Genomic DNA, 115,343 nt, shown 5'->3' on the forward strand with positions numbered 1-115,343 from the left:
CGAAGGAGGAGGTGCGCTTGCCGTAGCCCCGCTCCGAGATGGTCAGGATGAACTGCTCGGCCGCGCCCATGGCGGTGTATTTCTCAAGTCCGAGCTCGATGTCGCCGCCGCTCTCCTCGGCATCAGCCTCGATCACTGCCGTGACCTCGGCACCATCCTCGGCCTCGCCGGTAAGCGCCCTGCGGGCCGCCGCCGCGCGCTTGAGATAGGCGGCGCGTTCGTCGGGCGTGGCGTCGAGATGGCGCAGGATCGCCAGCGAGATCACCTTATCGTCCTTGGCCAGGTTGATGCCGCGCACGCCGGTCGAGTCGCGGCCCTTGAAGACGCGCACTTCCGGCACCGCGAAACGGATGCACTGGCCGTCGGCCGTGGTCAGCAGCACATCGTCGTTCTCGGTGCAGATCTGCACGTCGACGATATGGTCGCCCTCGTCGAGCTTCATCGCGATCTTGCCGGCGCGATTGACGTTGACGAAGTCGGAGAGCTTGTTGCGGCGCACCCCGCCTGAGGCGGTGGCGAACATCACGTCGAGCGTCTCCCAGCTCGCCTCGTCCTCCGGCAGCGGCATGATCGTGGTGATGCGCTCGCCCTGTTCGATCGGCAGCATGTTGACCAGCGCCTTGCCGCGGGCGTTCGGCGCCGAGAGCGGCAGCCGCCAGACCTTCTCCTTGTAGACCTGGCCCTCGGACGAGAAGAACAGCACCGGCGTATGGGTATTGGCCACGAAGAGCCTTGCGACGAAATCCTCGTCCTTGGTCGCCATGCCGGAGCGGCCCTTGCCGCCGCGCCGCTGCGCCCGATAGGTCGAGAGCGGCACGCGCTTGATATAGCCGCCATGGCTGACGGTGACGACCATGTCCTCGCGGGCGATCAGATCCTCGTCGTCGAGGTCGGAGCCCCAGTCCTGGATCTCGGTCCGGCGCGGCGTGGCGAAGGCAGCCTTCACTTCCGCCAGCTCGGTCTTGACGATCGACTGGATGCGGGCGCGCGAGCGCAGGATGTCGAGATAATCCGCGATTTCGGTGGCGAGCTTCTGCAGTTCGTCGCCGATCTCGTCGCGGCCGAGAGCCGTGAGGCGGGCGAGGCGCAGCTCGAGGATCGCCTTCGCCTGCGCGTCGGAGAGCCGATAGGTGCCGTCCGCGTTCATCGGGTGGCGCGGATCGTCGACCAGCGCGATCAGCGGGGCGATGTCTTCGGCCGGCCAGTCGCGTGCCATCAGCGATTCATGCGCCGCGGCCGGGGTCGGCGCGGTGCGGATCAGGCGAATGACCTCGTCGATATTCGCGACCGCCGTGGCCAGGCCGCAGAGCACATGGGCTCGCTCACGGGCCTTGTTCAGCAGGTAGCGCGTGCGCCGCGAGACGACTTCCTCGCGGAACTCGACGAAGGCCGAAATGAAGTCCTTGAGGTTGAGCACCTCGGGGCGGCCGCCATTCAGCGCCACCATGTTGGCGCCGAAGGAGGTCTGCAGCGGGGTGAAGCGATAGAGCTGATTCAGCACCACGTCGGCGACGGCATCGCGCTTGACCTCGATGACGACGCGCACGCCCTCGCGGCTCGACTCGTCGCGCAGGTCCGAGATGCCCTCGATGCGCTTCTCGCGCACGAGATCGGCAATCTTCTCGACCATCGTCGCCTTGTTCACCTGATAGGGAATCTCGGTGACGATGATCGCCTCGCGCTCCTTGCGCAGCTCCTCGATATGCGTCTTCGAGCGCATCACGATCGAGCCGCGGCCGGTGTGATAGGCGGCGTGGATGCCGCTGCGGCCCATGATCGAGGCGCCGGTCGGGAAGTCGGGGCCGGGGACGATCTCGATCAGGCTGTCGATCGAGATCTCGGGATCGTCGATGAAGGCGATGCAGGCGTCGATGACCTCGCCGAGATTATGCGGCGGGATGTTGGTCGCCATGCCCACCGCGATGCCGCCGGCGCCGTTGACGAGCAGGTTCGGATAGCGCGCCGGCAGAACCGTCGGCTCATGCTCCTTGCCGTCGTAGTTCGGCTGGAAATCGACCGTATCGAGATCGAGATCCTCGAGCAGCGGCATCGCCGCCTTGTCGAGACGCGCCTCGGTGTAACGGTCGGCGGCGGGGCTGTCGCCGTCCATCGAGCCGAAATTGCCCTGACCGTCGATCAGCGGCAGGCGCAGCGAGAAGTCCTGCGCCATGCGCACCAGCGCGTCATAGACCGCGAGATTGCCGTGCGGATGGTATTTACCCATCGTGTCGCCGACGATGCGGGCGCATTTGGTGTAGGGCCGCTCGGGCAGGTTCTTGTTCTCATGCATCGAGAACAGGATGCGGCGGTGGACAGGCTTCAGGCCGTCGCGGACATCGGGCAGAGCGCGGCTCACGATCACGCTCATGGCGTAATCGAGATAGCTCTTCTTCATCTCGTCGGTGATCGCGATCGGCTTGATGTCGCCGCCGAAATCCGGGGCGTCGTCGCGCTTGTCGTCGGTATCGTCGCTCAAAGGGAAATGTCCCGATTCCTAGTATTTTTCAGGCTTCTGGCTACCCGATTCCGGCCTTTCGCGCCAGCAAAAGCGGGCGCTGTCCAAGTAAAAAATATCCAAGCGATATCAATGTTTTGGCGGCTGTTTTTGTCAGCATCCACAGCTCCTGCCACAATCCCGCCTTTCTTCGCGGGTGACGGCGGGCAAAAGCCGTGGTGAAGTCACCTCCGCATGTTCATCGAATTCGTCACATCCGCCCTCGTCACGATGCTGGTGGCGCTCGACCCGCCGGGTCTGGCGCCGATCTTCCTGTCTCTGACGCGCGGCATGTCGGCAGGCGAGCGGCGGCAGGTGGCGGTGCGCGCCTCGATCATCGCCTTCTGCATCATGGGCTTCTTCGCCGTGGCCGGCGATGTCGTGCTGAAGGCGCTCGGCGTCTCCCTGCCGGCCTTCCGCATCGCCGGCGGGCTGCTGCTGTTCTGGATCGCCTTCGAGATGGTGTTCGAGCGCCGCAACGAGCGCAAGCAGCAGACCGCCGACACCGCGATCACACAGGATCATATCCGCAATGTCGCGGCCTTTCCGCTGGCGATCCCGCTGATGGCGGGACCCGGCGCGCTCACGGCCATGATCCTGCTCGCGGGTCGGGCAGGAGGCGATCCGCTGCTGTTGATCGCGCTGGCTGTGATCTGCGGGCTGGTGATCCTGAGCTGCCTTGCCGTGTTCCTGGCTGCGACGCCGATCGCCAGGCTCCTCGGCGTCACCGGCAATGTCGTGCTGACGCGGCTGCTCGGCGTGATCCTGGCCGCGCTCGCCGTACAGTTCGTGATCGACGGGGTGAAGGCGACGCTGGCGGGGTAGGCGGCTTCAACAGAGCTGCTTCAGGCCGCGGGCGGTCTCGATCTGCGCCCGGTAGCACAGGGCCGGTCCGCGCAGGATCTCGGGCGCGCCGACGATACCGATCTCGCGATAGAGGTCGGAGAGGGCCTCGGAGCCGGGATGTTCGAGCGAGAACGATCGGAGCCTGGCTCCCAGATCGGCGATGCTCTCCATTGAGCGTGGCTTTCCGCGCCTGTCGATGATCGAGGGAGCAGCGCCGCCGAGCGGAAGCGAGCCGTCTATCGGGATTGCAAAATCGAACGACGGTTCGGCCCAGGGCAGCGCGATCTTCTCTCCGAAGATGTGTCCGCGCTCCGCGAGCACGGCGTCGATCGCGTCGGTGCGGGCAACCCATCCCCGCAAGCGGCGGCCCGAATCCCAGTCGGCTCGCACCTTCCGCTGATCGTCGAGACCAAACCAGCGCGCGCGGCCTGGCGACGCGGCGTCCGGGTCGCGGGCCACGATCTCCAGATAGACCCGGCCGCCGAGCTGGAGCAGATGGTTGTACGTGCCCATATAGCCGTGGCGCTGCCCGAAGGGCACGTCGATATCGAGGCAAGCCCGGACATGGGCCACCCCTTCGGCGAGGGTCGGTGCGATGACGGTGAGGTGATCGAGCTCGAGCATGGTCCATCCGGGGCCGCATTCTCGGGCATCGTCGGCCGGTCAGCGGCGTTACATCCTCCGCTTCCGTTCAACCTTAACATCCCACTGCCGCGCGCGGCCAAGGGGACAAGATCGCGCGGCCATGCGGGAGCGCCGTGGCGGCAGCCTATCGCCTGTCGTAGGCCCGGGCCTCCGGGATGCCGATACGAGCTCGTTGATCGTCGGTATCGCAGCCGGCGGGTGTGGCGCAGCTCGCCGCCGGCGCTCACTTCCGCAGGAGGATCGCCTCCCGCTCGGCGCGCGACGCGGCCGTGCGGCGGCGGGCTTCGGCCACGATGGCGGGCGTCGCTTCCTCCGGCGTGCCGGACCGGAACGGCGGCGAGGGGGCATATTCCAGCGAGAGCTGGATCGTCTCGGCCTCGGCCCGGCTGGTCAATGCCGCCACGACCGTCAGGCCGAAATCGATGCCGGAGGTGACGCCGCCGGCCGTGATGAGGCTGCCGTCCTGCACGACACGCTCCTTTACGGGGATCGCGCCGAGATGGCTGAGGAAGTCATGCGCATTCCAATGGGTGGTGGCGCGCTTGCCATTGAGGAGGCCAGCGGCGCCGAGGACCAGGGACCCTGTGCAGACGGAGGTAAGGTAACGCACCAACGGCGCCTGCCTGCGCAGGAAGTCGAGCACCGTCTCATCGTTGAGGAGCGCGTTGATGCCGCCTCCGCCGGGAATGCAGAGCACATCGAGGGGCGGGCACTCCGCCAGCGTCGTCGTCGGCGTCAGAGGAAGGCCGGTCGCCGACCGCACCGGTGCCAGCGTTTTCCAGATGAGGTCGACACGGGCTCCGGGGAGCGAGGCGAAGACCTCGTACGGCCCGGTGAGATCGAGTTGCTGAACGCCCGGGAAAACGAGAAGGCCGAAATGAAACGACATGGTGCGGCTCCTGATTGACAGGGGCACGATAGCGGACCAGCCTTTGGCTGTTCTGTCAAACACCCCTCGTTTCATGCCAAAGACGCCGCGTCGTATCGAGATCCTGACCTTTCCGAAGGGTCAGATCCTGGACGTAACCGGACCGCTGCAGGTCTTCGCCACGGCCAACGATCTCGCCGCCATGGCGAGAACTGATGTGCCCTATGAGACGCGGGTGGTGGCGGCCGGGCCCAACGTGATGACCTCGGCGGGACTTGTGCTGCTGACGGAGCCGCTTTCCGGGCCGGACCAACCCGTCGACACGCTGGTCGTCGCCGGCGGCTACGGCATCCAGGCCGCATGCGACAGCCCGGCCCTTGTCGCATGGCTACGCGAGCGGGCCGGTGCGGCACGGCGCGTGGCCTCCGTCTGCAGCGGCGCGTTCCTGCTGGCGACCGCCGGATTTCTGGACGGCAGGCGCGCCGTCACCCATTGGGGGCGCTGTGCCGAGTTCGCGGCGCGCTTTCCCGACGTCCGCCTCGATCCCGATCCGATCTTCATCCGCGACGGCAATGTCTGGACCTCGGCCGGGGTGACGGCGGGGATCGACCTCGCTCTCGCGCTCGTCGAAGCGGATCTCGGCCGCGAAACGGCGCTGGCGGTGGCGCGCCAGCTCGTTGTCTTCCTGAAGCGCCCGGGTGGGCAGTCCCAGTTCAGCACAACGCTCGCCCTGCAGGGGCGGGACGAGCGCTTCGACGGCCTGCATGCCTGGATCGTCGAGAACCTCCACAGCGACCTGTCGCTCGAGCGGCTGGCCGCGCGGGCGAATATGAGCCTGCGCAGTTTCGCCCGCCACTACCGGTCGGCAACGGGCCTGACCCCGGCCCGGGCCGTGGAAGAGATCAGAATCGAGACGGCGCGCCACATGCTGGATCAGGGGCACTCCGTCGCCCGCGTCGCCGGCCGCTGCGGCTTCGGCTCGGAGGAAACGCTGCGGCGCGCATTCCTCAGGCGGCTCGGCACGACGCCGCAAGCCTACCGCGAGCGGTTCGCGGGATGAGCCGGAACCGCGCGCGGGTCTGGACGAGACCGGTTCCTACTTCGCCAGGAACGCCCGGATGGCGCCTTCCGCCTGCTTCATCGACATCACGCCGTCGAGATGACCGCGGACGCCGTCGATGGTCACATGGGTGATGTCGCGCCCGGCGTCCTTCGCCGCTTTCACCGTGCGCTCCACCGCGTCCGGGGTGAAGACCAGATCCTTCGGCTGCGTCACCAGCAACATCGGCGCCTTGGTCTTCGCCATGCCGTCGGCGAGCGAAGTGCTGCCGGCCGCGAAGAGCTGGTTGGCCTTGACCAGATAGAGGAAGTGATTGGCGTCGGAGACCTTGGCTCGGGCTGCGCCGGCATTGTCGAGCACGCTCTGGACCTGGAACTTGTTGGAGAGCGCCTTGCCCGGGTCTTCCCCTTCCTTCGCGGGGCGGCGCCCGAAGGTGGCGTTCGCCCATTCCTGGTGGTTCGCCTGCAGCGTCACCGCGGTCAGCGCCTTGGCGAGGCCGGCAAGCGGCGGCGTCTTGCCGTAATAGTCGCCGTTGTTCCAGTTGGGGTCGACCAGGATCGGCGCCGCCCAGACGTCGAGCCAGCCGATCAGCATCGCATCGGCCTCGGCCGCGCCGATCACCGGCATCGCCTTGGCGACCATCTCCGGATGGCTCGCGGCCCATTCGAAGGTCTGGAGTGAACCCATCGAGGGGCCGGCGACCAGGGCAAGCTTTTTGATTCCAAGGCTTTCGACGAGAGCCTTCTGAACTTCGACGAAGTCGCGGACGGTGACGATGGGAAAGTCGAGCGAGTAGGGTTTGCCGGTGTCGGGATTGACCGAGGCGGGGCCTGTGGTGGTCGTCTTCGGGTCGCCGGTGTTGAGGTTCACCAGCGTGTCGGAGGCGATGACGAAATACTTGTCGGTGTCGATCGCCTTGCCGGGGCCGATGATCGCGTCCCAGTAGCCGGGCTGTGCGTCCTTGGCGTCGTATTTGCCGGCGGCGTGCGAGTTGCCCGAGAAGAAGTGGCAGATCAGCACGGCATTGGATTTGTCGGCATTGAGCGTACCGTAGCTCTCCCAGCCGACTCGGACCTGCTTCAGCGTGCGCCCCGATTGGGTCGTGAAGCTCGGCAGCTCGAAGACCTTCTTCTCGGTCATCAGATCCTGTGCGTCGGCCATTCCCGCTGCGACCCATCCTGCAAGGGCGAGAACGCCCGTGATCCATTGCCTCATCACGCTCCCCCGTTCCGGCCGTCAGGCGGCCTTTGCCGCATCAGAGCGGATTTCCGCGCGCGGCGGAAGTCGCTTCGATCAGCGCGTGAGGAGAGATGGGAAGGACGTGCCGCTGGCGGGACTCAGGAAGGCCTCGGTCTCGAGCTCGAAGAGCGGGGCGGTCACCGGACCCTTGAGGCTGAAAGGTAGTGTCAGCGTGCTGGTCGTGGACGCCAGCGAGGCGGCCATGTCGAAGATGCGGGTGCGTAGCGACGCGTTGCCGCTCAGGTTGAGGCGATAGGACTGCCCGCTCATCTGGGCGTCGGTCAGGACCATCAGCCCGCCGGCGATGCCGGCATTGGCGGTCAGGCTCTCGAACGGCGTCTTGCCCTGGCGCCAGTCGCGCAGGGTCTGGGCGGGCGCGCGCTCGGCGCGGCGCAGCAGGTCGACGAACGCAATCCCGCCGAACTCGCCTTGCTTGACCGACAGATTGGCACGTCCGGCCAAAGAGCCCAGCAATTCATCGAAGGTCCGGCCGGCGCCGTCGAGCGCAAGCTGGAAGGTGGCGTTGCCGCTCAGCCGCGACAGCTGCGGCAGGTCAGTCGACGCCTGCCCGAAGTTCACGCGCTCGAGCCCGGCCTGGAGCTTCACATCGACCCCGGCGGGGGCGCTGACCGCCAGGAGGCGCGTCTTGACGCTGCCGCCATAGGCGCCGGCCCGGAGCAGCCCGGTCTCGAAGCGCCCTTTCTTGATCAGGAGATAGCTGGCGACGTCGTTAAGGCGGGCGCCATTCAGCTTGGCGGCATCGACCGAGATTCTGAGGTCGATCTCGCGCTCGGTCCAGCCGTCGAGATCGAGCGGGCCGATATCGCTGGCGTCGACGGACGGGATCGGCAGGCGATTGACGAGGCGGCCGATGTCGAGCGTCGCCCCTGCCAGCGTTCCCGAGAGCGCGAAGCGTCCGGCCCCGGTCTCGGAGAGTTTGAGCACGCCGTCGAGACGCTCGCCGTCGAGGCTGGCGATGGCGTTGTTGAAGGAGGCTTCATGCGGCTTGAGCTGCAGATCGGCCGACAGCGTCAGGGCACCGAGCGCCGCGGACAGGCGCGAATCTTCGCCGAACCAGCGCAGCAGCTGGGGAATGGAAGGGGTGGACAGGGCGAGAAGGCCATTGATGACCGGTTCGTCAGGCGCGGACCGCGTGCCGTCGAACCTGAGCTTCAAAAGCGACGAATTGGCCGAGAGCGCAGCCTTGCCGTTGCGGCCGACCATTGGCCAACGCAGGCTCACCTCGGTTGGGACGCCGCGCCAGGTCAGCGATCCCGACAATTCCAGCGGCTCGTTCAGGCTGCGTTCGTCGATGACGAGATGGACGTCGCGGACCACGCTCTGGATCGCGCCGTTCGCGCGCAGGAAGAGCGAGCCGCCCTGGACTACGATCTTGCTCTGGCTGCGCAGCCGCTCGATCTCGGCCAGCGGCGCGGCAAGCCACTCCGTCACGCCATCGCTGCCGGGCGCGACCGCCACGTCGATCTGCGGCGCGACGAGGTCGATCCTGTCGAAGCTGAGCGTGCCGGTCAGCAAGGGCAGCAGGCGCAGATGCGCCCGCACGCGAACCGCTTCGCCGGAAAGCGCGCCGTCGCGCTGGCTGAAGCTGACCTGGGACAGGCTGATGCGCGGGAACGGCAGGAGCGCGATCTCGGCGCGCTCGACGGTCTCGACGACGAAGCCGGTCTTCTTGGCGATTGCGGCGACGACGTTGCGCTGCACCCGCTCGAGCGCAAGGTCCCACGGCTGCAATCCGAGCAGGCCGATCAGGACAACAAGACTGAAGGCGAGGATCGCTGCGCGTCTGGTCATGGACTTCCGAATCGGCACCGGCCGAAATCAGCCAGCCCCCTGGCGGCGGATGGTGTAGGCTGATGTCGATGGCTTGTCGAGGCCGGGAAACCCGCTATCCCGCACGATTTGTGCCGGTTTTGGCCAGAAGCATGGCAGGATAGAGGCCGGCGAGGATGATCAGCAGGGCAGCGAGCGCCCCGTCCTCGAAGACGCCGCGCGAGGCGTGGCCATAGACCACCGTCGCCAGCGTTTCGAGGTTGAGCGGGCGCAGCAGCAGCGTCGCGGGCAGCTCCTTCAGGCAATCGACGAAGACGAGCAGCGCTGCGCCTGCGACGGCCGGGCGCATCAGCGGCCAGTGGATCCGGCGCAGGATCTCGGGCTGGCCGGCGCCGAGAGCGCGCGCGGCATCGTCGATCCGCGGCGAAACGCGGCTGAGCCCACTCTCCACGCCGGAGATGCCGATGGTCAGGAAGCGCACGACATAGGCGATCACCAGCGCCGCGCCGGAACCGATCAATAGCAGGCCGGGCTTGATACCGAACAGGGCCGTGATCGCGTTGGCCAGCCCATTGTCGAGCGCGGCGATCGGGATCAGCAGCCCGAGCGCGAGCACGGTGCCGGGCACGGCGTAACCCAGCGAAGCGAGGCGGGCGAGGGGTTTCAGCCAGGTTTCGCGGCCGGCGCGGCTGGCCGTGGCGATGCCGAGACCCAGCAGCAGCACGATCGCGGAGGCGATGCCGGCGAGGAGGAGGGCATTGCCCAGCAACCTCAGCAGGGCGGCGTCGAACTGCGCCAGTAATCCGCGTCGCAGGATTTCGGCGGCGAGGTAGCCGATCGGCAGCATGGCGCCGAACAGAACGGGCAGGGCGCAGGCAACCGCCGCCAGGAACGCCGCGCGAGGCCGCAGCGGCCGGCGCCCGAGCGGGCGCGGCTGCCGCACGGGCAGGGCGAAGCGACGCTGTCCGCGCAGGCGGGCCTCCGTCCAGATCAGCAGGAAGATGACAAGCAGCATCACGCAGGCGATCTGTGCCGCCCCGGGCAGCGAGCCCCGGTTGATCCAGGTGGTGTAGATCGAAAGGGTCAGCGAGCGGACGCCAAGATATTCAGTCGCGCCGATGTCGTTGAGCGTCTCGAGCAGGACGAGCGTCAACCCGGCCGCGAGCGCCGGCCGGGCGAGCGGCAAGCCGATGCGCCAGAACAGCCGGCCCGGCGTCGCGCCGAGATTGCGCGCCGCCTCGACGATCGTCGCGCCCTGGATGCTGAAGAGGGCACGGGTGCTGAGATAGACGTAAGGGTAGAGGACAACAGCCATGATCGCGATCGCGCCGGGCAGGTTGCGCGGATCGGGAAACCAATAGTCCCGCAGGGTGCGCCAGCCGGCGAGCGCCCTCAGCGCGCTCTGCAGCGGTCCCTGGAAGCCGAGGAATTCGACGTAGATATAGGCCGTCAGATAAGTGGGCAGCGCCAGCGGCAGCACGAGCAGCCATTCGAAATGCCGCCGGCCCGGAAACTCGAATTGCGTGACCAGCCAGGCGGTGCCGACACCGAGGATGGCGCTGACGACGCCTACACCTGCCAGCAGCAAGCCGGTCTGGACCAGTGCCGACGGCAGCACGTTGGCGACGAGATGCGGCCAGATCTCCGCGGCCTGCGAGGCTGACAGGGCGGTCGCCACGAGCGCCAGCAGCGGTGCCAGGACGAGCCCGGCGCCCGCGAGCGATGCCAGCGCAAAACGCGTCGACGGCCGCCATGTGAATGGCGGCCGTCGCGAAGGGGTGAGCGGAGCGCTCAGGCTCAATTGTCGAAACCGACCTTGTCGACGAGATCGGCGGCGGGCTTGCGCTGCTTGGCGACCTCGGAGAGCGGCAGCTTGTCCGGCGTGACCGCGCCGAGCAGCTTGACGGCGGCCGAGTCGGTGACGGCGCTGTTGACCGGGAACTCGAAATTGCCGTTGGCGTAGAGGGCCTGCGCCTTTTCGCCGAGCATGTACTCGATCAGCTTGACGGCGTTGTCCTTGTTCGGGGCGTTCTTGGCCAGCGCGGCAGCCGAGACGTTCACATGGGTACCGCCATCGGCGAAGGTCGTCTTGAGCGGCTTGATCGCGTCGTACCAGCCCTTCTGCTCGTTCTTCGCCTGGCTCATCAGGCCGATATAATAGGTGTTGATCACGGCGACGTCGCAGAGGCCGGACTGGATGTCGCGCGCCACATCGCGGTCGCCGCCACCGGGCTTGCGGGCGGCGTTCGCGCGCAGGGCCTTGAGGTAGGATTCGCTCTTCTCCGGGCCGTTATGGGCGATATAGGCTGCGAAGAAGGCGTTGTTGTAGGGGTGCTGGCCGGCGCGGATGCAGAACTTGCCCTTCCACTTCGGATCGGCCAGCTCTTCATAGGTGATCGCGTCCTGCGCGACACGCTCCTTCGAGGCGACGACGATGCGGGCGCGCTTGGTCAGCGTGACCCAGTTGTTGTCCGGACGCAGCTGCGCCGGGACGATCTTGTCCACGGTCTGCGAATTGATCGGCTGGGTGACGCCGGCATCGACCGCGGCATTGATCTCGCCGACATCGACCACGAGCATGACGTCGGCCGGGCTGTTGGCACCTTCGGCGCGGATGCGCTCCTGCAGGCCGTCCTTCAGGAAGACCGCGTTGACCTTGATGCCGGTGTCCTTGCTGAAGGCTTCCAGCGCCGGGTTGAGCAGGGCGGGCTCGCGCGTCGTGTAGAGATTGACCTCCTGGGCGAGCGCCGGTGCGGCGAGCAGGCAGAACGACAGCGTCAGGGCGTGGAGGTGCTTCTTCTTGATCATTCTTTCGCTCCGTCGGTTCAGGGCGCCAGGGCGCGACGGGCGAGGGTTAAAGGGGCGCCGACACTGCTGTCAACGGAATCATCCTTTAAAATCAGCGTCTTGTATGAGTTCCAGACTGTTTCTTATTTTGATGAATTCTAATCTTCTGGCCATGGCATTGGAATGGCGAAACGATTCCGCGCCATGCGAGTCGTACGTCTTCCGTCTAAGCTGTCTCTCGGCGTCAGCGTGACGCAGCCGTGATCGGGATCAGGCGCACGGCGACCCGCGTCCCGGGATCGATCGAGCCACGCAGCACAGCATCGCTGGCGACGGTCTCATCCTGCAGATAGGCCTCCCGCACCAGCATCTGCCGCCTAAGGCTGCGCGCCTCCGCCTCCATGCGTGAAACGCCGACTCGTTCGTCGATCTGCTGGCGCTGGGCCGTGCTCAGCTCCGGCGCCGTGCGAAAGTCGCGGAAGTCGCGCCGGCTGTAGGGCCAGCTCGATCCGCCGGTGAAGGTCGAAACCTTGCCGTCGAGGACAACGCTGTCGCCGGGGCGGAGCGTGATGTCCCGCAGGAGCGAGATGCGTCGCTCGCCGGCTTGGACGATGGCGGGGCGACAGGCAGGGTCGGCAGCCTTCTCGTGGCTATAGGCCATCGGCAGCGCCGCATAGCGCTGGCCATCTGCTGCGACGGCGAAGTCGATGCTGGTCGAGCCCGCGGCTGCTCGAAAGACCTTGACCGGAATGCCGGGGTTCATCGCCTTGCAAAGCGCTTCGTGGGCGTTCAGGTCGCTAGCCGACCGCAGATGGCCGATAGGGGCATGGAAGCCATCGCAAAGCCGCACGCAGAAGGTCTGGGCATTGTTCGCGGAAACCAGGGCGGCACCGGCTTCGGCCGGTCTGTGCGGGCGGGCTGCAACCTTCTTCGGGCTTTGCCTGAAGGGGTTGAGCGCGATCGGCGGGTGGGCGATGCGCCCATCCGGCCGCATCTGCATCAGGGGCAGGCGCCAGCCATTCGTGGCCGGCGCATAAGCGGTCGGGCGGGTCGATGCATAGGAGGCGCTCTGCGCCGGAGCGCGTGCAGCCCTGCGCGCGGCTTCCTCGAGGAAGAACGAACGGATGCCGGCATCGTCGTCCGCCTGGACCAGCGAAGCCGTCAGCACCATGCCGCCGCAGCCGACGGCCATGCCGAGCACGGTCGCCGCAGCCCAGCGGCCGGCACGCGAGCGGGCCGGGGCCTTGCTGACAGAGCCGGCGTAACCGGTCTCGCCGCTGCGGGACAATGCCCGCACGGGGATTTCACGGACACGCAACATCGCGTCACTCCAACCTGCGCTTGTTCACCGTCCGCCGCTGGTTGGGTGTAGTTTACGTTTCGTTAAGATTCAACGCTTTCGCTGCGCCACGCTCCGCAAACGCCTGAAATGCTTAACGACAGGCGGCAGGGCGGCGGGCGAGGGTGCTCAGACGACGGCGAGCAGGACGCCGATCCACATGCCGACCAGGGCGAGGGCGCCGATGCCGTAGACCGCTCCGCGCACGGGCAGCTTGTTGGGGCCGATATGGATGAGCGTGTGGATGACGCGGGTCGCGACATAAACCCAGGCCAGCAGTGCCATCACATAGCTGGTGGCGCCGACCTCCATCGCGAGCATGATGAGCGCGAAATAGATAACCGGCGTCTCGAACTGGTTCGAGAAGTTCGCGGAGGCGAGGCGGGCGGGCACAGGATAGCGCTCGGTCGAAACCGTCACGTCTTCCGGCCGCACGGCGCCGGAGGAGAAGGCGTCCTTCCGGCGCAGCATCAGGATGACGCCGACGATGAAGATCCAGAGGATCAGGGCCAGCGTGGGATAGACGAGCTTCAGGGTCATGGTCGCGGTCGCCTCGTGTCGGCACTGGCCAGGATAGTCCCGGCCAGTGCTGCACGAAGCTTGCGCGGACTCAAGACCGGGTCGGGTAGTTCGGGCTCTCGCGCACGATCGTCACATCGTGGACATGGCTCTCGCGCAGGCCGGCGCTGGTGATGCGGATGAAGCGGGCCTTGTTGCGATAATCCTCGAGGTTGCGGCCGCCGACATAGCCCATGGCGGCGCGCAGGCCGCCAGCGAGCTGGTGGAGCACGGTGGAAACCGGCCCCTTATAGGCGACCTGGCCCTCGATGCCCTCGGGCACGAGCTTCAGCGTGTCCTTGATGTCCTGCTGGAAGTAGCGGTCGGCCGAGCCGCGGGCCATCGCGCCGACCGAGCCCATGCCGCGATAGGCCTTGTAGGAGCGGCCCTGGTACAGGAAGGTTTCGCCCGGCGTCTCGTCGGTGCCGGCGAGCAGAGAGCCGACCATGGCGCAGGAGGCGCCAGCGGCAAGTGCCTTGGCAAGGTCGCCAGAATACTTGATGCCGCCGTCGGCGATGACCGGAACCCCCGCCTTCGCCGCCGCCGAGGCCGCGTCCATGATCGCGGTGAGCTGCGGCACGCCGACGCCCGCGACGATGCGGGTGGTGCAGATCGAGCCCGGGCCGATGCCGACCTTGACCGCGTCCGCGCCGGCATCGATCAGGGCCTGCGCCCCGCCGGCAGTGGCGACGTTGCCGGCGATGACCTGGACCGAATTGGAGAGCTTCTTCACCCGGCTGACCGCGTCGAGCACCTTCGACGAGTGGCCATGGGCGGTATCGACGACGATGAGATCGACGCCGGCGTCGATCAGCATCTCCGAACGCTCGAAGCCCTGGTCGCCGGTCGTGGTTGCGGCAGCGACGAGCAGGCGCCCTTGCGCGTCCTTTGCCGCGTTCGGATGCGCGACCTGCTTCTCCATGTCCTTGACGGTGATCAGGCCGATGCAGCGGTAGTGATCGTCGACGACCAGCAGTTTCTCGATGCGGAACTGGTGCAGCAGGCGCCGGGCCTCCTCCTGGCTCACGCCCTCGCGCACCGTGATCAGCCGTTCCTTGGTCATCAGCTCCGAGACGGGCTGGGCCGGGTTGGCGGCGAAGCGCACATCGCGGTTGGTGACGATACCGACGAGCTTGCCTTTGTGCCCCTGCGGGCCGCGCTCGACGACCGGGATGCCGGAGATGCCGTTCTGCTTCATCAGCGCGAGCGCGTCGGCCAGCGTCTCGTCGGGGTAGATCGTGATCGGGTTGGCGATCATTCCCGACTCGAACTTCTTGACGAGGCGCACCTGCGCCGCCTGCTGGTCGGCCTCGAGGTTGCGGTGGATGACGCCGAGGCCGCCAGCCTGCGCCATGGCGATCGCCATGCGCGCTTCCGTCACGGTGTCCATCGCCGAGGCGATGATCGGCAGGTTGAGCGATATCGACTTGGTGAGCCTGGTGCGGATGTCGACATCCGCCGGCATGACCTCGGACGGGCCGGGCTCAAGCAGCACGTCGTCGAAGGTGAAACCGTCGCGAATCAGACCGTCGAGGGAAAGCGCCATCGTCAACTCCGACGCCGGGCAAGCCGGCTTTCTAGGGGCCGGGCGGATGCGCCCATGGCCAAGTTGACGAGGCCCGTTAGCATGTGCGCCCGCGCTCCGCTAGTGCGGGGCGCGGAGAATTTTGCAGTGCGGCAAAATTCCCGGCGCATCGCTGCCCCGAGATCGGTCGCGAGAAGCCTGCCCGTTTCAGTTGCGCGATCGCAACGGCACGGCCGGGGCGTCCGGCATCACGCCGAAGCAGCCCATTGCCATGGCCATATGCCCCATCTGGTTCGCCAGGCGTTCGCAGTCGCGCTGCCTCACGCAGTTGTTGTAGCGAATGCTCTCGCCATAGCCCTGCGGCGCGGCCTTGTCCTGACAGGCCATCTGCCAGTCGGTCATCGCAGCGGAAGCAGGGGCGGCTGCCGCGCCGTAGCTCAGCCCGGCAAGCAAGGCCAGGCCCGCCAGCCGCACGCCGCCGGGAATACGTCGCGAAACCGTGGAAATGATCGAATTAGGGATCATGTCAGCTCTCCGGAGGTTACGACGCGCGCCCCTCGCGCCGATCCGGACCCAGGCCGGATACCGTAAAGATGGTGGCTTCCGGGCACAGGAAGGAGTGCGGCACACGCATGGCGGATTTGTGTTGGAGGATGGGCCATAAGATCAGCGCATGGCGGGAGCGCGTAGCAATCGCGTGAAATGGCCGGAAATCGCAACTTCGCCTCTCGTCACGCCGCTGCCCTGGCATTAATAACCTAGCTTATGATTTCAACGCCGCTCACATCAGTGTGAGTGCGGAAGGTTATCGCCTTGCAACGCGCCAAACTGCTTCCTCTCATCGTCGCCTGCGCGCTGTTCATGGAGAACACCGACTCGACCGTGATCGCGACCTCGTTGCCGGTGATCGCCAAGTCGCTGGGCGAGGACCCGATCGCGCTGAAGCTCGCTCTGACCTCCTATCTGGTGAGTCTCGCCGTCTTCATCCCGATCTCGGGCTGGATGGCCGACCGCTTCGGCGCCCGCACGATCTTCCGCTCGGCGCTGTGCGTCTTCATGCTCGGCTCGATTCTCTGCGCCGTGTCGAACTCGCTCGGCGCCTTCGTCGGCGCGCGCTTCGTCCAGGGCATGGGCGGAGCGATGATGGTCCCGGTCGGGCGCCTCGTCATCCTGCGCAGCGTCAGCAAGTCCGAGATCGTCGGCGCGCTGGCCTATCTGACGGTCCCGGCGCTGGTCGGACCTGTCGTGGGGCCGCCGCTCGGCGGCTTCATCACCACCTATTTCGACTGGCGCTGGATCTTCTTCATCAACATTCCCATCGGCGTTATCGGCATCGTGCTGTCGAGCCTGTTCTTCGAGGATATCCGCGAGGAGGACGTCGCGCCGCTGGATGTGAAGGGCTTTCTGCTGTCCTCCTTCGGCTTTGCCAGCCTGATGCTGGGCCTGGCGACGGGCGGCCGGCATCTGGTTCCTCAAGTCGTTTCCTATGGTTGCGTGCTGGCCGGGGCGGCGGCGCTGGCGGCCTACTGGTTCCATGCCCGGCGGGTGCCCTATCCGGTGCTCAATCTGTCGCTGTTCCGGATTCCGACCTTCCGGATCGGTGTCATCGGCGGCTCGATCTTCCGCACCGGCATCGGCGCGATCCCCTTCCTGCTGCCGCTGATGCTGCAGCTCGGCTTCGGGCTCGACGCCTTGCAGTCGGGCCTGATCACCTTCGTTTCGGCAGCAGGCGCGCTGATCATGAAGACGCTGGCGAGGACGATTCTGGCGCGCTACGGCTTTCGCAGCGTGCTGGCCATCAATGCCGTGATCGGCGCCGCCTTTCTCGCCGCCTCCGGCCTGTTCACCCCGACCACGCCGCATGCGATCATGCTCTCCGTGCTGCTGATCGGCGGCTGCTTCCGCTCGCTGCAGTTCACCGGCATCAACGCGCTCAGCTATGCTGACGTCTCCAACCGCGACATGTCGAGCGCCACGAGCCTGTCGAGCGTCGCCCAGCAGCTCTCGCTCAGCATGGGCGTGACCATCGGCGCCTTCGCGCTGGAGGCCGCCAACACCTTTAATGGCGGCAAGGCGCTCGCAGCCGGCGATTTCTGGCCGGCCTTCGCGATCGTCGGGCTGGTGTCGGCTTCCTCGGTGCTCTGGATGGTGCAGCTTGCCCCCGACGCCGGAACCGAAGTTTCGGGTCACGTCCCGGTGAGCGCGCGCAAGGTCACGGCCGAGGCGCTCGCCGACCAGAAACCGCTGGAGTAGCGGATCCGGCGCCTTGAAACTGCTGGCTTGCGTCGCCTTCAGGCGTCAGCGGTTTCGTCGGCCTGCTTTCGGCGATAGCCGGTCGCCAGCACATACAGTTCGGAGGAATCGGCGCGGCTCGCGGCCGGCTTGACGTTCCGGACGGTGGTGAAGTCGCGCTTCAGGCCGGCAAGAAGTTCGGCGCTGTCTCCGCCCTGGAACAGCTTGGCGAGGAAGAAGCCGCCCGGCGCCAGCACGCTGTGCGAGAATTCCAGCGCCGCTTCGGCGAGCGCGATGATCTTGAGATGGTCGGTCTTCTTGTGGCCGGTGGTGTTGGCGGCCATGTCGGACATGACGCCATCGGCTTGTCCGCCGAGGCGTTCGGTCAGCAGGGCCGGGGCCTCCTCGGCCATGAAATCGAGTTCGATCAGGTCGACGCCGGGGATCGGATCGACGGGCAGCAGATCGATGCCGACGATGCGGCCCTTGCCTCGTTCGAGCCCGATGCGCTTGGCCGCGACCTGGCACCAGCCGCCCGGCGCGCAGCCGAGATCGAGCAGGCGCTGGCCGGGCTTCAGGAACTTGTAGCGGTCGTCCATCTCCTCGAGCTTGAAGGCCGCGCGGGAGCGGTAGCCCAGTTCCTTGGCCCGCTTCACATAGGGGTCGTTGAGCTGGCGCTCGAGCCAGAGCTGCGAGGAATGCTTGAGCTTGCCCGCCTTCTTCACCTTGACGCGCATGTCGCGCGCACCTCCGGAGGCTTTGCCGTCGCCGGTCTTGCCACCCGATTTTCCGATACTCATGGGCCCTTAACCTATTTCCGCCGCCACCAGGCACGGTCTTCGTGCATCATGCGTAGCAGGATGCCTTCGCGCAGTCCGCGATCGGCGATGCGGACGCGCTCGCTCGGGAAGGCGCGGTGAATCGCCTCGAAAATCGCACAGCCGGCCAGCACCAGATCCGCGCGTTCGCGGCCGATGCAGGCATTGGCCGCCCGGGCGGCATAATCCATATCGATCAGACGGTCGATGACGGCGGCGACGTCGTGCTGGTGCATCCACAGCCCGTCGACCTCGCGGCGGTCATAGCGGGGCAGGTCGAGATGGATGCCGGCGACGGTCGTCACCGTGCCGGAGGTTCCAAGCAGGTGGAAGCCCTTTGAGTCGCAGGCGGCAGAAGCCTTTTTCGCAAATGGCTCAAGCGCTTGCGTGCAATCCTGAACCATCTGTTCGAAGAGCTCGCGGCTGACCTCGATACCGCCGTAGCGTTCAGCCACGATAACGACGCCGATCGGCAGCGAGGCCCATTCGCGGATACGGGCGGCAGGGTCGCGCGCCTCGCTGCGCCCGCCGAGCCAGACGATCTCGGTCGATCCGCCGCCGATGTCGAAGACGATGACGCTCTCGGCCGCCGGGTCGGTCAGCGCCGCGCAGCCGGAGACGGCAAGCGCCGCCTCGGTGCGCTGGTCGATGATTTCGAGCGAGAGCTCGGCCTCGGCTGCGACGCGGCGGATGAAGTCTAGCCCGTTGGTCGCCGCACGGCACGCTTCGGTGGTGACGAGGCGGGCACGGGTGACCCCGCGATTCGCCATCTTGCCGCGGCAGATCTTCAGCGCCTCGACCGCACGGTCCATCGCCGCATCGGCCAGGCGGCTGCTGGCAGCGAGCCCTTCGCCAAGGCGGACGATGCGGGAAAACGCATCGACGACCCGAAAGCCGTGCTGCGCGGGGCGCGCGATCAGGAGCCGGCAATTGTTGGTGCCGAGATCCAGCGCTGCATAGGTCGCGGCGGGCTGCTGATCGATCGATGCCGGGTTGTAGCTCTTGAAGGCGGCGGAAACAGATGCGCCACCGGCCCGTTGCGGATCGGTGGTATGCCTATGCGGCGACGCCACATGCGTGACGTCCCGTTGCTGCCGGTCCTCGACCGCCACCGTTTCCAATCCCTCGACCTGCCAGCACGGGGCTGGACAGGGGCCGCAGCGTCGTGCGGCCGGTTGCTTCGTCGTCAAGGTAACTACAGGGCAAGCCCCATGCCAAGCGGAACCTTGCAGAGGCACCGCCCGGCCTTGCGCGAGCGGCGGCTGATCGGCCAGTGTCCGCCGGCCGGCCCGCCTGCCGGCCAAGACGCATGAAGGGCAAGAGATTCGCCATGGCTGCCAGACACATCCTCGCCATCGACCAGGGCACGACATCCTCGCGGGCGATCCTGTTCGATGCCTCGCTCGCGGTCGTCGCGGCTGCCCAGCAGGAGTTTCCGCAGCATTTCCCAGCATCCGGCTGGGTCGAGCATGAGCCTGAGGATATCTGGGAGAGCGTGCTGGCGACGGCCCGCGAAGCGATCGCCAGGGCCGGGCTGCATGCGGGCGACATCGCGGGAATCGGAATCACCAACCAGCGCGAGACGACGCTGATCTGGGACCGCCGGACGGGCAAGGCGATTCACCGCGCCATCGTGTGGCAGGACAGGCGCACGGCGCAGGCCTGCGCCGACCTCGTGGCGGCGGGCCACGAAAACCTCGTGGCCGAGCGTACCGGCCTGCGCATCGACCCCTATTTCTCGGCGACCAAGATCGCCTGGCTGCTGCACAACGTGCCGGGCGCGCGGCGGCGGGCCGAAGCGGGCGAACTCGCCTTCGGCACCATCGATTCCTTCCTGCTGTGGCGGCTGACGGGCGGAGCGGTACACGCCACCGACGCCACCAATGCAGCGCGCACCATGCTGTTCGATATCGGCCGCGGCATCTGGGACCCGGAGCTCCTGGACCTCTTCGACATCCCGGCGGCGATCCTGCCGGAGGTGCGCGACTGCGCCACCCATTTCGGCGATACGGCGCCGGAGCTGTTCGGAAAGCCGATCCCGGTGCGCGGTATCGCGGGAGACCAGCAGGCGGCGACGATCGGGCAGGCCTGCTTCACGCCCGGGATGGTGAAGTCGACCTACGGCACCGGCTGCTTCGCGCTGCTCAATACCGGCGACACGCCGGTCCGCTCGAAGCATCGCCTGCTCAGCACGGTCGCCTACCAGCTCGCCGGCAAGCGGACCTATGCGCTCGAAGGCTCGATCTTCATCGCGGGTGCTGCGGTGCAATGGCTGCGCGACGGACTCGGCATCATCGAGAAGGCCAGCGACACCGGCCCGCTGGCGGAGGCGGCCGATCCCGAGCAGGACGTCTATCTGGTGCCAGCCTTCGTCGGCCTCGGCGCACCGCACTGGGACGCCCACGCACGTGGCGCGATGTTCGGCCTGACCCGCAATTCGGGGCCGCGCGAGTTTGCCCGCGCCGCCCTTGAAAGCGTCTGCTACCAGACACTCGACCTGATCGAGGCGATGCATGCCGACTGGCCGGAAGCCGGGCAGGGCGGTCGCTCGGTGCTCAGGGTCGATGGCGGCATGGTCGCGTCGGACTGGACGATGCAGCGCCTCGCGGACATCCTCGACCTGCCGGTCGACCGGCCGACGGTGCTCGAGACGACGGCACTGGGCGCAGCCTATCTTGCCGGGCTCGACGCCGGGCTTCTGCCGGAGCCGGGGCGCTTTGCCGACCAATGGCGGCTGGAGCGTCGCTTCTCGCCCGCCATGGCAGCCAGCCGGCGCGAGCGCAAAGTCAGGGGCTGGCGGGACGCGGTACGGCGAACGCTGAGCGCGGGATAGGCGCGTCTTGCGGCGCCTGTCGCCGAATCTCTTCGGCGTGCACGCCCGGCTTCATGCTCCAGCGTCGGGATGCTCCAAAATTTGATGGATACCCCAATTTTAAGAGCCGGCTGACGCGTCGACTCGTAAGAAATCATAATTAAATCAATGCATTGCAGGATGGCACGACGCTTGCCATTGGCAGCTCCGCGAAACGGGAGCTTCCGCGCAGATGCAATGGCAGGCCATCGTCGATTTCGACGGCACGATTTCAGAGAAGGACACGACGGACTCCGTCCTGGCCCGATTCGCCGAACCCGGTTGGGAAGCGATCGAGGATGACTGGGTCGCGGGACGCATCGGATCGCGGGAGTGCATGGAGCGGCAGGTCGCGCTGCTGCGCGCCTCGCCCGATGTCTTCGACAGCTTCGTCGAAAGCTTCGCGATCGATTGGGGATTTGCCTTCTTCGTCCGGGTCTGCCAGCGCCACGGCGTGCCGGTGACCGTGGTTTCGGACGGGCTCGACCGCACGATTCATACCGTGCTTCGCCGGGCCGGGCTCGCCGGGCTGCCGGTCATCGCCAATCACCTCGAACCGGTTGGTGCGGATCGCTGGCGCCTGACCTCGCCGCATGCTTCCCGCGACGGCAGCTGCAGCAGCGGAACCTGCAAATGCAGCGTGGCCAGCAGCTTGGGGCGGCCTGCCACCATCCTGGTCGGCGACGGCCGGTCCGATTTCTGCCTGGCCGAGCGCGCCGACCTCATCTTCGCCAAGAACGGCCTGATCGCCCATTGCGACCAGGCCGGGGTGGAACACCGCCCATTCTCCCGGCTCGCCGAAGCGGCGCGCATCCTGGACGACATGCTGACCGGCGTCGTTCCGGCCGCAGCGAGCCATCACATCAAGGACTTGATCAATGGATGACGGATTTCCCCAGCACGGCCGCACCGCAGCCGCTCCCGCTGCTGTGAACTTGGCCTCGGTTACCGCCGAGGAGGCCCGCCTGCTCGCGCTCGAGGCGGAGTTCTGCTCGCATGGCGATACCGTGCACTACACGCAGTTCCCGAAGATCTTCTCGGGCTGCGAGGGCTCCTTCATGCTCGATGCTGCCGGCAACCGCTTCCTCGACTTGCAGATGTGGTACTCGGCCGTCAATTTCGGCTACGCCAATCCGCGCCTCAACGATGCGCTCAAGCGCCAGATCGACACGCTGCCGCAGGTCGCGAGCCAGTATCTCCATCGCGAGAAGATCGAACTCGCGGCGATGATCGCCAAGGATGCGCAGCGCAAGTTCGGCGCCAAGGGGCGCGTCCACTTCAATGTCGGCGGCGCGCAGGCGGTCGAGGATTCGCTCAAGCTCGTGCGCAACGCCTCGAACGGCAAGAGCCTGATGTTCGCCTTCGAGGGTGGCTATCACGGCCGCACGCTCGGCGCCTCCGCCATCACCTCGTCCTACCGCTATCGCCGCCGCTTCGGCCATTTCGGCGAACGCGCACACTTCATCCCGTTCCCCTACCATTTCCGCGGGCCGAAGGGCATGAGCAAGGAAGAGTATGGCGAGCATTGCGTGCAGCAGTTCGCCCGGCTCTTCGAGAGCGAATATAACGGCGTCTGGGATCCCAAGGTCGGCCAGGCCGAATATGCAGCCTTCTACGTCGAGCCGCTGCAGGGCACGGGCGGCTACGTCATTCCGCCGCCCAACTTCTTCACCGGCTTGAAGAAGGTGCTCGACGACCACGGCATCCTGCTCGTCGTCGACGAGATCCAGATGGGCTTCTTCCGGACCGGCAAGCTCTGGTCGATCGAGCATTTCGGCGTCCAGCCGGACGTGATCGTCTTCGGCAAGGCCGTCACCAACGGGCTCAACCCGCTCTCCGGCATCTGGGCCAAGGAAGCGTTGATCAACCCGACCGTCTTCCCGCCGGGCTCCACGCATTCGACCTTCAACGCCAACCCGCTCGGCACCGCCGTGGCGCTCGAGGCGATGAAGATGATGCACGAGGAAGACTACGAGACCATGGTCATGGCCAAGGGCGCGTATTTCCTCGACGGGCTCCAGGAGCTGAAGCGCCGGCATAAGATCGTCGGCGAGGTCGACGGCCTCGGCATGGCCCTGCGCATCGAGATCTGCGAGCCGCATGACAGCTATACGCCGTCGAAGCGGTTGGTCGACCTGATGTGCGACGAGGGCATGAAGGCCGATCTGGAGATCGATGGCAGGCGCTACGGCCTCGTGCTCGATATCGGCGGCTACTACAAGAACGTCATCACTCTCGCGCCGGCTCTGACCATGAGCTACGAGGAGATCGATCTGGCGATCGCCCTCCTGGACCAGCTCTTCGCCCGCGTGGCTGGCGCCTGATCCGACCGGAGACGGCTGTTGCGCCTGCAGGTGATCGATCTCGACGGCAGCGTCGCGCGGCAGGAGCCGCTGCGCCGTCGCATCGATGCGGGGGAAGCTTCCCGCATCGATGCGACGCGTCTCGCCGCGCGTCTGCGCATCGTGGCGAGCCGCGGTGCGCGCGCGCGCCTGCTGGAGCAACTGGCGGCCGAGGACAGAGGCGGGAGCGGACCACCGGTCTACTTCTACGGTTCCGGGGATTTCCATCACCTCGCGGCGCTGCTGATCGCAGGAGTCTCCGAGCCGGTGACGGTCGTCCATTTCGACAACCATCCCGACTGGGTGCAGTTTCCCGCGACGGTCAATTGCGGCGCCTGGGTCAACCGGGCGCTGGAGCTGCCCCAGGTCCGCAAGGTCATCACCATCGGTCCCTGCAGCGGCGATCTCGTGCGCCCGGAATGGCAGTTCGCCAATCTCAGGGCGGTCGCCGAGGAGCGGATCGCGCTCTATCCGTGGCGGCACGAACCTTCCCGCGTCTGGGGCCGGTACGGAACGGCTGCGAGTTTCCGGCAGGAGGGAAACCATCTGCATTGGCGCAATCTGGCCGATGAGGACTGGGCTCATTTCCTCGACGACCTCGTCGCCACGATCCCGACCGGGGACGTCTGGCTCAGCATCGACAAGGACGTCCTGGGGCGGGACGAGGCGCTGACCAACTGGGACCAGGGCGATCTGCCGTTTGCTCATCTGCTTGCCGCGATCGAGCGGCTGGCGGGCGCACGTCGCGTCGTCGGGGTGGATGTCTGCGGCGACTGGTCCGAGCCGCGCTTCTCCGATCCGTTCCGCGCGACGCTCGCCTACTTCGATCACCCGCGGCCGCTGCGGCCTTCTCCGGAAGAGCTCGCCGTCAATGCCCGGGTGAATGCCGAACTCATCGACTGCTTTGCGCGGGTGCTGCCGTGACCGTGAACATCGTCCTCTGGTTCATCCTGTCGATCGTCTGCGACGTCGTCGGACAGCTCTGCCTCAAGCTCGGTGCCGACAGGTTGCCGCAGGGCGCCGGGCTGCGCGAGCTCACCGTGGCGCTCGGCCGCTCCGGCTGGGCGATGGCCGGCGTGCTGACCTATGTGGCGGAGTTCTTCATCTGGCTGCGGATCCTCGCCGAGGTGCCGCTCTCGATCGCCTTTCCCATCGCCAGCCTCAATTTCCTCGCCATCACCTTCGCCAGCGCGGTTCTGCTCGGCGAGCGTGTCGGTTCCCGGCAATGGGCCGGAGCTTTCCTCATCACCTGCGGCGTGGTCATCGTCGCTCGAACAGTCTGACGGAACGAGACGTGACGACGCGCGATTTCAGCCTTCGCTATGCCGGCGGCCGGACCGGCTTCCTCCTGATCCACGGTTTGGGCGGAACCCCGACCGAGATGCGCCTCGTGGCGCGTGCGCTCAATCAGGCCGGCCACACGGTGCACTGCCCGCAGCTCGCGGGCCATTGCGCTGGAGAAAGCGAGCTGCTGGCGACGGGCTGGCGCGATTGGGCCCAGAGCGTCATCGACGAGCTCGACCGGATGCGCCTGATCTGCGACCGCGTCATCGTCGGGGGCCTTTCGATGGGCGCTGTCCTGGCGATGCACGTCGCTGCCGCGCGGCCCGAAGCCGTCGATGGCTTGGCTCTCTACGCGCCCACGCTCTGGTACGATGGCTGGTCGATTCCGCGCTACGCCTTCCTGCTGAAGTGGCTGATCAACACGCCCATCGGCCGCCGCTACAGCTTCGTCGAGCGCGAGCCTTATGGCGTCAAGGATCTGCGCACGCGCGCGCTGATCACCGCCGCGATCACCCGCGGCGACAGTTCGGAGGCGGGTCTGCTCGGCACGCCGTCCGGCGCGCTCCAGCAGATGTGGGCGCTGATCGCCCAGACGCGACGCGAGATGCCGGCCATCACCTGCCCGGCCTTGCTCGTCCACGCCCGCGAGGACGATGTCGCCAGCCTGTCGAATGCGTTCTACATCCAGCGCCGGCTGGGCGGGCTCGTCGATGCCGTCATCCTCGACGACAGCTATCACCTCGTCACGATCGACCAGCAGCGCGGCATTGTCGTCGAGCGCTCGCTGGCGCTCGCGGCACGGCTTGCGAAGCGGGAGGTCCGGGAGAAGGCGGCGGGACTGCGCGTCGTCGCTGCCGAATGAACCCGCTTGCCGCCCGGATTGTCGGAAGCGTGGCCGCAATCGATCCCGCGGCTTGGGATGCGTGCTTGCCCGGCGAGGCGGAGTGCCACGCCTACTACAGCGCCTGCGAGGCGGCAGCAGCTTCCTCCGGGATTGGACTGCGCATGCCGGCGGTCGTCGTCGAGACGCAAGGCGAGGTGGTCGGGGTCGCGCCCTTCTTCCGACTGAACTACCGACTCGATACGCCGCTTCAAGGCAGGCTGCGCGGGCTTGGCGATGCGCTGTTTCGCCATGTGCCGGGCCTTGTCACCCTCAAGGCTCTCTGCGTCGGCTCTCCCTATGGCGAGCGCTGCCATCTCGGCTTTTCGCCGCGGCTGGATACGGCCGGCCGCGCCGCGGCCTTTCGGCAGCTGGCTGAAACCCTCCAGCGGCAGGCCGCGGCCGAAGGCGCGCATCTCGTCGTCTGGAAGGATCTGGCGCCGGAGCAGGAGCGGGAGGCTGGCGCCTTCCTTTCCCGGGCAGGCTTTGCGCGCCTGGCCAGCCTGCCGGTCGCCGTACTCGATCTGCCTTTCCCGGACGAATCTGCCTATCTGGCGTCGCTGTCAGCGGCAACGCGCAAGGACATCAGGCGCAAGCTCTCCAAGGCTGGCGAAGTCCGGATCGAGTTCCGTACCGACATCGCCGGGCTCGAGCGGGAGATCGACGCCCTCTACGAATCCACGCGCGCCCAAAGCGGCTTGGACTATGGCGAGCTCGAGCTCCTGCCGCCCGGCTATTTTGCGGGGATCTCGCGGGCTCTGGGCGAGCGGGCCGTTTTTGCGCTCTACTGGATCGGAGGCGAGCTTGCGGCGTTCAACCTGCTGCTGGTCGAGGCCGATCGCGTCATCGATAAGTTCCTGGGCATGCGTTACCCGCTCGCGCGTGAGCACAATCTCTACGTCGTGAGCTGGATGGCGAATGTGCGCTTCTGTCTCGAGCGCGGCATCCGCCTGTTCCAGAGTGGCCAGACCGCCTACGCATCCAAGCTCCGTTTCGGCAGCCGGCTCGTTCCCTCCACCATCCATGTCCGCCATCGCCGCGCCCCCCTGCAATGGGCGCTGCGCTCGCTTAGCCCCTGGCTCGGCTTCGACCGCTTCGATCCCGATCTTGCCGAACACGCCGGAAAGAAAGCCGCATGAGTGCCGTCACACCTGCCGAAGCGCCCTCGCGCTGGCGCCAGCTAGCAATTTGGCTGGCGTTCATCGGACTCGACACCGGAACGCAGCTCGCCTTCAAATGGGGCGCCGATGGGCTCGGCGACATGGATTTCGGCCTCGCGATGCTGACGCGATCGCTGGACCTCCCCGGCGTCTGGTTTGCAGTCGTTGGCTATCTCGGAACCTTCGTGGTGTGGATGGCGATCCTGCGCGACATGCCGCTCAGCCGTGCCTTCCCGATGACCGGATTGGTCTATATCACCGTGCCGTTGTTCGCCTGGGCGGCCTTCGGCGAGCGGATCGATCTGATGCGCGCCATGGGCATTGCCTTGATTATCGCCGGAGTGATCCTGCTCGGTGGGGAGAGTGACGATGAGCAGCCGTAGCCTGCAAATCGCGTTCGTTGCGGCGGCGCTGATGGGGCCTCTGCCGGCCCGCGCCGATCCGATGTCGGATGTCGTCGGTCGCTGGCGCGATTCCGACGGGGAGTCGGAGATTGCGATCGCCCGCTGCGGCGCAGCACTGTGCGGCCGGATCGTCTGGTTGAAGGAGCCGCGTTTCGACCGCTTCAATCCCGACGCAAAGCTGCGTGCTCGCTCGCTCCTGGGCATCGAGGTTCTGAGCAGGTTTTCTCCCGGCGGGGACGGGAAACTGGCCGGGGAGGGCTACAATCCCGCCGACGGCAAGACTTACCGCACGACGATGGAGCTCGCGGCGCAGAGCACATTGGTGGTCCGCGGCTGCGTCCTCGGTGGCCTGATCTGCGACGACGACACCTGGACGAGGCAGCCGTGAACGCCGCGAGATCACGAAGCGCCGAACGGGGAGGTGGCCGAGCGTCGTTCCGGGGCTTGTCGTGTCTACTCGGATGACGACGCTCAGGCTCAGGCTGGTGATCGGCTTCCTGCTGGTCATCGTGCCGGCGATGCTGGCGTCGGCCTTTGTCGCCGCGAAGCTGATTTCCAACGCGTTCGAGGACAATGTCGCGCATTGGCTGGGCGAGACTTCGCGCTTCTTCGGGCTGGAGGTCGCCGAAGCCGCGCAGGAGGCGCAGCGCGTTGCCGGCGTCATCGGGAGCCGGCTGGAACGGAGCCCGAGCGACGTCAAGATGCAGCATACCGTCGAGCGCGAATTCGGTGTGCTGAGCTCGGTCGGCTACGATCTCATTGCGGTCTATCGACCCGGCGGGGAAGTCATCTTCTCCTCGCGCCGTTTCTCTTCGGTCGGGTCTCTGCCCGAGAAGACGGGGCAGGGATTGTTCAGGATCATTGCCGACGGCCGGCGCTGGATCATGGCAGGAGCCGTCCAGTCCATTCAGATCAACGGGCAATCCGCCAACCTTCTCGTGGGCTCGTGGCTCGACGACAACTACCTGGGCGGGATCAAAGTGGTCACCTCGCTCGAGGTGCACCTGTTCTCCGACTTCGGCGGCGAGCTCGAACCGATCGTGCAGACGCATAACGATCGGCAGATCACCGTGCCCAAGGCGATACTGACGCGGCTCGATGCCGGCGAGGATGAAATCTTCGATGCGGACGCCGATGGCGGGGGCTACAGAGCCGTCTATACCGGCTTTCGCGGCATAGACGGTAAGTTGGCGGCGATCAGCTTCATCGGCCTGCGCAGCGAGGCAGGCTTCTTCGAGCAGCTCGGCCGCGAGCGGCTGTTCCTCGGCATATTCCTGTTTGGAAGCTGCATCGCGATTGTCGTCGGCATATTGATGTCGGAAGTGCTCGTGCGGCCGTTGCGTGCCCTCACCCGGGGCGTCAGGGCGATTGCAGCGGGTGATTTCGGTCAGCGCGTCACGGCCAGCGGCGGCCGCGAGATCGCGCAGCTCGCCGCTGGCTTCAATGGAATGGCCGAGCAGCTGGGCAAGCTGCATGATCTCGAAATGGAATTGCGCCGCCGCGACAGGCTTTCGGCGCTCGGGCAGGCGGCGATGGTGATCGCGCACGAGGTTCGCAATCCGCTCGGCATCATCAAGACGTCTACGGAAGTGGTGCGCAATCGCTCCAAGCTCGGTGCTACCGAGGGGAAGATGCTCGGCTATGTCATCGACGAGGTTCGCCGGATCGAGACCTTGATGCGCGACTTTCTCGACTTCGCTCAGCCGAGACCGCTCGTGCGCAGCCACTTCCCGTTGCGCAATGTCATCGAACGGGTCGCGGCCATCGCGACGCCCGAGCTTTCCCGGCGCGGCATCACCCTTCACATCGACGACCAGAGTGGAGGCGCCCAGATCAGCGGCGACCCCGACCAGCTTCACCAAGCCTGCCTCAATCTGGTCCTCAATGCCATGGATGCCATGCCCTCGGGTGGCACCATCTACGCGAGCTTGGCGGTGAATTCGGATACGGTGTCGCTGACGATCCGCGACGAAGGACCTGGCGTTCCCGACGCGATCCGGGGCGAGGTCTTCAATCCGTTCTTTACCACCAAGGCGAAAGGTACGGGTCTGGGGCTCGCGAAGGTGCAGAGCGTGGCGGCGGCGCATGGCGGAACGGTTGCTTGCGAATGTGCACCGGGCGAGGGTGCGGCCTTTACCCTTGCATTGCCGCGGGCCGAAACGGGAGGGCGCTCTTGAGCCACACCATCCTGGTCGTCGACGACGAGGAGCGTCTGGCCGACGTGCTGGCGGCCGCACTGGAGGATCTCGGCTATCGCACGACCGCTGTGACGAGCGTGCAGGCAGCCCTTGCGGCCCTGGACCAGTCGCGCTTCGACCTCGTGCTCACCGATCTTCGGCTGCCGGTCATGGATGGGCGCGACCTGCTGCGTGAAGTGCGCAGCCGCTGGCCGGATATTCCGGTCATCATCCTGACGGCCTTCGCCGCGGTGCGCGATGCGGTCGAGCTCATCAAGGAAGGCGCGTTCGACTACATCGCCAAGCCCTTCGAGATGGAGGATGTCGCGGCGACGATCAGGCGCGCGCTGCGCCTGGCCGATGTGGTGCGGGACAATGAGCGCCTGCGCAGTGAGCTGGAAGGGCGCCACAGCTTCGATACGCTCATCGGCAACAGCGCGTCGTTCCGCCGCGTAATCGAGCAGGTCACCGAGGTTTGCGAGACCCGGGCGACCGTCATGCTGAACGGAGAGAGCGGCACCGGCAAGGAACTGGTCGCCCGGGCGATCCATTTCAACAGTCCGCGCCGGGGGCGACCCTTCATCGCCGTGAATTGCGCCGCCATCCCTGAAACCCTGCTGGAGAGCGAGCTCTTCGGCCACGTCAAGGGCGCCTTCACCGGCGCGCTGGCCAATCGGGTCGGCCGTTTCGCGGCGGCTGAGGGCGGTACGCTCTTCCTCGACGAGATCGGTGACATGCCGCTTGCGATCCAGGCGAAGCTGTTGCGTGTCGTCCAGGAACGCAGCTTCGAGCCCGTGGGCGCCAACCGCAGCCAGAGCGTCGATGTCCGCCTGATCGCGGCGACGCATAAGGACATGCGCGAAGAGGTGGCTACGGGCCGCTTTCGGGAAGACCTGTTCTATCGGCTCAATGTCTTTCCGATCCAGCTGCCCGCATTGCGAGAGCGCCCTGAGGACATTCCGCTTCTGGCGACGCATTTCCTGGCGACGCTGTCGGAATCGATCGGCAAGCGGGTCGCCGGCTTCTCACCGGCCGCACTCGCGGCCATGGCGGGGCATGACTGGCCGGGCAATATCCGCGAGCTGCACAATTGCATCGAGCGGGCGCTCATCGTCGCCAAGACTGCCCAGATCGATGTCCAGGATCTCCCGCGCGACCTGTTTGAGGGGCAGCGTCGGGCTGGCCGCGACGCGCTGCCGCGCGATCTCGACGCTGAACTCGAACGGATCGAACGGGATTTCATCATCGAGGCGCTGCGCCGGAGCGAGGGCGTGCAGGTGAAAGCGGCACGGATGCTCGGCATCGCCGAACGCAGCCTCTGGCATAGAATCAAGAAGCTCGATATTCGAGTGGGCCGGACGGTGGTCGAATGATTGGCGGGCTTGTAGCGGCACTGTCGCGAAAGCGCGCCAGAACGAAGTTTGGCGCGTTTGCCGCCCATGGAGGAACCGTGTCGCGTATCGGTTTTGGAAAGATTGGTTGCCTCGTTCTGCTTTCGGCGACGTCCGCGGCGGCTGCCGAGCCGACCCCGGCCCTGACGGATGCAACGCCGGCCAAGGGCTGGATCGTGACGCTCGGCGGATCGTTCCAGATGGGCCCCAAATACGAGGGGGCGAATGCCGTGGGCCCCTCCTTCATGCCCTCGCTCAGCTGGCGCCGCGTCGGCGAGCCTGCGGGCTTCAGCGCGCCCGACGACAGCCTCGATTTCGCGATCTATGAAACCGACCGCTTCAGCTTCGGCGTGGCGGGAGGTTGGAAAAGCGGGCGCTACTCCTCATCCAGCGTCAAGCTTTTCGGCATGCGAGACGTCCCCTGGGCGATCGAGGCCGGCATTTTCGCCGAGTACTGGCCGATCCTCGATCGGCTGCGCACGCGCATCGAGATTCGGCAGGGCTTCAACGGACATCAGGGCATCGTTGCCGATCTCTCGGCCGACTGGGTCGAGCGCGTGGGACGCTTCACGCTGTCGGCGGGCCCGCGGCTCTCGCTCGGAAGCGCTTCCTACATGCGCACCAATTTCGGTGTGACCGTGCCGGAATCGCTGATCAATGGCTTTATCGCCCCGTACCGGCCGTCCGGCGGCGCCAAGAGCCTCGGTGTGGCGGCGGCGCTCGAATATACCTGGTCCGAGCAGTGGTCGACGACGCTTTTCGCGCGCTACGACCGCATGATCGACCAGGCCGCGCGCTCGCCGCTTGTCAGCACGATCGGCCAGCGTGACCAGTTCACGGTCGGGCTTGGCGCGAGTTACTCGTTCAGAATGGACCTCTGATCCGGCGACTCGAATCCGAGGCCGCCTGACCGCAGCCTCGGATTCGGGCGCCATCAGGCACCGGAAGTCGCTGGATTAGATCTGCGCGCAGCGGCAAGCACCGCTCGGCTCCGCACGTCACTGGATTTTGGTGATTTTCTGCAAACGCCACGCCGAAAAGGCTGGCTGGGGGACTAGGATTCGAACCTAGACAACCAGAGTCAGAGTCTGGGGTCCTACCGTTAGACGATCCCCCAACGAAGTGGCGCTTCGTGGCGCCGCGTTGGTGAGCCGGGGTCTAATCAATGCGGTCCGGCTTGGCAAGAGCTGAATTCACCCCGCACCCCAAACATTTCACAGGAACATGTCGTTCGCTGCGACATCGCGGGGATCGCCTGTGGCGGCGGCGGGGCCGCCTTGCCTGCACATAGCTATGCTGTTGGTCCGCAGCATGCCAAACATGCGCGGTTTCCTCCGAAGGGCGGCCTGCCTGCTCCTCGATATCCTCCGCCTCCACCCGGTCCGACAACATCATGGCTCGCACTCTTTCCGCCCTTGCCGACGATCTCGCCTCCGGCCGGACCACTGCGCTTGCCCTCGTGCGCGAGGCGCAGGCTCGGATCGACGCGCCGGAGGGGGAGGGCAAGCTCGCCTTCGTCAAGGTCCATCGCGAGGCGGCGCTCGCCGCGGCCGAGGCGATGGACAAGCTACGGTCTGCGGGGCTGGCGCCGTCGCCCTTTGCTGGCATCCCGATCTCGGTGAAGGATCTGTTCGACCTCGCTGGCGAAGCGACCACGGCCGGCTCGGTCGTACTGGCCGATGCGGCTCCGGCCGAGCGCGACGCGCCGGCAATCGCACGGCTGCGGCGCGCCGGCTTCATCGTGATGGGTCGGACCAACATGACCGAGTTCGCCTTCTCGGGGCTCGGCCTCAATCCGCATTACGGTACGCCGGCTTCGCCCTATGACCGCACGGCACGCCGCATTCCCGGCGGTTCTTCTTCGGGGGCAGCCGTGTCGGTCGCGGACGGCATGGCCTATGCCGGTATCGGCTCGGACACCGGCGGCTCCTGCCGCATCCCCGCGGCGTTCTGCGGCATCGTCGGCTACAAGCCGACCGCAGCCAGCGTGCCGCGCGAGGGTGCCTTTCCGCTGTCGCAGACGCTCGATTCGATCGGGCCGCTCGCCAACAGCGTCGAATGCTGCCGCGTGCTGCACGAGATCATGAGCGGAGCCGAGCTGCCGAAGGAGGTCCCGACCAGCCTGGGCGGGCTGCGCATCGCCGTGCCGCAGACGGTCGCGCTCGACGGGCTCGACGCCCATGTCGCGGCGAGCTTCGACCGGGCGCTGGAGTTGCTGGCGAAGGCCGGCGCCGTCGTGATGGATACGCCCCTGGAACGCTTCGCCGAAGTCGCCCGGATCAACGCCAAGGGCGGCTTCGCTGCCTCGGAGGCCTACGCCCATCACCGCGCCCTGATCGAGGCGAAGGGCGATGGCTACGATCCACGCGTGCGGACGCGGGTTCTGCGCGGCCGCAACCAGGATTGCGCCGACTATATCGAGCTCACCCATGCGCGGGCCGCTTTCGTCGCGGCGATGCGCGAGGAGGTTTCTGCCTTCGACGTGCTGGCCATGCCGACCGTGCCGACCGTCGCGCCGACCATCGCCGAGCTCGCCGAGGACGACGAGGCCTTCACCCGCATCAACCTGCTGATGCTGCGCAACTCGACGCTGGTCAACATGATGGATGGTTGTGCGATCTCGCTGCCGATGCATCGTGCGGGCGAGGCGCCGGCCGGGCTGATGCTGGCACGGGCCGGCGGCGGCGATGCTGCGCTGTTTGCGATCGCAGAGGCGGCGGAAGCGGCTCTGGCCGGCCGCTGAGCCGCGCCCGGAGCCTGCGAGCCATGCATGGAAATGGCCTTCCGGGCCTCCGCATCTTTGGAGAACATGACCCCATGAATCAGAACGATGCCGCCGCCGCGCTCTCCGTCTGGGTTGCGCTCGAGAGTCCCACGAACCATGCCGCCGGGCTGAACGGCATGATGGATCTGGTCCAGAAGGATGTCGAAGGGCTGCCGATCGCGCTCGAGCGCATTCCCGGCCGCGACGGGCTCGGCGACATGGTCATGCTGCGCGCCGGCCTCGACAACGGCCAGCCGGCGGTCGCGGTGATGTCGCATCTCGATACGGTGCATCCGGTCGGCACGAGCTCCAAGGAGCTGCCGGTCAGGATCGAGGGAGACCGCCTCTACGGCCCCGGCGTCTACGACATGAAGGGTGGCGCCTGGCTCGCGTTGCAGGCCTTCAAGCAGGTCGCGATCGCCGGCAGCGCCAAGCGGCCGCTGGTCTTCCTGTTCACACCGGACGAAGAGATCGGTTCGCCGACCAGCCGCGGGTTGATCGAGGAGATCGGCCGGAATTCGTCAGCGGTGCTGGTCACCGAGCCGGCGCGGCAAGGCGGCAGGATCGTCACGGCGCGCAAGGGCGTCGGCCGCTTCGATGTCAGGCTGGAAGGCCGGCCGGCCCATTCCGGGTCGCGCCATGCCGATGGGCGCAGCGCCATCCGTGAGGCGGCGCACCAGATCCTCGCCGTAGAGGGCATGACCGACTATGCCCGCGGCATCACGACGAGCGTTGCCCTGGTCGGCGGCGGAACGGCGGCGAACGTCATCCCGCAGCATGCCTGGTTCAGCGTCGATTGCCGCGTCACCACGCTCGCCGATGGCGTGATGATGGAGAACCGCATCCTCAGCCTCAAGCCGCACGACCCCGATGTGAAGCTGCGCATCACCGGCGGCATGAACCGGCCGCCCTATGAGAAATCGGCGATGGTGGCGGAGCTGTTCGCCAAGGCGCAGAAGGTCGCGGCCGGCATCGGGCTCGACCTGCAGGACTGCCCGATGACGGGCGGCGGTTCGGACGGCAACTTCACCGCCGCGCTCGGCGTGCCGACCCTCGACGGCCTCGGCATCGACGGCGACGGCGCACATACGCTGCAGGAATACGCGCTGATCTCCTCGATCGCCCCGCGCCAGGCGCTGATGAAGGGCCTGCTGGAGACGATTTGAAGCTCCCGTCCCGGGGCACGGGCTTCCTAAGGGAAACGCAGCTCATCCCGGACGACCGTAGGGACACCCGGGATGCCCCCCGGGGTTTCCTTTCCAATATGAACAAAAAAGCCCCCCGCGAGATGCGGGGGGCTTTGTCTTTTCCTGGGTTGCCGGGCTCTCAGGTCTGAGATTCGCCCATGCCGCCGGCGGCGAGGAATTTCTCGAGCCAGTGGATGTTGTATTCGCCGTTGAGGATGTCCGGGTTGCGCACCAGGGTCCGGAACAGCGGCAGGGTCGTGTCGACACCGTCAACGACGAACTCGTCGAGCGAGCGGCGCAGGCGCATCAGGCACTCGTCGCGGTTGCGGCCGTGAACGATCAGCTTGCCGACCAGCGAGTCGTAGTGCGGCGGGATGGTATAGCCCTGGTAGGCAGCGGAATCGACGCGCACGCCGAGGCCGCCCGGCGTGTGGAACGAGGCGATCTTGCCGGGCGAGGGGCGGAACGTCGCCGGATGCTCGGCATTGACCCGGCACTCGATGGCGTGGCCCTCGATGACGATGTCCGACTGCTTGAGCGAGAGCGGCGCGCCGGCGGCGATGCGGATCTGCTCGTTGACGAGGTCGATGCCGGTGATCATCTCGGTGACGGGATGCTCGACCTGGATGCGGGTGTTCATCTCGATGAAGTAGAACTCGCCGTCCTCGTAGAGGAACTCGATCGTGCCTGCGCCGCGATACTGCAGTTCGCACATCGCCTTGGCGCAGACTTCGCCGATCCGGTCGCGTTCGCTGGCGTTGAGGGCGGGCGAGGGGCCTTCCTCCCAGACCTTCTGGTGGCGGCGCTGCAGCGAGCAGTCGCGCTCGCCCAGATGGATCGCATGACCGCGGCCGTCGCCGAGCACCTGGATCTCGATATGGCGCGGCTTCTCGAGATATTTCTCGATGTAGACCGCATCGTCGCCGAAATTGGCCTTGGCTTCGCTACGGGCCGTGGCGAGCAGAACGGAGAGTTCCGCCTCGTTCCGCACGACCTTCATGCCTTTGCCGCCACCGCCCGACGCGGCCTTGATGATGACCGGGAAGCCGATCTCGCGAATGATCTTCAGCGCCTCCTCGTCATCCGCGATGCCGCCTTCCGAGCCTGGCACGCAGGGGATGCCGAGGCGCTTGGCGGTGCGCTTGGCCTCGATCTTGTCGCCCATGCTGCGGATATGCTCGGCCTTGGGGCCGATGAAGGTGATGTTGTGCTGCTCGAGGATCTCGGCGAAGCGGGCGTTCTCGGAGAGGAAGCCATAGCCGGGATGCACGGCATCGGCGCCCGTGATCTCGCAGGCGGCGATCAGCGCGGGGATGTTGAGATAGCTCTCGCGCGCCGACGGCGGGCCGATGCAGACGCTCTCGTCGGCGAGGCGCACATGCATCGCGTTGGCATCGGCGGTGGAGTGGACCGCGACCGTCGCGATGCCCAGTTCCTTGGCTGCGCGCAGGACACGCAGCGCGATCTCTCCACGGTTTGCGATCAGGATCTTGTCGAACATCTTGAAACCCAAATCCGACCCGGCGGCGAGCGGCGCCGCGCTCACTCGATCACCAGCAGCGGCTCGCCGTATTCGACCGGCTGGCCGTCTTCGACGAGGACGGCCGTGACCGTGCCGGCGCGGGGCGCGACGATGTCGTTGAAGGTCTTCATCGCCTCGACGARCAGGATGCGCTCACCCTGCTTCACGACGCTGCCGACCTCGACGAAGGGCTTGGCCTCGGGCGAGGGGCGGCGATAGGCGGTGCCGACCATCGGCGAGGTGACCGCACCCGGATGGGCGGCGGTCGGCTTGCTCTCGACCGGGGCGGCCGCGACCGGCGCGGCTGCGACGGCCAAGGGCGCCGCGGCCGGGACCTGAACGGTCGTGGTGATGCTGCGGGCGACGCGGACGCGCAGATCGCCCTTCTCGACCTCGATCTCGGTGAGATCGGTCTGGTTCAGGAGCTCGGCGAGCTCGCGGACAAGTTCGGGATCGATCGGGCTCTTGGTCGCCATGGCGGGTGTCACCGTCTTCTTTAGATTCTCGGATGGGCCGGCCGCAGAGCTGCCGTCCCGTTCATTCGGTTTTCAGGCGGCCTTCGCCGCCCGCTTTTCCAGCAGCGGCACGATGGCATCGAAGGCCAGCTCGTAGCTCGCGACGCCGAAGCCGCAGATCACGCCCACGCAGACCGGCGCCATATAGGAATGGTGCCGGAACTCCTCGCGTGCATGCACATTCGAGATATGAACCTCGATCGCCAGAGCATCGACGCCCTTGATCGCATCGCGCAGCGCCACCGAGGTGTGGGTGTAGGCACCGGCATTGATGACGATGCCGGCCCCGGCAAGGCCCGCCTCCTGGATGAAGGTGACGAGCTCACCCTCGAAATTGGTCTGGCGGAAGCTGAGATCGACACCCCCAGCCTCGGCCCGGCGCCGCAGCCTTTCCTCGACGCCGGCCAGTGTGACCGCGCCATAGGTTCCCGGTTCGCGGGTGCCGAGCAGGTTGAGGTTGGGTCCGTTCAGGACGTGGACGGCGACCATGGAAGGCGTTGATTCCGGCGCCGCGCGCGGGCGGCAGGAGCCGCCCTCATAAACGTTGCGGGGCGGCAGGGGAAGCCTGAAGGGCGCCCGCCGGCCCGATGACGCCGCAGCGTGAGCGCCGTTGCGGGTCAGCCGGCGCAGTCGGTCTTGCCGCAGCGGCGCACGGAGTCGATCTTCTGCTTCAGCGCGGCCTGGCCGACGGCGCCGAAGACGATCTCGTCGCCGACAATGAAGGCGGGCGTGCCGGTGAGGCCGAGGCGGTCGCCGAGCGCGACCGTGTCCTCGATGGCCGCCTTGGTGGCCGGGGCCTCCATGTCCTTCTTCAGCCGCTCGACATCGGCGCCGGCCTCCTTGGCGACTTCAAGCGCCTTGGCAGCGTTGACCTTGCCCTTCACGGCCATCAGCTTGTTGTGGAAATCGAAGTACTTCTGGCCCTGGAGCTGGCTCTTGACGGCAACCGCGACGCGGCTCGCCTCGACCGAATCGGGCCCGAGGATCGGGAAGTCCTTCAGCACGACGCGGAGCTTCGGATCGCTCTTGGCGAGTGCCGTCACGTCCTCCATCGCCCTTTTGCAGAAGCCGCAGTTGTAGTCCATGAACTCGACGAGGGTGATGTCGCCTTCGGGGTTGCCGATGATGACGGAGGTTGCCGGGTCGCTGATCCGCGCCTTCTCGGCGGCGACCGCGCCGCGCTGCGCCTCGGCCTGGGCGACGGTGTTGCGGCGCTCGAGCTCGATCAGCGCATCCTGGATGATCTCGGGATTCTTCAGCAGCGTCTCGCGGATCAGGTCGGTCACCGCCTTGCGCTGCTCGGGCGACAGGGGCTGGCCCTGTGCCATGGCGGGCACCGCGGAGACCGCGAGCCAGAGGCCGAGCGCGAGGGCGGCGGGCCGCAGGCAGGCGCGCGCCAGGCTGGTGAGGGTCCGGAAAGCCATCTCGTTGTCCTTTCAAAGCCGCCGGGCGGAGAATGACCCACCGGAACAAAGCACTCGTAAGCGCGAGCTTGTGTGTCTTCGCCGCCCGAAGGTCAAATCACAGCTCTGCCAGCAGGGCGGCGGTTGCGGGCAGGCTCCGGCTCGGCTACGCGGGCTCGGCCCCTCGATGAACCGGACAAGTCGATGCAGAAGCCCCCGTTTTCGCCCGCTGCGCTGCCTGCCCTCGCCGAGCGCGCCGAGCGTGTCGCCCCCTTCATCGTCATGGACGTGATGAACCAGGCGGCCGCGATCGAACGTCGCGGCGGCTCGGTGGTGCATATGGAGGTCGGCCAGCCCTCGGCGCCGACCCCGGCCTCGATCCGCGCTTCGGTGGCGCGGGCGCTGGAAGACGGGCGGATCGGATACACGCAGGCTCTCGGCACGGATTCGCTGAGGGATCGCATCGCGCGCCATTATCGCGAAGCTTATGGCGTCGACGTGGCGGCCGAGCGCGTGGTGGTGACGACAGGCTCGTCGGGCGGCTTTATCCTGGCCTTCCTCGCCTGCTTCCAGCCGGGGTCGCGGATCGCGATCACGGCGCCGGGCTATCCGGCCTATCGCAACATCCTCATCGCGCTGGGCTTGGAGCCGGTCGCGATCGAGGTCGGGCCCGAGACGCGCTTTGCGCTGACGCCCGAGCTGATCGAGCGCGCCCATCGGGAAAAGCCGCTGGCCGGCGTGCTGACGATGAGTCCGGCCAACCCGACCGGCGTGGTGATGGCGCCGGACGCGATCGCCGAGGTCGCGGCCTGCTGTCGCAGGCTCGGACTCTGGTACATCTCGGACGAGATCTACCACGGGCTGACCTATGACGCGCCCGCTACGACAGCCCTTGCGGCCGACCAGAACGCAATCATCGTCAACTCGTTCTCGAAATACTATTGCATGACCGGCTGGCGCGTCGGCTGGCTCATCGTGCCCGAGCGGCTGGTGCGCACCATCGAGCGGCTCCAGCAGAATTTCTCGATCTCGGTGCCCTATCTCAGCCAGGTGGCGGGAGAGGCGGCCTTCGACGCGACGCAGGAATGCGAGGCGATCAAGGCCGGCTATGCGCAAAACCGCGCCTTCCTGCTCAAGGCCTTGCCCGAGATAGGTCTCGGCGATTTCCTGCCGGTCGACGGCGCCTTCTACATCTATCTCGATATCGGCCGGTATTCGAACGATTCCATGGCCTTCTGCCGCAGCGTCCTCGAAGAGGCCGGCGTCGCGATCACACCGGGGCTCGACTTCGACGAAGGGCGCGGCGCCCGCACCGTGCGACTGTCCTTCGCGGGCTCGCTGGCGGAATGCGAAGAGGCGGTCTCCCGCATCGGTGGCTGGCTTGGGAAACGTTGAGGCATAGTGCCTCGTCCCCCTTGCAAGAATCCGCAGAACCTCCGCATTCTCCGCTTGGGATAAGGGGAGATCGACCATGGACGTCGCTGCAGCCGGCAGGGCTTCTGCGAGGCGCTTTTCGGCGCTGTCCTCAGCGATCCTGATCTCTGCGCTCGTTTCGGTCGCCCTCCTGCTCGCCTTCGGCTTGATCGGGACGGCGCGCGCCGAAACCGAGGCCCCGGTCGTCCTCAACCTTCGCGGCGACGAGACGCCCGAAACCATCCGCAGGATGGTCGATGCGCTGTCGGGCCGGCCAGTGGAGATCCGGGTGGGCGGCGTGCCGACCGCGCCGCCCGCGGCGCTCCCGAAGGAGACCCCGGGCAAGGCAAAGCCGTCTGCGGCAACTCCCGCGCCTGCGCTGTCGATGACGGATGAGGAGGGCTTCCAGGCCGAAGTCAACGCGCTCGTCGACCGTTTCGTCGACGGCGTCGAATATGGCAGCACCTCGATTCCCGCGATCGGCGAACTGCCGGCCGACTGGGACCAGTCCTGGCAGCGTAATCTCAATGGCCGGGAGGGTCCGACGGCCGGCTGGCGCGTCTTCGGGATCATCTGCCTCGCGCTCGCCGTCGCCCTCGCGTTCCGGATCGCGACGGCCCGATGGTTCTGGCGCAAGCGCCAGCCTGCGGGGCCGGAGTTCACCCCCCGCCTCATCGCCTCGTCCTGGGGGCTGCTCCAGGATGTCGCGGCGATCCTGCTGGCTCTTGCCGTGGTGCGGATCGCCCGCAACGCCTGGCTCCCCGACAGCGACCTTGCGAACATCGCGCTGTCGATTGGCGCCAACGGAGCCGCGATCGGCGCCATCTATATCGCGGTCGGCCGGTTCCTGCTCTCGCCGGGCACCCCCGAACGCCGCATCATGCCACTGCCGCGCGCCGAGCGGCATTTCCGGCTGCTCGCCGTCTACTCCGTCGTGACGCCATTGATCGTGACGGGCATCCTGCTGGCCAATCAGGTCAGTTCGGGCCCGCGGCCAGTCACCGGGCTCATCGCGCTCACCGGTCTTTTCGTCACGCTGTTCAAGCTCTGGTGGTTCCACGATGCGCGGCACGATCTCGCGGCGCTGGTCCTGTCCGGCTCGTCCGAGCCCGGGCCGATCCGACGTTTGATGGCGGCAGGAGCGGCATGGTTCTACATGGCGACGACGGTCGTGCTCTGGATGGTCAGCAGCGGCGCGGCGATGATGTCGAACGGCGGGCGTTGGGCCGAAGCGTCGGCCCTGTCGCAGGCTGCGCTCATCATCGTCCCCATCGTTGCCGTCGGTGTCGCCAGTCTGCTCCGTTGCCGCGCGGCGCGGCGCGAGGCGGAGCAGGGCGTAACACCCGTGCTGCGCGCCACCGGTGCCGCTTTGCGGGCCGCCGCCGTCGGGTTGATCTGGGCGGCCGGCTTCTTCATCCTTGCGCGCCTCTGGGCGGGGCTTCTGCTTGGTGTCAGTTCGGCGCAGTTCGCTGCCGTCATGCGCCAGACTGGCGGCGTCGCGGTGTTCGCCTTCGTCGGCTGGGTGGCCCTGGTCTTCCTGCACGCGTTCTTCGATGCCTATGCGCCGCGACACCGCGTGGTCGGCCCCGCCGATGAGGACGTCGCGCATGAGGAGGACGTGCCGAGCCGTCTGGCCACCGTGCTGCCGGTGCTGCGCGGCGTCGTGCTCGGCGCCGTGCTCGGCCTCACCGTCCTGGTGGTGCTCTCGCGCCTGGGCGTTGATATCGGTCCGCTGCTGGCAGGTTTCGGTATTCTCGGCCTCGCGATTTCCTTCGGCTCGCAGGCCCTGGTGCGCGACATCGTCTCGGGCGTGTTCTTCATGCTCGAAGATGCCTTCCGCGTCGGCGAATATGTCGATACCGGCCGGCTCAAGGGCACGGTCGAGAAGATCTCGCTGCGCTCGATGCAGCTGCGCCATCAGAGCGGGCAGATCCACACCGTGCCCTTCGGCCAGGTCCAGTCGCTGACCAATGCCAGCCGCGACTGGGCGACAGTGAAGTTCAATGTCCGCCTCGACCATTCCGCCGATCTCGAGCAGGCGCGCAAGGCCATCAAGAAGGTTGGCCTCGCCTTGCTGGAGGACCCCGAATACGGGCCTCACTTCATCGCGCCGCTCAAGATGCAGGGTGTGGCGGATATTACCGACCAGGCGATCGTGGTCCGGCTGAAATTCACCGGCAAGCCCAATCAGGCGTCGATGCTGCAGCGCGAGGCGCTCAAGCGCGTCTATCGCGCGTTGAACGAGGCGCACATTCCCTTCGCTTCCAACGCCGTCACCGTGCGCGGCGGCGAGGGAGGAGCGCAGAGCCAAGCTGCCGCCGCGATCTCGACGGTGCCGCCGCCGACCCCGCTGGCGCCGGCAGCGAGCTGATAGGCGAGAGACGGGTTCGCCGATCGGCTCGCGGTGAAAGCTGATCGGAACGGCTAGAGCAAGAAGAACAGGCCGAATCCCACGACAGTCAGTCCGCCCCCGAACAGACTGGCGAGGCGGGCCGTGCTGGCGACGACGCCACGTTCAGCGCTACGATTTGCGCGCTCGGCGTGGTCGAAACCCGCCTCGGCGCGATACTGGCTGGCGTGGAGATCGGGCGTCATTTGCGGGCCGATCGGCCGATTGCCTTCGAGTTCGATCCTGACTGCGAGGAAGACGACGAGGAGGCCGAGGAGCCCGACGCCGAACCAGCCTATGGCGCACCAGGCGAGATAGGCCAGACCGAGCAGCCCGATCGCGCACAGGAGGAGGAGAACGTCACGTTCCCTGTTTCGAGGCGGCTGCATCGGCTTCTTCCCGGCTCGGCGATCATCCATCGACCACAATGCCGAGCCGGCGCCAGGCTGCCAAGCACCGCGAAAAACAAAGCCCGCCGCGGGTGGCGGCGGGCTTCGTTATCTACCGTTCGGAAACCGGGCGCTCAGGAGCGGCCGGCGAGCCTGTTCCACCAGCCGCCGCGCTTCGGCCGGTTCGGGTCCGGCTCCGTCAGCACGACCGCGACGGGCTCCTCGGCCGGGGCGGGCGCGGGGGCCGGCTCGGGCGCTGCAGCGGGCTCGGCCGGGGCCGCGGCTTCCTCGGCGGCTTCCGTTACGGCTTCAGGCTGCGCCTCAGCGGGGGCCGGAGCGGTGTCCGCGGCTGCTTCCCCGCCTTCGGTGATCGGCACGACCTTCTTGCGCGAGCGGCTGCGCTTCGGCTTCTCCGCAGGCGCGGCTTCCGCCGTGACCGTCTCAGCCTTGTCTTCGGCCTCCTTGGCGGCCTCAGCCTTCGGCTTGCGGGCGCGGCTGCGCTTCGGCTTCGCCGGCTCGGCAGATGCCGCCTCTTCGGCGGCCGGTTCCGGCGCGGCTTCGGCGACAGGCGCCTCGATCACGGCCTCGGCAATGACCTCGACATCCGCGCCCTCGGCCGCGTCGTCTCCCTCCTCGCCCTCATCACCCTCGGCGTCCTGGCCCGCGTCGAGCTGCTGGCCCTGGTCGTCGCGCTCTCCGCCACGCCGACGACGGCGGCGACGGCGGCGGCGGCGATTCTCGCGGTCGCCTTCGCCGCGTTCGCCCTGGGCTTCGCCGGCGGTCGTCTCGTTGTCGCCGGTCTCGGCGTCGAGAGCGGCAGCCTCAGCAGCAGCGTCCAGCGCCTCGTCATCGACATCGGAGGCGATGGCTTCGGCCTTGAAGCCGGTCGGGATCACGCGACCTTCATTGCCGACGAACTCGCCGCGCTCGACCTCGAAGTAGCGAGTGCCTAGCAGGTTCGGATCGGTCGAGATCGTGATCGCGATGGCGAACCGGTTCTCGAGATCGGTGAGATGGGCGCGCTTCTGGTTGAGGACGTAGAGCGCGACCTCCGGCCGGGTGCGGACGGTCAGGTTGTGCGAGGCGCTCTTGATCAGCGTCTCCTCCAGCGCGCGCAGGATCTGCAGCGCGACGGACGGCGTCGAGCGGATCATGCCGGCGCCGGCGCAGTGCGGGCAGGGCACCGAGGAGCTCTCCAGCACGCCGGTGCGGATGCGCTGGCGCGACATCTCCAGCAGACCGAAGGCGGAGATGCGGCCGACCTGGATGCGGGCGCGGTCGTCCTTCAGGCACTCCTTCAGCTTCTTCTCGACGGCGCGGTTGTTCCGGTTCTCCTCCATGTCGATGAAATCGATCACGATGAGACCGGCGAGGTCGCGCAGCCTGAGCTGCCTTGCGATCTCTTCCGCCGCTTCGAGATTGGTCTTGAGCGCAGTGTCCTCGATGTTGTGCTCGCGGGTCGAGCGGCCCGAGTTGATGTCGATCGCGACCAGCGCTTCCGTCTGGTTGATGACCAGATAGCCGCCGGACTTCAGCGTCACGGTATTGGAGAACATAGCGTCGAGCTGGCTCTCGACGCCGAAGGCGGCGAAGAGCGGGGTCTGGTCGCGATAGGGCTTCACGCTCTTGGCATGGCTCGGCATGAGCATGCGCATGAAGTCCTTGGCCTCGCGATAGGCCGTCTCGCCGGCGACGTGAACCTCGTCGATGTCCTTGTTGTAGAGGTCACGAATCGAGCGCTTGACGAGGTTGCCCTCCTCATAGACCAGCGCGGGCGCGACCGAGGCGAGCGTCAGCTCGCGCACGCTCTCCCACATCCGCATCAGGTATTCGTAGTCGCGCCGGATCTCGACCTTGGTGCGCGAGGCGCCGGCCGTGCGCAGGATGAGGCCCATCCCCTCCGGAACCTCGAGCTCCTGGGCGATTTCCTTCAGGCGCTTGCGATCCTCGGCATTGGTAATCTTGCGCGAGATGCCGCCGCCCTTGCCGGTGTTCGGCATCAGCACCGAATAGCGGCCGGCGAGCGAGAGATAGGTGGTGAGCGCCGCGCCCTTGTTGCCGCGCTCTTCCTTGACGACCTGGACCAGGATGATCTGGCGGCGCTTGATCACCTCCTGGATCTTGTACTGGCGGCGCGACTGGCGGTGCGGGCGCTCCGGCATGTCGTCGAGGGCGTCGCCGCCGCCGAGCTGCTCCGGCTGCTCGTCGGCCTCGTCGCCGTTTTCCTCGTCGTCGCCGTCCTCGGAGCCTTCGTCCTCGGAAGGCTTGCGGGCCTCGACTTCCGAAGCCTCGGCGTCTTCGGCGGAAGCCTCATGAGCCGAGTCGGTCGTCTCGACCGTCTCGAAGGTCAGCGGCGCGGCATTCTCGGCGGCGTCCTCGGTCGTCGATTCGGCAACCGCCGGGGCGAAGTACTCGCCGAAGGCCGGCGCGCCCTCGTTGACCATGGCGGCTTCCTTGCCGTCGGTCTCGACACGCTCCTCGGCGTCCTCGCCATTCGCCTCGACCTCGGCCGAGACGGTCTCGTCGGCGACAGCCTTCTTCGCGCGATTGTCGCGGTCTCCGCCACGGCGGCGATCGCGCCGGCCGCGCTTCTCGCGGCGCTCCTCGTCGCGCTCCTCGTCACGCTCGGCCCGCGCCTCGTCGTCGATGAGCGCCTGCCGGTCGGCGACCGGAATCTGGTAGTAGTCGGGGTGGATTTCGGAGAAGGCGAGGAATCCGTGCCGGTTGCCGCCATATTCGACGAAGGCAGCCTGGAGCGACGGCTCCACGCGCGTCACCTTGGCGAGATAGATATTGCCGCGGAGCGGCTTCCGGCTGGCGGATTCGAAATCAAACTCTTCGACGCGGGATCCGCGGACCACCACGACCCGGGTCTCCTCCGGGTGGGTGGCATCGATAAGCATCTTGTTGGCCATATGAAACTTCCATTGGCGCGGTCGCCGGTGCAGGCGCGGCTACGGATGACAATCCGCCGTCGCGTGCAGGGGCGCCGCGTGAAGGCCGGAACGAGCCGGCATGTTGCAGGAGGTGGGAAAGACTGGCCTGAACAGGAATACGGTTCGGGACACCCGCTCGGGCTTGAAGCCCGGCGCGGTCCCGCAGGTTCGGACGGTTCACCTGAGGTGCTAGCGTCGTCTTATGCCCCGTCATCTGTCCTGACCTGCGATGTGCCTGCCTGGCGGCCGGCCCATCGCGTTTGCACGCTCGCGAGACAAGGTGGGGCGCAGAACACTCGCAATCCCCATACCAACCGTCTGCGGACGATCCGTTGCGGCTATCCCGCCGCCGCTCCCGAGGGAGAAGGTGGCACAGCCTGACCGGACGCCGACGGATCGCTCGATCCGGGTGTGTCCCATGGGCAGGCTGACGGGCAGCCAATTCCATTACAGACAGGTGATGGTGATTTGCAAGTCACATGACGGCCGCATTTCGCCGACCCCGTCCCCAAGCGGTTCACGCCCTCCATAAGAGGTGGTAACCGCCTCTTAAGATTTCACCCCCGTTATGGTTAAGCCTTGGTGACATCAAACGGGATTTTCCAGCTGTTTTTGCGCATGCGCCACGCTGTTCAGGGCCCTGAAGGTCGGTCGTCCCGCGGTTTCCTGCGGGGCGCTGCCCTCATCGCCTTTGCGTGCGGGCTCGCGCTCGCCTCTGCGCCGGCCCGCAGCGAGAGCAAGCCGCAGACCGAGTATCCGGTCGCGACCGACGCTCGCCTCGAGCAGAGCGGCGAAAGCGTGCGCCTGACCATGACGCTGTCCTCGATTGTGGAAGTGGAGGCCTGGGTGCAGGCATCGCCCGACCGCGTCATCGTCGAGATGCCGTCGACCAATTTCCAGATCCAGGGGAATGCCAGGAAGACGGCCGGCTTCGTCAGTGCCTATCGCTACGGCCTCTTCACTGCCGACAAGGCCCGAATCATCATCGATCTCTCGCAGCCGGCCACGATCGCCAGGACCGAGGTGAAGCCCGTGCGCGGCGGCTTCGGCGAACTCACGATCGAATTGAAGAAGACCGCGCGCGCCGATTTCCTCGCCGAAGCGGCCAAGACAAAGAAGGCGCAGGAGACGCCGGCACCGGCGATCCCTGCCGTCAAGCCGCCCGGCGAGACACGCCGAATCGTCGTCATCGACCCCGGCCATGGCGGCATCGACCCCGGCACCATGGTCGCTTCCATCTCCGAGAAATCTGTCGTGCTGGCCTTCGGCAAGGCGCTCAGGGAGCTGCTTGAAGCATCCGGCCGCTATCGCGTCGTGATGACCCGCGACGACGACCGCTTCGTCTCGCTCTCGGACCGGGTGCAGACGGGGCGCAGTGAGCAGGCGGACCTGTTCATCTCGATCCATGCCGATTCGCTGATGCAGGCGCAGGATGTGCGCGGGGCCACAGTCTATACCCGCTCCGAACGGGCGACCGACGCCGAGGCCGCCAAGCTCGCCGCCAAGGAAAACGAGGCGGATGCCGCCGCAGGCCTGGAGACGCGCGAGGAAGTGCAGGATGTCGCCGGCATTCTGATGGATCTCGCGCGACGCGAGACGCGGACCTTCACCGGCGTCTTCGCCCGCAACCTCGTCGACAAGCTCGGCGGCTCGATCAAGATGCACAAGATCCCGCTGCGCTCGGCGCGCTTCTGGGTGCTGAGCGCGCCGGACGTGCCCTCGGTGCTGATCGAGCTCGGCTATATGTCGAGCCCGAAGGATGCCGAACTGCTCAATTCCCCAGAATGGCGCGACAAGGCCGTGGCGGCGGTTTCCGCTGCTGTCGACGAGTATTTCGCGAGAGCGCGCGCCTCCGTCGGCAAGGCTGCGGAGAATCGCAACTAGCGCGTTTTCGGGCGAGGTGAATGCCGGTTCGCGTGAAGAAAACGCGATCAAACGACGAAACGGGGCAGCTCTGCGATTCGCAGAAGCGCGAAAATGCTCTGGAACCGGATCCGGTCAGGTTGAAACGACCCGATCGGCCAATCCGTCTTTCACATATCGATCACATATCGATGGAGAGCGGATGATTCGATCGGATTGCAGTGCAATCTGATCGGCGGGGGCTCCAGTATTGCGGTGGAACCGCTTCGTTCCGACCCATTGTCGGATCATGCGAAATGTGGTCTCAAGGCCACGGTTCCGCCATCTACGTCATGTTATAGCTCTGATTTGCGACGCGCCCCGATTTGGCGCCCGCCGGGTGGCAAAGATGGGGTCCAAGGCCTGAGATGCGGTTCATTCTGCGAATCTTCGGATGGTTGTTCGCCGCCGGTGCGATCGCCTTCGTGATCGTTGCTGCCTTGGCCGGCGGCCTGATCTGGCATTATTCGCAAGACCTGCCCGACTACGCCCAGCTCCGGAACTACGAGCCGCCGGTGATGACCCGCGTGCATGCGGGCGACGGCAGCCTGATCGCCGAATATGCCCGCGAGCGCCGTCTCTACCTGCCGATTCAGGCCGTGCCGAAGCTCGTCGTCGACGCCTATATCTCGGCCGAGGACAAGAACTTCTACAAGCATATGGGCGTCGATCCCGAAGGCCTGGTCCGCGCCGCGATCTCCAACTACCGTAACCGCAGCGCCAATCGCCGGCCGCAGGGCGCCTCGACCATCACCCAGCAGGTGGCGAAGAACTTCTTCCTGAGCCCCGAGCAGTCGATCGAGCGCAAGATCCGCGAGGCGCTCGTCGCGCTGAAGCTCGAATCGACCTACTCCAAGGACAAGATTCTCGAGCTCTACTTGAACGAGATCTATCTCGGCGCGCCGGCGCCGGGGCAGGGCAGCTATGGCATCGCCGCTGCCGCGCTGAACTATTTCGGCAAGTCGGTCCATGAGCTCAACCTGCAGGAGGCGGCTTACCTCGCCGCCCTGCCGAAGGCGCCCTCCGATCTGCATCCCTTCCGCAACCGCGACCGCGCGATCGAGCGCCGCAACTACGTGATCGACCGCATGGTCGAGAACGGCTACGTCAAGCGCGAGGTCGCCGAGGACGCGAAGAAGCAGCCGCTCGGCGTCAATCCGCGCACGGTTTCACCGAATCAGATCGCCGCCGGCTATTTCGCCGAGGAGATTCGGCGCGAGCTTCAGGACCGTTACGGCGAGAAGAAGCTGCTCGAAGGCGGCCTGTCGGTGCGCGCCACCGTCGATCCCAAGACGCAGTTGATGGCACGCAAGGCGCTGGTCGACGGTCTCGTGCGCTTCGACGAGGCGCGCGGCTGGCGCGGCGCGATCCAGAAGCTCGATATCGGCCGCGATTGGGGCGCCGCGGTTGGCGAATTGCCGGTCCTCGGCGACGTCGCACCCTGGCGGCTTGCCGTCGTGCTCGAATCCAGCGGTGACAGCGCCAAGCTCGGCCTGCATCCGCTGCGCGACAATGCCGGCCATCTCAACAAGGAGCGCCAGACCGTCACCCTTGCTGCCGACGGCATCAAGTGGACGCGCCGCGCGCGCGTCTCCCAGGCCGTCTCGGCCGGCGACGTCGTCTATGTCGAGCCGATCGACAGCCGGCCCGGCTATGTGCGCCTGCGTCAGCTCCCGGAGGTCAACGGCGCCATCGTGGTGATGGACCCGTTCTCGGGCCGTGTGCTCGCCATGGTCGGCGGCTTCTCGCATGACCAGTCGGAGTTCAACCGCGCGACGCAGGCGCTGCGGCAGCCCGGTTCGTCGTTCAAGCCCTTCGTCTACGCGACCGCGCTCGACAACGGCTACACCCCGTCCAGCATCATCCTGGACGCGCCGATCGAGATCGATCAGGGGCCGGGGCTCGGCATGTGGCGGCCAGAGAATTTCGACGGCAAGTCGACCGGCCCGCGCACGCTGCGCTACGGCATCCAGTTCTCGAAGAACCTGATGACGGTGCGCCTCGCCAAGGATGTCGGCATGCCGCTGATYGCGGAATATGCCCGCCGCTTCGGCATCTATGACGATCTTCAGCCCGTGCTGTCGATGTCGCTCGGCGCCGGCGAGACGACGGTGATGCGCATGACCGCCGGCTATTCGATGCTGGTCAATGGCGGCCGTCGCATCCGTCCGACCCTGATCGACCGCATCCAGGACCGCACCGGCACGACCATCTATCGTCACGATCAGCGCGTCTGCGAAGGCTGCAATGCCGACAAATGGGCGAACCAGTCGGAGCCGCGCCTGGTCGACAACCGCGAGCAGGTGCTCGATCCGCTGACCGCGTATCAGATGGTCTCGATCCTGGAAGGCGTCGTCAACGCCGGCACTGCGACAGTGGTGAAGTCGGTCGGCAAGCCGCTCGCCGGCAAGACCGGCACGACCAACGACGCCAAGGACGTCTGGTTCGTCGGCTTCTCGCCGGATCTCGCGGTCGGCGTCTATATGGGCTTCGACAAGCCGAAATCGCTCGGCACTTCGGCCACCGCCGGCCAGTATGCCGCGCCGATCTTCCGCGACTTCATGACGGTCGCGCTGAAGGACAAGCCGGCCACGCCGTTCCGTGTGCCGGCCGGCATCAAGCTGATCCGCGTCGACCCGAGGACCGGCATGCGGGCCGGCGGCGAGGGCGGCATCCTCGAAGCCTTCAAGCCCGGCACCGCCCCTCCGGACAGCTATTCGGTGATCGGCGCGGCGGGTGACGGCAGCGCGCCGCTTTCCGTCGGCCCCGGCGGCGGCGGGCGCGCCATCGGCTCGGGAACCGGCGGCCTCTACTGACGCCGGCACGGGACTTTTCGATGCCCGGAGCGATGCTCCGGGCATTTTGCATTCCCTGGACCAGGCACGCTCTTGCAACTCGCCTCGGCGCGGGCGTTTACAGCCGGCGCATTCCCCCCTATCTCAGCCCTCGAACACAGATCACAAGGACGTTTCGACGGAATCATGCGCCCCGAAATCCAGACGCAACTCGACAACGCCAAGCAGTCGATCGGACTGCTGAGGAGGCATCTTTGACTGGGATCAAGCCCAGCGCCGCCTAGCGGAACTCAACGCTCTCTCCGAGGGCCCCGATTTCTGGAACGATGCCGAAGCCGCGCAGAAGCTGATGCGCGAGCGGACCTCGCTGGAAACCCAGATCGAAGGCATCAGCAAGCTCGAGCGTGATCTCGACGATGCGCTGACGCTGATCGAACTCGGCGAGATGGAGGAGGACGACGCCACCGTCACCGAGGGCGAGCAGGCGATCAAGGCCATTCAGGACGAATCGGCGCGCCTTCAGGTCGAGACTCTGCTCTCCGGCGAAGCCGATATGCTCGACACCTATGTCGAGATCCATCCCGGCGCCGGCGGCACCGAGAGCCAGGACTGGGCCGAGATGCTGCTGCGCATGTACCGGCGCTGGGGCGAACGGCGGAAGTTCAAGGTCGAGACGCTCGAATACCAGGACGGCGATACCGCCGGCATCAAATCGGCGACGCTCCAGTTCAAGGGGCACAACGCCTATGGCTGGCTGAAGACCGAATCCGGCGTGCACCGGCTCGTGCGCATCTCGCCCTTCGATTCGAATGCGCGGCGGCAGACCTCGTTTGCGTCGGTCTGGGTCTATCCGGTCGTCGACGACCGCATCGTCATCGATGTGAAGGAGTCGGACTGCCGGATCGACACCTACCGCGCCCAGGGCGCCGGTGGGCAGCACATCAACACGACCGATTCCGCGGTGCGCATCACGCATATTCCCAGCGGCATCGCGGTCGCCTGCCAGCAGGAGCGCTCGCAGCACAAGAACCGGGCCAAGGCCTGGGAAATGCTGCGCGCTCGCCTCTACGAGGTCGAGCTGAAGAAACGCGAAGAGAAGGCCAACGCCGAGCAGGCTTCCAAGACCGATATCGGCTGGGGCCACCAGATCCGCTCCTATGTGCTGCAGCCCTATCAGCTCGTGAAGGACCTGCGCACCGGCGTGAGCTCAACGGCGCCTTCGGAGGTGCTCGACGGCGATCTCGATCCCTTCATGGAGGCGTCGCTGGCCCAGCGCGTCTACGGCACGGAGGTCGAGGTCGAGGATATCGACTGAGCCTTGCTCCGTTTCCCACGGTCCAAACAGAAAAAGCCGCGCAGGTTGCGCGGCTTTTTCATTGGATCAGAGGCTCAGAGTGCGTTGGCGAAGAGCTTGCCGCCAGCCCGCAGGAACCGTGTCGGGTCGACCGGTTCGTCGTTGATCCGGGTCTCGTAGTGCAGATGCGGCCCGGTCGAGCGGCCGGTCGAGCCGACCCGGCCGACCACCGTGCCGGCCTTGACCGTCTGCCCGACCGAGACCGAGATCGCCGACATATGGGCGTAGCGCGTGCTCAGGCCGTTGGCGTGCTCGACTTCGACCATGTTGYCGTAGCCGCCATTGTACTCCGCCGCGACGACCTTGCCGGGCGCCGTGGCGAGGATCGACGAGCCAGTCTCGGCGCGGAAGTCGACGCCCGTATGCATGGCGAGGCCCCGGGTGAAGGGGTCGGTCCGGTAGCCGAAATTGGATGTGAAATCGTGGTCGCCGGCCATCGGCCGGGCGAGGGGGAGCTGATCGATGACGCCGCGCAGGCGCATGACCGAGGCCATGCGCGGCTGCAGGGCGGCCAGCGTCGCCTCGAAGGGGCCGGCGGCGGGGTCCAGCTTGACCGGGACGAAGGGTCCGCCGACGCCTCCTGCGCTGTCCGGAGGCGTGAGGCGCTCGGCGTCGAGGCCGGTTTCCGCCAATGCGCTGCGGAGCCGCTTCTGAGTGGCGGCCAGCGTTTCGTCCATATCCTTCAACGCGACGATCTGAGCTTCGGTCGTGCTGGCCATGGCCTTGTCGAGCCGGGTCAGGGTTGCTTCGACGCGCTTCGCGGGCGGCTCGGCCGGTGCCTCGCCCGACTGCCAGCCCTCGGCCGCGTTGGCGTCGGCGCCACGCAGCGGCGGCGCTTCCGGCGCGGGCATCGGCTTGCTCGGCATGATCGGCGCGAAACTCGTGACGCCCGAGGCGCGGATCGGCTCGCCCGGCTTGATGACGTTCGCGCGCAGCGGCAGCTTCACGGCCGGCACGAGGCCGCTGGATTGAAGCGTGTCGGCGAGGGCGGCGACGAGCGACTGGCGCGATTCGAGTTCCGCCTGCCGGGTCGCAAGCTCGTCGACGCGGGTTTCGACACCGTCCTGGTCGAGCAGGGCGCGGCTGGCATAGCGGTCGATATCGGCGCGCAGGGCGGCGATTCGGTCCTCATAGGCGTATTGGCGGGTCGTTTCGCGGGCGATCAGCCGGGCGGCGAGATCGTCCCGGCTGAGGATGTACCAGCCGGCGCCGCCGGAGCAGGCCGTGGTCAGGGCGAGCCACGCCAGCCCGGCGACCATCGTAGAGCGGCGGATCGTGTAGGTCTTGTGGGTGACCAGGCCGACGGTCGAGAGAGCTGGGCCCGTTTGTGACTGATGATGCATACGCGGAACCGGAAAGAACGCTGCCGATGCCGCGATTAGAGATCGTTAGGGTTAATCTTTCGCAAATTCGGACGGAGCCGGCTCACAAGGCCCGAGCGGCCGCCAGCACTTCCTCGGCATGGCCGGCGACCTTGACCTTGCGCCAGATGCGGGCGAGGCGGCCCTCGGCGTCGATCAGAAATGTCGATCGCTCGATCCCCATGTACTTTCGGCCATACAGGCTCTTCTCGACCCAGATGCCGTAGGCGGAAGCGAGCTTCTGCTCCTCGTCGGCCAGCAGCGCGAAATCCAGCTCATATTTGCGCTTGAAATTGCCGTGACGTTGCACGGAATCCGGGGAGACGCCGATAATCTCGGTCCCGCAATCCGCGAAGGCCTGGCGCAGGCGGTTGAAGGCGATCGCTTCCTCGGTGCATGCCGGGGTGTTGTCCTTCGGATAGGCGTAGAGAGCGACCTTCCGGCCGCGCAGCTCCGACAGACCGACCTCGCCGCCGCCGTCGCGCGGCAGCCTGAAATCGGGCGCCGGATCTCCTTCCTGCAATGTCATGGCCGTTGCCTTCCTTTTGTCGCCTTCTCACTGCATGGACCGCCGAACACGACAAGGCAGGCCGGCGATACCATCGGTCAGCGAAGCATGTGGCACGTCCTTTCCGGATTGCCGAATCGCTTCGTCTGGCCTCATCGACATGCATGCCGTCTGGCGGGATTGCGGCAAGAGGCGAACAGACGCACTCTGCGGCAGGCCGATGCCCGGCGCCGAAAAGGACCACGCGCATCTTGGCGGATGAGGAAGTAGGGGCCACGGCTTCGGGGCGAGCGGAAGCGCAGCCCGAGCGCGAAGCTTGTGAAGTCGAGATCGTGAAGCGCCGCGCGAAAGCCGGGCTCGCGACGATCTGCGTCGCGATCACGGTGGCCATTGTGGTTCTGGCGGGCGCGGCGGTCACGCTTCTGGCGACCGGGATCGTCCCATTGTCGGGCCTCGAGGGACGTATCTCCGCAGCAATCGAGGAGCGGCTGGGGCCGGGCTGGGAGGTCGAGGCCGCATCGGCCGAGCTCAGCCGGACCGACGGACATTCGCAGCTCAAGGTTCGTCAGGTCCTCTTCCGCCATGCCAGCGGCGCCATCATCCGCGCCCCTGAAGCGGTTCTCGGCTATGAGCCGCTCGCTCTGCTCAAGGGCGATATCCGGCTGGTTTCGGTCGATCTGCGCGGGGTCAATGTCCGCCTCGGCGTCAACAAGGAAGGCGTCCTCGTCGTCAATGCCGACTCGGCGCCTGCCGAGACCCCGCCGACACCGGCACTGCCGGACGCCGCGCAATGGAACGCCTTCACCGGCATCATGGGCGCGATCTCGATGCTGGCGCGCGGCGACGGATTGCTTGGTTCGCTGGAGACCGCCGGCATGAACGGTGCGCGCCTGGCGCTCGTCGATCCCGATGGTCGCCTGAAGGCTGGCCTCGAGGATGTCGAGATCAGGCTCACGCGCTCCGGCGAGCGCGGAACCCGCCTGACGATGAAGGGGCGCACCGGCCAGCGCTGGAAGGACATCGCCGTCGATCTGTCGACGGAGGCCGATGGAACGCAGCGGGCCGACATCGACATCCTGCGCTTCGAGCCGGCGGAGATCGTGGCGCTGGCTTTGGGCACCGGGGTGAGCCTGGAAGGCTTGCCGCTCCAGGGCAAGGCGACGCTCCGCCAGACGCCGGACGGGCACAAGTCGATCACGGCGCAGATCGATGTCCATGCCGGCCATGTCCGCTTCCCGGACGGGCCGATGCCGCCGCTGGCGGTCGATTCCGTTCATCTCGAACTGGCGAGTGGCGCCGATCTCACGCAGCTCGACATCCAGAAGGCCGAGTTCAAGGCCGGTTCGACGCAGCTGACCGCGACCGGCTCTCTACGCACCGACGATGGGGCCTGGCGGCTTGCCCTCGACGCCAGCGGTCAGCTCGCCGGCCTCGATGCGACGGATGCCGCCGTTCGGATCGATAGCCTGAAGGCAGCGCTCAAGATCGACCCGGCGAACGCTACGGTGAGGATCGAGCAGGCAGCGATCCGCGGACCTGCCGCGACCGTCGACATGACCGCCTATATCCAGAAGCAGGGCGAATCCCCGCTGCAGCGCTTCGCGATCAAGGCGAGCGATTCCGACGTGCGTGCGCTGCTCGCGATCTGGCCCGAGTTCACCACCCCCCAGGTGCATCAGACCCTGCACCATCAGCTCGCAGCCGGCCGGATGAAGTCGCTGTCCGTTGATCTCGACCTGCCGGCGGCCGATCATGCCCGCCTGATCCGCGGCCACGGGCTGCCGGACGGCGCCCTTTCGGTCGTGATCGATGCCAATCAGGTCCGCTATCTGCCCGATCCCGGCCTGCCGCCGCTGGCGGATGCCACCGTCACCGGCAAGGTGACGGGGCGGACCGTGCAACTGGCGATCGGCAATGCCACCGCCGAGCTCGGCAATGGACGGCAGTTGCAGCTCAGCGAAGGCAGCTTCGCCATGCCCGACTACGCCGTACATCGAGCCCCGGGCCGCATCGGTTTTCGTTCGCAGGGCTCGATGGACGCTTTGGCCGCGCTCTTCGCCTTTCCGGCCCTCAAGGATTTCAATCTCGGACAGATCGACCCCGGCGCCATCAAGGGCGCGAGCGATCTGAAGGTCACCATCGCGCTGCCGCTCGCACATGATCTCAAGCCGGACGAAATCACCGTCACCGGCGCGGGAACGCTGACGAATGTCAGTTCGGATACGCTTCTTGGGACGGAGAGGCTGGAAGGCGGCAATCTTTCCGTCAATGTCGACCGCAACGGTCTTGCCCTGCGCGGCGATGCACGCATCGGCGGCGACAAGGGCACCATCGAACTGAAGCAGAACGGCAAGGGGCAGGGCGAAGCCACGCTGCAACTCAACCTCGACGCCGCGGCTCGGCAGCGGCGTGGTCTCGGCGCGGATTCAGGTATTTCGGGCACGCTCCCCGTGAAGGTCACGAAGCTTCTCGGCAAGGGCGGCGATGGGCCGCCGCGCATCGAGATCGATCTGACCAAGGTGGCGCTCGATGGCGTCGTTCCCGGCCTGAGCAAGCCGGCCGGCCGGCCCGGCAAGCTCAGCTTCCTCTATGTCTCCAGTTCCGACGGGCCGGATCTGGAGGACTTCACGCTCGATGCAGCGCCTGCTCTGATCAAGGGGCGGGTGGAGCTGAACAGGCAGAACGGCCTCGACGCCGCCAGCCTCTCGCAGTTCCGGATCTCTCCCGGCGACAATCTGAAGCTCGACGTGAAGCGGGACGGCAATGTCACCAAGCTCGCTGTGCGCGGCGCCGTCGCGGATCTGCGCCCCTTCATCAAGGATATCCAGGGCGCGGCCCCTCCATCCAGGGGTGCAGACAAGGCGGGGCCGAAGGATAGCGACTACGACATCGATCTCGATGTGCCGATCCTGACCGGATTCAACAACGAGGCCATTACCAACGGCACGCTCAAGCTCTCCAAGCGGGGCGGCGAGGTGCGGTCGGCAAACTTCCAGGGGCGGATCGGCAAGGCCGATGTGACGGCGCGCCAGGGCCGGCAGGGTGAGCGCCTTGTCGTTCAATCCGAGAACGGCGGCTCGCTCCTGCGCTTCCTCGATCTCTACAACAAGGCCCATGGCGGCGATCTCGTCCTGACCATGGGGTCGGGAGCAAGCCAGAGCGGCGATCTGATGTTCCGGAACTTCATCGTGCGCGACGAGCCGGCCCTGCGTCGCGTGGTCGGTGCTCAATCCGCAAACGCCTTCTCGGGGGATCGCCCCGAGGAGCAGCGTATCGACACCTCCGAGGTCGCCTTCACCAAGCTCAAGGCGGAGTTCACCCGTTCCACCAGCCGGCTCGACGTTTCCGAGATGGTGATCTGGGGCCAGCAGGTCGGTTTCACCCTGCAGGGCCATGTCGACTATGGGCGTGACCGCGTCGATATCGGTGGCACCTTCGTGCCAGGCTATGCCTTCAACAACGCCTTCGCCCAAGTGCCGGTGGTCGGCGCCTTGCTCGGCGGCGGCAGCCAGTATGGCGGTCTCTTCGCCGTCAACTTCCGGATTTCGGGCCCGGCCAGCGCGCCGACCATGACGATCAATCCGCTCTCTGCAATCGCACCCGGCATCCTGCGCCGCTTCGTCGATCCGCTCGGCGGCTCGCCGGCGCAACGCCCGGTCCAGCCGGGCGAGGCGCCGCGACGCTGAGCGACGTGCTGCGGCCTATTCGGGCCGCAACAGGATGTGCTTCTTCTTGCCGAAGGAGAGCTTGATCACGCCTTCCGACGACAGGTCGGAGAGCCCGAGCAAAGCGCGCTCATCCGTCACGACCGCGTCGTTGACGCGCAGGCCGCCGGCCTTGACCTGGCGGCGGGCCTCGCCGGTGGAGGGCACCAGCCCCGCCTTGACGAAGGCGGTCAGCACCCCGACGCCCGGCTCGATCTCGGCCCGCGCTATCGCGACGCTCGGCAGGTCGGCCGCGAGCGCGCCTTCCTCGAAGGTCTTGCGCGCGGTCTCGGCGGCGGCTTCCGCCGCCTCGCGGCCATGGACGATCGCGGTGATCTCGGTGGCGAGGATCTTCTTCGCCTCGTTCAGCTCGGCGCCACCGAGCGCGGCGAGCCTGGCGATCTCGTCCAGCGGCAGCCGAGTGAACACCTTGAGGAAACGGCCGACATCGGCGTCCTCGGTGTTGCGGAAATACTGCCAGAAATCATAGGGGCTGAAGACGTCGGCATTGAGCCAGACCGCGCCGTTGGCTGTCTTGCCCATCTTGGCGCCGGAGGAGGTCGTCAGCAGCGGGGTCGTCACGCAGTAGAGCTGCGGGCCGCCCATCCGGTGCGAGAGATCGACGCCGTTGATGATGTTGCCCCACTGGTCGGAGCCGCCCATCTGCAGACGGCAGCCATAACGGCGGTTGAGCTCGACGAAGTCGTAGCCCTGCATGATCATGTAGTTGAATTCGAGGAAGGACAGAGACTGCTCGCGGTCGAGCCTGAGCTTCACCGAATCGAAGGACAGCATGCGGTTGACCGAGAAATGCCGGCCGACATCGCGCAGGAACTCGACATAGTTCAGCTTCAGCAGCCAGTCGGCATTGTTGGCCATCATCGCGTCGGTCGGCCCGTCGCCATAGCGCAGGATACGGCCGAAGACCCGCTTGATGCTCTCGATATTGCTGGCGATCTCCTCGACCGTGAGCAGCTTGCGCTGGTCGTCGCGGAAGGAGGGGTCGCCCACCATGGAGGTGCCGCCGCCCATCAGCGTGATCGGGTGGTGGCCGGTCTCCTGGAACCAGTAGAGCATCGTCAGCGAGATCAGGTTGCCGATATGGATGCTGGTTGCGGTCGCGTCATAGCCGACATAGGCCGTCTGGGTTCCCTGCCGGCACAGAGCATCGAGGCCCGCCGGATCGGAGACCTGATGGATGAGGCCGCGCTCGTCGAGCACGCGCAGGAAATCGGACTTGTAGGTGGTCATGGCGGCTTGCGATCTGGTGAATGTCGTTCCGCCGTCGTCTAGAGCATGGACCGAAAAGTGGAAACCACTTTTCGGAAAATCCGATGCCAAACAAAGAGCTGGATCGCCACTTTGCGTCCGACAGGACGCCAGGCGATCCAGCATGTTCAGCCAAAGTGGAAACCGCTTTTGCGGCAGGAGCACCTGCTGGCTTACCCTGGGACGCGGTTGAGCCAGAGCGCCGCAGGGGTGGATGGGCGCGGCGGGTCGACGATCTCGCGCGACAGTCCGAGATCGCAGAGGGCACGATCGTCGAGCGTTGCGAGATAGCGCTGCGCCCGGGCGGCAGCGAAGTGGCGCCGCCAGACCAGCAGCCAGCCGAGCGGGAAGGAAGCGCCGCTCTGCGGGGCAAGCGGTGCCGTTTGCGACAGGCAAGTCATGATCCGATCCTCGGGAAGGCGGGCGGCGGCGCCCGCTGATGTGAGTTCGAATCTGGACGAGCCGCGGCGCCGTCACAAAGCGGAAGATTGTCATCTGCCATAAAGACAGCTTATGCTTCGGCATGCCCATGCGTCCACCGCCACCGAAGCTTCCGCCCCTTGCAGCGGTCCGCGTCTTCGAGGCCGCGGCGCGCCACCAGAACTTCACCCGCGCGGCCGAGGAGCTTGGCATGACGCAGGCCGCGGTGAGCTATCAGATCCGGTTGCTCGAGGATCGCGTCGGTGCGGCGCTGTTCGTGCGCCAGCCGCGCCAGGTTGTTCTGACGGCGATCGGCCAGCGGCTCGCCGGGCCCGTTGCAAAGGCGCTCTTCGATATAGGCACCGTGTTTCGCGGGCTGTGCGAGGAGAACCAGGCCGTCCTGACGATCTCCTCGCTGCAGACCATGGCGATCACCTGGCTGTCGCCGCGCCTGGCCCAGTTCCAGGTCGAGAATCCGCAATTCGAGGTGCGGGTGGGAACGACAGAGCACCTCGTCAATTTTGCGACGGAATCGGTTGATCTCGCATTGCGGTACGGGCGGGGGGAATGGCCCGGCCTCGTGGCGGAACGGCTGTTTGCCTGTCATTACGCGCCGCTATGCACGCCCGAGCTGCGCGAGCAGCTGCAGCTACGCGAGCCCCGAGACCTGCTGCGGGCGCCGATGCTGAGCCCGATGGATATCTGCTGGAAGAGCTGGTTCGCCGATGTCGGCGTGGACGTGCCCAAGCTCGGTGGGCGCGCGACGATGGCGCTGCAGATGCAGGCGATGAGCATTCAGGCGGCGCTGCGCGGGCATGGCGTCGCGATGGCGATACCGGAGCTCTTCGCCTACGACATCGCAGCCGGGCGGCTGGTCTTCGCCATCGACCATGCCGTTCGCGACGAGCGCTCCTATTGGGTCGTCTACCCGCAGGAGCGCCAGCGCGAGCGCAAGATCAGGCTGTTCCGCGACTGGGTTCTGGCGGAAGCCCGGGCAGCCTGCATGAAGCTGCCCGTTCTCGCCGGAAGCCGGGGCGTTACCGTCCCGGCGGTCTGAGCGTCCGGGTCAGGCCTGTTCCTGCTCGGACTTGAGGATCTCGGGGCCGACCTTCCGGTCAAGATAGACGCCGACCTGCTCCATGAGCTGCTCGACGCGGCCGTCGAAGAAGTGGTTCGCGCCGTCGACCACGGCATGCTCGATCTGGATGCCCTTCTGGGTCTTCACCTTCTCGATCACCGCCATCACCTCCTTCACCGGGGCGACGCGATCCTCGGAGCCATGGACGAACAGGCCCGAGGACGGGCAGGGCGCCAGGAAGGAGAAGTCGTAGCGGTTGGCCATCGCCGCGATCGAGAGGAAGCCCTCGATCTCCGGGCGGCGCATCAGCAGCTGCATGCCGATCCAGGCGCCGAAGGAGACGCCGGCGATCCAGCAGCTCTTGGCCTCGGGGTTGAGCGCCTGCATCCAGTCGAGCGCGGCGGCCGCGTCCGAGAGCTCGCCGGCGCCGTGGTCGAACTGGCCCTGGCTGCGGCCGACGCCGCGGAAATTGAAGCGCAGCGCCGAGAAGCCGCGGTTCACGAAGGTGTAGAACAGATTGTAGACGATCTGGTTGTTCATCGTCCCGCCGAATTGCGGGTGCGGGTGCAGGATGATCGCCAGCGGCGCACCGCGCTTCTTGGCGGGCTGATAGCGGCCCTCGATACGACCTGCCGGCCCGTTGAAAATCACCTCTGGCATCGTCTCACCGCTTCCTGTCGGGGACGCCGGCACGGGCGGGCAGAAAGCGGGCGCATGCCTGCTCGAAACCCGGCCGCCCTTGACGACGCCACCATGCGCGCCCTAGATAAAGAGCGCTTAGAATAGTTCTAACAGCCGTGAACAAGTCGAGAACAAAACGGTGGATCGCTTGAGCGGACCGCGTCTCGACCGTTCCGGCCGGTTCGGATGGGCGGCTATAGCACGGCGCACAGGTGCGATTTCAAGCATTTCGTATCGACGAGCCGGGCAATGACGATGATGGAGCAGGAAGGATCGTGACGGCGGGGCGTGCCTATCTCGACCACAACGCCACCACCCCGGTCCGACCGGAGGTGTTGAAGGCGGTCGCGCATGCTCTTTCGCTGCCGGGCAATCCGTCTTCCGTTCATGGCGAGGGGCGGGCTGCGCGCGGCGCGCTGGAACGCGCGCGTGAGCAGGTCGCGGCGCTCGTCGGGGCCAAGGCGTCGAACGTCGTGTTCACCAGCGGCGGGACCGAGGCCAATGTCACGGTGCTTTCGCCCGGCCTGATGGATTGCGATGGCGGGCGCGACTGCGTGCGGACGCCCGCCTCGCTGCTGCTTCATAGCGCGACCGAGCACGCCTGTGTGCGCGAGGGGCATCGTTTCCCCTCCGGTGCCGCCGAGGCGATGCCGGTTGACGGCAATGGCGTGATCGATCTGGGCTGGCTCGACGAGCGGCTGGCGCGTTTCGTGGCGGATAGTCCTGGCGCGCGGGCGTTGGTCTCGATCCATCTCGCCAATAACGAGACCGGAGTCGTCCAGCCGATCGCCGACGCCGCCGAGATCGTGCATCGCCATGGCGGCTTGCTGCACAGCGACGCCGTGCAGGCGGCCGGCAAGATCGCCATCGACATCATGGCTGTTGGCGCCGACGTGCTGACGCTCTCGGCGCACAAGATCGGGGGTCCGAAGGGCGTCGGCGCAATTGTCTTCCGCACTGGTGCGCTCGAACTCGCCGACAAGCCAATGCGCGGCGGTGGGCAGGAGCGCGGCTGGCGCGCGGGAACCGAAAATCTCCCGGGAATCATCGGCTTCGGTGCCGCAGCTGAAGTCGCGCGCGAGCGTCTCGTTGAAGAGGCGGAGCGCGTCGCGAACCTGCGCGACCGCCTGGAAGCAGGGCTGGCCACTCTCTCGCCGGAGACGGCGATCTTCGGCCGCGCTGCGCCACGCCTGCCCAACACCAGCGCCTTCGCGACGCCGGGCCTCAAGGCCGAGACCGTGCTGATCAAGCTCGATCTGGCCGGGGCCGCGCTGTCCTCCGGCTCGGCCTGCTCCTCGGGCAAGGTCAAGCGTTCGCATGTGCTCGACGCGATGAAAATCGACCCCGCCATGAGCGCAGGGGCCTTGCGGGCCTCGCTCGGATGGACCACCTGCGAGGCAGATATCGACCTTTTCCTCGCGGCCTACGGCAAGCTCGTGGCCGCGGACACCGATCGGAGCGCCCGGGCTGCCGCCTGAGCGTTCCGCAACACGAAGACTGAACCGGCGGGCCCTTGAACCCGCGACTGGAGACTGAGCATGGCAGCGGTCCAGGAGACCATCGATCAGGTCAAGTCGATTGACGTGACCGAGTACAAATATGGCTTCGTCACCGAGATCGAGGTCGAGAAGCCGGCCAAGGGCCTGACCGAGGACACGGTCCGCTACATCTCGGCCCGCAAGAACGAGCCGGAATGGATGCTCGCATGGCGGCTGGACGCCTTCCGCCGCTGGAAGACCATGATCGAGCCGACCTGGTCGCGCGTGAACTATCCGCCGATCGATTATCAGGACCTCTATTACTATGCCGCGCCCAAGAAGGGCGCTTCGCCGAAGTCCCTCGACGAGGTCGATCCGGCGATTCTGGATACCTACAAGAAGCTCGGCATACCGCTGCGCGAGCAGGAGATTCTCGCCGGCGTCGCGCCGGAGAACCGCGTCGCGGTCGATGCGGTGTTCGATTCCGTCTCGGTGGTGACGACCTTCAAGGAGGAGCTCGCCAAGGCCGGTGTGATCTTCTGCTCGATCTCGGAGGCCATCCAGGAGCATCCGGAGCTGGTGAAGAAGTACCTCGCCAGCGTCGTGCCGGTGACGGACAACTATTTCGCCACGCTCAACAGCGCGGTCTTCACCGACGGCTCCTTCGTCTACATCCCCAAGGGCGTGCGCTGCCCGATGGAGCTGTCGACCTATTTCCGCATCAACGAGCAGAACACCGGCCAGTTCGAGCGCACGCTCATCATCGCCGACGAAGGCTCCTATGTGAGCTATCTCGAAGGCTGCACGGCGCCCAAGCGCGACGAGAACCAGCTTCACGCCGCCGTGGTCGAGCTGATCGCGCTGGACGACGCCGAGATCAAGTACTCGACCGTACAGAACTGGTATCCCGGCGACGCCGACGGCAAGGGCGGCATCTACAACTTCGTGACCAAGCGCGGCGATTGCCGCGGCAGGAATTCGAAGATCTCGTGGACGCAGGTCGAGACCGGCTCGGCGATCACCTGGAAATATCCGTCCTGCATCCTGCGCGGCGACGGATCGCGCGGCGAGTTCTACTCGATCGCGGTATCCAACGGGGCACAGCAGGTCGATAGCGGCACGAAGATGCTGCATCTCGGCAAGAACACGACCTCGAAGATCATCGCCAAGGGCATCGCGGCCGGCAAGTCGGACTCGACCTATCGCGGCATGGTCTCGGCCCATCGCAAGGCGACCGGCGCGCGCAACTTCACCAACTGCGACTCGCTGCTGATCGGCGACCAGTGCGGCGCGCACACGATCCCCTATATCGAGGCCAAGACCGCGACGGCGATCTTCGAGCACGAGGCCACGACCTCGAAGATCGGAGAGGACCAGATGTTCTACTGCCAGCAGCGCGGTCTTTCCGAGGAGGAGGCGGTGGCGCTGATCGTCAACGGCTTCGTCAAGGAGGTGCTGCAGCAGCTCCCGATGGAGTTCGCCGTCGAGGCGCAGAAGCTGATCACCATTTCCCTTGAAGGCTCCGTGGGCTGACGCCCGATCGTTTCCGAGATGCCCGGGCCAAGCCCGGGCAGGACGCCAGGACCAAGCGCGTCATGGTCGGGCTCGCCCCGACCATCTCCTGCAGAATGGAACTCTGAACAATGCTCGAAATTCGCAATCTGGTCGTCAAGATCGCCGACGAGGACAAGCAGATCCTCAATGGCCTGAACCTCACCGTGAACGACGGCGAGGTCGCCGCCATCATGGGGCCGAACGGCTCCGGCAAGTCGACGCTCAGCTATGTCATCGCCGGCAAGGAGGACTATGAGGTTCTCGACGGCGAAATCCTGCTCAACGGCCAGAACGTGCTGGAGATGGAGGCCGACCAGCGCGCCGCCGCCGGCATCTTCCTCGCCTTCCAGTATCCGCTGGAGATCCCCGGCGTCGCCACCATGACCTTCCTGAAGGCCGCGATGAACGCCCAGCGCAGGGCACGCGGGCAGGACGAGCTGCTGACGCCGGACTTCATCAAGCAGGTCAACGCCGCCGCCGACAAGCTCGGCATCGCCAAGGACATGCTGCGTCGCCCGCTCAATGTCGGCTTCTCCGGCGGTGAGAAGAAGCGCATGGAAATCCTTCAGATGGCTCTGCTTTCGCCGTCCATGTGCATCCTCGACGAGACCGATTCCGGCCTCGACATCGACGCGCTGCGCATTGTTGCCGAGGGCGTCAACGCGCTCCGCGACAAGAGCCGTGGCTTCCTGGTCATCACCCACTATCAGCGCCTGCTCGACCATATCGTGCCGGACACCGTCCACGTCATGTCGAAGGGCAGGATCGTGAAGACCGGCGGCAAGGAGCTGGCGCTCGAGCTCGAGAAGAGCGGCTACGCGGCCTATGGGGAGGCGGCGTAATGGCCATTGTCACCCCGCTGAAGACGGCTGCCGAGCAGCAGCTCGTCCAGCAATACGCGGACAGCAAGGCCGAGCTGCCCGGCGGCCCGGCCGTGCGCAAGCTGCGCGAGGAAGCCTTCGCCGGCTTCGAGGCCAAGGGTTTGCCGCATCGCCGGCTCGAATCCTGGCGCTATACCGACCTGCGCTCGCTGTTGCGCGAGGCACGCCCGCTCGCAGGCGGCACCGCCGTCACCGAGGCGGTGAAGGCACGGCTTGGCGAGCTGAAGCTCGGCGGCCTGCGCCTCATGCTGGTCGACGGCGCCTTCGCGCCGGAACTGTCCACGCTCGACGCGATTCCCGAGGGCGTCTCGGTGCAATCGCTTGCCGATGCGCTGGTCTCGCCGCGCGAGGATCTGACCCGCATCCTCGCCGGCCCCTCGGTCGGCGCGGACGACACCGGCCTGATGCTCAACACCGCGCTGATGCGTGACGGCGTCTTCGTCGAGATCGCCGAGGGCGTCGAGCTTGAGCAGCCCGTCGTAATCATCTCGCTCGCCTCGGGCGAGGAGGAGCGGGCGGTGTTCCACCGCTCGGTCGTGCTCGCCGGCAAGGGCGCCAAGGGAACGATCGTCGAAGTCAGCGAGGCGGCGGGCACCGCCGCGCAGCAGATCAACGGCGCCATCGTCTTCGAGACCGGTGACGAAAGCGAGATCCAGCATATCCGCCTCGTCACGCGCCAGGCCGCCGCGAGCGTGCAGGTGCAAAGCCTGCTCGTCACTGTCGGTGCCCACGCCAAGTTCGACTCCTTCGCCCTCGTCGCCAACGCGGGCACGCTGCGCCAGCAGCACTTCGTCCGCTATGCCGGCGAACACAGCGAGATCGGCCTGCGCGGCGTCAATCTGCTCCGTGGCTCCGAGCACTCCGACGTGACGCTGATCGTCGACCACGAGGTGCCGCACGGCACCAGCCGCGAGCTGTTCAAGACGATCGCGGGCGGCGAGGCCACCGGCGTCTTCCAGGGCAAGGTCATCGTGCGCCAGCATGCGCAGAAGACCGACGGCAGCATGAAGAGCAACGCGCTGCTGTTGAACGACGGCGCGACGATGTTCAACAAGCCCGAGCTCGAGATCTTCGCCGACGACGTGGTCTGCGGCCATGGCGCAACCGTGGCGCAGATCGACGGCGACCAGCTCTTCTACCTGATGGCGCGCGGCCTGCCGCGGCCGCAGGCGGAAGCGCTGGTGCTGCAGGCCTTCGCCGGCGAGGCGGCCGAGTTCATCGCCGACGAGAACCTGCGCGATCTGGTCATGGCCGAGGTCGAATCCTGGCTCAAGGCCCGCGAGGCCGCTTCCGAGGTGAGCACCGTCTGATGCCCTACATCAATCTCCAGATCACCAAGGGCGCGACGCGCGAGCAGAAGGCGCAGATCGTCAAGGAATTCACCGAGACGCTCGTGAAGGTGCTCGGCAAGAACCCGCAGAACACCCATATCGTGATCCAGGAGATTGAGCGGGAGGATTGGGGGCATGCCGGCGCGCTCGTCGCCGACCGGCAGCCCGGCACCGGAAAGGCGTGAGGATGAACGCGGTCACCGGCCAGCCCGTGCTAAAGCCCTATGACGTCGAGACCGTCAGGCGGGATTTCCCGATCCTGTCGCGCGAGGTCTACGGCAAGCCGCTCGTCTATCTCGACAACGCCGCCTCGGCGCAGAAGCCCGAGGTGGTGATCGAGGCGATGTCGCGGCTGATGCGCGAGGACTATTCCAACGTCCATCGCGGGCTGCACTATCTCGCGAACGCTTCGACCGAAGCCTATGAAGCCGCTCGCGAAAGTGCGCGGCGCTTCCTCAATGCCAAGCACCTTGAGGAGATCGTCTTCACGCGCTCCTCGACCGGGGCGCTCAACACGGTCGCATCCTCCCTCGGGCGCCATCTGAACCTCGGCGAGGGTGACGAGATCATCGTCTCGATCCTCGAGCACCACTCCAACATCGTGCCCTGGCACTATTGGCGCGAGCGCCATGGCGCCGTGCTGAAATGGGCTGGTATCGACGAGGACGGCAATTTCCTCGTCGAGGAATTCGAGAAGCTGATCACGCCGCGCACCAAGGTCGTCGCGCTGACGCATATGTCGAACGCGACCGGTACCATCGTGCCGATCGCCGAGATCGCCAAGATCTGCCGGGCGCACGGCATCCCGCTTGTGGTCGACGGCAGCCAGGGCGCCGTGCACCTGCCGGTCGACGTGCAGGCGCTGGGCTGCGACTTCTACGCCTTCACCGGCCACAAGACCTATGGGCCGACCGGTTCCGGCATCCTCTGGGGCCGCAAGGAATGGCTAGACAAGCTGCCGCCCTATGAAGGCGGCGGCGAGATGATCGTCACCGTCACCGAGGATACGGTGACCTATAACGACCCGCCGCATCGCTTCGAGGCCGGCACGCCGGCAATCGTCGAGGCTGTGGGGCTGGGCGCTGCGCTCGACTACATGATGGCGCTCGGCCGCGAGAACATCGCGGCGCATGAGGCCAGGCTCGGCGCCTATGCGATGGAACGTCTCGGCGAGATGAATTCCATCCGCATCTTCGGCAAGGCGAAGGAGAAGGGCGCGATCGTCGCCTTCGAGATGAAGGGCGCCCATGCCCATGACGTCGCGACGGTGATCGACCGCGCCGGTGTCGCAGTTCGCGCCGGCACCCATTGCGCCATGCCGCTTTTGGCACGATATGGGGTGACATCGACCTGCCGTGCCTCCTTCGGCCTCTACAACACGCTGGAAGAGGTCGACAAGCTGGTGGAAGCCCTGCGGAAGGCCGAGAGCCTTTTCGCCTGATAATCGAGGATTTTGAGCCTTGGCCACCTCCGAGCCCATCGCGTTGAAGGAAGACTTGAAGCCGAACGAGCCGCAGGTCGGCTCCGGCACGTCGCTTCCGCCCGAGGAGATCGACCGCCTGACCGATGACATCGTCGCGGCGCTGAAGACGGTCTACGACCCCGAGATCCCGGCTGACATCTACGAGCTCGGCCTGATCTATCGCGTCGACATCGCCGATGACCGCCAGGTCACCATCGACATGACGCTGACCGCGCCGGGCTGCCCCGTCGCCGGCGAGATGCCGGGCTGGGTCGAGAACGCCGTCAGCACGGTGCAGGGCATCGCGGGCGTGACGGTCAACATGACCTTCGACCCGCCCTGGGATCAGTCGCGTATGTCCGACGAGGCGCGCGTCGCTCTCGACATGTGGTGAAAAACGCCGGCTTCATGCCGGCGTGATGGATCGCATTCCATCGCTTCATTGGCTTTCGGCGCGTCCCGCTGGCAGGAAAGGCGATAGAGCCTCAGCTGCCTTTCGGAGCCTGCCATGCCGAGCTTTCCCTTTGAGACCGTCGACGTCTTCACCGACACGCCATTCGGCGGCAACCAGCTCGCCGTCTTCACCGATGCACGCGGCCTCTCCGACACCCAGATGCAGGCGCTGGCGGCGGAGATGAACTACAGCGAGACGACCTTCGTTCTGCCGCCGGACGATCCGGCCAACGACGCCAGGGTCCGGATCTTCACGCGTACGCATGAGATGCCTTTTGCCGGGCATCCGAATGTCGGCACGGCTTTCGTGCTCGCGCGCCACGGTCGCGACCGCGGCGGCGTGCTGCGCTTCGAGGAGATCGCCGGGCTGGTCGAGGTCAAGGTCGCGCGCGATGCCGCAGGCACGGTCACGGGGGCGACGATCGCCGCGCCCCAGCCCCTGACGAAAAGCATCGAGCTGCCGGCCGACGCGATCGCGGCCTGCGCGGGTCTGGCGCCATCGGATATTGTGGTGACGAACCACCAGCCGGTTCGTGCCTCGGTCGGGGTCTTCTTCGTTCTCGCGGAAATGACCGTGGAAGCGCTTTCCCGCGCCACGCCGGATCTGAGCCGTTTCCGGGCGGTGCGCGACGGCACGCCGGGGCTGGAAGGCCGCCTTTCGCTGTTCCTGTATGCGCGGGACGGCGCCGCCGATATCCGCGCGCGGATGTTCGCGCCGATCAGCGGCACCTGGGAGGATCCGGCGACCGGCAGTGCCAGCGCCACGGTCGCAGCCCTGCTGCTCTCGCTCAGTGGCAAGAACGATGCGAGCTTCACGCTGACGCAGGGCGTCGAGATGGGCCGGCCCAGCCTTCTGCACCTGACCGCGCGCCGTGGCGAGGACGGCATCCGCGCCACCGTCGGCGGCTCCTGCGCGCAGATGTTCCGGGGCGAAGCGCTCCTATAGGCCGAGCTCTGCACGCACCCGCTTCGTCAGCCCGGCCGCGGCGAGGCGGTGGCTCTCGCGCAGATAGTCCTGCAAGGCATCGTCCGGCATGCTCTCGGCCGTGAGCCATTGGATCCATTTCATGCCGCGCGAGGCGAGGTAGGGCGCCGGCCGAAGGCCCGGCTGCTCCCTGAGGATGTCGAAGGTCATAGGCGAGCATTTGAAGCTCACGGCCATCTCGCCGTCTTCCTGCTGCCGGGCGATGGCGAAGACCTTCCCGCCGACCTTCCAGACATCGGCGCCGCCCCATTGCACGACATGGCTCGTCGCCGGCAGCGAGGCGCAGAAGGCATTGTAGGCCTCGGGCGACATGTCGGCCTCAGTAGCTCTCGGCGTCGATGCCGTGGCGTGCCGCGGCGGCCTTGATCTGTGACCAGGTCTCGTCGTCGAGCGGGATGCCCGCGGCGCCGCGCTCGGCCCGGACCTTGCGCTCCTTGTCGCCCGGCGCGAGCACTGGATTGGCCGGGTCCTGCGGCTTCGCCGCGCGCACGAAGGCGAGGTAGCTTTCGGTGCGGCTCTTGCGCAGCTCGGCATCCGGCTCCAGCCGGGCCGGATCGATGATCACGCCGAAGAGCGAGTTGATGATCCAGCTCTTCTGCGGCTTCTGGTCGATGCGGGCGGCGCCCATCAATCCGGCCGATAGCAATTCGGCGATCAGCGAAAGGCCGGCGCCCTTGTGGTCGCCGAAGGGCAGCAGCGCGCCGAGCGGGTGGTCCGGGCTGGCGAAGACATGCGCCGGATCGGTGGTCGGTCGGCCTTCGCCATCGATGATGTAGCCGGGTGGCACCTGCTCGCCTTTGTTGAGGGCGACGCGGGCCTTGCCGTGGGCCATGCGGCTGGTGGCGAAATCGAGGATGAGCGGCTCGCCCCCGGGAACCGGGATGCCGATCGCATGCGGATTGGTGCCGAAGCGCGCCTCCTTGGCGGCATAGGGCGCGACGATGGGCGGGCGGCCGGCGACATTGACCCAGAAGAACGAGATCAGCCCGGCGGCTGCGGCGACCTCGGCATAGTGGCCGATCCGCCCGATATGATGCGAATCAAGCAGGTTCACGATGGCGACGCCGCCGGCCTTGGCCATCTCGATGGCGCGATCCACGGCGTTGCGCGCATTCGGCTGGCCGAGCGCGACCGCCCCGTCGATGATCAGGAAAGGCGCGGCGTCGACCCGGGCCTGCGGCTGCGATGTCGGGCTGAGATTGCCGTCAGCCAGCGACTGGAAATAGAGCGGGATCATGCCGACCCCGTGGCTGTCATGGCCGCTCAGATTGGCGAGCACGAGATGGTCGGCGGTTTCCTGCGCCTCCGCTTCCGTCCAGCCGGCCTTCATCACCATATCGTGGACGAGGGCGCGCAACGATTCGGGACGGTGCAGGCGATGAGGCATGGTTCTTCCGGGAGTTGGGCGGCCAGGCAGGATGAAACCGCCAGAGTGCATGCCCCGGGCGGATGCGCAATGCATCTGGCGATGGACGCAGGGCTGGGGATTGCATGGCGAGCTGCGTCCATCTCGACGCGAGCCGCCGCGATCCCTATGTTAGAGATGCAATCTTGCTTCACCGGGCCTTGAACCCGGTCGAGGAGGGACGAGGAATGTTTTCGATACCGGGCCTGAAGGTCATTTCGCTGACCGACGCAGCGGCCGCCCGCATCCGCGAGATCATGGCGCAGTCGGCTGGCGGCGACATGCCGGCGCTCGGCCTGCGCGTCGGCGTCAAGAAGGGCGGCTGCGCCGGGATGGAGTACACCTTCGAAATCGCCCGCGCGGTCAACAAGGGCGACGATGTCGTGACCGAGAAGGACGCGACCGTGGTTGTCGACGCCAAGGCGGTGCTGTTCCTGCTGGGCACCGAGCTCGATTTCAAGACCGACCGCTTCTCCTCGACTTTCGTCTTCAACAATCCCAATCAGGTCTCGGCCTGTGGCTGCGGCGAGTCGGTCGAGATCAAGCCGCGCAGCGAAAGCGCGCTCACGGCTCCCTGAACGGTCGACGTGGCCGCGCTCAGGCGGCTGGGCGAGCAGAGCGCCGCCCTCAAGCGCTGGACACAGGGCTCGCGCGGGCGGCCGCCTGCGAGGCGGCCGCCGGACCGCTCAGGCCACGCGGCTCGTCGTCTCGAGCACGTCCTCGGTAACCGTGCGGTTGCGGCCGTCGCGCTTGGCCTGCATCAGCGCCTGATCGGCCCGATCGACCAGCGAGCCGGCGGTGTCGCCGCGGCGGTAGCTCGACACGCCGAGCGAGATGGTGATGCGGCCGAGATTCTCGCTGGTCGAGCGCTTGATCAACTCGCGGGTCAGCAATGCCTGCCGGACGGTCTCGGCGCCGAACTTGCCGGCGATCAGGTCGGCCTCGGGCAGGATGATAGCGAACTCCTCGCCGCCGAACCGGCTGATGACCGCCTTTTCCTTGAACTTGTCCTTCATCGTGCGGGCAACCAGGCGCAGAACCTGATCGCCGGTGAGATGGCCATGGGCGTCGTTGAAGCGCTTGAAGAAGTCGATATCGGCCATCACCAGCGCGAAGGGTTCGCGCCGCAGCGTCGCCTGATCGATCGACTTCTGCAGCATCTCCTCGAAATGCCTGCGATTGGCGAGCCCGGTCAGCGGGTCGGTCAGGGCTTCGGCGCGGGTCGATTCCAGCGCCTCGCGGAGGTTGCGGATCTCGTTGGAGCTGTTGCGCAACTCGGCTTCGAGCTGAGCCTTGCGCGTCACCTCTTCGCGGGTCGAGAGCACGAGCGCCTCGACCCACTCACGCAGCTTCTGCCGGTCCGTCATCGGCGGCACGTCTTCCGACATCGCCGTCAGGCGGCCGTGAAAGAGCTCGCTCGACCCCAGGGCCTTGTCGACCAGTTCCATCATGGCATCGATCTCGCCGAGGACCTGGAGGCTGGTGCGTTCGGCCTGACGGGAAAAGCGCTCCGTGCTGATGAAACGCTCGTAGAGGCTGTCGATGTCGGCAGCGGTGACCTTGCCGTCGTTGCCGGCGAGGATGGCGTTCATTGCCATGCTGACGGCCGGCATCTCGCCGCTGAGATGCGCGTACCAGACCTCGAAAGCGCGGGGATAGCTCGGCGAACCGTGGTGCCGCATAGCGGCGACGACGCGCTCGGCGAGATCGTTGGTGCGGGCGGAAACCGAAGCTTCGTCGTCCATGCCTTCGCCATTCCGATATGAAGCGGAATCGTGGCCTTCGGCCACGTCAGCTTCGATTGATCCAATCGAAGCGGGACATCCTGTCCGTCTATACGGCGGCATGCGCCCGTCCGCTGCCGCGGTGTTCCCGCAGCAGCGACGATCAATCTAGTCAGACGACGTTAAAATCGGGTTGATGACGCAAGGTTATCCGACGCGGGCAGGACGCAGCAGAAAGGCCGGCACGTGATCGCCGAGTCCCTTGACCTGAGGCCCGTCATCCTCGTCGCGCGAGCGGGAATTCCGGCCGCGGCGCGTGCTGTCCTGCTCGCGACGCGCGACCGGCGCAGCCGAGACCTCGGCATCCGGCCTGACGGGCTGGCGGCGTCCGGCGTTGCGCGGGCTGTCCTCGGCTTTCTCGGCCGCTTGAGGGCGAACCGGTTCGGTGGCAGCACGTGAGCCGTGTTCCGGCCGCCCGCGTCCGCGCGCGGGGCGCTTGTCGTCACGGCGACCGCGCCGTTCCTCGCGCGGCTCGCCGGGAGGCAGATCGGCGACGCTGCCGCCTTCGAAGGCGATCGTCTGGCCGGTCAGCTTCTCGATCGCGGCGACGAGCTTTTCGTCATGGCGGGTAACGATGGTGAAGGAGGCGCCTTCGCGCCCGGCGCGGCCAGTACGGCCGATGCGGTGGACATAGTCCTCGGCATGGGTCGGCACGTCGAAGTTGAAGACGTGGCTGACGGCCGGGATGTCGAGGCCGCGCGCGGCGACATCGCTGGCGACGAGGATCGGATTCTCGCCGGTGCGGAAGGATTCGAGTGCCGCCATGCGGGCGTACTGGTCCATGTCGCCATGCAGGGCGACCGCCGGGAAGCCGTGGCGCAACAGCGATTTGTGCAGCGTCGCGACATCGCGCTTGCGGTTGCAGAAGACGATGGCGTTCTGCAGGTCGGTCGCGCCCTTGATCAGGCGACGCAGCGTCTCCCGCTTTTCGAAATCCTGCGAATTCGAGGCGATCAGGCGCTGGGTGATCGTCGTCGCCGCCGTCGCCGGGCGCGAAACCTCGACGCGGACCGGATTGTGCAGGAACTGCTCGGAGATGCGGGTGATCTCCGGCGGCATGGTCGCCGTGAAGAACAGCGTCTGCCGGGTGAAGGGCACGAGCTTGCAGATGCGCTCGATGTCCGGGATGAAGCCCATGTCGAGCATGCGGTCGGCTTCGTCGATGACGAGCAGCTCGACGCCGGTGAGCAGCAGCTTGCCGCGCTCGACATGATCGAGCAGGCGGCCGGGCGTCGCGATCAGCACATCGACGCCGCGCGTGATCTTGGCGTCCTGGTCGCCGAAGGAGACGCCGCCGATCAGCAGCGCCACCGAAAGCTTCTGGTTGACGCCGTAGCGGACGAAGTTTTCCTCGACCTGCGCAGCGAGCTCGCGCGTCGGCTCCAGGATCAGCGTGCGTGGCATCCGGGCACGGGCACGGCCGTTTTCCAGAATGGTGAGCATCGGCAGCGTGAACGCTGCGGTCTTGCCCGTGCCGGTCTGGGCGATGCCCAGAACGTCCTTGCGCGCAAGGACATGCGGAATGGCCTGGGCCTGGATGGGGGTCGGCGTGCTATAGCCTGCGGCCGTGACAGCCGTCAGAACCTTTTCGCTCAAGCCGAGTTCGGCAAATGACATCGCTTATGGCGCTTCTTCAGGGTCGGTGAAACGCGGTGGGGCGACCTGCTCGACCACCGCGTTGGCGCGACAACACTTCCTGCGCGCCTTCGGACCCGTGTGGAATGCAAAGAAAACGCGGCAAAGTCAATCATCTAACCTTGAAAGGACTGCTTTAGCCCCATGAAGGAACCGCTTGTCCTCGTTCCCGGGCTAAGCGCCAACGCCTCGCTCTATGCGCCGCAATGGCCCGCGCTTGCCGATGGACGCCCGATCCTGGTCGCCGAACACAGCTTGGACGACACGCTTTCAGGCATCGCGCAACGCCTTCTGGCGGCAGCGCCGGCCCGCTTCGCGCTCTGCGGCCTGTCGATGGGCGGCTATGTCGCCTTCGAGGTCCTGCGGCAGGCCCCGGAGCGCGTGACGCGCCTTGCCTTGCTCGGCACCACCGCCAAGCCGGCAACGCCGGAAACCAATGTTCCGCGCGAGCAGATGATCGCGTTGACGGAAAAAGGTGCCTTCGACAACGTTACGACCCTGCTCTGGCAGAAGCTCGTGGCGCCGGCGCGGCTCACCGACGAGCCGCTGCGGTTGCTCGTGCGGCAGATGGCGGAGGATGTCGGCGCGGACGGCTTCATTCGGCAGCAGCGGGCGATCATGCAGCGGCCGGACTCGCGGCCGGCGCTGGCCAGCTCAACCTGTCCGGTACTGGTTCTCGTCGGCGAGAAGGACGAAATCACACCTCCCGCGGAGGCCCGCGAAATGGCCGCGCTGGTCGGCGGGCGCGGGCGACTGGCCATTATTCCGGGCAGCGGGCACCTCTCGACGCTGGAGGTGTCAGACGGGGTCACCGCAGAGCTGCTGCGCTGGCTCGACTGAGCTCAGCGGGGCAGGGCGCAGGGATCGAGGCGGGTGTCGCTGGCCGCCTTCGTAATCGAGCCGGTGGTCAGCGGATCGACCGGCTGGCGCTTGGAGACGGCGAGGCTGACAGCCGCCATCCGCTCCTTGTCCAGCGGCACGGTACGGCTCGACATGAAGTTGGCGGCGATCACCGACAGGAAGGCGATGGCCGCGCCGGCCTTGGCGACATCGGCGACCACCGTGCCGCGGTCGTTCTTCCAGAACAGTTCGATCAGGCGCATGGCGCACTCTCCGCGTCTCGTGACCTCACGAGCACCACAGACGACCTTACGGAAGAGCCGTAAAAGCTTGGTTAGCCGGTTCTTGCTGGAAATCGCTCGATCTGAGTGATCTCAACCGGCTTGATCGCATCTCCCGCCAGGAGCGACCGCTGGTCGCGGAAGAGCTTGCGCAGCGCGCCGAGCACGGCGATGACGCCGGGCCGGCTGCGCGAGATATCGTGCGAGACCAGATAGATGTCGTCGCCGGTCAGCTCCGGTGGCGGCTCCAGCCGACGCAATGTCGAATCCGCATCGCCCATGAAGCAGGGCGCCATCGAGAGGGCGCCAGCCGAGCGGATGCTCTCGTAGCGGGCCGCCGAGTCGCCGACGCGCGCGGCAATCGGCCTGCCGGCGGCATAGGTCATGATGTAGTCGTCGATCCGGGACGAGGTTTCACGGTTGACCGAGATGATCGGGGCGGTGGCGGGGTCGACGTCGTGCCGGACATAGAGCGCCTGCATCAGACGGCCGAGCTTCTGCGCGTAATGCCCCGGCTCGATCGGCACCTTGCTCATGCGCAGCGCGATATCGGCCTCGCCGCGGGCAAGATCGAGCCGGCTGCGCGTGCTGATGATGACGATCTCGACGCCGCCGGCCGCGGCCGAGAGCGCGGTCGCATGCATGGTCAGAAGGAGGCTGATCGACGTCGTCGCGGTGACGCGCACCGGAGCATTGGCACGCGGTTTCGCCGCCTCCGCGCGGATCGCGAAGCGGCGAGCGGCAGCCTCGATCTCGCCGGCCTCGGCCGCAAGCTCCAGTCCAATCACCGTCGGGACGAGGCGATTGGCCTCGCGCGCGAAGAGCTGGAGGCCAAGGTCGCGCTCGAGCGCCTTGAGGCGGCGCGCAACAGTGGCCTCGCTCAGCCCGAGCTGAGCCGCCGCCACGGCCATCGACCCGCCGACGGCAATGGCGTGGAAGATCCGGATGTCGTCCCAGGAGGCGCTCCCGGCGGCTGCCGCCAGATCGCCGTCGCGTCGAGATGGAGATGGAGCAGGCTCGGCCATAGCGTCAGCGGCCAGTCGCCCGCCGCGGTCCGGCGCTTGTCGTCATGACGTTCTGTGGAGAGGGGCGGGTTCGGCATCCGCGAACCCTGCCTGCAACGGCAGCGTCGGGCAGCCCGGCGGCCGTGAAGCCCAGCCCCTCAGAGTTGCGGGGCTCGTTCGTCACAGGTCGATAAGCTCCCCGGCGAAGGCGGCGCGTTCCTGGATGAAGGTGAAGCGTGCTTCCGGCTTGTTGCCCATCAGCCGCTCGACCGTATCCGAGGTTTCCTCCTTCGCCTCATGGTCCACCATGACCTTGAGCAGAATGCGCTTGGCTGGGTCCATGGTGGTTTCCTTGAGCTGCTGCGGCATCATCTCGCCCAGGCCCTTGAAGCGTGAGATCTCCGGCTTCTTGCCCTTGAATGCGGTCTCCAGCAGTTCGTCCTTATGAGCGTCGTCGCGGGCGTAGATGCTCTTGCCGCCATGCTGCAGCCGGTAGAGCGGCGGCACGGCGAGATAGAGATGCCCCTTCTCGATCAGCCGCGGCATCTGCCGCCAGAAGAAGGTGACGAGCAGCGACGCGATGTGGGCGCCGTCGACATCGGCGTCCGTCATCACGATGACCTTGTCATAGCGGAGATCGTCCTCGCGGAACTGCGTGCCGATACCGCAGCCAAGCGCCAGGATCAGGTCGGCGAGCTGCTGGTTGGCATTAAGTTTCTCGCGTGTCGCATTGGCAACATTGAGGATTTTCCCGCGCAGGGGCAGAATCGCCTGATTCGCGCGGTTGCGCGCCTGCTTGGCTGAGCCGCCGGCCGAGTCGCCCTCGACGATGAAGAGCTCCGAGCCGGCCGCGCCGGCATTAGAGCAGTCGGCGAGCTTGCCGGGCAGGCGCAGCTTGCGTGTCGCGGTCTTGCGCGAGACCTCCTTTTCGAGGCGCCGCCGCAAGCGCTCCTCGGCACGATCCACCGACCAGTCGAGCAGGCGCAGCGCTTGCTGCGGGGCGGCGGCGAGCCAATGATCGAACGCGTCGCGCACCGCGCCCTCGACGATGCGGGAGGCTTCCAGCGTCGCCAGCTTGTCCTTGGTCTGGCCCTGGAATTCCGGCTCGCGGATGAAGACAGAAAGCATGGCCGCGCAGGTCGCCATCACATCGTCGGAGGTGACCTGCGCCATGCGCTTCGACTGGCCGATGCGTTCGGCATGGTCGCGCAAGCCGCGCAGCAGGGCGATGCGCAGGCCCTGCTCATGGGTGCCGCCATCAGGCGTCGGAATGGTGTTGCAGTAGGAGGAGGAGAAGCCGTCCTCGCCGGTCGCGAGCCAGGCCACGGCCCATTCGAGCGAGCCATGGCTGCCTTCCTTGGTGATCTTGCCCGAGAAGATCGGCTCGGCGACCAGGTCCTTGCCCTCGATCTCGCGGCCGAGATAGTCGCGCAAGCCGCCGGGGAAGCGGAACACGGCCTCCGCCGCGACATCGCCTTCCGGCTTCAGCAGCGACGGCGCACAGGTCCAGCGGATCTCGACGCCGCCGAAGAGATAGGCCTTCGAGCGCGCCATGCGGAACAGGCGGGCCGGGGAGAAATGCGCGCCTTCGCCGAAGATCTGTGCATCGGGATGGAAGCGCACCTTGGTGCCGCGCCGGTTGGCGACGGCGCCGACCGTCTCCAGCGGTCCCTGCGGCAGGCCGCGCGAGAAGATCTGGCGATAGAGCGTCTTGCCGCGCGCAACCTCGACCTCGAGCCGGTCGGACAGCGCATTGACGACGGAGACGCCGACGCCGTGCAGGCCGCCCGAAGTCTCATAGGCCTTGGAGTCGAATTTTCCGCCGGCATGCAGCGTCGTCATGATGACTTCGAGCGCCGATTTGCCGGGGAATTTCGGGTGCGGATCGACCGGAATGCCGCGGCCGTTATCGGTGACGGCAATCGAGCCGTCCTCGAACAATTCGACATCGATGAAGGTGGCATGGCCCGCCACCGCTTCGTCCATGGCGTTGTCGATCACCTCGGCGAAGAGGTGGTGCAGCGCGCGCTCGTCGGTGCCGCCGATATACATGCCGGGCCGGCGCCGGACCGGCTCCAGTCCCTCCAGCACTTCGATGGCTGAGGCGTCATAGCCGGCCTCGGAAAGCGTGCCGTTGCGCGGCGCAGCGCCGGAACCGGCCGGCGCCTTCGGAGCTGCGGCCGGCGAGCGCGCTTCCGGCTTGGGATCAGCCGCGCGAGGCCGCTCCGGCTCCCCGCCGAAAAGATCGCCGTTCTCGTCCATCACTGCCTGATGTTTCCTGATTCGTTCCGCCCAATCCTAGTGCATGAAGGACGGATTGTGCGACTTGGTTATTTGATCCGGCATTCGATCAGGCTCGGTTGCGGCACCGGGCGCCGCGCCTAAGCCGATCTGCTTATAGACAGCTCCCCGACACATCGAAACTCTCTCGTTGGAGCCATGCACCGGTCGTCATCTGCGTGTGACGTTGCCGTGGCAGAAGAGCACCGGAACCGAGGCATTCAGCCTGCGTTAACCATCGCCACCGAGGATCGGTGTCACGATCGGGCCTATGCGGAGAATCGCAATGCGCTATGATCGGGCTGGGAGGGAGAAGACCGTGGCGTCGCGTCAGTCAGTGCCGGTGAAGGGCATCGCGGGTCTGCAGCGCACGGCGCGCCTCGCGGGGGAATGCTTCGGCCATGAGGATGTCGTCGGCGGCTCCCTTTCAGCGGCGCCCGAAAGCGCCTTATCGCGCTGGCTGTGGTGGGGCGCAGCGATCGCCGCAGCGGCCGGGCTCGCCGCTCTGCATTTCTACTGATCGCTCGGACGGCCTGCGCAGAAATATCAACCTTTTGGCCCTACCCCTGAGGGCGGAGGGGCCTTCCGCACATGCGTTGCGTCATCGTCAGCGATTTTGGTTCGGTCAATGGCGGCGCGGCGAAGGTTGCGATCGAAAGCGCGCGTGGCCTCGCGGAGGCCGGCGTCCGGATCGTCTTCGCCTGCATGATCGGTCCCGTGTCCGAGCGGCTGCAGCACCCGAATATCGAGGTGGCACTGTTCGAGGGCGAAGAGGTCTGGAAGGTCGGCAGCCGGCTCGCCGCCGCCCGTCAGGGCATCTGGAACGCAAAGGCGCATGACGCGCTCGGCGCCCTGCTGCGCCGGCAGCCGCCCGGGGAAACGCTCGTCCACCTGCATCAATGGACCAAGGCGTTCAGCCCGGCCGCCATCGCCGCCGCCGGTGAGAGCGGCTTGCCGGTCGCCATCACCATGCACGACTATTTCTCGTTCTGTCCGGTCGGCGGCTATTTCGACTTCCGCGCCGGCAGACCTTGCCACCGCCAGCCGCTGTCGGCGTCCTGCATCGGCAGGAATTGTGATCGCGCCTCCTATGGCCACAAGCTCGTCCGGGTCGCGCGCCAATGGCGCTCGGACGCGGCGCTGCATCGACTGCGCGCGCCGCTCTTCATCCATGTCAGCCCCTTTGCCCGCAGCTTCGCCGAGCCCTTCCTGCCGAAGAATGCCCGCCACATCGTCGTCGAGAACATGATGGAGGCGCAGAAGCGCGCGCCAGCCGATGTCGCGGCCAACCGCCACGCGCTCTTCCTCGGGCGCTTCACGCAGGAAAAGGCGGCCGATCTTCTGGCTGAAGCGGCGGTTGTCGCGGGAATGCCGGTGCGCTTTGTCGGCGAGGGGCCGATGGAGACAGAGATCCGGCGCCTCAACCCGGCGGCGGAGGTGCGGGGCTGGGTTCCGGCCGACGCCGTGTTCGATGAGATCGAGCAGGCGCGCTGCCTCGTCCTGCCGTCGCTCTGGTACGAACCCGGGCCGCTCGTGATCGCCGAGGCGCGCTCGCGCGGCGTGCCGGTCATCCTCGCCCGCACGACCGGCCCGGCGAGCTGGATCGGCGACGGTGAGGATGGGCTTCTGGTCGAGGGCGGCGACGTCGCCGGTCTGGCCAAAGCGCTGGCGACATTGCGCGACGACGATATCGCGACCCGCATGGGCGCCGCCGCCTATCGCAACTACTGGGCCGAGCCGCTGACTCTCGAACGGCATGTCAGGCGGTCGATGGCGGGCTATGAAGCCCTGCTGGCACAGGCGGCGTGAGGGCGGCATGGCGAAGCTCGGTGCGCTCGCAGCCTATCTATACCAGGCGGTCTTCGCTTTCGGGCTGCTGATCGTTCTCTCGCATCTGCTGCCGGCCGGCGACTACGCCGCCTATTCGCTGTTCGCCTCGATCGCGCAGTTCGGAGCGATCGCCTTCTTCGAATGGGTGCGCTTCGCCTGTAGCCGCTTCTATCCCGGCCCGGACGCAGCGAGCGAAGCGGCGGAGCGCGGCACGATCACCCTGGAGTTCGTCATAAGCGCCGCGCTCTGTGTCGTTGCCGGGCTTGCCGCGATGACATGGGGCGCATCGGCCTGGACCGGGCTGGCAGGGGCGGGCGCGGCGATCATGATCGCCGCAGGAGAACTGCACCTGACCATGCTGCGCTTCCGCGGCGCCTTCAGCCTGTTCTCGCGGCTGCAGAGTCTGCGCGCCTCGCTGATCGGGGCCGCGACCGTCGGCGGAGCCCTTGTCTCGGCCGATTTCATCCATGTCGTCATGGGCATCCTGCTCGGCAACGCTCTGTATTGCCTCATCGCCTTCATCGCCGCGCACCATGTGCTGGGCTGGTCCCTGCGGGCCGATATCGGCGCCGCGCAGCGTCATCTCGCTTATGGCGGGGTCTCGGCCGGCGCCTCCATCGCAGGGCTGCTGGGACCCCTCGGCCTGAAGGCGATCCTGGTCGCCGCCTTCGGCGCCACGCCCGCCGCCGGCGCGCTGCTGGCGCTCGACCTGCTGCAGCGCCCCTTCATCCTGATCGTGTCCTCCCTGCAGGCGATCCGCTATCCCGACCTCGTCGCGCTTTATGATCGCTCGGGCGCCGGGGGCGCCCTTCGGCAGGAGCTCGGGCGCTACTACGCGCTGCTCGCAAGCCTGACGCTGGTCGGTGGCGCATTGCTGCTGGCCGTGATGCAAGGGGCGGCCGAGCTCGTCGTCCCGCGCGACCTGCAGGCCGCATTCCTGCGGACGGCGCCGGCTTTCACGCTGATGGCGCTGATCCGCGCGCTGGTGCAGGCGCTGCTGCCGACGCCGGCGCATCTGCTGCGGCGCCTGCTTGCCATCGCCGGCCTCGCAGCCCTGGATTGTGCGTTGATGTGTGCCGGTGCCCTGCTTGCGATGTGGCTGGCGCCCGGAGGCGACGCCGTCATCGCCATCGGCGCCGCCCTGGGCGCGGGGCTTGCGATGCTGACGGGCCTGCCGCTGCTGAGGCTCTTGCCCTTCGAGATGCCCTGGCGCCCGGTCGTGCTGGCGATCCTCGCTCTGGTCGCGGCCCAGCTTATCGCGACAGGGATGTCCGGAAACGTCCTGCTGTCGACGGTGGCGGGTCTCGCCGCTGTCCTGCTTCTGGGCGCAGCGCCGATGCTGACCGCCTTCCGCTGGGCGATCCGATAGACCTCGAACTCCGCCGGGCTTTCGAACGAGGGGACGTGCGTTCCCGGGTGAGGGCGTTTGCGTGAAGCGGGCGCCCGGCTCTCATTCGGCAAGCGCCAACGAAAAACCGGGGCGTTGCCGCCCCGGCTTCCCGGCTGGCCGCGGGTCCGCGGCCGTTAGGATCGCCGGCCGGCTCCCTACGAAGCCGGCCGAAACCCTCAGTAGGAGTAGTACATCGCGAACTCGATCGGGTGAGGCGTCATCTCGAAGCGCGCCACATCCTGCATCTTGAGCTCGATGTAGCTCTCGATGAAGTCGTCGTTGAAGACGCCGCCGGCCTTGAGATAGGCGTTGTCCTTCTTGAGCGCTTCCAGCGCCTCGCGCAGCGAACCGCAGACGGTCGGGATCTTCTTCAGCTCGCGCGGCGGCAGGTCGTAGAGATCCTTGTCCATCGCCGGGCCGGGGTCGATCTTGTTCACGATGCCGTCGAGGCCGGCCATCAGCATGGCCGCGAAGGCGAGGTAGGGGTTCGCCATCGGATCGGGGAAGCGGACCTCGACGCGCTTGGCCTTCGGCGAAGTCGTCCACGGAATACGGCACGAAGCCGAGCGGTTGCGCGCCGAATAGGCGAGCAGCACCGGAGCCTCATAGCCCGGGACGAGGCGCTTGTAGGAGTTGGTCGAGGGGTTGGTGAAGGCGTTCAGCGACTTCGCATGCTTGATGATGCCGCCGATGTACCACAGGCACTCCTGCGAGAGGTCGGCATACTTGTTGCCGGCGAAGAGCGGCTTGCCGTTCTTCCAGATCGACTGGTGGACGTGCATGCCCGAGCCGTTGTCGCCATAGATCGGCTTCGGCATGAAGGTCGCGGTCTTGCCGTAGCTCTGGGCCACGTTGTGGATCGCGTACTTGTAGATCTGCATCAGGTCGGCGGTGTGCGTCAGCGTGTCGAACTTCATGCCGAGTTCGTGCTGGGCCGAGGCGACCTCGTGGTGATGCTTCTCGACCTTGACGCCCATGGCCTGCATGGCCGCCAGCATCTCGCCGCGCATGTCCTGCGCCGAATCCTGCGGCGGAACCGGGAAGTAGCCGCCCTTGGTGGCGATGCGGTGGCCGAGATTGCCGCCCTCGTAATCGGCATAACCGTTGATCGGCAGCTCGACGTTATCGAGCTTGAAGCCGGTGTGGTACGGATCGGCCGCGATCTTGACGTCGTCGAAGACGAAGAACTCGGCCTCGGGGCCGACATACACCGTGTCGCCGATGCCGGTCGACTTCAGATAGGCCTCGGCCTTCTTGGCGATGCCGCGCGGGTCACGGCCGTAGGGCTCGCCGGTAGCCGGCTCGAGCACGTCGCAGTTGATGACCATCGTGGCGGCCGAGAAGAACGGATCCATCGTCGCGGTGGTCGGATCAGGCATCAGCAGCATGTCGGACTCGTTGATGGCCTTCCAGCCAGCGATCGAGGAACCGTCGAACATCGTGCCTTCGGCGAAGATGTCCTCGTCGACCATGCCGACGTCGAACGTCACGTGCTGCCACTTGCCGCGCGGGTCGGTGAAGCGGAAGTCGACGTATTTGACGTCATTGTCCTTGATCGCCTTGAGGACATCCTTGGCGCTTTTCATTTCAGCATTCCTCTTGCCAGCAGTTTTCAAACTCGTAGGCCGTCGCCGGCTCCAATCCAGCCGCGGCCTTTGATCCCTTGATGCGGGGGAAATAGCTCAGATCGCGTCCGCGCCGGTCTCGCCGGTCCGGATGCGGATCGCCCCCTCGACCGTCGATACAAAAATCTTGCCATCCCCGATGCGGCCAGTTTGAGCGGCCTTGACGATGGCCTCGATGGCGCGGTCCACCATTTCGTCGTTCAGCACGATCTCGATCTTCACCTTCGGCAGGAAGTCGACGACGTACTCGGCGCCGCGATAGAGCTCGGTATGGCCCTTCTGGCGGCCGAAGCCCTTTGCTTCGAGCACCGTGATACCCTGCAGGCCGACCTCCTGAAGCGCCTCCTTCACCTCGTCCAGCTTGAAGGGCTTGATGATCGCTTCGATCTTCTTCATGCGCCGATCGACCTCCACTGCGCTTCCAGGGTCCGGCACGTGCCGGAAAGAGAACTGCAAAAATCCGTCGTCGCGGGCTGGGCGCCCCTCGGCTTCGAACGATTGCGACCGTACGTCTGCTCATAGCATTGGCGCAAACGCCCCGCCATGCGGCAGACCCCTTCGAAGCGCCCGTGCAGGAGGCAAAAAACAGCACAAAAATGGATCATGTGCTTAATTTTATAGCAAGTCATTCGAGACGCCTTCTCTTGCGATATCGCGCCAGGCCGTCCCATCATGTCGCATGACGATTTCTGAAGCCGAAGCGATGCAGCTATCGGGTCTCGCCCTGCTTTCGACAGACCAGATGTGCCGGGCGGACGGCATCGCGATCGCCGCCGGCACGGCGGGCATCGCTCTGATGGAGCGCGCTGGAAGCGCGGTCGCCGAGGCTACGTTGCGGCGCGTCGGGAAGGGGGCCAGGGTCGCGATCGCCTGCGGCCCCGGCAACAATGGCGGCGATGGCTTCGTTGCGGCCCGGCTGCTGCATGCGCACGGGGTCACGGTGCAGGTCGCGCTGCTGGGTTCTCCAGACGCCCTCCGGGGCGATGCCGCGCTCGCCTTCGCGCAGTGGAGCGGGCCGGTTCTACCGCTCGCATCGCTCGCCGACGGGGCGATCGATCTCTATGTCGATGCGCTGTTCGGTGCAGGCCTCGCGCGGCCGCTTGCCGGCGAGGCAGCTGAAGCCGTAACGCTCATGAATGGCGCGGGCCGCCCGGTGATCTCTGTCGATATTCCCAGCGGCGTATCCGGGGATACCGGTCAGGCCGAAGGCCCCGCCGTTCGCGCGACTGAAACCGTGACCTTCTTCCGGCTGAAGCCCGGCCACCTCCTGCTGCCGGGACGCTCCCTCTGCGGGGAGATCGTCGTGGCCGATATCGGTATTCCCGCTGCGACCGCATTGGCCGAGATAGCGCCGGCCGCCTTCCGCAACGAACCGGCACTTTGGCTCGCTGCCGTGCCGCATCACGGCCTCGACACGCATAAGTTCCGGCGCGGGGCTGTTGCTGTCGCCGCAGGCGGCATCGCCGGTGTCGGCGCGCCGCGTTTGAGCGCGCGGGCTGCGTTGCGGATCGGCGCCGGGCTCGTGACGATCCTGTGCGCGCCGGGGGCTCTGGCAGCCCACGCCTCGCGCGGCCCGGACGCAGTGATGCAGCGCCCGGTGGCGGGCGGCGAGGCGCTTGCGGAATTCCTGCAGGACCGGCGGATCTCCGCGATCGTGGCAGGCCCGGCGCTGGGACTGGATGAGCGGGCCGCCGCGCTGGTCCGCTCGGCCCTCGCCAGCGACAGGCCGGTCGTGCTCGATGCCGACGCCCTGACCTTGCTTGCGACATCGCTCCGCGAGGAAGCCTCGCCCCCGAACCCCGCTCATCCTCGCGTGTTCACGCCGCATGAAGGTGAGTTCCAGCGCCTGTTCGGCAAGGAACCCGCGATTGCGACGGAAACCTCGAAGCTGGAGCGCGCGCGCAAGGCGGCGGCTCGCTCCGGTGCCATCCTCGTCTACAAGGGGGCTGATACGGTCATCGCCGCGCCGGACGGGCGGGCGGCGATCAACGCCACCGGCTCGGCGGCGCTGGCCACTGCGGGTTCCGGCGATGTGCTGGCGGGGCTGATCGCTGGCCTGCTCGCGCAAGGGATGAGCGCCTTCGAAGCGGCTTGCGCCGCCGTTTGGCTGCATGGCCGGGCAGGAGAGGCGCTTGGCATGGGGTTGATCGCGGACGATCTGCCGGAGGCGATCCCGCCATTGCTCCGCAACCTGTCCGTCGGGTGAAGCCCCACGCCGAGGAGAAGCCCGCCCTTGTGGGGCGGGCCTCGCTCGGTTCCCCAAGCGAGTATCGCTTAGCTGCCCGAATAGGTTACGGCAGGCGCCGCGTGGAGCTGGTCCTTGGTCATCGTGATCTTGCCGTGGTCCGGATACATCGCCGGCGCTTTGGGAGCCGCCGCGGCCGGAGGCGTGGACGGCATCGCGCCGCCGGTCCCGGCTGCACCACCGCTGCCCGACGAGGCCGGCGCCGGCGCCGGCGGCGCGATCGGCTGGTCGCTCCAACTCACCTGCTCGAACGGAATCGCGACATCCTTCGCGCCGATGCCGAGGAACCCGCCAACGCCGATAGTCACCATCTCGACCTTGCCGGTCTTGTCCATGATCACTTCCGTGACGTCGCCAACTTTCTTGTCGTCAGGGCCGTAGATGTCGACGCCGATCAGCTTGGTGGCGCGCCACTTGCCGTGGCCGGCGAGATTGGTCGGGGCCGGCATGCTGCTCTCGGCAGAGGTCGAGGCTTTCGGCGCTGAAGACGGCGGCGAGGGTGCATTGGTCTGGGCGAGCGCGGTCGCCGCGAGCAGGCTCGCGGCGACAGATGCGAACACAACATGTTTGATCATGTTTTCCTCCTGAGTGCTTCCGCAGAGATGCGGGTCGTCTTAGCAACAACCGCGATTCAAATTTGTTCAGATCCTGCGTTTCGAAGCTGGCCCGAAGCATTTCGGAAAATAACATCTAGCCGAAGACGGTGGCTTCGATTCGGTTCTGAAAGAATTTGCTCGCGGAACGAGGCCATGCTCGTATGCTGCGGAGGAAGAACGCCGGGAGCACGGCACTGTTCCATCCGAGGAGGAGACTGCGATGTCGCCGGCTATGGTTACGGTTGCGCTGAGCAGGGAGGTTCTGGCAGCGCTCGATCACTACATCACGACGCAGAACCCGCCCCGCACCCACGCCGAATTGATCGCCGAGATCGTTTCGCAATGGGCCGCGACGCATGGGGGGCAGGGCGGTCCGCCGGATGAGGGGTTGCGCCCCGAGGAACTCAACGCCAGCAACGACTCCTAGAGAATGTCCGCGTTTCTCCGAATCGCGGACATTCTCTATCTCTTTGTTTTATCGTACTTTCTTCACGAAAACTGATGTCCGCTTCGCTCGAAAATGCTTGAGGGGCGCGCGTATTGCCCCCCGGCTAGCTGCGCCGGCATCAATCGTCGGCGTCGTCGCGGCGAAGCTCGAAGGAGAGCATAGCTTCGGCGAGGGCATGTAGTTCCTTTTCCTTGTCCGGGGTGTCCGGCAAGGCGTTCAGTTCCTTCACCCGTTGCTGGGCGCGGTCGTAGTCCTCGTCGCTATGGATGACGATGGGCAGTTTCACGTTGCGATCTCCTTTGCTCGTCTGGCTCGCCGCCCCGCCTCCAGGGCGCATCGCGGCGATCCTGCGCTCGTCGGGAGCCGATGAAGCGGCCAGGTGGCGCGCTTCGGTTCCGAAGGCCCCGCTTAAGCGTTCGGCAAGGGCATGTCGGTCATCATAGGGCTCTGGGATTGGACGGGAAGAGGCGATGAACAGGTTGTTCCTCCTGGCGCTGCTGGCCGGCGGCACTTTGCCGGCTGCGTCGCTGCCGGCCGCGGCCTTCTGGCAGCGCTCGCAGGTCTCCCGCTGCAACGACGCGACCACCGAGGCTGAGCGCCAGAGGCTGCGCTGCTGGGAGCTCAACGCCTATGCCGATCCCGGCTGGCCGGCGCTCGGTGCCGGCGTTGGCTTGGGAGGTGCCTATTACCTCGGGCCGCCGGCCCCGCCTGTGCATAAGGGCGGCGTAACGCGCCGCCTCGGCTGAACGCGCGAAAACTGCCGTCTCCCTGCGTAAGGGGCTCGCGAAGCAGCCGGCGTTCGTGCCAGAATTGCGTCGCGCGCCGACAAGGCCAGACGCCTTTTCCAAAGACGCACTTGTTTGACGTGACGGCGATCGGAGATGCCGCCGGCTGCCGACCTTGCAAGCCGTCTCCGTGACGAAGGAAGAGTTGGAGGAATCCATGACCCTGCGGATCAATGACACGGCCCCGGACTTCGCAGCCGATACGACGGAGGGACCGATCCAATTCCATGACTGGATCGGCGACAGCTGGGCGGTTCTGTTTTCCCATCCCAAGAACTTCACCCCGATCTGCACCACCGAACTCGGCATGATGGCCGGCATCAAGGGCGAGTTCGACAAGCGCAACGTCAAGATCATCGGCATCTCGGTCGATCCGGTGGAGAGCCACCACAAGTGGAAGGCCGACATCCAGACCGCGACCGGTCACAACGTCACCTATCCGATGATCGGCGACAATGAGCTCAAGATCGCCAAGCTCTACGACATGCTGCCGGCCTCGTCCGGCGACACCTCCGAAGGCCGCACGCCGGCAGACAACCAGACCGTGCGTTCGGTCTTCCTCATCGGCCCGGACAAGAAGATCAAGCTGACGCTCACCTATCCGATGACGACGGGCCGGAACTTCCAGGAGATCCTGCGCGCGATCGACTCCATCCAGCTGACGGCGAAGTACCCTGTGGCGACCCCGGCGGACTGGAAGCCGGGCGAGGATGTCGTCATCGCCGGCTCGGTCTCGGACGAGGACGCCACCAAGCGCTTCGGCCTCTTCGAACGTGTCCTGCCTTATCTCCGCAAGACGAAGCAGCCTTCCGCTTGAGGAGGCTATGGCGCCCGCGACAGGCGTGGCGGGTGCCGATCGGCCCGGAGGCATTGCCTTGCCGCGGCCGTATCCGGCGTTGACGCAGGCAGGGGAGCGTTGAAGTGGACATCACGCAGCTCAAGCCGTCGGTCCGGGGATTCTACGATCCGCCGACCGGCTCGATCCAGTACGTCGTCGCCGACCGGGTGACGCGGCAATGTGCGATCATCGATGCGGTCCTCGATTTCGACGAGAAGTCCGGGGCGGTCGGCACCGAGAATGCCGACGCCTTGCTCGATTATCTGCAGGCCGAGGGCCTCACCCTCCAGTGGATCCTCGAAACCCACCCGCATGCCGACCATCTCTCGGCCGCGCATTATCTCAAGAGCAGGACCGGCGCGCCGACCGCGATCGGTGAGCGCATCGTCGACGTCCAGAAGCTCTGGAAGGCGATCTACAACTGGCCCGGCTTTCCGGCCGACGGCTCCCAATGGGACCACCTGTTCGCCGATGGCGAAGAATTCCTGATCGGCGAGATGCCGGTCCGGGTCCTGTTCTCCCCCGGCCACACCCTCGCCTCGATAGCCTACCTCGTTGGCGATGCGGCCTTCATCCACGACACGCTGTTCATGCCCGACAGCGGGACGGCGCGGGCCGATTTTCCCGGCGGCGATGCCGGCCGGCTCTGGCGCTCGATCCAGGCCATCCTCGCCTTGCCGGACGGGACGCGGCTGTTCACCGGCCATGACTACAGGCCGGAAGGCCGGCCGCCCCAATGGGAGAGCACGGTCTCCGAGCAGAAGGCCGCCAATACCCACATCGTCAAATGCCGGAGCGAGGCGGAGTTCGTCGCCCTGCGCGAGGCGCGCGACAGGACGCTGCCGATGCCGCGCCTGATCCTCCATGCCCTGCAGGTCAACATCAATGGCGGGCGCCTGCCGGAGCCCGAAGCCAACGGGCAGCGCTACCTGAAGTTTCCGCTCAACGCGCTGAAGGCTTGCGGCGCCTGAGCCGAATAGCGAACGGGTCGGGCATCTGCGCCGGTGGCGCGGCGCTCTTCTCGGCAGGCTCGAGCGCTCGCGCCTCGCCTTCGCTGCGGCGAGGACGGTGGTTCACGCATGCTTCTGATCGCCCGCGCGAAGCGCACGAGCGTGAGAACGGGGCTGGCGGAGCGCCGCGAGGCGCGGGGTAGAGTGACCACTTCCATTGAGCCAGGAAGCGGCGCGGATGGAGCCCCATCCGCACGCCCCGCGGCGCTCCGCCTTCGGCGATTTCAGTCTCCGGGCCGCGCTTCTACGGCTCTTCGGTGCCGGCCCCGCTCGCCTCGACGCCAGCTCGGTTCTTCACCTCGTCGCGTCTCGGCTTGCGGGGCCTTTCCCGTCGAACGTCCCAGCGATGCTCCTCGCGCAGGGGCCATAGTACCCCCAGGGCGGTGCCCCGAAGCCTCCCGGGAGCGGGGCGTAACCCCCGCCCGCAGGCGCCGGCCCTCACCCAACCTCCAGCATACCTCCGGACGGCCGCCCCGTTTGGGTGATGGGCGATGGCAGGATAGGGGACAGGCGAGGGGCGGGGATAAGTCCGGTTGGACAAGCGTCATGCGCGGGCTCGCCCCGAGCATCTCATGACGGCGAGACTCCGGCGCCTCCTCCGGCCCGAGAATGACGAGGAGGCGAGGGAACCGCGACGCCTCTTTCCTTCTCCCGCCCATCCCGGGCCTGCCCGAGATCAGCAGTTGAAGTGTCGAAGCCGGCAACAGCGGCTTCGATGCGGGAGAAGGTTCCCCGCGCAATTCATCGCCGGGCGGCCCGCAGCATCACAGCCGCAGGACGTGGATGCTCGGGACAAGCCCGCGCATGACGCCGAGGCAAGGCGACCCCGCCGCCACGCAATTGACGATTCCACCGGCACTGCCCCATGACACGGGCCTCGACAAAGGAGTGCCCCGCCATGAAAGCCGTCGTCTACGAAGCCTTCGGGCAGGCCCCCGAACTGCGCATCCTGCCGGACCCAGTGCCGGAGCCGCACAGCGTCATCATCAAGGTCGAAGCGACCGGCCTGTGCCGCAGCGACTGGCATGGCTGGGTCGGCCACGATCCCGATATCCGCCTGCCGCATGTGCCGGGCCATGAGCTGGCCGGCGTCATCGCCGCGGTCGGCCGCAGCGTCGTGCGCTTCCGCGAGGGCGACCGCGTCACCGTGCCCTTCGTCGCGGGCTGCGGCTCCTGCCCGCAATGCCATTCCGGCAACCAGCAGGTCTGCGACGACCAGTTCCAGCCCGGCTTCACGCATTGGGGCTCGTTCGCGGAATATGTCCGCATCGACCGGGCCGATTTCAACCTTGTGCGCCTGCCCGAGGAGATCGATTTCGCGACGGCGGCCAGCCTCGGCTGCCGTTTCGTGACCTCGTTCCGCGCCGTGGTCGACCAGGGCCAAGTCTCGGGCGGGCAATGGGTCGCCGTCCACGGCTGCGGCGGCGTCGGCCTCTCCGCGATCATGATCGCCAATGCGCTCGGCGCCCAAGTCGTCGCCGTCGACATCTCCGACGACAAGCTGAAGCTCGCCCGCGAGGTCGGCGCCGCGGTGACGATCAACGCCAAAACGCAACCCGATGTCGTCGCCGCCGTCCGCGACGCCACAGGCGGCGGCGCCCATGTCTCGCTCGATGCGCTCGGCCATCCGCAGACCTGCTTCAATTCGGTGGCGAACCTGCGCAAGCGCGGCAAGCATATCCAGGTCGGGCTGCTGCTGGCGGAGCAGGCGACGCCGCCGATCCCGATGGCGCAGGTCATCGCCCACGAGCTGGAAATCCTCGGCAGCCACGGCATGCAGGCGCATCGCTATGGCGCGATGCTCGACATGATCAGCGCCGGCAAGCTCACCCCGCAGCAGCTCGTCGGCCGCCGCATCGACCTCGCCGCATCGATCCCCGCGCTGATGGCGATGGACCGCTTCGAGGGCACGGGCGTGACGATCATCGACCGGTTCTGAGGGGGCGGCGAGGGGCGTAAGCCAGCGTCGCGACCGCCCTCACTCGCGTCATGCTCGGGCTTGACCCGAGCATCTCATGACGAAGAGGCTCCGACGCCTCATCCGGCTAGAGATTTTCGGGTCTGCGCTGCGCTCCGCCCGAGAATGACGCCCTGTTATTCCCCGCCCCGAGCGATCTCCCCGGCGACGCGGGCCTGCGCCCGCTCCATCGCCTCGCCGGGAGAGAGCCCGGCAGCGCGGTTGTCCAGCGCGTAGCGGATCTCCCGGCGCTCATCGTCCGGAATCGCCTGCATGAAGGCGCGCAGGCAGGCCGTGTCCTGGCCCTGGCAACGGCGCGCCCGGCTGCAGGCCTTGTTCGCGCAAACCTCCCAGACGCCGAGAATGTCGGCGAAGCGGCGCAGGATCAGCGGCCGCGCCCTCTGGCAGCTCTCGAAATCGGTGATCGGCGGAATCTCGGTGGGGGTGTTCTGGCGTTTCGGCATGGCGGGTCTCCCTAGGGTCAGGCACGCAGGATCATCCGCCCGCGCGGATGCGCGGCGGGAGCGAGCGGGGCTGGCGGAGCGCCGCGAGGCGCGAGGGATATCCGCAACCGTTGAGCCAGGCTGCGGCGCGGCGGGATTGAGCCACCCGTCGCACGCCCCGTGGCGCCAAGCAGGCAAGTTTACGCAGCCTGCGAACACTTGGCTGCGTGCTCCGGCGACTTTTGGCTCCGGGCCGCGCTTATCGGGCAAAGGCGGTTCGGGATGGGCCGGTTTCGACGCCAGTTTCCCTCAGCGGGTCGTCGCGCCGTCGCCATGCCCCTCCGTCACCGGCCGAGCCTTCCAGCGAGCTCCTCGCACAGGGACCGTAGTGTCCCCAGGGCGGTGCCCCGAAGCCTCCCGGGAGCAGGGCGTACCCCCCGCCCGCAGGCGCCGACCCTCACCCAACCTCCAGCATACCTCCGGACGGCCGCCCCGTTTGGGTGATGGGCGAGGGCAGGATAGGGCGGGTGAGAAGGGGCGGGGATAAGTTTGGTGTCAGGAGGAAAGCCGCAGAGCCGCAACGCTTCTCTCTCCGGGGCGGGAGAGGGTGGCGAGGAGTATTGCCCGTTTTGCTAAACGATCAATAATTCATTCTGGGGATAGGCCGATATCCCTCAACAAAGCCAACGCCTTTTGCAGCCGACCATTGTCCGTCTTGCCTGCCTTGCGAACTTCAATTTCGGCTCGCCAATCATCGACTTTCTCGATGAAAGCAAGCCAATGAACCGTGGCGGCGAGTTCCAGTACTGTGGCCGTGCATCCGGAGAATTTCTCTAACAGCGCGCGCGCGCGCACAGCATTCAAGGCCCCAAGACTATCGGGGGGGGGGGGCTGTCAGTCTTGAAGGTGCTGTATGGGGCGCCATCGGCTACACGAAAACTCACTGTTTCGTTAAGGTTTCCCCAAAACTTCGCGTCTGTGACTGCATCTGAAATCACTTCAGAATATGGCCCGTAATGATGGTACTCAAACGGTGCCCCGCTCTGCATACCAAGCTGATCCAAGAGGTATATGACCTTTTGGATGCGAATACGGCCAACGAGCGCCCCGCCCGATAGGGCGACTGTGCCGACCACCAAATTATCAAGCTGCGGCATAGCTCTCTCCAGAGATGCTCAGGACTTTCTTGCGATCGGTATCGTTAAGGAAATAATAACGAAGTATTTCTTGCTCTTGAAATAGCGCAGCGATGGGCTTTGACAAAGACGTTATGTCAACAATCTTGCCGCCGTCGCGGCGAACGTAGACTTTCTTGTGCGGCTTAACGCTCTCTTTGCTTGGGTCTTTATAAATAGAAAGTGGGGCTCTATCCTCAAATACTGTCTTTCCGATATCGTTTTTCATTGTTTGATCGAGGAATTTGCGCCGTGCAATGTCGGTTGGCTGTGGGTTTACCATGTCAATTGCAACGCCTTTCAGGATTTTCCGAGAGCAGATGCGCTCAGCAAAATCTCGAATCGGGCCATCGCCTTTAACAGCAGATATCTCCAAGGCGCTCCAGACAACCGCATCATCAAGGGCGAAATAACTTTTTAGGTCCGGTGTTGCCTTGCTGTAATAGGCTCTCAATGGGTGATCTCTCGGCACGGCAAGGTGGGCCTTCGAGCCTTTGGCTGCCTCCTCACTGAATGCAAGCAGGAACGCAGACAGCATTTGTTCGATGCCGCGCGTAGCTTTATGTAAATAAACCTGCGAGTAAAGGTGAAATCTGGCAAGTATGAAATTCTCAGCCGCCCGCATCGCTTTTTCTTCAAAGGCGAATGCCTGAATGGTGTCCCCAGTTTCTTCTGTGTCTTCGCCGCTGATTGTTGTGACCTCTACAACGCGCAAGTTGTCTAGAAGCCAATCAAAATCTATCGCTCCGGCCCCAGAGCCGGTCATTAGACGATCGCGCCGTAGATAATCAAGGCGATCCGCGTCGAACGAGCTCGAAACTACAGAGGAATAAAGATCTTGCTCGTCGCCTCGAAGCATTGCTGCGATGTCCTCGGCAACAGATCCGTCCCCTCCAAAGCGCTCTTTAAGGATGCGGCGGATATTACCATCTCTGCGGCAGATAAGTTCCGCTGTCCAATGCTCATGATCTCGGTATTTTTCTTTAGGAAGTCTGATTTTTTCAGCATTCTCAAATGCATGGCTGAATGGGCCGTGGCCAAGGTCGTGCAAAAGCGCAGCTAATAAAGCTGCGCGAACCCTATGTGGTTTTCGTTTGTCACCCGGCACGTAACGTTCAGCAACTTCCATCAACTGACGCGCGATATGGAAGACCCCAATCGAGTGAGCGAGTCGCGTATGCGTGGCGCCTGGATATGTAAACTCCGATACTCCAAGCTGTTTTACACGCCTAAGCCGCTGAAACTCAGGTGTGTCGATAAGCTCCCACGCGGCTCTATCAACCTCATCATCGAGGTTGAACGTGATGAGCCCGTGTATCGGATCTCGGATGCGCTTCAGCATAACCATTGCCATGAACAAATAGGGAACAAAATTGATTCATGCAACTGAATTCCTAGCGATCACGGCTTTGACACTTCAGCAAGAATCAATCGCAGTGAGCGCATAGAAGCGATCTTGGATTGCAGCTCATGGCCAGCGCAACCAAGTTTATGCCAGTTCCACAAGACGATGAGGTTTGTTCGCGAGCTAGGTTTTCTGGCTCTCCGGCTAATGCGGTGGTGGTGCGCCTACTCCGCTGCCTGCCGTGCCACGCTCTTCCCCTTCTTGATCGGCCGGCGGTCGAGCACTTCCTTGAGGAAGCGCGCGGTGTGGCCCTTGCCGATGCGGACGATGTCCTCCGGCGTGCCTTCGGCCACCACCTGGCCGCCGCCGTCGCCGCCTTCGGGGCCCATGTCGATCACCCAGTCGGCGGTCTTCACCACCTCGAGATTGTGCTCGATCACCACCACCGAATTGCCCTGGTCGACCAGCTCGTGCAGCACCTCCATGAGCTTGGCGACGTCGTGGAAATGCAGGCCGGTCGTCGGCTCGTCGAGGATGTAGAGCGTGCGGCCGGTGGCGCGCTTCGACAGCTCCTTGGAGAGCTTGACGCGCTGCGCCTCGCCGCCCGAGAGCGTCGTCGCCTGCTGGCCGACCTTGACATAGTCGAGGCCGACGCGCGCCAGCGTCTCCATCTTGTCGCGGATCGAGGGCACCGCCTTGAACAGGCCCTTCGCCTCCTCGACCGACATGTCGAGCACGTCGGCGATCGACTTGTCGCGGTATTTCACTTCGAGGGTCTCGCGGTCGTAGCGCTTGCCCTTGCAGACGTCGCAGGTGACGTAGACATCCGGCAGGAAGTGCATCTCGATCTTGATGACGCCGTCGCCCTGGCAGGCCTCGCAGCGGCCGCCCTTGACGTTGAACGAGAAGCGCCCGGCCTGATAGCCGCGCGCCTTCGCCTCCGGCAGGCCGGCGAACCATTCGCGGATCGGCGTAAAGGCGCCGGTATAGGTCGCCGGGTTCGAGCGCGGCGTGCGGCCGATCGGCGACTGGTCGATATCGATGACCTTGTCGAGATGCTCGATGCCCTCGATGCGGTCATGCGGGGCCGGGTGGTCGATCGCGCCGTTCAGCTTGCGCGCCACCGCCTTGTAGAGCGTGTCGATCACCAGCGTCGACTTGCCGCCGCCGGAAACGCCGGTGATGCAGGTGAACATCCCCAGGGGAATCTCGACATCGACATTCTTGAGGTTGTTGCCGCGCGCGCCGACGATCTTGAGGCTGCGGCCCTTCTGCGCCTTGCGGCGCTTGGGCGGCACCGGCACCGACATCTCGCCGGTGAGGTATTTGCTGGTGAGCGAGTTCGGGTCGTCGAGAATGTCCTGCGGCGTGCCCTTGGCGACGATCTCGCCGCCATGGATGCCGGCGCCGGGGCCGACATCGACGACATAGTCGGCCGTCAGGATCGCATCCTCGTCATGCTCGACCACGATCACGGTGTTGCCGAGGTCTCTTAGCCGGCGCAACGTGCCGAGCAGGCGCTCATTGTCGCGCTGGTGCAGACCGATCGAGGGCTCGTCCAGCACATAGAGCACGCCGGTGAGGCCCGAGCCGATCTGCGACGCCAAGCGGATGCGCTGGCTCTCGCCGCCCGACAGCGTGCCGGAGGCGCGGGCGAGCGTCAGGTATTCCAGCCCGACATCGAGCAGGAAGGTCAGCCGGTCGCGGATTTCCTTGAGGATGCGCGGGGCGATCTCGTTCTGCTTCTTCGACAACCGCGACGGCAGGTTGGTGACCCAGTCCAGCGCGTCCTTGACCGAGAGCTTCGAGACCTCGCCGATATGGCGCATGTCGATCTTCACCGCCAGCGCCTCGGGCTTCAGGCGATAGCCGTGGCACGCAGCGCAGGGCGTCTCGGACATGAAGCGGCCGATCTCCTCGCGCGCCCAGTCCGATTCCGTCTCCTTCCAGCGCCGCTCCATATTGGTGATGACGCCCTCGAAGGGCTTCTTCACCTCGTAGCTGCGCAGGCCGTCATTATAGGCCATGCGCACGGCTTCCGTGCCCGTGCCGAACAGGATCGCCTTGCGCGCGCTCTCCGGCAGCTCCGACCAGGGCTTGGTCATCGAGAAGCCGAAATGCCTGGCGAGCGCTTCCAGCGTCTGACCGTAATAGGGCGAGGTCGACTTGGCCCAGGGCGCGATCGCGCCCTTCTTCAGCGTCATCGAGTGATCCGGCACGATCATGTCCGGGTCGATCCGCATCTCGTGGCCGAGGCCGTCGCAGACCGGGCAGGCGCCGAACGGGTTGTTGAACGAGAACAGCCGCGGCTCGATCTCGGGAATGGTGAAGCCGGAGACCGGGCAGGCGAACTTGGACGAGAAGGTGACGCGCTTGGCCTCGCCGTTCTCCTCCTTCTCGTCGGCATACTCGAAAACCGCGATGCCGTCGGTCAGCTCCAGCGCCTGCTCCAGCGAATCTGCCAGCCGCGCGCCGAGGTCGGGCCGGATCACGATCCGGTCCACGACCACGTCGATGTCGTGCTTGAACTTCTTGTCGAGGGCAGGGGCGTCCGGGATCTCGTAGAACTCGCCATTGACCTTGACGCGCTGGAAGCCGCGCTTCAGCCAGTCGGCCATCTCCTTGCGGAACTCGCCCTTGCGGCCGCGCACGACGGGCGCGAGCAGGTAGCCGCGCGTCTTCTCCGGCAGCTCGGTCATGCGGTCGACCATCTGCTGCACGGTCTGGCTCTCGATCGGCAGGCCGGTCGCGGGCGAATAGGGGATGCCGGTGCGCGCCCAGAGCAGGCGCATGTAGTCATGAATCTCGGTGACGGTGCCCACGGTCGAGCGCGGGTTCTTCGAGGTCGTCTTCTGCTCGATCGAGATGGCGGGAGAGAGCCCGTCGATCTGGTCGACATCGGGCTTCTGCATCATCTCGAGGAACTGGCGGGCATAGGCCGAGAGCGACTCGACATAGCGGCGCTGCCCTTCCGCATAGATCGTGTCGAAGGCGAGCGAGGACTTGCCCGAGCCCGAGAGGCCGGTGAACACCACGAGCTTGTCTCTGGGAATGGCGAGATCGACGTTCTTGAGGTTGTGCTCACGCGCGCCGCGCACGGTGATGGCGCGGCTGTTCGGATCGGCCGTGCGGTTGCGGTCGAACATGTCTTCCAGCGCAGCGGCCTGGGCAGCGGCGGTTTCGGTCTTGCGGGCCATCGGGGCGTCCGTTGCGGTGAAGCGCTACAGATAGGGCAAAAGCCGGGCCTTTCCAGCCTCGCGGCGATCTGCCCGGCATGAATAGCACGCAGCCGTCCCGGCTGCTGCCGTCGTCCTGACAGAAAACGTCAGCAGCGGCGAGGGTTCATGTGGGGACGATCCGGCGGATCGCAATCGACTCCGGCGCACGGCCGAATTATCTATAAAACATGACGAAGCCTGCCGAAGTCACCATCGCCGTCCGCATCGCCAGAACCCTTGCGGACAGGATCATCGCCGGAGCGATCGAGCCGGGAGCGCGGTTACGGCAGGACCACATCGCGGAGGAATTCGCGACGAGCCATGTCCCGGTGCGGGAGGCCTTCCGCCGGCTGGAGGCGCAGGGGCTGGCGATCAGCGAGCCGCGCCGCGGCGTCCGCGTCGCCTCCTTCGACCTGTCGGAGGTGAAGGAGGTCGCGGCGATGCGCGCGACGCTGGAGGTGCTGGCGCTGCGCCATGCCGCGCCGCATCTCACCGCCGCCATTCTCGACGAGGCCGAGCGGGCCCGGCGCGATTGCGACGCAGCGACCGATGTCCGGGCCTGGGAGGAGGCGAATCGCCGCTTTCACCGCACGCTGGTCGCGCCCTGCGGCATGAGGCGCCTGCTCGCGACGATCGACGACCTGCATGCGGCGAGCGCGCGCTTCCTGTTTTCGGCCTGGCGCTCGGAATGGGAAGCGCGCACCGATCACGACCACCGCACGATTCTGAATGCTCTGCGCAGCGGAGACCTTGAAACCGCGACGGCGACGCTGGCGCGGCATGCCCAGTGGATCGGCGAGCGGCCCGTCCGCACCGCCTCGGGAGCGACGCGCGGGGCCTTTGCGATCGTCGGGTGAGGGGGAAGAGCTGCGAACTCGGTCCCCGTAAAGATGCACATAACCCGGCCGTCATGCTCGGGCTTGACCCGAGCATCTCCTGCCGAAGAGGGCTCCCCGTGCCCATTCCGGCAAGAGATTCTCAGGTCTCCGCTGCGCTGCGCCCGAGAATGACGCTTGGGCCAGACGGAAGATTCCCAGGAATGCCAACCGGCTTCGCAACGAAGGGCGCGCTTGCCTTTTCCATCGATATATGGACTTTCTCATAGATCAAAGGTCAAAATTATAGATAATTTGACCTCGATGAAGGAGTGACCATGACCGATCTTGCCCTCAGCCGATCCTTCAGCCCGCTGCGGCTGGAAAGCCGCTCGCTCGCCTGGCAGGCCGGCGCCGTGATCGTCGGCAGTCTGCTGCTTGCGCTGTCTTCGCAGATCAAGGTGCCGATGTACCCGGTGCCGATGACGATGCAGACCTTCGCGGTGACGCTGATCGGCGCGCTTTATGGCTGGCGCCTCGGCGCCGTCACCGTGATCGCCTGGCTGGCCCAGGGCGCGATCGGGCTGCCCGTCTTCGCCGGCGCCGTCGGCGGCGCAGCCTATTTCGCCGGCCCGACCGGCGGCTATCTGCTGGCCTTCCCCTTTGCCGCAGCGCTCACCGGTTGGCTCGCCCAGCGCGGCTGGAACGGCAGCCGGGTCGGGCTCGCCTTCGCCGCGATGCTGGCCGGCAATGCGCTCTGCCTGGTGATCGGCGTGGCCTGGCTCGGCGTTCTCATCGGCCTGCCCAAGGCGGTCGCCCTCGGCGCAACGCCGTTCGTCCTGGGCGCCATCCTGAAGTCGGCCCTTGCCGCCGCCGCGCTCAAGGCCTTCGCTCCGCGCGGCTGAGCTGCGAACAACCCTCGCATCGCGACCCGGCGGGCTCGGCCTGCCGGGTTTTTCTATTCGACGTCCAGGATCCAAGGTGCCCGTCGTCGCATATGTCTCAGTTGGGTCGGAGGCAGACGTTATCAAACAAGGCTTGGATTGATCGGCATCGCCGGGCATTTGCGAATCACTGGAGCTTCCGAAAAATGCGCATCGCCGTTCTCGCCGATATCCACGGCAATGTCCTGGCCCTGGACGCCGTGCTGGAGGATCTGCGCCGGCGTGGTGGTGCTGAGCTGTTCGTCAATCTCGGCGACAGCGTCTCTGGTCCGTTGTGGCCGCGCGAGACTATGGAACGGCTCCAGGCGCTCAACCTGCCGACGGTGCGCGGCAACCACGACCGCCGCGTCGCCGCCGACCCCCATGACGAGATGTGGGCCTCCGACCTCTACGCTCGGGAGCGACTGACCGCGGCGCAGCGCGAAGTGCTTTTCACCCAGCCGCTTACACTGGAGATTGCGCCCGGCGTCATCGCCTTCCACGCTCGCCCCGACGACGACGAGAAGTATCTCGCCGATACGGTCGTCAATAGCCAGTTGGTGCGCGCGCCTTTGGCGGCGATCCGGCGCCGGCTGAAGGCGCTCGACCCCGGGTGCCGCATCGCGCTGTGCGGCCACAGCCACCGCGCGGAACTGATCCGCATCCCGGACGGTCCCATCATCTTCAACCCGGGCAGCATCGGCTGCCCCGCCTATGACGATTCCACACCACCGGCCCATGTCTCCGAGCAAGGCTCGCCGCACGCACGCTACGGTATCGTCACCTTGGATGGTGCAGGCCAACCGGACCTTTTCGAGGCCATCGCCGTCGACTACGACCACGAAGCGGCGGCGCGCCAGGCCGAACACGCGGGACGGCCGGAATGGGCCTGCGCGCTCAGAACCGGGTTTATGTCCGGCTGAGCGAAGCGCAGGCCGGGCTGTTCGAGCTTCACGCTGACCGGGCTTTTTCAACACAAGTGGTCGGAAGCCGACGTTCGGCGCGTGCATCGGAGAATGCTTGCTTCCCGGCGGAAGGCCAGCCCCAACTGTTGGCGCATCACGGGCTGGCAGTGCAGACCCCGTCGGCGTGGATTGTGCTCGGTCAGGTTTTCTTGCCGGACAAGCGGGATGATGCGTCTGCAATCATCTCCCGACCATGTTGGGTCATGCCTTCGTTTCCAAGCAGTGATCCCGCCATCTTCACAACAAGCCCCCCTACCATGCGAAAGGTGCTCATGCCGGTCCTGCCCATGCTGCCGGCACCTGCAACTGCTTCGAGTTCGGCATCATTTAACTGAACAGAATTGTTGCGGTCGTCGCTCATGATCAGGCTCCCTCGCGTTTCATGGATTTGATGCGAGAATTAGGCGCGCTCATCCTTACAGGAGCCTTACTCCTCCGCGCGCTCGGGGCGGGGCAGCTTCCGAAATGGGGCGCTAGCAGAAGTTGGCGGGCGGTCCGTAAGCTGGCCGATGCCGCGGCGCCGGCCTTTACCGCCAGCCCCGCGTCGGAGCAGCCCGTGGCATTCGCGGGGCGCGCCCCCCTTCGTCTTCGATCGGCATCGCCGATGACATCATCGGTTCATTCCGTTTCCCCTCGAGCCGACAAAGCTGGAACACAGTCGGCAGATCGGAAATGGAGATCGAGATGACCGACCACAGAACGGGCCCGCGCCGCATCCTCATCGCCGGGGGGAGCTCGGGCATGGGCTTCGCCCTTGCGCGGCGGCTGATACGGGCCGGAGACCATGTGACGATCGTCGGCCGGAACCCTTCCCGGCTTCGGCGCGCGCACGACGATCTCGGGGCTTCGCCGCTGCTCACGACATTCGCTGCCGACATCACGTCAGAAGGCGAAGTGCAGGCTCTGTTTGCGGACGGGGATCTTTTCGATCACATCGTCTGCACGGCTGCCGACTTTACGGGCGCTTACGAACTGCTGCCTGCGCTCGATCTCGACGCGGCCCGGCGCGCCATCGACAGCAAGATCGTTGGCCCGATCCTGCTCGCCAAGCACGGCAGCCCGAGGCTCGCCGCCGGGGGATCGCTGACCTTCACATCCGGCATCGCGGCCTACCGGCCGATGGCGCGGGGAACCGTGGTCGCAACGATAAACGCGGCACTTGAAGGCCTCGTCCGGGCCCTGGCCGTCGAACTGGCTCCGATCCGTGTGAACGCAGTATCACCGGGCTGGGTCGACACGCCGATATGGCAGGCCGTGGCGGGCGAGCGGAAGGCGGAGGTTCTCGCCGGAATGGCGGAACGCCTGCCGGTCGGCCGCGTCGGTCAGCCGGAAGACATAGCCGATGCCGTAGCCTTCCTCATCGGCAATGGGTTCACGACGGGCACCGTTCTTCACGTCGAGGGTGGTCATCGTCTCGTTTGAGAGAACGCCGCGCTCGTCCCGCCCGGGCCAGGAGGAGCGTGAGGCCAGGCGACTGAACGCGTCGGCGACGCCATACCATGTCGAGCGTCGCCACGAGTTCGAACCCAGGCGATGGGATCGCGGCGACGGCACTGCGCGCGAGCGCTTCCCTCGCGGCGAGCCGAGGCACCAGGGCATAGCCGCTGCCAGCCGCAACGAGACGCACGATTGCCTCGATGCTGCCGACCTCCGCGAACGGCCGTGGCGGCGTCAGGCCGGCCCGGCGCCAGGCCTGATCGAACAGATGCCGGTAGACGCAGCCGGGCTCGGTCGTAATGAACGGCTCGGCGGCGAGGGCAACCGGATCTGAAGGAGGCGCGAAGGCGCTTCCGACAGCCGGCGGCCCGATCATGACCAGAGGCTCCCGAGCAAATTCCCGCCGAGCGAGCCTTTCGTCCAGAGCGCCCCTGCGGAACAAAAAGGCTATGTCGTTCGAGCCGTCGAGAAGGCGCTGCAGCAGGTGATCGCTGCCCGCCACCTCGATGCGCATCCGAAGCTCGGGCTGGTTCTGTCGGAGGTCGGCGAGCAGCGCCGGCAGAACCTCCGCCGCAACGGTCTCGAGCGTGCCTATGACAAGTGACCGGTCACCCGAGAGGCTCGCGATCTTCACCGCGGCCTGAGCGTCATCCATCGTCGTCAGGATTTCCTGGGCATAAGGCACCAGCGCCTCTCCGGCGGCCGTCAGACGAAAGCCCTGCTTGGAACGCAGGAACAGGCTCGCTCCCAGAGTGTCCTCGAGGATCTGGATCTGGTCGCTCACGCTGGATTGGGCAAGGTTGAGCTCGCTGGCCGCCCGCGTAGCCGTCCGACAGCGCGCGACAGCGAGGAAAGTCTGGAGCAGGCGCGGGGTCATGTTTCGTGAAACTAGATCATGTCCCCTGCCGATGCGATCACGATTCTCCGGCTGCCGGGGAGCGGAACTTCGTATCGCCCGCGTCGGGGGCGCGAACGGACTGCCCCGCCACGTCGCTCGTTTCTCGTCGCAGCTGCGCTTCGCCGCCGTCACGCGCATAGTCCTGACGGGTGCTGACAGGGTAGGGTGTGGTTTCGCCGCTCCACTTGAGCGATGCTCCCCACAAAGAGGCCGGAAGAACGGATCAATTCGCCGGGCTCCGCGTTACAGCGCGAACCGCCCGCGCGATCGGCCCCGGCGGCTTCTGTCATGGTCAAGCGGGGGAGCGATGACGATGAAAGCTTTTCTTGGAGCCGCAACGCTTGCCATCGGCCTCGGGCTCGGCGCCCCGGCCATCGCCTGCGAGCTCGACCGCCCGTTGAAGATGGCGGGCCTCGACTACGATTCCGCCGCCTTCCACACCGCCGTCGCCAGCGCGATCGCCGAGCGCGGCTTCGGCTGCAAGGTCGAGCGCGTGCCCGGCGCCATCGCGCCTCTGGTCAACGGGCTGGCGCGCGGCGATGTCGACATCGTCATGGAAATCTGGATGGCCAACCCGGTCGAGGCCTGGGTCAAGGCGGCCGAGGCGGGCAAGGTCGAACCGCTGGGCACCGCCTTCCCGGATGCCAACGAGGGCTGGTTCGTGCCGCGCTATCTGGTCTCCGGGCCGGACGCCAAGGCGCCCGACCTGAAGTCCGCTGAGGATCTCAAGCGCTACAAAGACCTGTTCGCCGATCCCGAGGAGCCGGGGAAGGGGCGCTTCTATAACTGCGTCGCCGGCTGGGTCTGCGAGGGCATCAACACCAAGAAGCTCGCGGTCTACGGGCTCGCCGGGGATTTCACCAATACGCGGGGCGGCTCGGGCGAGGCACTGGTCGCTGCGATCGAGGGCGCGCTCAAGCGCAAGCGCCCGGTGCTGTTCTACTACTGGGGGCCGAGCTGGCTGCTGGGCGCCTATGACCTCGTCAAGCTCGAGGAGCCGCCGTTCGACCCGGTTGTTTGGGCGGAGCTGAAGGCGAGCGACACCCCCAAGCGCGCCACCGCCTATCCGACGAGCAAGGTGGTGATCGGCGCCAATGTCGAACTCGCCAGGAAGGCGCCCCAGCTGGCGAGCTTCCTGAAGAGCTACGGCACGACCAGCGACATGACCTCGAAGATGCTCGCCGAGGCGCGCGAGAAGGGCGTCACGCCCGAGCAGCAGGCCGTGGTCTTCCTCAAGACGCAGCCTGACATCTGGCGCAAATGGCTGCCGGCCGATATCGCCACGAAGGTCGCGTCGAGCCTGTGACGACCGCTTTGGTGCCGGAGTTCGGCAAGGCGCTGCAGGCCGCCGTCAACCGCGGGGTCGATGCCGTCGTCACTGGCTATGGCGACAAGCTCGACGGCCTCGGTGCGACGCTGACCGCCCCGGTCCGGCTGGTCGAGACGGCGCTCCAGCACATTCCGGTTCCGGCTTTCGTCCTGGCGGTCGCAGCCGGCGCCTGGCTTGCGACGCGGCGGATCGGCTTTGCGCTGGCGATGGCGGCCCTGCCGGTGGCTCTGGCCGGGCTCGGCGTCTGGGGCGAGGCGATGCAGTCGCTTGCCCTGGTCGCGGTCGCCGTGCTGTTCGTCGTGCTGCTCGGATTGCCGCTGGGCGTCGCGGCGGCGCGGCTGCCGCACCTCGGCCGGGCGCTCGCGCCGCTCTACGACCTGATGCAGACCATCCCGAGCTTCGTCTATCTGATCCCGGTGGCGATGGTGCTCGGCCTTGGGCGTGCGCCGGCACTGGTCGCGACGCTGATCTATGCGCTGCCGCCCTTCGCGCGGCTGACGGAACTTGGCCTGCGCGGCGTCGATCCCGGTTTCATCGAGGCCTCGCGGGCGCTGGGCCTGAAGCCACGGCAGACCTTCTGGCTGATCGAGCTGCCGCTCGCGCGGCTCACCATCCTGCAAGGGCTGAACCAGGCGATCATGATGGCGCTGGCTATGGTCGTGGTCGCTTCGATGATCGGCGCCAAGGGACTCGGAGAGATCGTCCTGCTCGGTCTGCAGCGGGCCGATCCCGGCCTCGGCTTCGTCGGCGGGCTCGGCATCGTCCTGCTCGCCGTGTTGCTGGACCGGATGGCGCAGGCCGTCCTCGTGTCGCACCGGCGGCACGGCTGATTTTGGGGCGGAGCGGGGACGTTCGCCGCTTCTTCCGCGACAAACCGGGCCGGCCACGCTATGAGCTTGCGCGCGCCGTTTCGGCGCAGGCTTTGAAACGGGCGAAGGTTACGGACGATGAATGCGACGGTCGCACTGACGATCGTTCCGCCGGGCGCGCCGCTGCGGGGCCGGGTGGAGCCCCCCGGCTCGAAATCGATCACCAACCGCGCCTTGCTCGTGGCGGCGCTGGCCGGCGGCACGAGCCGGCTGACCGGCGCCCTGAAGAGCGACGACACCCGCCACATGGCGCAGGCGGTGCGCGCGATGGGCGTCACGGTCGACGAGCCCGATGAGACCACCTTCGTCGTCTCGGGAACGGGCCGGTTGCAACCGCCCGCCGAGCCGCTCTTCCTCGGCAACGCCGGTACCGCGACACGCTTCCTGACCGCAGCCGCCGCGCTGGTCGACGGCACCGTGATCGTCGACGGCGACGAGCACATGCGCAAACGCCCGATCGCGCCGCTGGTCGAGGCGCTGCGGACATTGGACGTGGCGGTGACGGCTCCGAGCGGTTGCCCCCCGGTTACGGTCGAGGGGCAGGGGAGCTTCCCTGCCGGGCGCGTGGAGATCGATGGCGGCTTGTCCAGCCAGTACGTGTCCGCGCTGCTGATGGCGGCGGCCTGCGGGCGTGGCCCGGTCGAGATCGCCTTGACCGGCAAGGAAATCGGCGCGCGCGGCTATATCGATCTGACGCTGGCGGTGATGAAGGCCTTCGGGGCGATAGTTTCGCAGCCGGATCCGGCGACATGGCGGGTGGAACCGACCGGCTATAAGGCTGCCGACTTCCTGATCGAACCCGATGCGTCCGCCGCCACCTATCTCTGGGCGGCTGAGGTGCTGACCGGCGGTGCCATCGATCTCGGTGTCGCCCCCTCGGCCTTCACCCAGCCCGACGCGGCCGCGCACAAGATCATCGCCAGCTTCCCGCACCTGCCGGCCGTCATCGATGGCTCGCAGATGCAGGATGCGATTCCCACTCTCGCCGTGCTCGCGGCCTTCAACCAGCGGCCGGTTCGCTTCGTCGGAATCGCCAATCTGCGGGTCAAGGAATGCGACCGGGTGGCGGCGCTGGCGCAGGGGTTGTCGCGCATCCGGCCGGGCCTCGGCCGGGAGGAGGGGGACGATCTTCTGGTCGCGTCCGATCCGGCCCTCGCCGGGCAGACCCTTCCCGCGCGGATCGACAGCCATGCCGATCACCGCATCGCAATGAGCTTCGCGCTGGCGGGCCTCAAGCTCAACGGCATCACCATCCTGGACCCCGCCTGCGTCGGCAAGACCTATCCGGGTTATTGGCGGGCGCTGGCTTCGCTCGGCGTCAGGCTGGAAGGCGACCTGCCGTAGCCTTCCAGCAGTTCGTCTGCGGCGACCGCCTGGCGGTGTGATTCGACAGGGGAAAACCATTTGAACAAAACGGGAACATCATTGATAATGCCTTAATCGGCCGATAGGGTTCGGCTCCGGTCGAGCGGCCGGTTTGTGTGAAGTGCGCAGGAAATGGAGCCTGTCATGGCTGGTAGCGTCAACAAGGTCATTCTGGTCGGCAATCTCGGGCGCGATCCCGAAGTGCGCCGCCTCGGCAGCGGCGAGCCTGTCGTCAATCTGCGCATCGCCACCTCCGAGACATGGCGCGACAAGCAGAGCGGCGAGCGCAAGGAGCGCACCGAGTGGCACTCGGTCGTGATCTTCAACGAGAACCTGGCGAAGGTCGCCGAGCAGTACCTGAAGAAGGGCTCGAAGGTTTACATCGAGGGCCAGCTCCAGACCCGCAAGTGGCAGGACCAGTCCGGCGTCGAGAAATACACCACCGAGATCGTGCTGCAGCGCTTCCGCGGCGAGCTCACCATCCTCGACAGCCGCCAGGGCGGCTCGGATGAGTACGGCGAAGGCGGCGGTGGCGGCGGCTACATGGACGATCGTTCGGGCGGCGGCGGCTCCTTCGGCCGCTCCGGCGCGATGGGCGGTGGCGGTGGCGGCGGTTCGCGCCAGCCGGCCATGTCGGGCGGTGGTGGCGGCGGCGGTGGCGGCCGTTCCTCGTCGACCCATCTCGACGACGATATCCCGTTCTGATGTGCGGTAGATAGCATTTTGTAAACTGTATCCGTAATAGGCTGATCCGATTAAGGAAATTGGATCGGCCTATTCACGGAAGCGCAATTAGTCCCTTGGCGCAATATGCGGGTTCTTGGTTTTGTAAACCGAGAGCCGCTAAGGGGCAGATATGTATCAGGAAATTGCGCCTTTCTATGTAAAACACGGCCGTTTTGGATCGGGCGAGCGCTTTCCGCGCGTTGTCGATGGGGCCGGCATCCTAGCGTTCGATCCGACGATCTACGCGATACATGTCTTGCGAGTCCGAGAAGGCTCCGCTGGCACAATGGAGGCCCATCTCCGCGCAATCGCGTTGCTTATGAATTGGGCCGTCGCGCGCGGCATAGATCTGCGAACTCGGTTTGAAACGCTGGAGTTGATCTCGCCCTCGGAGATCATCGATCTTCGCGACAATCTCCGGCTGCGCGTCAAACGAGAAACTTCGGTCGAGACAAGGATCCGGCCAGCCACAATTGGGGCCGGTGGTTTCTACAATAGATGCCGGTTCACGGCTGAATTCATCACCTGGCATGCTCGCAATGCTCTGATGCGCATGCGATTAGGTGATCCTCGCCTGCCCGAAGGCCGTCGACGCATCGAACAGTTTGAACGGCTGATGCTGGAGAATCTTCCACGCGGCCGTTCTGTCGGCCGGGAAGGTATCGACGAGGCCGCGCAGGCACTGTTCCTCCAGGTGATCAAATCGGGCAATCCGCTCAATCCGTTCCAGCAGCAGCATAAGCTGAGAAACGAAGCGCTTCTGCTGCTCTACTACGAGACCGGCATGCGACGGGCCGAGGCGTTGAAGTTAAAGGGAGAGCACCTCATCGCTCTCGGGAGCAGATCTCCTCAAGTCAGGGTCATCCGTGATCCTGATGATCCTGGAGATCCCCGCCAGATCGAGCCTCGCGTCAAAACGTTACCGCGTGATATCCCGATTAGCGCTGAGCTTGCTCAGCTCTTGCTGCGTTGGATGGTAGTTCGCCGCGATCGCAGTCGTTACGGTGAAGTGCGAAAGACGCCTTACGTCTTCGTGGCTCGCACAGGGCGTCCGTTAGGCCTTCGGACGGTGAACGACATGTTTGACCTGTTGCGCAAAAGGATTGGCGGCTTACCTAAAGCACTTATGCCTCACGTGCTGAGAAACACTGCCAACGACCGTTTCTCGGCCGCTGCGGATGCGCAAGGGCTCAGCGAAGAGCACGAGAAGCAGGCCCGCAATTATACGATGGGTTGGACAAAAGATTCTCAGCAAGGCGATAAATATACGCAACGACACACCCGTAGGCGCGCGGAAAAGGTGATGTTGAGCATGCAAGACAAAAGTAGCGAGGGAAAAAATCGTTGAACGCAGCTGCGAAAATGTACGGAATTGCACCCTCGTTCCCTTCGCAGGGCGTCATTCTCGATCTCGCTGGGCTTCCAGTTGATGCCAGCGGCTGGGTTTGGCGCCTGAACAGCGCTAGAGCATCTCACACACTTAAGTGGTTAGAGTTAAAATTTGAGTCTCCAGATATACTTGAGGCAACGGCCCTTTATTTCAAGCGCTTGATCGAGACCAAATCCCCAGATTCTGTAAGAAATACCTTTAGTGCTATACTGCATGTCTGCAATTCGTCGTCTTTCGCTAAGTCAGATCGCAATGGGACTGCCATCGACATTAGTTTTTTCGGCGAGATGCAGCGATTTTTCGGGTCAGAAGCCCAGTATCGATTGCATTATCTCCGTCACTGGTTTCGGTTCTGCGTGGATCAAGGTTGCTCCGCCTTTTCAGAAGAGGTCGCTTTCGAGCTGGATGCTCGTGTTGTAGGCGGAAACAAGAAGGGCCATGCGGTCCTGTCGCTCGATCCTGACGAAGGGCCTCTCAACGATTTAGAGATCACAGCGCTGCTGAACGCGCTGAGGGCTGCCGGCCAGTCAAATAGCATCGCTTTGACAGAGTTGGCCGCGCTTTGGCTCTGCGTTGCCTTCGGCAGCAATCCGCTCCAGTTTGCTCTTCTTCGTGAAGGCGATGTCAGCGTGATCGAGGAGGAAGGGCGCCGGTTCATCCAGGTCAGTGTTCCGCGGGTGAAGAAGCGAACGGAGGCGCCGCGCCGCGAGTTTCGGCTTCGCAAACTCAACCAAGAAATCGGTCAGGTTGTACTCGACCTGATGGAGGAAAATCGTCGAGGGCGCGAAGCGGGAGGTGATTGGAGCCCCGATCATCCCGCGCCGCTTTTCGTTCGCGGCACCGCCCGATCAGACGAAGGAGGGCCGATGTCTGAGTATGCTCGACATTTATACGCCTCCGAGTTTACCGCCCTGGTGAGGAACGCAGTAGATCGCCTGGGAGTGATCTCGCCGCGAACCGGGCGTCCTCTTGAGGTCACGCCTCGCCGTTTGCGCTACACCTATGCCACGCGGCTCGTTCGTGAAGGGGTCAGTCAGCGAGAGCTCGCAGATCTTCTCGATCATACCGATCTGCAGAATGTGCGAGTCTACTTCGACATTAAGTCGGATATCGTGGAGTCGCTCGATAAGGCCATGGCGCTGGCGCTCGGACCTGTCGCTCAGGCTTTTCTTGGCAAGATCGTGCGTGCGGAGCCTGAAGCCGTTCGCGGGAACGACCCGACCAGCCGGGTGAAGACACTCGACAAGGCGAACGACGAGGTCGTGAGCCTGGGCACGTGCGGGCAGCATTCGTTCTGTGGATTTTTGGCTCCGATCGCATGTTACACCTGTGCCCTGTTCCAACCTTGGATGGATGGTCCGCACGACGTCATATTGAACGACTTGCTGGCGACGCGTGATCGGAAGCTCGCTGCCGGACAGGATGGTCGCATGGTGGCGATCTATGACTCGACGATTTTGGCGATCGGCGATGTGATCTCGCGAATTGAGGCGGCTCGTGCAGCCGAAGCAGCATGAGTGTTCATATACTTCCTTCGGCGCGCGATCTCGATGCGCAACAGAACCTAGTCAACTTCATAACAGGCGCTCGGAAACTCAGCGCTTTTGGCCCAGTCGAGTTCGATGCCCCCATCTGGTGCGTCGAGTCTATCAAGAAAAGTCGGGCTTCGAGCTCACGGCGTGGCGCTAGGACCCTCTATTTTACGGAAGCAAAGCGGGGAGATCGAAACGGCGAAGATCGGGTCCCTCTGCAAGCGCCTTTGGCCGACTTCATAAAGGCAGTTGTTCGACGTCGGGAGGATGCGGCCCCTAAGCATATTGAAGATCATAACACCATTATCCGTGCGGCCCGGTTCCTGGAGGCGCTCATGTCGGACATTGGGTACGACCCATGCCGGCTGCTCGCGGATCACTTCTTCGACGCCGCTAGGGCGTCCCGGGAGGCGGATACAGGAGCGACGGCCTATGTTCTCGGTAAGAAGCTGGCGGAAATCGCGGGCTGGCTCAACAACTACGGCATTGGCAGAGCGAAAATCGACTTCAAGAACCCCAATCCACGGGTGGATGATAGCAACGCTCGGATTGGTGAGGAGGCCGAGGCGCGGCGGGCTCAAAAGTTGCCGAAGGCGGAGGAACTCGATGCGCTAGCTGACTTGGCGAACCGAGTGACGGAACCAGCCGACGTCCTTCGGATCCGCGCGATCGAACTTCTCGTTTGCGGCGGTTGGCGGATCAACGAGCTACTCACTATCCCGGCCGACTGTGAGGTCGAGGAGGAAGCGTTCGAAAATGGCGAGCCGGTGCTGGACAAGGTTGGGAAGCCCATTGTCCGCTACGGTATCCGTTACTTCGGCGAGAAAGGCGCGCCGCCCCTTCCGAAATGGATTCCCTCGCCATTGGTGGATGTTGCGAAGAGGGCGATCACAGACATACGTCGGATTACTGAGCCGACTCGTCGAGTTGCACAGTTTGTGAGAGAAAATCCAGGCTATCTACCAGCTCCTGGGCTTGAACAGGGGGATCTCGACGGCCTTATTTCTGGCCGCGATCTTGAAGCTGTGCTTGGGCTTTCTAAAGGCGGGGGCCAACAGTGGCTGAAACGAAATAAGATCGATCGCCTCGTAGATGGCCGTGTTTGTGCAGTAAAGAGAGATGTTATTGAGGCGATATTGTTTGATTTTCCTGTTGTTGATGAGGGGCGCCTGAAATTTGAGGAGTATATGTTCCTCATTCCTCATAATATGATGCATGCGCGGAGGGCCACGATCTCAGGTTCCGCCCGTTTTCTAACGGATGGGATGATCGCGGACTTCATAAGAGGGAGAGCCGGCGCCCCTTCGATCTTCGAAAAATTCGGCATTGCCGGTGCGGGTGGTCGGTCAATCCGCATGAATACGCATCAGTTCCGCCACTGGCTAAATACCATGGCCCAGGAGGGCGGCATGAGCCAGATGGAAATCGCCCGTTGGTCAGGTCGAAAAGATGTCTGGCAGAACGCGGCTTACGATCACGTCTCGGGTGCGCAGTTGGCGAAGCGCGTCCGAGCCCTGGTCGAAGCCGGCGATATCCGCGGTCCCCTGGCGAAAGTCCAGGAGCGGTTGCCCCCGATTGACCGAAAGCAGTTCCGCGAGGCAGCGATTGCGACCGCCCACGTTACCGATATCGGACAATGCATCCATGACTGGAGCATGACGCCGTGTCCGGTCTTCGGCGATTGCTCGGGATGTGAAGAGCACCTGGTCGTCAAAGGCGACGCCGCGCAGCAGGCTGCCGCGGAGCAGCTTTTTGGCGAAACCGAGCGGTTGCTTGCGAAAGCGCGGGAAGAGGTGGCTGACGAGACCTACGGCGCATCGCGTTGGGTCGTCGCTCACCAGCGCGTGGCCTCCAATCTGAAGGCCGTCCTAGCGGTACATGGCGACGCTACAATACCGGATGGCACGCTTGTCCAGCCCGCCTTTCAGAGTGAATAATCCGAAACGAGGCTAACCCATGGGACTTACCGCCTGCCGCCGATATGGGAATCAACTACGGTTGGGCGGCGGATGGGGGCGATCGATGAGCGACTCGGACAGAAGGCAAGCAGGGCGCCGCAAGGCGAAACCGCGAACCGGCCCGCGTCGCGCTATCGACGAAGCAGCAGTCCAACGCGTCTGCCAGATCATCAGAACCTGGCCGGCTACGATACCTTTGACCTGGGAAGCGCTCGTCAAGATGACCGCCCAGGTCGAAAAAGGTGGGTGGACCCGCCAAGGTCTCAATCGACACAAAGCGATCGTCGACGCTTTCCAGCAGCGGAAGATCGATCTCAGGAAGAGCCCGAAGCCGTCCAAGGACCCCTTGGTCGTCGTGTTGCGGCGCCAGATTGAGGACCGTGAGGCCGAGAACCAGTTTCTGCGGGAGAAGCTCGCGCATTATGAGGAGCGGTTTATCGTCATGATCCGGAACGCGACCGCCCGTGGGCTCACTCGGAATGACCTCGAGGCTCCGCTGCCTCCAATCGATCGCGCGAGAATCTAAGCGTGACTGAGGAACTCTCCGGTGCGGCACTTGGCGCGGATAATGTTGAGAAGCTGCGTCGCTATCTCCGTCAACGGGCAGATGAGAAGCGGCATCTGCCGGAGCGCAATGGTCGCGTTAACGTCTCCGCGATCGCAATGGACTGCGGGTTCGATCGTCAGGTCCTCTACAAGAACCCCGGTGCGAAACGCTTGCTGGCCGAGGCTGTAGCCGAACTGGGCATCGATGCACCCGAGCCGGCCGAAGCTGCATCCGAAATCCCGAAAGCGGATCGACGGGATCGGCGCATCCAGAGGCTGGAGCAGGAAAACGCCGCTCTTCGAGCTGAGCTCACGGAACTCCGCGAGCAAACGCGGCGCCTGCAGCATGTCGAAACCCATGTTGTTGAAACGGGCCGCTTCGTCTCGCAACTCTTCCCGTCCCTCGGTGAGACCGGGGAATGACCGTCCCTCGGAGCCGACCTGCGATCAGCAGGCCCTCGCGCGCAGGGGAAGAGAAGGGGGCGCGCCTTGGCGCGCCGCTTGCGCTTGCCCCTTCTCTGGACCGAGCACGAGGGCATGATGTCGTCGGGTTGGCAGGGCAGACACCTAGCCGCCGGACTCTGGTTCGACATCTCGCGGAGAGCTCGGCGTTCCAAGGCATCGGATACGCTCGTGCAGCAAAACTTGCTGAGCGGTTCGGCGATGAGCTGCCCCAGTTGCTAGCGAGCGGGGATCCGGGACCCTTCATTGAAATCTTGGGGGAGGTCGGCGCACAGCTCCTCGTCGATGCCTGGCGCGAGGATCTCGCTCGCAACGATATCGTGGTCTGGCTCGACGAGATGGGGTTGGATCCGCGATTAGCCGACAAGATCGTGAAGTTGTGGGGCGCAGAGGCTGCCCCGCGTCTCCGGGCCAATCCATATCTGCTCATGGCGCTCGCAGGTTGGCGCGAGGTGGATGATGTTGCTCGGCGTCTCGGTATTGCCCGGGACCACAAGTTGCGGCTCGTCGGCGCAGTCGAGGCCGTGCTCTACCGAGCCTTGCATCGGCAGGATACGTGGGTCTCCAACCAAGAGATCGACCGCGAGGTAGCCAAGCTGTTGGGGAGCCGTGCGCTGGCGCAGCGGGCTGTCCCGATTGCTCATGACATTGGCGCGGCCGCGAAATGCGGAACCGGGTGGCAGCCCGCCGGCGCCGCCATGATGGAGCGTTACGTTGCCAGGCGTCTCGAAGCTATGCTTGCTGATGACGAAATCGGCGATCTGATAGCCCGCCCGATCCGCGAAAACGAAGTCGATCGATGGCTCGATGATGCCAAGCGCGCTCTCGGACTCGAACTGAACGCTGAACAGCGATCGGCTGTACATCTGGCACTGCGGCAGCGCTTCGGTCTCGTCGTCGGCGGGGCGGGGGTCGGAAAAACGACCGTGCTACGGGCGATCTGCGATGCTGCGGAATCGTTCGGCAGAGTAGTTCACCTGATGGCTCTGGCCGGCCGGGCCGCTGTCCGGATGCGCGAGGCGACACATCGGCCGGCGTCGACGATCGCTGCCTTCCTCAAGGGCTGCGAAGCTCGGACAGTCGCGCTCGGGCCCGAGTGCCTCGTCATCGTCGACGAGAGCTCGATGTTGGACCTGCCGACGTTCTATCGCCTGCTTCGAGCGCTTCCGGCCGGAGCCGGCCTATTGCTTGTTGGGGATGAGGCCCAGCTTGGCCCGATCGGGTTTGGCCTCACGTTCCACGCGTTCGTCGAAGTGGCGGCTATCCCATGCGTGCGCCTGACGCAAATCTATCGCCAGTCGGACGCCTCGGGCATACCGGCCGTGGCCGCCGCTGTGCGCGATGGCCGGCTTCCCTCGCTCCGAACAGAGATATCCGACGACGACGGCGTTGTCCTGATACCCACCAGAACGGACCCGACGGCGGACGATATCGTCGACGTGGTAACCTCGTTGGGAGGCTTTGCCGATGGTCTCAGGGTCTTATCGCCCCTGCGAGCCGGCGATGTCGGCGTAGCCACCCTAAATGCCCGCTTCCACGCTCTCGTGGCCTCCAGGCAACCGACGTCGCGGCCGCCGCCGTACATAGTTGGTGAGCCAATCATCTTCGGCCGAAACGACTACCAGCGGGATCTTCGGAACGGCAGCCTCGGCGTCGTCAGCCTGGTGGAGGGAGCGACCATTGTCGTGGACTTCGACGGAGCGTCCCATCGGTTCAACCTGGGCGGGCCGGCGGAAGATATCGCGCTCGCCTATGCCGTTACGGTGCATAAGGCACAGGGCAGTCAGTTCCGCACAGTGGTTATCCCGGTGACGGGGAACAGGCTGATGGATCGCTCTCTGATCTATACCTCCATCACTCGCGCTACCGAACGAGTAATCTTGGTGGGTTGCAAACAGACTCTGGAAAAGGCCGTGTCGGTGGATGGAGCCGCTCATCGTCGTTTGACCGGCTTTCGCCGCTAAAGGAACCCGTTGTGTTGGTTTGGAGGCAGCGTCGGAGCTTTGACTTGCTAAGCGCCAACTCCGGACATTGGCACCGTGACCGAAAGCGGACACACACTTTACTGGATCACGCTCAATCGCAGCTTGCAACCACTCGATGGAGCACGTGTGGTCGCCGCAATGGATGTCGAGCGCTCCGTGATAACTTTCATCCAGTGCTCCGCTGCTCTGGATGGGAGGCCCTTCCAGAGCTGACGTGGCCATGGGACAACCGAGGGAATTCAGAGCCTAGATCTCTGGGTTGTCCTCAGGGTGATAGGCGCTCAGTTGCTCGATGATGATGACCTGACTCGGTTCCTGCGCGCTTTCGAGGCCATGGCTATGCCGGGCGTCGAGCCTCGGCCACCCGGCATAGTTTTGCTGAACGAGAATGGCTTGTTTCCAACCGAGCTTGGTCGCCTTGTGAGCTCCCTGCAAATTGCAGCCGTTCTTGGAGATGCGCCTCGGCTGGCAGCAGCTGCAGCGCGGCTAATAGTCAATGAGCACGTCGAACAGCGATTTACGCCGCTGTCTGATCTGGATGCTTGGGCACAAGCGATTGCCTGGGCAGTGAAGCAGCCAGCACTCAGCAACCCAGCTGCTCTGGACTCAGCATCATTTCGAGATCGCGAAGAAATTGTTGGTGCGGCCTGTCTACGCCTGCGGAAACGCGGGTTTAGGTTTGATATCGCCGCCTATGGGCCGCGAATTGAGGGCAGCGCTCGACAACAGATCGTCAGCAGCGTCGAAGGGTACATTCGTCTTCTGGGCGGTCTGGAGACCGTGAACCAACTTCTTCGCGCAATGCGCGATGCAAATAACATTCACGACGGGATGTGGCTGTTTGGAGAGGTCGGACTCGGCCTGTACGCTGCAAGGCACCCGATGATCCCGGTTGGCTGGCTGATGTCGCTGGCTCTACGGAACCTGGACAAGAAAGCGACCGCCCGAAAGCCCGCGGTTGCCTGGGCTTCGCTCATCGCGCTGGCCACTGATTTCGCTGCCGTCCACGATTGCCAACGATACAGCTCATTCGAGGATATGGACCTTCATCCGAGCCAGCTTCACCGGACGCTGGCTGCGTCGACGTTGTGGCGGGAGTTCTTCACCCTGCCGCAAATGCCGACGCAGGCCATGCGCCAGGTGCTGGATGCGCTAGTCGGCGTTTTGACCGAGGACGATGCTCATCGCCTGGGCTTCGCGCCGTCCGCCCTGGTGAGCGAGATCGCGAAGCTCTCCGAGACGTCAGCAGAAGATCGTGCCACTACATTTCCCCGCGCCAATGCCGAACAGGCACTTCCTCTGCTGACACGGCTGACGCAAGGCGCCGCTGAGCGAGTGAACAGCGGCTACAGCGATCCGCTCGCTGCTCAGGGCCGCACTCAAGATAGCGTGCTGCTTTTCGCGTGCGGACGCGACCAGGCCATGACGCTGCCCCGCTCATTCCTGGCCGAAGCTGCATGCGAGTTTGTGTTCGGCCTTCTCTGGTCGAAGCTGGGCCCCCGCGCCGGCGACGTGGTCGGGCTGACCATGGAAAGGGCGATAGCGACTGCGTGCCAGGGCAAGGCACCCACAGTGCTTAGTAG

Annotated in this window: 99 protein-coding genes and 1 tRNA gene (2 of these 100 cut by a window edge); 58 read left to right on the forward strand and 42 right to left on the reverse strand. The window is 65.8% G+C overall.

All coding sequences use genetic code 11. From position 1 onward, the window contains the following. A protein-coding gene (gene gyrA / locus AC1DNE_RS05145) for a DNA gyrase subunit A (RefSeq protein WP_441470891.1) crosses the window boundary here: on the reverse strand, positions 1-2,476 show its 5' portion. 323 nt of this gene lie to the left of the window's left edge; the window shows 2,476 of its 2,799 coding nt (coding positions 1-2,476); it begins with the start codon at positions 2,474-2,476; its stop codon lies off the left edge, out of view. 213 nt (positions 2,477-2,689) lie between these two features. On the opposite strand from gyrA, the gene AC1DNE_RS05150 reads away from it, so the two are divergent. After that, positions 2,690-3,319 (forward strand): MarC family protein, encoded by a 630-nt coding sequence (locus AC1DNE_RS05150; RefSeq protein WP_476765305.1) that lies wholly within the window; start codon positions 2,690-2,692, stop codon positions 3,317-3,319. Positions 3,320-3,325: 6 nt separating this feature from the next. On the opposite strand, the gene AC1DNE_RS05155 is transcribed toward AC1DNE_RS05150, so the two are convergent. Together AC1DNE_RS05155 and AC1DNE_RS05160 are read right to left on the reverse strand one after the other, a co-directional pair. Further along, positions 3,326-3,964, reverse strand: coding sequence for a VOC family protein (locus AC1DNE_RS05155; RefSeq protein ID WP_476765306.1), 639 nt, complete (start codon positions 3,962-3,964; stop codon positions 3,326-3,328). Positions 3,965-4,208: 244 nt separating this feature from the next. Then, positions 4,209-4,874 (reverse strand): DJ-1/PfpI family protein, encoded by a 666-nt coding sequence (locus AC1DNE_RS05160; RefSeq protein ID WP_476765307.1) that lies wholly within the window; start codon positions 4,872-4,874, stop codon positions 4,209-4,211. Between the two features lie 73 nt (positions 4,875-4,947). On the opposite strand from AC1DNE_RS05160, the gene AC1DNE_RS05165 reads away from it, so the two are divergent. Then, positions 4,948-5,913, forward strand: coding sequence for a GlxA family transcriptional regulator (locus AC1DNE_RS05165; RefSeq protein ID WP_476765346.1), 966 nt, complete (start codon positions 4,948-4,950; stop codon positions 5,911-5,913). Between the two features lie 36 nt (positions 5,914-5,949). On the opposite strand, the gene AC1DNE_RS05170 is transcribed toward AC1DNE_RS05165, so the two are convergent. The 8 genes from AC1DNE_RS05170 to AC1DNE_RS05205 form a co-directional block, all read right to left on the reverse strand. After that, complete coding sequence (locus tag AC1DNE_RS05170) at positions 5,950-7,128, reverse strand: E22 family MetX-like putative esterase (RefSeq protein WP_476765308.1); 1,179 nt, start codon at positions 7,126-7,128, stop codon at positions 5,950-5,952. A 78-nt stretch (positions 7,129-7,206) separates the two neighbouring features. Next, positions 7,207-8,964, reverse strand: coding sequence for an AsmA family protein (locus tag AC1DNE_RS05175; RefSeq protein WP_476840938.1), 1,758 nt, complete (start codon positions 8,962-8,964; stop codon positions 7,207-7,209). Between the two features lie 94 nt (positions 8,965-9,058). Further along, the gene (locus AC1DNE_RS05180) at positions 9,059-10,744 is read right to left on the reverse strand and encodes an ABC transporter permease (RefSeq protein ID WP_476765310.1); all 1,686 of its coding nucleotides are present in this window, start codon (positions 10,742-10,744) and stop codon (positions 9,059-9,061) included. After that, positions 10,741-11,751, reverse strand: a complete 1,011-nt coding sequence (locus AC1DNE_RS05185) for an extracellular solute-binding protein (RefSeq protein ID WP_476765311.1) — start codon at positions 11,749-11,751, stop codon at positions 10,741-10,743. The genes AC1DNE_RS05180 and AC1DNE_RS05185 overlap by 4 nt, the downstream gene beginning before the upstream one ends. A gap of 223 nt (positions 11,752-11,974) precedes the next feature. After that, positions 11,975-13,051: a DUF2865 domain-containing protein gene (locus tag AC1DNE_RS05190; protein ID WP_476765312.1), complete on the reverse strand. Its 1,077-nt coding sequence runs from the start codon at positions 13,049-13,051 to the stop codon at positions 11,975-11,977. A 147-nt stretch (positions 13,052-13,198) separates the two neighbouring features. Beyond that, complete coding sequence (locus AC1DNE_RS05195; RefSeq protein ID WP_441470901.1) at positions 13,199-13,609, reverse strand: MAPEG family protein; 411 nt, start codon at positions 13,607-13,609, stop codon at positions 13,199-13,201. A gap of 70 nt (positions 13,610-13,679) precedes the next feature. Continuing rightward, the gene (gene guaB, locus AC1DNE_RS05200) at positions 13,680-15,173 is read right to left on the reverse strand and encodes an IMP dehydrogenase (RefSeq protein ID WP_441470902.1); all 1,494 of its coding nucleotides are present in this window, start codon (positions 15,171-15,173) and stop codon (positions 13,680-13,682) included. A gap of 186 nt (positions 15,174-15,359) precedes the next feature. Beyond that, positions 15,360-15,677 carry a hypothetical protein gene (locus AC1DNE_RS05205; protein WP_441470903.1) on the reverse strand — a complete coding sequence of 106 codons (318 nt, stop codon included), beginning with the start codon at positions 15,675-15,677 and terminating at the stop codon, positions 15,360-15,362. Between the two features lie 288 nt (positions 15,678-15,965). Between AC1DNE_RS05205 and AC1DNE_RS05210 the strand changes: the two genes are divergently transcribed. Further along, positions 15,966-17,405, forward strand: coding sequence for a DHA2 family efflux MFS transporter permease subunit (locus AC1DNE_RS05210; RefSeq protein WP_441470904.1), 1,440 nt, complete (start codon positions 15,966-15,968; stop codon positions 17,403-17,405). A gap of 38 nt (positions 17,406-17,443) precedes the next feature. Here AC1DNE_RS05210 and AC1DNE_RS05215 read toward each other — a convergent pair whose 3' ends face one another. Both AC1DNE_RS05215 and AC1DNE_RS05220 read right to left on the reverse strand, forming a co-directional pair. Beyond that, positions 17,444-18,184: an RlmE family RNA methyltransferase gene (locus AC1DNE_RS05215; protein WP_441470905.1), complete on the reverse strand. Its 741-nt coding sequence runs from the start codon at positions 18,182-18,184 to the stop codon at positions 17,444-17,446. Between the two features lie 11 nt (positions 18,185-18,195). Beyond that, positions 18,196-19,314: a Ppx/GppA phosphatase family protein gene (locus AC1DNE_RS05220; RefSeq protein WP_441470906.1), complete on the reverse strand. Its 1,119-nt coding sequence runs from the start codon at positions 19,312-19,314 to the stop codon at positions 18,196-18,198. Positions 19,315-19,532: 218 nt separating this feature from the next. On the opposite strand from AC1DNE_RS05220, the gene glpK reads away from it, so the two are divergent. From glpK to AC1DNE_RS05280, 12 genes are all read left to right on the forward strand, one after another. Next, complete coding sequence (glpK, locus tag AC1DNE_RS05225; protein WP_476765313.1) at positions 19,533-21,035, forward strand: glycerol kinase GlpK; 1,503 nt, start codon at positions 19,533-19,535, stop codon at positions 21,033-21,035. Between the two features lie 211 nt (positions 21,036-21,246). Continuing rightward, on the forward strand, positions 21,247-21,939 hold the full coding sequence (locus tag AC1DNE_RS05230; protein WP_441470908.1) for an MtnX-like HAD-IB family phosphatase: 693 nt from the start codon (positions 21,247-21,249) through the stop codon (positions 21,937-21,939). After that, positions 21,932-23,377 carry an aspartate aminotransferase family protein gene (locus tag AC1DNE_RS05235; RefSeq protein WP_441470909.1) on the forward strand — a complete coding sequence of 482 codons (1,446 nt, stop codon included), beginning with the start codon at positions 21,932-21,934 and terminating at the stop codon, positions 23,375-23,377. The genes AC1DNE_RS05230 and AC1DNE_RS05235 overlap by 8 nt, the downstream gene beginning before the upstream one ends. 18 nt (positions 23,378-23,395) lie before the next feature. Next, positions 23,396-24,319, forward strand: coding sequence for an arginase family protein (locus AC1DNE_RS05240; protein WP_441470910.1), 924 nt, complete (start codon positions 23,396-23,398; stop codon positions 24,317-24,319). Then, positions 24,316-24,678 carry an EamA family transporter gene (locus tag AC1DNE_RS05245; protein ID WP_441470911.1) on the forward strand — a complete coding sequence of 121 codons (363 nt, stop codon included), beginning with the start codon at positions 24,316-24,318 and terminating at the stop codon, positions 24,676-24,678. The genes AC1DNE_RS05240 and AC1DNE_RS05245 overlap by 4 nt, the downstream gene beginning before the upstream one ends. Before the next feature lie 11 nt (positions 24,679-24,689). After that, entirely contained in the window at positions 24,690-25,541 is an 852-nt protein-coding gene (locus tag AC1DNE_RS05250) for an alpha/beta hydrolase (RefSeq protein ID WP_441470912.1), read from the forward strand. Positions 25,542-25,606: 65 nt separating this feature from the next. Continuing rightward, complete coding sequence (locus tag AC1DNE_RS05255; protein WP_476765315.1) at positions 25,607-26,698, forward strand: GNAT family N-acetyltransferase; 1,092 nt, start codon at positions 25,607-25,609, stop codon at positions 26,696-26,698. After that, entirely contained in the window at positions 26,695-27,102 is a 408-nt protein-coding gene (locus AC1DNE_RS05260) for a DMT family transporter (protein WP_476765316.1), read from the forward strand. Before AC1DNE_RS05255 ends, AC1DNE_RS05260 begins: the two co-directional genes overlap by 4 nt. Beyond that, entirely contained in the window at positions 27,089-27,511 is a 423-nt protein-coding gene (locus AC1DNE_RS05265) for a DUF2147 domain-containing protein (RefSeq protein WP_441470915.1), read from the forward strand. The genes AC1DNE_RS05260 and AC1DNE_RS05265 overlap by 14 nt, the downstream gene beginning before the upstream one ends. Positions 27,512-27,971: 460 nt before the next feature. After that, complete coding sequence (locus AC1DNE_RS05270; protein ID WP_476840939.1) at positions 27,972-29,300, forward strand: sensor histidine kinase; 1,329 nt, start codon at positions 27,972-27,974, stop codon at positions 29,298-29,300. Further along, entirely contained in the window at positions 29,297-30,673 is a 1,377-nt protein-coding gene (locus AC1DNE_RS05275) for a sigma-54-dependent transcriptional regulator (RefSeq protein ID WP_441470917.1), read from the forward strand. The genes AC1DNE_RS05270 and AC1DNE_RS05275 overlap by 4 nt, the downstream gene beginning before the upstream one ends. A 77-nt stretch (positions 30,674-30,750) precedes the next feature. After that, a complete protein-coding gene (locus AC1DNE_RS05280; RefSeq protein WP_476765318.1) occupies positions 30,751-31,572 on the forward strand; it encodes a MipA/OmpV family protein in 822 nt (273 codons plus the stop codon). Between the two features lie 162 nt (positions 31,573-31,734). On the opposite strand, the gene AC1DNE_RS05285 is transcribed toward AC1DNE_RS05280, so the two are convergent. Further along, positions 31,735-31,808, reverse strand: a tRNA-Gln gene (locus AC1DNE_RS05285). Positions 31,809-32,084: 276 nt separating this feature from the next. Here AC1DNE_RS05285 and AC1DNE_RS05290 point away from each other — a divergent pair. Together AC1DNE_RS05290 and AC1DNE_RS05295 are read left to right on the forward strand one after the other, a co-directional pair. Then, positions 32,085-33,434 carry an amidase gene (locus AC1DNE_RS05290; protein WP_441470921.1) on the forward strand — a complete coding sequence of 450 codons (1,350 nt, stop codon included), beginning with the start codon at positions 32,085-32,087 and terminating at the stop codon, positions 33,432-33,434. A 74-nt stretch (positions 33,435-33,508) separates the two neighbouring features. Beyond that, entirely contained in the window at positions 33,509-34,621 is a 1,113-nt protein-coding gene (locus AC1DNE_RS05295) for a M20 family metallopeptidase (RefSeq protein WP_441470922.1), read from the forward strand. Between the two features lie 160 nt (positions 34,622-34,781). On the opposite strand, the gene accC is transcribed toward AC1DNE_RS05295, so the two are convergent. The 4 genes from accC to AC1DNE_RS05315 all read right to left on the reverse strand — a co-directional run bounded on the left by accC (position 34,782) and on the right by AC1DNE_RS05315 (position 38,103). After that, positions 34,782-36,143, reverse strand: coding sequence for an acetyl-CoA carboxylase biotin carboxylase subunit (gene accC, locus AC1DNE_RS05300; RefSeq protein ID WP_441470923.1), 1,362 nt, complete (start codon positions 36,141-36,143; stop codon positions 34,782-34,784). 41 nt (positions 36,144-36,184) lie between these two features. Next, the gene (gene accB, locus AC1DNE_RS05305) at positions 36,185-36,640 is read right to left on the reverse strand and encodes an acetyl-CoA carboxylase biotin carboxyl carrier protein (protein WP_476840940.1); all 456 of its coding nucleotides are present in this window, start codon (positions 36,638-36,640) and stop codon (positions 36,185-36,187) included. Positions 36,641-36,712: 72 nt separating this feature from the next. Further along, positions 36,713-37,168, reverse strand: a complete 456-nt coding sequence (aroQ, locus tag AC1DNE_RS05310) for a type II 3-dehydroquinate dehydratase (RefSeq protein ID WP_441470925.1) — start codon at positions 37,166-37,168, stop codon at positions 36,713-36,715. Between the two features lie 128 nt (positions 37,169-37,296). Continuing rightward, complete coding sequence (locus tag AC1DNE_RS05315; RefSeq protein WP_441470926.1) at positions 37,297-38,103, reverse strand: DsbA family protein; 807 nt, start codon at positions 38,101-38,103, stop codon at positions 37,297-37,299. Between the two features lie 183 nt (positions 38,104-38,286). Between AC1DNE_RS05315 and AC1DNE_RS05320 the strand changes: the two genes are divergently transcribed. Together AC1DNE_RS05320 and AC1DNE_RS05325 are read left to right on the forward strand one after the other, a co-directional pair. Further along, positions 38,287-39,477: a pyridoxal phosphate-dependent aminotransferase gene (locus AC1DNE_RS05320; protein WP_441470927.1), complete on the forward strand. Its 1,191-nt coding sequence runs from the start codon at positions 38,287-38,289 to the stop codon at positions 39,475-39,477. 76 nt (positions 39,478-39,553) lie between these two features. Beyond that, entirely contained in the window at positions 39,554-41,866 is a 2,313-nt protein-coding gene (locus AC1DNE_RS05325) for a mechanosensitive ion channel family protein (protein ID WP_441470928.1), read from the forward strand. Between the two features lie 53 nt (positions 41,867-41,919). Here AC1DNE_RS05325 and AC1DNE_RS05330 read toward each other — a convergent pair whose 3' ends face one another. Both AC1DNE_RS05330 and AC1DNE_RS05335 read right to left on the reverse strand, forming a co-directional pair. Then, positions 41,920-42,273: a hypothetical protein gene (locus AC1DNE_RS05330; RefSeq protein ID WP_441470929.1), complete on the reverse strand. Its 354-nt coding sequence runs from the start codon at positions 42,271-42,273 to the stop codon at positions 41,920-41,922. A 134-nt stretch (positions 42,274-42,407) separates the two neighbouring features. Beyond that, complete coding sequence (locus tag AC1DNE_RS05335; RefSeq protein ID WP_441470930.1) at positions 42,408-45,188, reverse strand: Rne/Rng family ribonuclease; 2,781 nt, start codon at positions 45,186-45,188, stop codon at positions 42,408-42,410. Positions 45,189-45,827: 639 nt separating this feature from the next. Here AC1DNE_RS05335 and AC1DNE_RS05340 point away from each other — a divergent pair. The 3 genes from AC1DNE_RS05340 (at position 45,828) to prfB (ending at position 51,221) form a co-directional block, all read left to right on the forward strand. Beyond that, positions 45,828-47,093, forward strand: coding sequence for an N-acetylmuramoyl-L-alanine amidase (locus tag AC1DNE_RS05340; protein WP_441470931.1), 1,266 nt, complete (start codon positions 45,828-45,830; stop codon positions 47,091-47,093). 386 nt (positions 47,094-47,479) lie between these two features. Next, positions 47,480-49,927, forward strand: coding sequence for a penicillin-binding protein 1A (locus AC1DNE_RS05345; protein WP_441470932.1), 2,448 nt, complete (start codon positions 47,480-47,482; stop codon positions 49,925-49,927). A 165-nt stretch (positions 49,928-50,092) separates the two neighbouring features. Further along, positions 50,093-51,221 (forward strand): peptide chain release factor 2 gene (prfB, locus tag AC1DNE_RS05350; RefSeq protein ID WP_441470933.1). Its coding sequence is split into 2 segments (ribosomal slippage): positions 50,093-50,161 and positions 50,163-51,221, totalling 1,128 coding nucleotides; the frame shifts between segments, so codons are not numbered across the junction. Between the two features lie 74 nt (positions 51,222-51,295). On the opposite strand, the gene AC1DNE_RS05355 is transcribed toward prfB, so the two are convergent. Next, a complete protein-coding gene (locus AC1DNE_RS05355; RefSeq protein WP_476840941.1) occupies positions 51,296-52,603 on the reverse strand; it encodes a M23 family metallopeptidase in 1,308 nt (435 codons plus the stop codon). Positions 52,604-52,685: 82 nt separating this feature from the next. Continuing rightward, the gene (locus AC1DNE_RS05360; protein ID WP_476765319.1) at positions 52,686-53,150 is read right to left on the reverse strand and encodes a peroxiredoxin; all 465 of its coding nucleotides are present in this window, start codon (positions 53,148-53,150) and stop codon (positions 52,686-52,688) included. Between the two features lie 311 nt (positions 53,151-53,461). Between AC1DNE_RS05360 and AC1DNE_RS05365 the strand changes: the two genes are divergently transcribed. After that, positions 53,462-56,815, forward strand: coding sequence for a hypothetical protein (locus AC1DNE_RS05365; RefSeq protein ID WP_476840942.1), 3,354 nt, complete (start codon positions 53,462-53,464; stop codon positions 56,813-56,815). A gap of 15 nt (positions 56,816-56,830) precedes the next feature. Here AC1DNE_RS05365 and tyrS read toward each other — a convergent pair whose 3' ends face one another. Both tyrS and AC1DNE_RS05375 read right to left on the reverse strand, forming a co-directional pair. Next, positions 56,831-58,084 carry a tyrosine--tRNA ligase gene (gene tyrS, locus AC1DNE_RS05370; protein WP_476765321.1) on the reverse strand — a complete coding sequence of 418 codons (1,254 nt, stop codon included), beginning with the start codon at positions 58,082-58,084 and terminating at the stop codon, positions 56,831-56,833. A gap of 191 nt (positions 58,085-58,275) precedes the next feature. Next, positions 58,276-58,503 (reverse strand): DUF1127 domain-containing protein, encoded by a 228-nt coding sequence (locus AC1DNE_RS05375; protein ID WP_476765322.1) that lies wholly within the window; start codon positions 58,501-58,503, stop codon positions 58,276-58,278. Positions 58,504-58,631: 128 nt separating this feature from the next. On the opposite strand from AC1DNE_RS05375, the gene gcvA reads away from it, so the two are divergent. Continuing rightward, a complete protein-coding gene (gene gcvA, locus AC1DNE_RS05380; protein WP_476765323.1) occupies positions 58,632-59,579 on the forward strand; it encodes a transcriptional regulator GcvA in 948 nt (315 codons plus the stop codon). Between the two features lie 9 nt (positions 59,580-59,588). Here the strand turns inward: gcvA and AC1DNE_RS05385 are convergent, their stop codons facing one another. Next, entirely contained in the window at positions 59,589-60,260 is a 672-nt protein-coding gene (locus AC1DNE_RS05385; RefSeq protein WP_149129147.1) for an alpha/beta hydrolase, read from the reverse strand. Positions 60,261-60,553: 293 nt separating this feature from the next. Here AC1DNE_RS05385 and AC1DNE_RS05390 point away from each other — a divergent pair, with 293 nt between their 5' ends. From AC1DNE_RS05390 to AC1DNE_RS05425, 8 genes are all read left to right on the forward strand, one after another. Continuing rightward, positions 60,554-61,759 carry a cysteine desulfurase family protein gene (locus AC1DNE_RS05390; protein ID WP_441471086.1) on the forward strand — a complete coding sequence of 402 codons (1,206 nt, stop codon included), beginning with the start codon at positions 60,554-60,556 and terminating at the stop codon, positions 61,757-61,759. Between the two features lie 60 nt (positions 61,760-61,819). Next, the gene (gene sufB, locus AC1DNE_RS05395) at positions 61,820-63,292 is read left to right on the forward strand and encodes a Fe-S cluster assembly protein SufB (protein WP_441470940.1); all 1,473 of its coding nucleotides are present in this window, start codon (positions 61,820-61,822) and stop codon (positions 63,290-63,292) included. A 110-nt stretch (positions 63,293-63,402) separates the two neighbouring features. Continuing rightward, a complete protein-coding gene (gene sufC / locus AC1DNE_RS05400) occupies positions 63,403-64,155 on the forward strand; it encodes a Fe-S cluster assembly ATPase SufC (protein ID WP_441470941.1) in 753 nt (250 codons plus the stop codon). After that, entirely contained in the window at positions 64,155-65,504 is a 1,350-nt protein-coding gene (gene sufD, locus AC1DNE_RS05405) for a Fe-S cluster assembly protein SufD (protein WP_441470942.1), read from the forward strand. Before sufC ends, sufD begins: the two co-directional genes overlap by 1 nt. Further along, a complete protein-coding gene (locus AC1DNE_RS05410; protein WP_038365758.1) occupies positions 65,504-65,710 on the forward strand; it encodes a tautomerase family protein in 207 nt (68 codons plus the stop codon). The genes sufD and AC1DNE_RS05410 overlap by 1 nt, the downstream gene beginning before the upstream one ends. 2 nt (positions 65,711-65,712) lie before the next feature. After that, positions 65,713-66,966: an aminotransferase class V-fold PLP-dependent enzyme gene (locus AC1DNE_RS05415; RefSeq protein ID WP_441470943.1), complete on the forward strand. Its 1,254-nt coding sequence runs from the start codon at positions 65,713-65,715 to the stop codon at positions 66,964-66,966. Positions 66,967-67,021: 55 nt separating this feature from the next. Beyond that, the gene (locus AC1DNE_RS05420; RefSeq protein ID WP_441471087.1) at positions 67,022-67,381 is read left to right on the forward strand and encodes an SUF system Fe-S cluster assembly protein; all 360 of its coding nucleotides are present in this window, start codon (positions 67,022-67,024) and stop codon (positions 67,379-67,381) included. A 114-nt stretch (positions 67,382-67,495) separates the two neighbouring features. Next, a complete protein-coding gene (locus AC1DNE_RS05425) occupies positions 67,496-68,386 on the forward strand; it encodes a PhzF family phenazine biosynthesis protein (RefSeq protein ID WP_441470944.1) in 891 nt (296 codons plus the stop codon). On the opposite strand, the gene AC1DNE_RS05430 is transcribed toward AC1DNE_RS05425, so the two are convergent. Then, the gene (locus AC1DNE_RS05430) at positions 68,381-68,737 is read right to left on the reverse strand and encodes an MmcQ/YjbR family DNA-binding protein (protein ID WP_441470945.1); all 357 of its coding nucleotides are present in this window, start codon (positions 68,735-68,737) and stop codon (positions 68,381-68,383) included. The genes AC1DNE_RS05425 and AC1DNE_RS05430 overlap by 6 nt on opposite strands. A gap of 7 nt (positions 68,738-68,744) precedes the next feature. Then, complete coding sequence (locus tag AC1DNE_RS05435) at positions 68,745-69,812, reverse strand: malate/lactate/ureidoglycolate dehydrogenase (protein ID WP_441470946.1); 1,068 nt, start codon at positions 69,810-69,812, stop codon at positions 68,745-68,747. A 206-nt stretch (positions 69,813-70,018) separates the two neighbouring features. Here AC1DNE_RS05435 and AC1DNE_RS05440 point away from each other — a divergent pair, with 206 nt between their 5' ends. Further along, positions 70,019-70,408 (forward strand): HesB/IscA family protein, encoded by a 390-nt coding sequence (locus tag AC1DNE_RS05440; RefSeq protein WP_441470947.1) that lies wholly within the window; start codon positions 70,019-70,021, stop codon positions 70,406-70,408. Positions 70,409-70,516: 108 nt separating this feature from the next. Here the strand turns inward: AC1DNE_RS05440 and AC1DNE_RS05445 are convergent, their stop codons facing one another. Beyond that, positions 70,517-71,575, reverse strand: coding sequence for a GGDEF domain-containing protein (locus tag AC1DNE_RS05445; RefSeq protein ID WP_441470948.1), 1,059 nt, complete (start codon positions 71,573-71,575; stop codon positions 70,517-70,519). Positions 71,576-71,761: 186 nt separating this feature from the next. Continuing rightward, entirely contained in the window at positions 71,762-73,231 is a 1,470-nt protein-coding gene (locus AC1DNE_RS05450) for a DEAD/DEAH box helicase (RefSeq protein WP_441470949.1), read from the reverse strand. Positions 73,232-73,393: 162 nt separating this feature from the next. Here AC1DNE_RS05450 and AC1DNE_RS05455 point away from each other — a divergent pair, with 162 nt between their 5' ends. Continuing rightward, positions 73,394-74,089 (forward strand): alpha/beta fold hydrolase, encoded by a 696-nt coding sequence (locus tag AC1DNE_RS05455; RefSeq protein ID WP_441470950.1) that lies wholly within the window; start codon positions 73,394-73,396, stop codon positions 74,087-74,089. 2 nt (positions 74,090-74,091) lie between these two features. Here the strand turns inward: AC1DNE_RS05455 and AC1DNE_RS05460 are convergent, their stop codons facing one another. The 3 genes from AC1DNE_RS05460 to parE all read right to left on the reverse strand — a co-directional run bounded on the left by AC1DNE_RS05460 (position 74,092) and on the right by parE (position 77,636). After that, positions 74,092-74,352 carry a hypothetical protein gene (locus AC1DNE_RS05460; RefSeq protein ID WP_441470951.1) on the reverse strand — a complete coding sequence of 87 codons (261 nt, stop codon included), beginning with the start codon at positions 74,350-74,352 and terminating at the stop codon, positions 74,092-74,094. A 71-nt stretch (positions 74,353-74,423) separates the two neighbouring features. Beyond that, positions 74,424-75,395: a LysR family transcriptional regulator gene (locus tag AC1DNE_RS05465; protein WP_441470952.1), complete on the reverse strand. Its 972-nt coding sequence runs from the start codon at positions 75,393-75,395 to the stop codon at positions 74,424-74,426. A gap of 159 nt (positions 75,396-75,554) precedes the next feature. Further along, positions 75,555-77,636, reverse strand: a complete 2,082-nt coding sequence (gene parE, locus AC1DNE_RS05470; RefSeq protein ID WP_441470953.1) for a DNA topoisomerase IV subunit B — start codon at positions 77,634-77,636, stop codon at positions 75,555-75,557. Positions 77,637-77,973: 337 nt separating this feature from the next. Here parE and AC1DNE_RS05475 point away from each other — a divergent pair, with 337 nt between their 5' ends. The 3 genes from AC1DNE_RS05475 to AC1DNE_RS05485 all read left to right on the forward strand — a co-directional run bounded on the left by AC1DNE_RS05475 (position 77,974) and on the right by AC1DNE_RS05485 (position 80,853). Further along, positions 77,974-78,174, forward strand: coding sequence for a hypothetical protein (locus tag AC1DNE_RS05475; RefSeq protein WP_441470954.1), 201 nt, complete (start codon positions 77,974-77,976; stop codon positions 78,172-78,174). A gap of 71 nt (positions 78,175-78,245) precedes the next feature. Continuing rightward, entirely contained in the window at positions 78,246-79,463 is a 1,218-nt protein-coding gene (locus AC1DNE_RS05480; RefSeq protein ID WP_441470955.1) for a glycosyltransferase family 4 protein, read from the forward strand. A 7-nt stretch (positions 79,464-79,470) separates the two neighbouring features. Beyond that, positions 79,471-80,853, forward strand: a complete 1,383-nt coding sequence (locus AC1DNE_RS05485; protein ID WP_476765324.1) for a hypothetical protein — start codon at positions 79,471-79,473, stop codon at positions 80,851-80,853. A 197-nt stretch (positions 80,854-81,050) separates the two neighbouring features. Here the strand turns inward: AC1DNE_RS05485 and glnA are convergent, their stop codons facing one another. Together glnA and AC1DNE_RS05495 are read right to left on the reverse strand one after the other, a co-directional pair. Next, positions 81,051-82,460, reverse strand: coding sequence for a type I glutamate--ammonia ligase (gene glnA / locus AC1DNE_RS05490; RefSeq protein ID WP_441470957.1), 1,410 nt, complete (start codon positions 82,458-82,460; stop codon positions 81,051-81,053). Positions 82,461-82,556: 96 nt separating this feature from the next. Continuing rightward, positions 82,557-82,895 carry a P-II family nitrogen regulator gene (locus tag AC1DNE_RS05495; RefSeq protein ID WP_441470958.1) on the reverse strand — a complete coding sequence of 113 codons (339 nt, stop codon included), beginning with the start codon at positions 82,893-82,895 and terminating at the stop codon, positions 82,557-82,559. A 283-nt stretch (positions 82,896-83,178) separates the two neighbouring features. On the opposite strand from AC1DNE_RS05495, the gene AC1DNE_RS05500 reads away from it, so the two are divergent. Then, positions 83,179-84,705 (forward strand): NAD(P)H-hydrate dehydratase, encoded by a 1,527-nt coding sequence (locus tag AC1DNE_RS05500; RefSeq protein WP_476840943.1) that lies wholly within the window; start codon positions 83,179-83,181, stop codon positions 84,703-84,705. A gap of 68 nt (positions 84,706-84,773) precedes the next feature. Here AC1DNE_RS05500 and AC1DNE_RS05505 read toward each other — a convergent pair whose 3' ends face one another. Next, a complete protein-coding gene (locus AC1DNE_RS05505) occupies positions 84,774-85,319 on the reverse strand; it encodes a PRC-barrel domain-containing protein (protein ID WP_476765326.1) in 546 nt (181 codons plus the stop codon). Between the two features lie 241 nt (positions 85,320-85,560). On the opposite strand from AC1DNE_RS05505, the gene AC1DNE_RS05510 reads away from it, so the two are divergent. After that, entirely contained in the window at positions 85,561-85,767 is a 207-nt protein-coding gene (locus AC1DNE_RS05510) for a hypothetical protein (protein WP_441470961.1), read from the forward strand. Positions 85,768-85,906: 139 nt separating this feature from the next. On the opposite strand, the gene AC1DNE_RS05515 is transcribed toward AC1DNE_RS05510, so the two are convergent. Continuing rightward, complete coding sequence (locus AC1DNE_RS05515; protein ID WP_441470962.1) at positions 85,907-86,074, reverse strand: hypothetical protein; 168 nt, start codon at positions 86,072-86,074, stop codon at positions 85,907-85,909. A gap of 184 nt (positions 86,075-86,258) precedes the next feature. On the opposite strand from AC1DNE_RS05515, the gene AC1DNE_RS05520 reads away from it, so the two are divergent. From AC1DNE_RS05520 to AC1DNE_RS05535, 4 genes are all read left to right on the forward strand, one after another. Further along, positions 86,259-86,534: a hypothetical protein gene (locus AC1DNE_RS05520; protein WP_441470963.1), complete on the forward strand. Its 276-nt coding sequence runs from the start codon at positions 86,259-86,261 to the stop codon at positions 86,532-86,534. Positions 86,535-86,730: 196 nt separating this feature from the next. Then, entirely contained in the window at positions 86,731-87,390 is a 660-nt protein-coding gene (locus AC1DNE_RS05525; RefSeq protein ID WP_476765327.1) for a peroxiredoxin, read from the forward strand. Positions 87,391-87,494: 104 nt separating this feature from the next. Continuing rightward, positions 87,495-88,382: an MBL fold metallo-hydrolase gene (locus AC1DNE_RS05530; protein ID WP_476765328.1), complete on the forward strand. Its 888-nt coding sequence runs from the start codon at positions 87,495-87,497 to the stop codon at positions 88,380-88,382. Between the two features lie 937 nt (positions 88,383-89,319). Further along, the gene (locus AC1DNE_RS05535) at positions 89,320-90,360 is read left to right on the forward strand and encodes a zinc-dependent alcohol dehydrogenase family protein (protein WP_441470966.1); all 1,041 of its coding nucleotides are present in this window, start codon (positions 89,320-89,322) and stop codon (positions 90,358-90,360) included. A gap of 155 nt (positions 90,361-90,515) precedes the next feature. Here AC1DNE_RS05535 and AC1DNE_RS05540 read toward each other — a convergent pair whose 3' ends face one another. The 4 genes from AC1DNE_RS05540 to uvrA form a co-directional block, all read right to left on the reverse strand. Further along, complete coding sequence (locus tag AC1DNE_RS05540) at positions 90,516-90,842, reverse strand: hypothetical protein (RefSeq protein ID WP_441470967.1); 327 nt, start codon at positions 90,840-90,842, stop codon at positions 90,516-90,518. Between the two features lie 627 nt (positions 90,843-91,469). Next, complete coding sequence (locus AC1DNE_RS05545) at positions 91,470-91,685, reverse strand: hypothetical protein (RefSeq protein WP_476765329.1); 216 nt, start codon at positions 91,683-91,685, stop codon at positions 91,470-91,472. A 279-nt stretch (positions 91,686-91,964) separates the two neighbouring features. Then, entirely contained in the window at positions 91,965-93,338 is a 1,374-nt protein-coding gene (locus AC1DNE_RS05550; RefSeq protein ID WP_476765330.1) for an HD domain-containing protein, read from the reverse strand. A 227-nt stretch (positions 93,339-93,565) separates the two neighbouring features. Further along, entirely contained in the window at positions 93,566-96,487 is a 2,922-nt protein-coding gene (uvrA, locus tag AC1DNE_RS05555) for an excinuclease ABC subunit UvrA (protein ID WP_476841003.1), read from the reverse strand. A gap of 260 nt (positions 96,488-96,747) precedes the next feature. Here uvrA and AC1DNE_RS05560 point away from each other — a divergent pair, with 260 nt between their 5' ends. The 3 genes from AC1DNE_RS05560 to AC1DNE_RS05570 all read left to right on the forward strand — a co-directional run bounded on the left by AC1DNE_RS05560 (position 96,748) and on the right by AC1DNE_RS05570 (position 99,220). Continuing rightward, the gene (locus tag AC1DNE_RS05560) at positions 96,748-97,416 is read left to right on the forward strand and encodes a GntR family transcriptional regulator (protein ID WP_476765331.1); all 669 of its coding nucleotides are present in this window, start codon (positions 96,748-96,750) and stop codon (positions 97,414-97,416) included. Positions 97,417-97,712: 296 nt separating this feature from the next. Further along, positions 97,713-98,279: a biotin transporter BioY gene (locus AC1DNE_RS05565; RefSeq protein ID WP_441470971.1), complete on the forward strand. Its 567-nt coding sequence runs from the start codon at positions 97,713-97,715 to the stop codon at positions 98,277-98,279. A gap of 185 nt (positions 98,280-98,464) precedes the next feature. After that, positions 98,465-99,220 carry a metallophosphoesterase family protein gene (locus AC1DNE_RS05570; RefSeq protein WP_476765332.1) on the forward strand — a complete coding sequence of 252 codons (756 nt, stop codon included), beginning with the start codon at positions 98,465-98,467 and terminating at the stop codon, positions 99,218-99,220. 181 nt (positions 99,221-99,401) lie between these two features. Here AC1DNE_RS05570 and AC1DNE_RS05575 read toward each other — a convergent pair whose 3' ends face one another. Continuing rightward, positions 99,402-99,623, reverse strand: coding sequence for a hypothetical protein (locus tag AC1DNE_RS05575; RefSeq protein ID WP_476765333.1), 222 nt, complete (start codon positions 99,621-99,623; stop codon positions 99,402-99,404). A 323-nt stretch (positions 99,624-99,946) separates the two neighbouring features. Here AC1DNE_RS05575 and AC1DNE_RS05580 point away from each other — a divergent pair, with 323 nt between their 5' ends. Next, the gene (locus AC1DNE_RS05580; RefSeq protein ID WP_476765348.1) at positions 99,947-100,684 is read left to right on the forward strand and encodes an SDR family oxidoreductase; all 738 of its coding nucleotides are present in this window, start codon (positions 99,947-99,949) and stop codon (positions 100,682-100,684) included. On the opposite strand, the gene AC1DNE_RS05585 is transcribed toward AC1DNE_RS05580, so the two are convergent. Next, a complete protein-coding gene (locus AC1DNE_RS05585) occupies positions 100,635-101,576 on the reverse strand; it encodes a LysR family transcriptional regulator (RefSeq protein ID WP_441470975.1) in 942 nt (313 codons plus the stop codon). The two genes, AC1DNE_RS05580 and AC1DNE_RS05585, sit on opposite strands and share 50 nt — an antisense overlap. A 334-nt stretch (positions 101,577-101,910) precedes the next feature. Here AC1DNE_RS05585 and AC1DNE_RS05590 point away from each other — a divergent pair, with 334 nt between their 5' ends. The 11 genes from AC1DNE_RS05590 to AC1DNE_RS05640 form a co-directional block, all read left to right on the forward strand. Then, positions 101,911-102,903, forward strand: coding sequence for an ABC transporter substrate-binding protein (locus AC1DNE_RS05590; RefSeq protein ID WP_441470976.1), 993 nt, complete (start codon positions 101,911-101,913; stop codon positions 102,901-102,903). Continuing rightward, the gene (locus AC1DNE_RS05595; protein ID WP_441470977.1) at positions 102,900-103,757 is read left to right on the forward strand and encodes an ABC transporter permease; all 858 of its coding nucleotides are present in this window, start codon (positions 102,900-102,902) and stop codon (positions 103,755-103,757) included. Before AC1DNE_RS05590 ends, AC1DNE_RS05595 begins: the two co-directional genes overlap by 4 nt. A 117-nt stretch (positions 103,758-103,874) precedes the next feature. Next, a complete protein-coding gene (locus AC1DNE_RS05600; RefSeq protein WP_441470978.1) occupies positions 103,875-105,140 on the forward strand; it encodes a 3-phosphoshikimate 1-carboxyvinyltransferase in 1,266 nt (421 codons plus the stop codon). Positions 105,141-105,305: 165 nt separating this feature from the next. After that, positions 105,306-105,866, forward strand: coding sequence for a single-stranded DNA-binding protein (ssb, locus tag AC1DNE_RS05605; protein WP_441470979.1), 561 nt, complete (start codon positions 105,306-105,308; stop codon positions 105,864-105,866). A 151-nt stretch (positions 105,867-106,017) separates the two neighbouring features. Continuing rightward, entirely contained in the window at positions 106,018-107,235 is a 1,218-nt protein-coding gene (locus tag AC1DNE_RS05610) for a tyrosine-type recombinase/integrase (protein ID WP_476840944.1), read from the forward strand. Continuing rightward, positions 107,232-108,794 carry a site-specific integrase gene (locus AC1DNE_RS05615; RefSeq protein ID WP_476840945.1) on the forward strand — a complete coding sequence of 521 codons (1,563 nt, stop codon included), beginning with the start codon at positions 107,232-107,234 and terminating at the stop codon, positions 108,792-108,794. Before AC1DNE_RS05610 ends, AC1DNE_RS05615 begins: the two co-directional genes overlap by 4 nt. A 242-nt stretch (positions 108,795-109,036) precedes the next feature. Then, on the forward strand, positions 109,037-110,746 hold the full coding sequence (locus AC1DNE_RS05620) for a hypothetical protein (protein ID WP_476840946.1): 1,710 nt from the start codon (positions 109,037-109,039) through the stop codon (positions 110,744-110,746). Positions 110,747-110,987: 241 nt separating this feature from the next. Further along, positions 110,988-111,293 (forward strand): hypothetical protein, encoded by a 306-nt coding sequence (locus AC1DNE_RS05625; protein WP_476840947.1) that lies wholly within the window; start codon positions 110,988-110,990, stop codon positions 111,291-111,293. A 2-nt stretch (positions 111,294-111,295) separates the two neighbouring features. Next, positions 111,296-111,736 carry a DUF6262 family protein gene (locus AC1DNE_RS05630; RefSeq protein ID WP_476840948.1) on the forward strand — a complete coding sequence of 147 codons (441 nt, stop codon included), beginning with the start codon at positions 111,296-111,298 and terminating at the stop codon, positions 111,734-111,736. A 128-nt stretch (positions 111,737-111,864) separates the two neighbouring features. After that, positions 111,865-113,739, forward strand: a complete 1,875-nt coding sequence (locus AC1DNE_RS05635; protein ID WP_476840949.1) for an ATP-dependent DNA helicase — start codon at positions 111,865-111,867, stop codon at positions 113,737-113,739. Between the two features lie 306 nt (positions 113,740-114,045). Beyond that, positions 114,046-115,343, forward strand: the 5' portion of a protein-coding gene (locus AC1DNE_RS05640; RefSeq protein ID WP_476840950.1) for a hypothetical protein. It continues 661 nt past the right edge of the window; only the first 1,298 of its 1,959 coding nucleotides appear in the window; its start codon is at positions 114,046-114,048; its stop codon lies beyond the right edge, outside the window.

The organism is Allobosea sp. 05L423, from assembly GCF_056397745.1.

Bases quoted from the DNA above. Each gene is read 5' to 3' on its own strand.
- AC1DNE_RS05360 (WP_476765319.1), bottom strand. From the start codon at position 53,150: ATGACATTGCAGGAAGGAGATCCGGCGCCCGATTTCAGGCTGCCGCGC.
- AC1DNE_RS05505 (WP_476765326.1), bottom strand. From the start codon at position 85,319: ATGATCAAACATGTTGTGTTCGCATCTGTCGCCGCGAGCCTGCTCGCG.
- AC1DNE_RS05570 (WP_476765332.1), top strand. From the start codon at position 98,465: ATGCGCATCGCCGTTCTCGCCGATATCCACGGCAATGTCCTGGCCCTG.
- AC1DNE_RS05385 (WP_149129147.1), bottom strand. From the start codon at position 60,260: ATGCCAGAGGTGATTTTCAACGGGCCGGCAGGTCGTATCGAGGGCCGC.
- ssb (WP_441470979.1), top strand. From the start codon at position 105,306: ATGGCTGGTAGCGTCAACAAGGTCATTCTGGTCGGCAATCTCGGGCGC.
- AC1DNE_RS05170 (WP_476765308.1), bottom strand. From the start codon at position 7,128: ATGAGGCAATGGATCACGGGCGTTCTCGCCCTTGCAGGATGGGTCGCA.
- AC1DNE_RS05455 (WP_441470950.1), top strand. From the start codon at position 73,394: ATGAAGGAACCGCTTGTCCTCGTTCCCGGGCTAAGCGCCAACGCCTCG.
- AC1DNE_RS05520 (WP_441470963.1), top strand. From the start codon at position 86,259: ATGAACAGGTTGTTCCTCCTGGCGCTGCTGGCCGGCGGCACTTTGCCG.
- tyrS (WP_476765321.1), bottom strand. From the start codon at position 58,084: ATGACCACCTACAAGTCCGATTTCCTGCGCGTGCTCGACGAGCGCGGC.
- AC1DNE_RS05590 (WP_441470976.1), top strand. From the start codon at position 101,911: ATGAAAGCTTTTCTTGGAGCCGCAACGCTTGCCATCGGCCTCGGGCTC.
- AC1DNE_RS05500 (WP_476840943.1), top strand. From the start codon at position 83,179: ATGACGATTTCTGAAGCCGAAGCGATGCAGCTATCGGGTCTCGCCCTG.
- AC1DNE_RS05205 (WP_441470903.1), bottom strand. From the start codon at position 15,677: ATGATCCCTAATTCGATCATTTCCACGGTTTCGCGACGTATTCCCGGC.
- AC1DNE_RS05495 (WP_441470958.1), bottom strand. From the start codon at position 82,895: ATGAAGAAGATCGAAGCGATCATCAAGCCCTTCAAGCTGGACGAGGTG.
- AC1DNE_RS05165 (WP_476765346.1), top strand. From the start codon at position 4,948: ATGCCAAAGACGCCGCGTCGTATCGAGATCCTGACCTTTCCGAAGGGT.
- AC1DNE_RS05600 (WP_441470978.1), top strand. From the start codon at position 103,875: ATGAATGCGACGGTCGCACTGACGATCGTTCCGCCGGGCGCGCCGCTG.
- AC1DNE_RS05465 (WP_441470952.1), bottom strand. From the start codon at position 75,395: ATGGCCGAGCCTGCTCCATCTCCATCTCGACGCGACGGCGATCTGGCG.
- AC1DNE_RS05460 (WP_441470951.1), bottom strand. From the start codon at position 74,352: ATGCGCCTGATCGAACTGTTCTGGAAGAACGACCGCGGCACGGTGGTC.
- AC1DNE_RS05450 (WP_441470949.1), bottom strand. From the start codon at position 73,231: ATGTCATTTGCCGAACTCGGCTTGAGCGAAAAGGTTCTGACGGCTGTC.
- AC1DNE_RS05550 (WP_476765330.1), bottom strand. From the start codon at position 93,338: ATGCTGAAGCGCATCCGAGATCCGATACACGGGCTCATCACGTTCAAC.
- AC1DNE_RS05445 (WP_441470948.1), bottom strand. From the start codon at position 71,575: ATGGACGACGAAGCTTCGGTTTCCGCCCGCACCAACGATCTCGCCGAG.
- AC1DNE_RS05260 (WP_476765316.1), top strand. From the start codon at position 26,695: ATGAGTGCCGTCACACCTGCCGAAGCGCCCTCGCGCTGGCGCCAGCTA.
- AC1DNE_RS05155 (WP_476765306.1), bottom strand. From the start codon at position 3,964: ATGCTCGAGCTCGATCACCTCACCGTCATCGCACCGACCCTCGCCGAA.
- AC1DNE_RS05585 (WP_441470975.1), bottom strand. From the start codon at position 101,576: ATGACCCCGCGCCTGCTCCAGACTTTCCTCGCTGTCGCGCGCTGTCGG.
- AC1DNE_RS05150 (WP_476765305.1), top strand. From the start codon at position 2,690: ATGTTCATCGAATTCGTCACATCCGCCCTCGTCACGATGCTGGTGGCG.
- AC1DNE_RS05375 (WP_476765322.1), bottom strand. From the start codon at position 58,503: ATGACTTGCCTGTCGCAAACGGCACCGCTTGCCCCGCAGAGCGGCGCT.
- AC1DNE_RS05325 (WP_441470928.1), top strand. From the start codon at position 39,554: ATGGACGTCGCTGCAGCCGGCAGGGCTTCTGCGAGGCGCTTTTCGGCG.
- glnA (WP_441470957.1), bottom strand. From the start codon at position 82,460: ATGAAAAGCGCCAAGGATGTCCTCAAGGCGATCAAGGACAATGACGTC.
- AC1DNE_RS05230 (WP_441470908.1), top strand. From the start codon at position 21,247: ATGCAATGGCAGGCCATCGTCGATTTCGACGGCACGATTTCAGAGAAG.
- AC1DNE_RS05330 (WP_441470929.1), bottom strand. From the start codon at position 42,273: ATGCAGCCGCCTCGAAACAGGGAACGTGACGTTCTCCTCCTCCTGTGC.
- AC1DNE_RS05295 (WP_441470922.1), top strand. From the start codon at position 33,509: ATGAATCAGAACGATGCCGCCGCCGCGCTCTCCGTCTGGGTTGCGCTC.
- AC1DNE_RS05415 (WP_441470943.1), top strand. From the start codon at position 65,713: ATGAACGCGGTCACCGGCCAGCCCGTGCTAAAGCCCTATGACGTCGAG.
- AC1DNE_RS05190 (WP_476765312.1), bottom strand. From the start codon at position 13,051: ATGTTGCGTGTCCGTGAAATCCCCGTGCGGGCATTGTCCCGCAGCGGC.
- AC1DNE_RS05525 (WP_476765327.1), top strand. From the start codon at position 86,731: ATGACCCTGCGGATCAATGACACGGCCCCGGACTTCGCAGCCGATACG.
- AC1DNE_RS05510 (WP_441470961.1), top strand. From the start codon at position 85,561: ATGTCGCCGGCTATGGTTACGGTTGCGCTGAGCAGGGAGGTTCTGGCA.
- accC (WP_441470923.1), bottom strand. From the start codon at position 36,143: ATGTTCGACAAGATCCTGATCGCAAACCGTGGAGAGATCGCGCTGCGT.
- sufC (WP_441470941.1), top strand. From the start codon at position 63,403: ATGCTCGAAATTCGCAATCTGGTCGTCAAGATCGCCGACGAGGACAAG.
- AC1DNE_RS05540 (WP_441470967.1), bottom strand. From the start codon at position 90,842: ATGCCGAAACGCCAGAACACCCCCACCGAGATTCCGCCGATCACCGAT.
- guaB (WP_441470902.1), bottom strand. From the start codon at position 15,173: ATGGCGCTTTCCCTCGACGGTCTGATTCGCGACGGTTTCACCTTCGAC.
- AC1DNE_RS05235 (WP_441470909.1), top strand. From the start codon at position 21,932: ATGGATGACGGATTTCCCCAGCACGGCCGCACCGCAGCCGCTCCCGCT.
- sufD (WP_441470942.1), top strand. From the start codon at position 64,155: ATGGCCATTGTCACCCCGCTGAAGACGGCTGCCGAGCAGCAGCTCGTC.
- glpK (WP_476765313.1), top strand. From the start codon at position 19,533: ATGGCTGCCAGACACATCCTCGCCATCGACCAGGGCACGACATCCTCG.
- AC1DNE_RS05195 (WP_441470901.1), bottom strand. From the start codon at position 13,609: ATGACCCTGAAGCTCGTCTATCCCACGCTGGCCCTGATCCTCTGGATC.
- uvrA (WP_476841003.1), bottom strand. From the start codon at position 96,487: ATGTTCGACCGCAACCGCACGGCCGATCCGAACAGCCGCGCCATCACC.
- AC1DNE_RS05425 (WP_441470944.1), top strand. From the start codon at position 67,496: ATGCCGAGCTTTCCCTTTGAGACCGTCGACGTCTTCACCGACACGCCA.
- AC1DNE_RS05175 (WP_476840938.1), bottom strand. From the start codon at position 8,964: ATGACCAGACGCGCAGCGATCCTCGCCTTCAGTCTTGTTGTCCTGATC.
- AC1DNE_RS05560 (WP_476765331.1), top strand. From the start codon at position 96,748: ATGACGAAGCCTGCCGAAGTCACCATCGCCGTCCGCATCGCCAGAACC.
- AC1DNE_RS05430 (WP_441470945.1), bottom strand. From the start codon at position 68,737: ATGTCGCCCGAGGCCTACAATGCCTTCTGCGCCTCGCTGCCGGCGACG.
- AC1DNE_RS05290 (WP_441470921.1), top strand. From the start codon at position 32,085: ATGGCTCGCACTCTTTCCGCCCTTGCCGACGATCTCGCCTCCGGCCGG.
- AC1DNE_RS05610 (WP_476840944.1), top strand. From the start codon at position 106,018: ATGTATCAGGAAATTGCGCCTTTCTATGTAAAACACGGCCGTTTTGGA.
- AC1DNE_RS05215 (WP_441470905.1), bottom strand. From the start codon at position 18,184: ATGAGTATCGGAAAATCGGGTGGCAAGACCGGCGACGGCAAAGCCTCC.
- AC1DNE_RS05320 (WP_441470927.1), top strand. From the start codon at position 38,287: ATGCAGAAGCCCCCGTTTTCGCCCGCTGCGCTGCCTGCCCTCGCCGAG.
- AC1DNE_RS05485 (WP_476765324.1), top strand. From the start codon at position 79,471: ATGGCGAAGCTCGGTGCGCTCGCAGCCTATCTATACCAGGCGGTCTTC.
- AC1DNE_RS05565 (WP_441470971.1), top strand. From the start codon at position 97,713: ATGACCGATCTTGCCCTCAGCCGATCCTTCAGCCCGCTGCGGCTGGAA.
- AC1DNE_RS05410 (WP_038365758.1), top strand. From the start codon at position 65,504: ATGCCCTACATCAATCTCCAGATCACCAAGGGCGCGACGCGCGAGCAG.
- gcvA (WP_476765323.1), top strand. From the start codon at position 58,632: ATGCGTCCACCGCCACCGAAGCTTCCGCCCCTTGCAGCGGTCCGCGTC.
- aroQ (WP_441470925.1), bottom strand. From the start codon at position 37,168: ATGGTCGCCGTCCACGTCCTGAACGGACCCAACCTCAACCTGCTCGGC.
- AC1DNE_RS05625 (WP_476840947.1), top strand. From the start codon at position 110,988: ATGACCGCCCAGGTCGAAAAAGGTGGGTGGACCCGCCAAGGTCTCAAT.
- AC1DNE_RS05480 (WP_441470955.1), top strand. From the start codon at position 78,246: ATGCGTTGCGTCATCGTCAGCGATTTTGGTTCGGTCAATGGCGGCGCG.
- AC1DNE_RS05440 (WP_441470947.1), top strand. From the start codon at position 70,019: ATGTTTTCGATACCGGGCCTGAAGGTCATTTCGCTGACCGACGCAGCG.
- AC1DNE_RS05335 (WP_441470930.1), bottom strand. From the start codon at position 45,188: ATGGCCAACAAGATGCTTATCGATGCCACCCACCCGGAGGAGACCCGG.
- AC1DNE_RS05185 (WP_476765311.1), bottom strand. From the start codon at position 11,751: ATGATCAAGAAGAAGCACCTCCACGCCCTGACGCTGTCGTTCTGCCTG.
- parE (WP_441470953.1), bottom strand. From the start codon at position 77,636: ATGGACGAGAACGGCGATCTTTTCGGCGGGGAGCCGGAGCGGCCTCGC.
- AC1DNE_RS05160 (WP_476765307.1), bottom strand. From the start codon at position 4,874: ATGTCGTTTCATTTCGGCCTTCTCGTTTTCCCGGGCGTTCAGCAACTC.
- AC1DNE_RS05580 (WP_476765348.1), top strand. From the start codon at position 99,947: ATGACCGACCACAGAACGGGCCCGCGCCGCATCCTCATCGCCGGGGGG.
- AC1DNE_RS05435 (WP_441470946.1), bottom strand. From the start codon at position 69,812: ATGCCTCATCGCCTGCACCGTCCCGAATCGTTGCGCGCCCTCGTCCAC.
- AC1DNE_RS05535 (WP_441470966.1), top strand. From the start codon at position 89,320: ATGAAAGCCGTCGTCTACGAAGCCTTCGGGCAGGCCCCCGAACTGCGC.
- AC1DNE_RS05575 (WP_476765333.1), bottom strand. From the start codon at position 99,623: ATGAGCGACGACCGCAACAATTCTGTTCAGTTAAATGATGCCGAACTC.
- AC1DNE_RS05315 (WP_441470926.1), bottom strand. From the start codon at position 38,103: ATGGCTTTCCGGACCCTCACCAGCCTGGCGCGCGCCTGCCTGCGGCCC.
- AC1DNE_RS05265 (WP_441470915.1), top strand. From the start codon at position 27,089: ATGAGCAGCCGTAGCCTGCAAATCGCGTTCGTTGCGGCGGCGCTGATG.
- sufB (WP_441470940.1), top strand. From the start codon at position 61,820: ATGGCAGCGGTCCAGGAGACCATCGATCAGGTCAAGTCGATTGACGTG.
- AC1DNE_RS05340 (WP_441470931.1), top strand. From the start codon at position 45,828: ATGCGCCACGCTGTTCAGGGCCCTGAAGGTCGGTCGTCCCGCGGTTTC.